86 protein-coding genes and 2 rRNA genes (1 of these 88 cut by a window edge) are annotated in these 96,648 nt (G+C 47.8%); 53 read left to right on the top strand and 35 right to left on the bottom strand.

The window, feature by feature from the left end:
• Positions 1-444: 444 nt before the first annotated feature.
• The 5 genes from rpmH to mnmE all read left to right on the top strand — a co-directional run bounded on the left by rpmH (position 445) and on the right by mnmE (position 4,280).
• A complete protein-coding gene (gene rpmH, locus K0H61_RS17745) occupies positions 445-582 on the top strand; it encodes a 50S ribosomal protein L34 (RefSeq protein WP_011070423.1) in 138 nt (45 codons plus the stop codon).
• 20 nt (positions 583-602) lie between these two features.
• Positions 603-959: a ribonuclease P protein component gene (rnpA, locus tag K0H61_RS17740; RefSeq protein WP_220050771.1), complete on the top strand. Its 357-nt coding sequence runs from the start codon at positions 603-605 to the stop codon at positions 957-959.
• Positions 926-1,180, top strand: a complete 255-nt coding sequence (yidD, locus tag K0H61_RS17735) for a membrane protein insertion efficiency factor YidD (RefSeq protein ID WP_220050770.1) — start codon at positions 926-928, stop codon at positions 1,178-1,180. The genes rnpA and yidD overlap by 34 nt, the downstream gene beginning before the upstream one ends.
• A gap of 3 nt (positions 1,181-1,183) precedes the next feature.
• Positions 1,184-2,812, top strand: a complete 1,629-nt coding sequence (yidC, locus tag K0H61_RS17730; RefSeq protein WP_220050769.1) for a membrane protein insertase YidC — start codon at positions 1,184-1,186, stop codon at positions 2,810-2,812.
• Positions 2,813-2,918: 106 nt separating this feature from the next.
• Positions 2,919-4,280 carry a tRNA uridine-5-carboxymethylaminomethyl(34) synthesis GTPase MnmE gene (gene mnmE / locus K0H61_RS17725; RefSeq protein ID WP_220050768.1) on the top strand — a complete coding sequence of 454 codons (1,362 nt, stop codon included), beginning with the start codon at positions 2,919-2,921 and terminating at the stop codon, positions 4,278-4,280.
• A 95-nt stretch (positions 4,281-4,375) separates the two neighbouring features.
• Here mnmE and K0H61_RS17720 read toward each other — a convergent pair whose 3' ends face one another.
• The gene (locus K0H61_RS17720; protein WP_220050767.1) at positions 4,376-5,923 is read right to left on the bottom strand and encodes a POT family MFS transporter; all 1,548 of its coding nucleotides are present in this window, start codon (positions 5,921-5,923) and stop codon (positions 4,376-4,378) included.
• A gap of 175 nt (positions 5,924-6,098) precedes the next feature.
• Here K0H61_RS17720 and mioC point away from each other — a divergent pair, with 175 nt between their 5' ends.
• The 18 genes from mioC to glmS all read left to right on the top strand — a co-directional run bounded on the left by mioC (position 6,099) and on the right by glmS (position 25,276).
• On the top strand, positions 6,099-6,539 hold the full coding sequence (mioC, locus tag K0H61_RS17715; protein WP_220050766.1) for an FMN-binding protein MioC: 441 nt from the start codon (positions 6,099-6,101) through the stop codon (positions 6,537-6,539).
• Positions 6,540-6,979: 440 nt separating this feature from the next.
• The gene (gene mnmG / locus K0H61_RS17710; RefSeq protein ID WP_220050765.1) at positions 6,980-8,869 is read left to right on the top strand and encodes a tRNA uridine-5-carboxymethylaminomethyl(34) synthesis enzyme MnmG; all 1,890 of its coding nucleotides are present in this window, start codon (positions 6,980-6,982) and stop codon (positions 8,867-8,869) included.
• 118 nt (positions 8,870-8,987) lie between these two features.
• The gene (rsmG, locus tag K0H61_RS17705; RefSeq protein WP_220050764.1) at positions 8,988-9,608 is read left to right on the top strand and encodes a 16S rRNA (guanine(527)-N(7))-methyltransferase RsmG; all 621 of its coding nucleotides are present in this window, start codon (positions 8,988-8,990) and stop codon (positions 9,606-9,608) included.
• A gap of 74 nt (positions 9,609-9,682) precedes the next feature.
• Complete coding sequence (locus K0H61_RS17700) at positions 9,683-10,471, top strand: ParA family protein (protein ID WP_220050763.1); 789 nt, start codon at positions 9,683-9,685, stop codon at positions 10,469-10,471.
• Positions 10,472-10,480: 9 nt separating this feature from the next.
• The gene (locus tag K0H61_RS17695) at positions 10,481-11,359 is read left to right on the top strand and encodes a ParB/RepB/Spo0J family partition protein (RefSeq protein WP_220050762.1); all 879 of its coding nucleotides are present in this window, start codon (positions 10,481-10,483) and stop codon (positions 11,357-11,359) included.
• A gap of 225 nt (positions 11,360-11,584) precedes the next feature.
• A complete protein-coding gene (locus K0H61_RS17690) occupies positions 11,585-11,968 on the top strand; it encodes an ATP synthase subunit I (protein ID WP_220050761.1) in 384 nt (127 codons plus the stop codon).
• Between the two features lie 12 nt (positions 11,969-11,980).
• Positions 11,981-12,775 (top strand): F0F1 ATP synthase subunit A, encoded by a 795-nt coding sequence (gene atpB, locus K0H61_RS17685; RefSeq protein ID WP_220050760.1) that lies wholly within the window; start codon positions 11,981-11,983, stop codon positions 12,773-12,775.
• A gap of 71 nt (positions 12,776-12,846) precedes the next feature.
• Positions 12,847-13,098: a F0F1 ATP synthase subunit C gene (gene atpE / locus K0H61_RS17680; protein WP_006083840.1), complete on the top strand. Its 252-nt coding sequence runs from the start codon at positions 12,847-12,849 to the stop codon at positions 13,096-13,098.
• A 38-nt stretch (positions 13,099-13,136) separates the two neighbouring features.
• Positions 13,137-13,607 (top strand): F0F1 ATP synthase subunit B, encoded by a 471-nt coding sequence (atpF, locus tag K0H61_RS17675; protein ID WP_037459755.1) that lies wholly within the window; start codon positions 13,137-13,139, stop codon positions 13,605-13,607.
• 17 nt (positions 13,608-13,624) lie between these two features.
• Positions 13,625-14,158, top strand: coding sequence for a F0F1 ATP synthase subunit delta (gene atpH, locus K0H61_RS17670; protein ID WP_220050759.1), 534 nt, complete (start codon positions 13,625-13,627; stop codon positions 14,156-14,158).
• A 14-nt stretch (positions 14,159-14,172) separates the two neighbouring features.
• Positions 14,173-15,714 (top strand): F0F1 ATP synthase subunit alpha, encoded by a 1,542-nt coding sequence (gene atpA, locus K0H61_RS17665; protein ID WP_220050758.1) that lies wholly within the window; start codon positions 14,173-14,175, stop codon positions 15,712-15,714.
• A 50-nt stretch (positions 15,715-15,764) separates the two neighbouring features.
• Entirely contained in the window at positions 15,765-16,625 is an 861-nt protein-coding gene (atpG, locus tag K0H61_RS17660; protein ID WP_220050757.1) for a F0F1 ATP synthase subunit gamma, read from the top strand.
• A gap of 35 nt (positions 16,626-16,660) precedes the next feature.
• Complete coding sequence (atpD, locus tag K0H61_RS17655) at positions 16,661-18,052, top strand: F0F1 ATP synthase subunit beta (protein WP_220050756.1); 1,392 nt, start codon at positions 16,661-16,663, stop codon at positions 18,050-18,052.
• A gap of 36 nt (positions 18,053-18,088) precedes the next feature.
• Positions 18,089-18,517 carry a F0F1 ATP synthase subunit epsilon gene (locus K0H61_RS17650; protein ID WP_220050755.1) on the top strand — a complete coding sequence of 143 codons (429 nt, stop codon included), beginning with the start codon at positions 18,089-18,091 and terminating at the stop codon, positions 18,515-18,517.
• Positions 18,518-18,688: 171 nt separating this feature from the next.
• Positions 18,689-20,053, top strand: coding sequence for a bifunctional UDP-N-acetylglucosamine diphosphorylase/glucosamine-1-phosphate N-acetyltransferase GlmU (glmU, locus tag K0H61_RS17645; RefSeq protein WP_220050754.1), 1,365 nt, complete (start codon positions 18,689-18,691; stop codon positions 20,051-20,053).
• Positions 20,054-20,311: 258 nt separating this feature from the next.
• Positions 20,312-22,405, top strand: coding sequence for a TonB-dependent siderophore receptor (locus tag K0H61_RS17640; RefSeq protein ID WP_220050753.1), 2,094 nt, complete (start codon positions 20,312-20,314; stop codon positions 22,403-22,405).
• 194 nt (positions 22,406-22,599) lie between these two features.
• A complete protein-coding gene (locus tag K0H61_RS17635; RefSeq protein ID WP_220050752.1) occupies positions 22,600-23,370 on the top strand; it encodes a DeoR/GlpR family DNA-binding transcription regulator in 771 nt (256 codons plus the stop codon).
• Positions 23,371-23,446: 76 nt separating this feature from the next.
• Positions 23,447-25,276, top strand: coding sequence for a glutamine--fructose-6-phosphate transaminase (isomerizing) (gene glmS, locus K0H61_RS17630; RefSeq protein ID WP_220050751.1), 1,830 nt, complete (start codon positions 23,447-23,449; stop codon positions 25,274-25,276).
• A 118-nt stretch (positions 25,277-25,394) separates the two neighbouring features.
• Here the strand turns inward: glmS and K0H61_RS17625 are convergent, their stop codons facing one another.
• Entirely contained in the window at positions 25,395-26,579 is a 1,185-nt protein-coding gene (locus K0H61_RS17625) for a CaiB/BaiF CoA transferase family protein (RefSeq protein ID WP_220050750.1), read from the bottom strand.
• A 137-nt stretch (positions 26,580-26,716) separates the two neighbouring features.
• Between K0H61_RS17625 and K0H61_RS17620 the strand changes: the two genes are divergently transcribed.
• From K0H61_RS17620 to K0H61_RS17605, 4 genes are all read left to right on the top strand, one after another.
• On the top strand, positions 26,717-27,646 hold the full coding sequence (locus tag K0H61_RS17620; RefSeq protein WP_220050749.1) for a hydroxymethylglutaryl-CoA lyase: 930 nt from the start codon (positions 26,717-26,719) through the stop codon (positions 27,644-27,646).
• Entirely contained in the window at positions 27,646-29,049 is a 1,404-nt protein-coding gene (locus tag K0H61_RS17615) for a 3-isopropylmalate dehydratase large subunit (RefSeq protein WP_220050748.1), read from the top strand. The genes K0H61_RS17620 and K0H61_RS17615 overlap by 1 nt, the downstream gene beginning before the upstream one ends.
• Positions 29,049-29,678, top strand: coding sequence for a 3-isopropylmalate dehydratase small subunit (gene leuD, locus K0H61_RS17610; RefSeq protein WP_220050747.1), 630 nt, complete (start codon positions 29,049-29,051; stop codon positions 29,676-29,678). Before K0H61_RS17615 ends, leuD (K0H61_RS17610) begins: the two co-directional genes overlap by 1 nt.
• A 131-nt stretch (positions 29,679-29,809) precedes the next feature.
• Positions 29,810-30,700: a DUF4437 domain-containing protein gene (locus K0H61_RS17605; protein WP_220050746.1), complete on the top strand. Its 891-nt coding sequence runs from the start codon at positions 29,810-29,812 to the stop codon at positions 30,698-30,700.
• A gap of 48 nt (positions 30,701-30,748) precedes the next feature.
• Here the strand turns inward: K0H61_RS17605 and K0H61_RS17600 are convergent, their stop codons facing one another.
• From K0H61_RS17600 to K0H61_RS17565, 8 genes are all read right to left on the bottom strand, one after another.
• Positions 30,749-31,732, bottom strand: a complete 984-nt coding sequence (locus K0H61_RS17600) for a LysR family transcriptional regulator (protein ID WP_220050745.1) — start codon at positions 31,730-31,732, stop codon at positions 30,749-30,751.
• Between the two features lie 27 nt (positions 31,733-31,759).
• A complete protein-coding gene (locus tag K0H61_RS17595) occupies positions 31,760-32,686 on the bottom strand; it encodes a hypothetical protein (protein ID WP_220050744.1) in 927 nt (308 codons plus the stop codon).
• A 114-nt stretch (positions 32,687-32,800) separates the two neighbouring features.
• A complete protein-coding gene (locus K0H61_RS17590; RefSeq protein WP_220050743.1) occupies positions 32,801-35,464 on the bottom strand; it encodes a TonB-dependent receptor in 2,664 nt (887 codons plus the stop codon).
• A gap of 493 nt (positions 35,465-35,957) precedes the next feature.
• A complete protein-coding gene (locus tag K0H61_RS17585) occupies positions 35,958-36,608 on the bottom strand; it encodes a glutathione S-transferase family protein (protein ID WP_220050742.1) in 651 nt (216 codons plus the stop codon).
• A gap of 26 nt (positions 36,609-36,634) precedes the next feature.
• A complete protein-coding gene (locus K0H61_RS17580) occupies positions 36,635-37,309 on the bottom strand; it encodes a hypothetical protein (protein ID WP_220050741.1) in 675 nt (224 codons plus the stop codon).
• A 99-nt stretch (positions 37,310-37,408) separates the two neighbouring features.
• Positions 37,409-38,869, bottom strand: coding sequence for a sodium/proline symporter (locus K0H61_RS17575; RefSeq protein WP_220050740.1), 1,461 nt, complete (start codon positions 38,867-38,869; stop codon positions 37,409-37,411).
• Positions 38,870-38,925: 56 nt separating this feature from the next.
• On the bottom strand, positions 38,926-39,417 hold the full coding sequence (locus K0H61_RS17570; protein ID WP_220050739.1) for a flavin reductase family protein: 492 nt from the start codon (positions 39,415-39,417) through the stop codon (positions 38,926-38,928).
• A 31-nt stretch (positions 39,418-39,448) separates the two neighbouring features.
• The gene (locus K0H61_RS17565; RefSeq protein ID WP_220050738.1) at positions 39,449-40,435 is read right to left on the bottom strand and encodes a hypothetical protein; all 987 of its coding nucleotides are present in this window, start codon (positions 40,433-40,435) and stop codon (positions 39,449-39,451) included.
• Positions 40,436-40,721: 286 nt separating this feature from the next.
• Between K0H61_RS17565 and K0H61_RS17560 the strand changes: the two genes are divergently transcribed.
• From K0H61_RS17560 to K0H61_RS17550, 3 genes are read left to right on the top strand one after another with little or no spacing between them, the layout of a single operon-like run.
• On the top strand, positions 40,722-41,414 hold the full coding sequence (locus K0H61_RS17560; protein WP_220050737.1) for an isochorismatase family protein: 693 nt from the start codon (positions 40,722-40,724) through the stop codon (positions 41,412-41,414).
• Between the two features lie 38 nt (positions 41,415-41,452).
• Positions 41,453-42,433 carry a polysaccharide deacetylase family protein gene (locus K0H61_RS17555; protein ID WP_220050736.1) on the top strand — a complete coding sequence of 327 codons (981 nt, stop codon included), beginning with the start codon at positions 41,453-41,455 and terminating at the stop codon, positions 42,431-42,433.
• Positions 42,433-43,413, top strand: coding sequence for a polysaccharide deacetylase family protein (locus K0H61_RS17550; RefSeq protein WP_220050735.1), 981 nt, complete (start codon positions 42,433-42,435; stop codon positions 43,411-43,413). Before K0H61_RS17555 ends, K0H61_RS17550 begins: the two co-directional genes overlap by 1 nt.
• A gap of 349 nt (positions 43,414-43,762) precedes the next feature.
• Here K0H61_RS17550 and K0H61_RS17545 read toward each other — a convergent pair whose 3' ends face one another.
• A complete protein-coding gene (locus K0H61_RS17545; RefSeq protein WP_220050734.1) occupies positions 43,763-45,052 on the bottom strand; it encodes an LlaJI family restriction endonuclease in 1,290 nt (429 codons plus the stop codon).
• Positions 45,045-46,745 (bottom strand): McrB family protein, encoded by a 1,701-nt coding sequence (locus tag K0H61_RS17540; protein ID WP_220050733.1) that lies wholly within the window; start codon positions 46,743-46,745, stop codon positions 45,045-45,047. Before K0H61_RS17540 ends, K0H61_RS17545 begins: the two co-directional genes overlap by 8 nt.
• Before the next feature lie 81 nt (positions 46,746-46,826).
• On the opposite strand from K0H61_RS17540, the gene K0H61_RS17535 reads away from it, so the two are divergent.
• Complete coding sequence (locus K0H61_RS17535; RefSeq protein WP_220050732.1) at positions 46,827-48,152, top strand: DNA cytosine methyltransferase; 1,326 nt, start codon at positions 46,827-46,829, stop codon at positions 48,150-48,152.
• 91 nt (positions 48,153-48,243) lie between these two features.
• Here the strand turns inward: K0H61_RS17535 and K0H61_RS17530 are convergent, their stop codons facing one another.
• The 8 genes from K0H61_RS17530 to K0H61_RS17495 all read right to left on the bottom strand — a co-directional run bounded on the left by K0H61_RS17530 (position 48,244) and on the right by K0H61_RS17495 (position 57,794).
• Positions 48,244-49,467, bottom strand: a complete 1,224-nt coding sequence (locus K0H61_RS17530; RefSeq protein WP_220050731.1) for an FAD-dependent oxidoreductase — start codon at positions 49,465-49,467, stop codon at positions 48,244-48,246.
• A 19-nt stretch (positions 49,468-49,486) separates the two neighbouring features.
• Positions 49,487-50,086, bottom strand: coding sequence for an isochorismatase family protein (locus tag K0H61_RS17525; RefSeq protein WP_220050730.1), 600 nt, complete (start codon positions 50,084-50,086; stop codon positions 49,487-49,489).
• A gap of 47 nt (positions 50,087-50,133) precedes the next feature.
• On the bottom strand, positions 50,134-50,970 hold the full coding sequence (locus K0H61_RS17520) for an alpha/beta fold hydrolase (protein WP_220050729.1): 837 nt from the start codon (positions 50,968-50,970) through the stop codon (positions 50,134-50,136).
• 15 nt (positions 50,971-50,985) lie between these two features.
• The gene (locus K0H61_RS17515) at positions 50,986-52,443 is read right to left on the bottom strand and encodes an aldehyde dehydrogenase family protein (RefSeq protein ID WP_220050728.1); all 1,458 of its coding nucleotides are present in this window, start codon (positions 52,441-52,443) and stop codon (positions 50,986-50,988) included.
• Between the two features lie 42 nt (positions 52,444-52,485).
• Positions 52,486-53,922: an aldehyde dehydrogenase family protein gene (locus K0H61_RS17510; RefSeq protein WP_220050727.1), complete on the bottom strand. Its 1,437-nt coding sequence runs from the start codon at positions 53,920-53,922 to the stop codon at positions 52,486-52,488.
• A gap of 34 nt (positions 53,923-53,956) precedes the next feature.
• Positions 53,957-55,225: an acyl-CoA dehydrogenase family protein gene (locus K0H61_RS17505; RefSeq protein ID WP_220050726.1), complete on the bottom strand. Its 1,269-nt coding sequence runs from the start codon at positions 55,223-55,225 to the stop codon at positions 53,957-53,959.
• Positions 55,226-55,293: 68 nt separating this feature from the next.
• Positions 55,294-56,043, bottom strand: a complete 750-nt coding sequence (locus tag K0H61_RS17500) for a hypothetical protein (protein ID WP_220050725.1) — start codon at positions 56,041-56,043, stop codon at positions 55,294-55,296.
• 53 nt (positions 56,044-56,096) lie between these two features.
• Positions 56,097-57,794, bottom strand: coding sequence for a nitrilase-related carbon-nitrogen hydrolase (locus tag K0H61_RS17495; RefSeq protein ID WP_220050724.1), 1,698 nt, complete (start codon positions 57,792-57,794; stop codon positions 56,097-56,099).
• Between the two features lie 160 nt (positions 57,795-57,954).
• Between K0H61_RS17495 and K0H61_RS17490 the strand changes: the two genes are divergently transcribed.
• Positions 57,955-58,653, top strand: a complete 699-nt coding sequence (locus K0H61_RS17490) for a hypothetical protein (RefSeq protein ID WP_220050723.1) — start codon at positions 57,955-57,957, stop codon at positions 58,651-58,653.
• A 27-nt stretch (positions 58,654-58,680) separates the two neighbouring features.
• A complete protein-coding gene (locus K0H61_RS17485; RefSeq protein WP_220050722.1) occupies positions 58,681-59,979 on the top strand; it encodes an MFS transporter in 1,299 nt (432 codons plus the stop codon).
• A gap of 100 nt (positions 59,980-60,079) precedes the next feature.
• On the opposite strand, the gene K0H61_RS17480 is transcribed toward K0H61_RS17485, so the two are convergent.
• Together K0H61_RS17480 and K0H61_RS17475 are read right to left on the bottom strand one after the other, a co-directional pair.
• The gene (locus K0H61_RS17480; RefSeq protein ID WP_220050721.1) at positions 60,080-60,535 is read right to left on the bottom strand and encodes a DUF2141 domain-containing protein; all 456 of its coding nucleotides are present in this window, start codon (positions 60,533-60,535) and stop codon (positions 60,080-60,082) included.
• 51 nt (positions 60,536-60,586) lie between these two features.
• Positions 60,587-61,360, bottom strand: coding sequence for a GntR family transcriptional regulator (locus K0H61_RS17475; RefSeq protein WP_220050720.1), 774 nt, complete (start codon positions 61,358-61,360; stop codon positions 60,587-60,589).
• Between the two features lie 409 nt (positions 61,361-61,769).
• Between K0H61_RS17475 and K0H61_RS17470 the strand changes: the two genes are divergently transcribed.
• The 7 genes from K0H61_RS17470 (at position 61,770) to K0H61_RS17440 (ending at position 69,330) form a co-directional block, all read left to right on the top strand.
• Positions 61,770-62,546, top strand: coding sequence for a maleate cis-trans isomerase family protein (locus tag K0H61_RS17470; protein WP_220050719.1), 777 nt, complete (start codon positions 61,770-61,772; stop codon positions 62,544-62,546).
• A 61-nt stretch (positions 62,547-62,607) separates the two neighbouring features.
• On the top strand, positions 62,608-63,618 hold the full coding sequence (locus K0H61_RS17465; RefSeq protein WP_220050718.1) for a hypothetical protein: 1,011 nt from the start codon (positions 62,608-62,610) through the stop codon (positions 63,616-63,618).
• Between the two features lie 163 nt (positions 63,619-63,781).
• Positions 63,782-64,981, top strand: coding sequence for a CaiB/BaiF CoA transferase family protein (locus K0H61_RS17460; RefSeq protein ID WP_220050717.1), 1,200 nt, complete (start codon positions 63,782-63,784; stop codon positions 64,979-64,981).
• A 9-nt stretch (positions 64,982-64,990) separates the two neighbouring features.
• A complete protein-coding gene (locus K0H61_RS17455; RefSeq protein ID WP_220050716.1) occupies positions 64,991-65,911 on the top strand; it encodes a hydroxymethylglutaryl-CoA lyase in 921 nt (306 codons plus the stop codon).
• A gap of 45 nt (positions 65,912-65,956) precedes the next feature.
• A complete protein-coding gene (gene leuC, locus K0H61_RS17450) occupies positions 65,957-67,393 on the top strand; it encodes a 3-isopropylmalate dehydratase large subunit (RefSeq protein ID WP_220050715.1) in 1,437 nt (478 codons plus the stop codon).
• Positions 67,393-68,034: a 3-isopropylmalate dehydratase small subunit gene (gene leuD, locus K0H61_RS17445; RefSeq protein WP_220050714.1), complete on the top strand. Its 642-nt coding sequence runs from the start codon at positions 67,393-67,395 to the stop codon at positions 68,032-68,034. Before leuC ends, leuD (K0H61_RS17445) begins: the two co-directional genes overlap by 1 nt.
• Before the next feature lie 99 nt (positions 68,035-68,133).
• Complete coding sequence (locus K0H61_RS17440; RefSeq protein WP_220050713.1) at positions 68,134-69,330, top strand: MFS transporter; 1,197 nt, start codon at positions 68,134-68,136, stop codon at positions 69,328-69,330.
• Between the two features lie 12 nt (positions 69,331-69,342).
• Here the strand turns inward: K0H61_RS17440 and K0H61_RS17435 are convergent, their stop codons facing one another.
• The 5 genes from K0H61_RS17435 to K0H61_RS17415 all read right to left on the bottom strand — a co-directional run bounded on the left by K0H61_RS17435 (position 69,343) and on the right by K0H61_RS17415 (position 73,655).
• The gene (locus K0H61_RS17435) at positions 69,343-70,221 is read right to left on the bottom strand and encodes an isocitrate lyase/PEP mutase family protein (RefSeq protein ID WP_220050712.1); all 879 of its coding nucleotides are present in this window, start codon (positions 70,219-70,221) and stop codon (positions 69,343-69,345) included.
• Positions 70,222-70,230: 9 nt separating this feature from the next.
• Positions 70,231-71,007 (bottom strand): maleate cis-trans isomerase family protein, encoded by a 777-nt coding sequence (locus K0H61_RS17430; protein ID WP_220050711.1) that lies wholly within the window; start codon positions 71,005-71,007, stop codon positions 70,231-70,233.
• A 65-nt stretch (positions 71,008-71,072) separates the two neighbouring features.
• Positions 71,073-72,272 carry an MFS transporter gene (locus K0H61_RS17425; protein WP_220050710.1) on the bottom strand — a complete coding sequence of 400 codons (1,200 nt, stop codon included), beginning with the start codon at positions 72,270-72,272 and terminating at the stop codon, positions 71,073-71,075.
• An 83-nt stretch (positions 72,273-72,355) separates the two neighbouring features.
• Positions 72,356-73,153: a hypothetical protein gene (locus tag K0H61_RS17420; protein ID WP_220050709.1), complete on the bottom strand. Its 798-nt coding sequence runs from the start codon at positions 73,151-73,153 to the stop codon at positions 72,356-72,358.
• Positions 73,146-73,655: a VOC family protein gene (locus tag K0H61_RS17415; RefSeq protein ID WP_220050708.1), complete on the bottom strand. Its 510-nt coding sequence runs from the start codon at positions 73,653-73,655 to the stop codon at positions 73,146-73,148. Before K0H61_RS17415 ends, K0H61_RS17420 begins: the two co-directional genes overlap by 8 nt.
• Positions 73,656-73,777: 122 nt before the next feature.
• On the opposite strand from K0H61_RS17415, the gene K0H61_RS17410 reads away from it, so the two are divergent.
• From K0H61_RS17410 to K0H61_RS17385, 6 genes are all read left to right on the top strand, one after another.
• A complete protein-coding gene (locus K0H61_RS17410) occupies positions 73,778-74,641 on the top strand; it encodes an NAD-dependent epimerase/dehydratase family protein (protein ID WP_220050707.1) in 864 nt (287 codons plus the stop codon).
• Between the two features lie 59 nt (positions 74,642-74,700).
• Positions 74,701-75,519: an SDR family oxidoreductase gene (locus K0H61_RS17405; RefSeq protein WP_220050706.1), complete on the top strand. Its 819-nt coding sequence runs from the start codon at positions 74,701-74,703 to the stop codon at positions 75,517-75,519.
• Between the two features lie 32 nt (positions 75,520-75,551).
• Positions 75,552-76,376 (top strand): hypothetical protein, encoded by an 825-nt coding sequence (locus tag K0H61_RS17400; RefSeq protein ID WP_220050705.1) that lies wholly within the window; start codon positions 75,552-75,554, stop codon positions 76,374-76,376.
• 33 nt (positions 76,377-76,409) lie between these two features.
• On the top strand, positions 76,410-77,726 hold the full coding sequence (locus tag K0H61_RS17395; protein WP_220050704.1) for an MFS transporter: 1,317 nt from the start codon (positions 76,410-76,412) through the stop codon (positions 77,724-77,726).
• A gap of 17 nt (positions 77,727-77,743) precedes the next feature.
• The gene (locus K0H61_RS17390) at positions 77,744-78,595 is read left to right on the top strand and encodes a hypothetical protein (RefSeq protein ID WP_220050703.1); all 852 of its coding nucleotides are present in this window, start codon (positions 77,744-77,746) and stop codon (positions 78,593-78,595) included.
• 80 nt (positions 78,596-78,675) lie between these two features.
• Positions 78,676-79,407 carry an alpha/beta hydrolase gene (locus tag K0H61_RS17385; RefSeq protein WP_220050702.1) on the top strand — a complete coding sequence of 244 codons (732 nt, stop codon included), beginning with the start codon at positions 78,676-78,678 and terminating at the stop codon, positions 79,405-79,407.
• A 36-nt stretch (positions 79,408-79,443) separates the two neighbouring features.
• On the opposite strand, the gene K0H61_RS17380 is transcribed toward K0H61_RS17385, so the two are convergent.
• Positions 79,444-80,247, bottom strand: a complete 804-nt coding sequence (locus K0H61_RS17380) for an SDR family NAD(P)-dependent oxidoreductase (protein ID WP_220050701.1) — start codon at positions 80,245-80,247, stop codon at positions 79,444-79,446.
• Between the two features lie 94 nt (positions 80,248-80,341).
• Here K0H61_RS17380 and K0H61_RS17375 point away from each other — a divergent pair, with 94 nt between their 5' ends.
• Positions 80,342-80,932: a hypothetical protein gene (locus K0H61_RS17375; RefSeq protein ID WP_220050700.1), complete on the top strand. Its 591-nt coding sequence runs from the start codon at positions 80,342-80,344 to the stop codon at positions 80,930-80,932.
• 211 nt (positions 80,933-81,143) lie between these two features.
• Here the strand turns inward: K0H61_RS17375 and K0H61_RS17370 are convergent, their stop codons facing one another.
• The gene (locus K0H61_RS17370) at positions 81,144-82,367 is read right to left on the bottom strand and encodes an aromatic ring-hydroxylating dioxygenase subunit alpha (protein ID WP_220050699.1); all 1,224 of its coding nucleotides are present in this window, start codon (positions 82,365-82,367) and stop codon (positions 81,144-81,146) included.
• A 389-nt stretch (positions 82,368-82,756) separates the two neighbouring features.
• Here K0H61_RS17370 and K0H61_RS17355 point away from each other — a divergent pair, with 389 nt between their 5' ends.
• Positions 82,757-84,403, top strand: coding sequence for an FAD-dependent oxidoreductase (locus K0H61_RS17355; protein WP_434086595.1), 1,647 nt, complete (start codon positions 82,757-82,759; stop codon positions 84,401-84,403).
• A 69-nt stretch (positions 84,404-84,472) separates the two neighbouring features.
• Here the strand turns inward: K0H61_RS17355 and K0H61_RS17350 are convergent, their stop codons facing one another.
• Genes K0H61_RS17350 through K0H61_RS17340 form a run of 3 tightly spaced genes read right to left on the bottom strand, consistent with a single transcriptional unit; the run spans position 84,473 to position 87,153 of the window.
• Positions 84,473-85,501: an alpha/beta hydrolase family protein gene (locus K0H61_RS17350; RefSeq protein WP_220050698.1), complete on the bottom strand. Its 1,029-nt coding sequence runs from the start codon at positions 85,499-85,501 to the stop codon at positions 84,473-84,475.
• Positions 85,502-85,504: 3 nt separating this feature from the next.
• On the bottom strand, positions 85,505-86,473 hold the full coding sequence (locus tag K0H61_RS17345) for an alpha/beta fold hydrolase (RefSeq protein WP_220050697.1): 969 nt from the start codon (positions 86,471-86,473) through the stop codon (positions 85,505-85,507).
• Complete coding sequence (locus tag K0H61_RS17340; protein WP_220050696.1) at positions 86,470-87,153, bottom strand: hypothetical protein; 684 nt, start codon at positions 87,151-87,153, stop codon at positions 86,470-86,472. Before K0H61_RS17340 ends, K0H61_RS17345 begins: the two co-directional genes overlap by 4 nt.
• 291 nt (positions 87,154-87,444) lie before the next feature.
• Between K0H61_RS17340 and K0H61_RS17335 the strand changes: the two genes are divergently transcribed.
• Positions 87,445-88,161 carry a sulfite exporter TauE/SafE family protein gene (locus K0H61_RS17335; protein WP_220050695.1) on the top strand — a complete coding sequence of 239 codons (717 nt, stop codon included), beginning with the start codon at positions 87,445-87,447 and terminating at the stop codon, positions 88,159-88,161.
• Between the two features lie 93 nt (positions 88,162-88,254).
• Here K0H61_RS17335 and K0H61_RS17330 read toward each other — a convergent pair whose 3' ends face one another.
• The 3 genes from K0H61_RS17330 to K0H61_RS17320 all read right to left on the bottom strand — a co-directional run bounded on the left by K0H61_RS17330 (position 88,255) and on the right by K0H61_RS17320 (position 90,026).
• Positions 88,255-88,458 carry a DUF2061 domain-containing protein gene (locus K0H61_RS17330; protein ID WP_220050694.1) on the bottom strand — a complete coding sequence of 68 codons (204 nt, stop codon included), beginning with the start codon at positions 88,456-88,458 and terminating at the stop codon, positions 88,255-88,257.
• Positions 88,459-88,657: 199 nt separating this feature from the next.
• A complete protein-coding gene (locus K0H61_RS17325; protein WP_220050693.1) occupies positions 88,658-89,560 on the bottom strand; it encodes a 1,4-dihydroxy-2-naphthoyl-CoA synthase in 903 nt (300 codons plus the stop codon).
• Between the two features lie 115 nt (positions 89,561-89,675).
• Complete coding sequence (locus tag K0H61_RS17320) at positions 89,676-90,026, bottom strand: hypothetical protein (RefSeq protein WP_220050692.1); 351 nt, start codon at positions 90,024-90,026, stop codon at positions 89,676-89,678.
• Positions 90,027-90,117: 91 nt separating this feature from the next.
• On the opposite strand from K0H61_RS17320, the gene ccoG reads away from it, so the two are divergent.
• From ccoG to K0H61_RS17300, 4 genes are all read left to right on the top strand, one after another.
• On the top strand, positions 90,118-91,545 hold the full coding sequence (gene ccoG / locus K0H61_RS17315; RefSeq protein WP_220050691.1) for a cytochrome c oxidase accessory protein CcoG: 1,428 nt from the start codon (positions 90,118-90,120) through the stop codon (positions 91,543-91,545).
• A gap of 251 nt (positions 91,546-91,796) precedes the next feature.
• Positions 91,797-91,970, top strand: a complete 174-nt coding sequence (locus K0H61_RS17310) for a hypothetical protein (protein WP_220050690.1) — start codon at positions 91,797-91,799, stop codon at positions 91,968-91,970.
• A 123-nt stretch (positions 91,971-92,093) separates the two neighbouring features.
• A 16S ribosomal RNA gene (locus K0H61_RS17305) occupies positions 92,094-93,636 on the top strand.
• Positions 93,637-93,944: 308 nt separating this feature from the next.
• Positions 93,945-96,648 (top strand): 23S ribosomal RNA (locus tag K0H61_RS17300); it runs 189 nt beyond the window's last position.
• Together the 16S and 23S rRNA genes form the textbook arrangement of a ribosomal RNA operon.

Here is a 96,648-nt window from a genome sequence, read left to right as displayed (position 1 = left end):
AAGTTATCCCCAAAAGATCATCAAAAAGAGGTGTATTCTATAGCGAGATCACAATGATCGCTATCCTTAAAAAATAATTATCCCCAACAAGATCATTCTATTCAGATATCCTCGATCATCAAAGATCAATATCGATCCCTTTATTCAATAAATAGCGCAAATCGCGCTTTATTAAGCGATCCACATTGATCTATAATGGCGCCCCCTTGATCTATCTATAGATCCCCTTAACTACTACATGTAGTGCCAGTACACAGAGTTATCCACATCTTATGGTGTCTGTGGGGAAAAAATCATGGGAAAGTTAGGCAGAAATAACCCACTTACTGACTTTCGTTGTTGACGGCAGAAGGTAAAGTGATTACAATTCGGCCTCTTTTTTACCCTTACCTCTTTCACTAGAGATAAGGATATGTTCACCTATAACAAAGACGGATTGCCATCATGAGTAAACGTACTTTTCAACCTAGCAACCTGAAGCGCAAGCGTTCTCACGGCTTCCGCGCTCGTATGGCTACTGCAGGCGGCCGTAAGGTTCTTGCACGTCGTCGTGCGAAAGGTCGCGCTCGTTTATCTGCTTAATAAGTTAAGTAGGTAACTAGTTGACTAGCTATACCTTTACGCGGGAGTTACGTTTGCTAACTCCCGCGCAATTTAAATCTGTATTCTCCAATCCTATCAAAGCATCTTCTGCTGAAATTACCTTGCTTGCTATTCCTAATTCGGAACAACATCCGCGTCTGGGCCTTACTGTAGCTAAACGTTATGTAAAGCGTGCTAATCAGCGCAATCGCATTAAGCGGGTCATTAGAGATAGTTTCCGTCTCAATCAACATAACCTTCCTCACCTCGATATTGTTGTTCTGGTGCGAAACGGTGTGATGGAAATGGAAAATGCGGAACTCAACAAGTTGATAGAGAAGCTATGGCGCAAACTCAGTCGCCGTTACAATGGCTAGCAACCACGTTAATTCGTGGCTATCAAATCTTCATCAGCCCGCTATTGGGTCCTCGATGTCGTTTCAATCCCACTTGCTCTCATTATGCTATTGAGGCAATAAAAGTGCACGGAACCATCAAAGGTTGTTGGTTTGCATTGAAACGCATATTAAAATGTCACCCTTTACATCCGGGCGGCAGCGATCCCGTCCCCCCTAAAAACGACAGGTGTAATAAATAGGCTATGGAATCTCAACGCAATATATTGCTCATAGGACTACTGTTTGTCAGCTTTTTGCTGTGGCAACAGTGGCAAACCGATAAAGCTCCTCAACCCGTTGCAACTCAATCGTCAGTAGTGGCGAATGCAACCAGTGATCACAGTGCGGATGTTCCAGAAGCGGATTCAGGTGTACCTGCAACCGCAGTGGTTGCCACTAAAGAGATCATCAACGTAAAAACCGACCAACTCGATGTGCAAATCAGCCCTGTTGGTGGTGACATTGTGTTCGCCGCTCTGGTTTCCCATAAAATGGAACAGGGTAAAGAAGAGCCATTCGTACTGCTCGAGCAAGCTCAAGATTTCACTTATATCGCCCAAAGCGGTCTAATTGGTCGTGATGGTATTGATAGCAGCGCTAAAGGTCGCGCCGCATTCTCTGCCACGAAAACCGAATACACCTTAGCAGATGGTCAAGACACTCTCGAAGTGCCATTAACCTACGTAGCTGATAATGGTGCAACTTTCACTAAAGTGTTTGTCTTCCACCGTGGCAAGTTTAACGTCGATGTTGATTACAAAATCAACAACACTTCGGCTGCACCATTACAGGTTCAGATGTACGGTCAGATTAAACAGACGATCAAACCATCTGACAGCAGCATGATGATGCCAACTTACCGTGGTGCAGCGTTCTCAACACAGGACGTACGTTACGAGAAGTACACCTTTGAAGATATGACAAAGGGCAACCTGACCCAAGCCACTATGGGTGGTTGGGCTGCGATGCTTCAGCATTACTTCGTGTCTGCTTGGGTACCACCTGCAACCGACAGCAACACCATTTTCTCAAGTGTGAGTGCTGGTGGGCTGGCTAACATTGGTTTCCGTGGCGCCATTGTTGATATCGCACCGGGTGCAAACCATGAAATCAGTGCTCAATTCTATGTAGGTCCTAAGGATCAAGCGGCTTTATCTGCCCTGTCTGATTCATTAAACCTAGTAGTTGATTACGGTTTCCTTTGGTGGTTAGCAGTTCCAATTCACTGGTTATTGATGTTCTATCAATCCTTTGTGGGCAACTGGGGTCTGGCAATTATCCTGATTACCCTAACCGTTCGTGGTTTACTGTTCCCGCTAACTAAAGCGCAGTACACCTCTATGGCGAAAATGCGTAACCTGCAACCTAAACTGCAGGAGCTGAAAGATCGCTTCGGTGATGACCGCCAGAAGATGGGTCAGGCCATGATGGAACTGTACAAGAAGGAAAAGGTTAACCCTATGGGTGGCTGTTTACCTATCCTGTTCCAAATGCCAATTTTCATCGCGTTATACTGGGTATTACTCGAAAGCTTTGAGCTGCGTCACGCACCATTTATGTTATGGATCCATGACTTATCAGTACAAGATCCTTACTACATTCTGCCGCTGCTGATGGGTGTATCTATGTACGTGATGCAAAAGATGCAACCTATCGCACCGACCATGGATCCAATGCAAGTTAAGATGATGCAGTGGATGCCAGTGATCTTTACCGTATTCTTCCTGTGGTTCCCATCAGGTCTAGTACTGTACTGGTTAGTAGGTAACATCGTTGCCATCATCCAGCAGAAGATTATTTATGCAGGTCTAGAGAAAAAAGGCTTAAAATAAGCCTAAGCGCTAGTTAGGAGCCTTGAAGGTTCCGATAAATTCAAAAGGCGGCTTTAATGCCGCCTTTTCCTTTAGATGATTTGACTAATTTGTAGTGGGTATTTCCGTGACAACTGACACTATCGTGGCACAGGCCACCGCCCCAGGGCGTGGCGGCGTAGGTATCATTCGTATCTCTGGTGACAAAGCAACTGATGTAGCTATGGCGGTGCTCGGCCATTTACCAAAAACCCGCTATGCCGATTACTGCGACTTTAAAAGTGCTTCAGGTCAGGTCATCGACCAAGGAATAGCCCTATTCTTTAAAGGCCCAAACTCCTTTACCGGTGAAGATGTTTTAGAGCTTCAAGGTCACGGTGGCCAAATCGTTCTCGACATGCTGATTAAACGCGTTTTAGAGGTTGAAGGCATTCGCATCGCCAAACCAGGCGAGTTCAGCGAACAAGCCTTTATGAACGACAAGCTGGACTTAACCCAAGCCGAAGCCATTGCCGACCTTATTGATGCCACCAGTGAACAAGCCGCAAAAAGCGCGCTGCAATCGCTTCAAGGTGAGTTTTCTAAGGAAGTTCATGAGCTGGTGGACCAAGTCACCCACCTGCGTTTATACGTCGAAGCAGCGATTGATTTCCCCGATGAGGAAGTCGACTTTTTAAGTGATGGCAAAATTGCCAACGCACTTTATCGCATTATCGACAAGCTCACAGAGGTTCAGGCCAGTGCTAAACAAGGCTCGATTATCCGTGAAGGGATGAAAGTGGTGATAGCCGGTCGCCCCAATGCTGGAAAATCTAGTCTTTTAAACGCGTTAGCAGGAAAAGAGTCGGCAATTGTGACCGAAATAGCCGGCACCACCCGCGACGTGTTGCGTGAACATATCCATTTAGATGGCATGCCGCTACACATTATTGACACCGCAGGCCTGCGTGACACCACAGATACCGTGGAACAAATTGGCATCGAGCGCGCGTGGAATGAAATCAAGAGTGCCGATCGCGTGCTATTTATGGTCGATGGCACCACCACGGATGCAGTCGATCCCCATGATATTTGGCCGGACTTTATTGATCGCCTGCCCGCCAATTTAGGTGTGACCGTTGTCCGTAACAAAGCCGATCTGACTGGTGAAAACCTGGCGATGACCGAAGAAAAAGGCTATAGCGTTTATCGGATCTCGGCTAAAACTGGATTAGGCGTGGATGAACTGAAACAGCATTTAAAATCGCTGATGGGTTATCAGAGTAACCTCGAAGGTGGTTTTATTGCCCGTCGTCGCCACTTAGAGGCACTCGATTTAGCTTCGAGCCACCTGCAATTAGGTAAGGAGCAGCTAGAAATTTACCTCGCGGGCGAACTGTTAGCAGAAGAACTGAGAATGGCACAATTAGCTCTGTCTGAAATTACCGGCCGCTTCACTTCGGATGATTTGCTCGGAAAGATTTTTAGTTCTTTCTGTATCGGCAAATAAGTAGCGTTTATTGCGTTAGATACTAACAATGAGCCCCTTGATGGTGACATCAAGGGGCTCATTTTTTTCACCGTCTTATATATCGCAATTCAAGATCACACCTGTCGGTAGTGATCCTGCATCTGGTAGGAACGCGCATAGAGCGCGAAAATCAGTGCAGCCAAAATAGCAAATCCCGCGAAGAAGAACATTTGGAATGCGGTAACGCTCATCCCCGTCTGGACAATTTGCTCGGTCACCGCAGGGCTCTTCACACTTACGTTAGCGAGTAATACCCAAAGGTTACCAACCGTCACTGATAGGGTCCAAAAGCTCATAATAGTGCCCTTCATCGCTTTAGGCGCTTGGCTATAGGCAAACTCAAGACCTGTCGCTGATACCAATACCTCACCAAAGGTCAGCAAGGCATAGGGTAAGATTTGCCAGAAGATAGACATGGCCGAACCACCGTCCATCAACAATTGAATGGTGCCCACCACAATCCAACTTAAGCCAGTGATCGCAATACCCGCGCCCATTTTACGCAATGCCGTTAACTTAATTCCGCTGCGCTCAATCGCAGGATAAAGCACAAAGTTATTGAATGGGATCAGTAACATCACCAACAATGGATTTAAAGCCTGCATCATCGCAGGTTCAAACCAAGAAGGTTTAGTCATATCATTAGCTTGCAAGATCCAAGTCGAAGCCTTTTGATCGAATAGAGACCAAAAAGGCGTTACGAGGGCAAACAGCACTAAGATACGCAGCACCGAACGCACACCGTCAACAGCCGCATCAGGGTGCATAGTACGGGCACGATCTAACTGAATTGACGCCCCAACTCCCACAAACCCCATCACCAACACCATGGCGCTGCACAAACCGGCCACAATACCCAAGGTGGGAATATTCACCAACGCGTAAGCCGCTGAAGCCAGACCAATCAGCGCTAACACCAAACCTAAATTGGTTTTACCTTCAACCTTAGTGAGCAAGGCGCTTCGAATAACAGGCAGAAAACCGTGGGGATCCTTTGGCTCAGGCGGCATATGCACATAACGTTTACGACCTAACCAGAAAAATACCGTCGCAATAAACATCAGTATTCCGGGGATCCCAAAGGCAACCGCTGCACCAAAGTTTTTAAGTAACAATGGCATAGTTAAAGACGCAAAGAAGGAACCAAAGTTGATTGTAAAATAGAACATATCAAAGGCTTTTTGCGCCAATGACTTATTACTCTGGTCAAACTGATCTCCCATAAAGGAAGAAACCAAAGGCTTAATGCCGCCCGAGCCAAGCGCAATCAAAAACAGGCCGGTATAAAAGCCCTCTATACTGTGCTCAAAAATCGCCAAAAAAGCATGGCCAACACAATAAAGCAGGCTTAGCCACAAAATCGTGTTGTATTTACCGAAATAACGGTCGGCAATCCAACCACCCAATAATGGGAAAAAGTACACCCCAATCACAAAGGAATGAAACACATCCTTAGCCGCAGCACCGCGCATATCTTCAGGAATTGACAGCAAAAGTGCGGTCATCAGAAAAGGCGTTAAAATATTACGCATGCCGTAAAAACTAAACCGCTCACAGGCTTCGCTGGCAATAATATAGGGGATTTGGCGAGGCCACTTAGCTTCGCTGGTAGGAGTATTCATCTAGTATCCTATTATAATTGTTATAAAAAACAGTAGATTAATTAGCAAAAACCGACAATAAAACAGCCAACCATATCAGCAGCTAATTAATTGGCGCTTAAATTTATACTATGGATAATGTTGTTAAAGTAGCCCCATACATTCAAACAAGTAATTACCACAGAGAGCAGTAATAATGACCCAAATCGCGATTTTAGTCGGAACCACACTGGGTAGCAGTGAATACATCGCCGATGAAATGCAGGCTCAACTAACATCACTTGGACACCAAGCAGATTGCTATCTTGATCCAAAAGTGGATGAACTGAGTTCGTATCCGCTATGGATCATAGTTTCATCAACCCATGGCGCAGGCGATCTCCCAGATAATATCCAACCCTTTTATAAACAAGTGATGGTAAATAACCCAGATCTAAGCAGGATCAGTTTTGCTTTATGTGCGATTGGAGATTCGAGCTACGACACCTTTTGCCAAGGTCCAGAAAAGCTGATCGAAGCCATAGAATTCTGCGGTGCAAAGGCCATTGTGGATAAGATCCAGATCGATGTTCAACAGGATCCAGTGCCAGAAGACCCAGCTCTAGCGTGGTTAAGCCAATGGCAAGATCAGATTTAAACTCTAACCTTGGAAAACACGACAAACAACCCACAATTTAGATCTACCTTATCCACAAAATATTACTTTAATGTATATTTTTGTGGATAAACTATTATTTAGATCTGATCAACCTTTGTGCTATTCACACTCTGATCTGCTTGAAGATCCACCCTGTGGATAAAAGTGCGATCTATCCCCAACTTTAATTGAGTTAGATCGCCAATAGATCACAGGAAAATTCCAATCTTAACCATTGATTTTAAATGAAATTAAAGCTTATTCACAGGAAAGTGCGATCCTAATAGTAAACATAATAAGAAGATCTATATAAAGATCTTAAGATCTATTAGTCCCGATCCATAGGATCCATTTTCGTAAAATGATCATTCACCTCAATCAAAGCAAATGCTAAAATGATCTGCTCCTCTTGGGTCTCTTAAGTAATTGAAGGTAGGGTCATGCATTTTCATGAACGGTTTGATGTAATTGTTGTTGGTGGTGGTCACGCCGGGACTGAAGCCGCATTAGCAGCGGCAAGAATGGGCTCTAAAACCTTATTGCTTACGCATAATCTTGATACTTTAGGACAAATGTCTTGCAATCCTGCTATAGGTGGGATTGGTAAAGGTCATTTGGTTAAGGAGATCGATGCATTAGGCGGTGCAATGGCGATCGCAACTGACTATGCAGGGATCCAATTTAGAACCTTAAATTCCAGTAAAGGCCCAGCGGTACGAGCAACTCGTGCTCAGGCTGATCGCGCTTTATATCGTCAAAAAATTCAAAACATTCTCCAAAATCAACCGAATCTGCGTATTTTCCAACAGGCTGTAGATGACCTAGTTGTTGATAACGATCGTGTTATCGGTGTTGTGACTCAAATGGGTTTAGCCTTTGAAGCACCAGCTGTTGTATTGACTGCGGGTACCTTCTTAAGCGGCAAAATTCACATTGGTTTGGAGAATTACAGCGGTGGCCGTGCTGGCGATCCACCATCCATCGCCCTAGCCCACCGTCTACGTGAGTTACCTATTCGTGTTGGCCGTTTAAAAACAGGTACACCTCCACGTATCGATGCTAACACAATCGATTTTTCACAAATGACAGAACAAAAAGGTGATACGCCATTACCTGTAATGTCATTTATGGGGGATTTAAGCCATCATCCAAAACAGATCTCTTGCTGGATAACCCATACTAACGAAAAAACCCACGATATTATTCGTGGCGGTTTAGATAGAAGCCCTATGTATTCCGGTGTGATCGAAGGTATTGGTCCACGTTACTGCCCTTCTATCGAAGATAAGATCCACCGTTTCTCGGACAAATCTTCGCACCAGATCTTTATTGAGCCTGAAGGGTTAACTACTAACGAGATCTACCCAAATGGGATCTCTACCAGCTTGCCGTTTGATGTGCAGCTCAACCTCGTTCGTTCGATTAAGGGCATGGAAAATGCTGAAATCGTTCGTCCTGGTTATGCGATTGAATACGATTATTTTGATCCTAGAGATCTGAAAAACTCATTAGAAACTAAGACAATCAATGGTTTGTTCTTTGCCGGTCAAATCAATGGTACGACTGGTTATGAAGAAGCTGGTGCACAAGGTCTGCTTGCGGGTATGAACGCTGCGCTTCAGGTTCAAGGCAAAGAAGCTTGGTGTCCACGCCGTGATGAAGCTTACTTAGGCGTGTTAGTTGACGATCTTTCGACTCTGGGGACCAAAGAACCCTACCGCATGTTTACTAGCCGCGCGGAATATCGTTTATTGCTCCGTGAAGACAATGCTGATTTACGTTTAACCGCCAAGGGTCGCGAACTCGGTCTGGTTGACGATGCTCGTTGGGAATCATTCAGCACAAAAATGGAATCGATTGAGCTTGAACTGCAACGCTTACGTAGCCAATGGATCCATCCAAATTCGCCATTAGTGCCTGTTTTGAATCCACATTTGAATACACCAATTTCTCGTGAAGCGTCATTTGAAGAATTGTTACGTCGTCCTGAAATGGATTACGACAAGCTAATGCAAATCGAAGGCTTTGGTCCTGGTCTTGAGGATCCTTTGGCGGCAGAACAGGTGCAGATCCAAGTTAAGTACTCTGGTTATATCCAGCGTCAGCAGGAAGAAATCAACAAAGCGGTACGCAATGAGAACACTGGCTTGCCATTGAACCTTGATTACAAAGAAGTTCCTGGCTTATCAAATGAGGTTATCGCTAAGCTAAATAACCACAAGCCAGAGACCATTGGTCAGGCATCGCGTATTTCAGGTATCACCCCTGCGGCAATCTCAATTCTTTTGGTTCATTTGAAAAAACGTGGTTTATTACGCAAGAGTGCGTAAAAGCTAGCGAAATCGTCATGTTTGACCGTACAAGGGAAGCATTCAGGCTTCCCTTCGACGTTTCAGGGCTTCATAATAGCCTTCGAGTTTATAATCGTAATTTTTTTGAGGTTGCTCAGTGTTATCTGCCCAGTTAGAGGCCTATTTAGCCGAAATTAATCTGCCCGCCACAGCTGAGCAGAAAAAACAACTGCTTGATTTTGTTGGTATGCTCAACAAATGGAACAAAGCCTATAACTTAACATCGGTAAGAGATCCCGAGGCGATGCTCATTCGCCATATCATGGACAGCTTAGTGGTATCGCCGCATTTAGTAGGTGAGCGCTTTATTGATGTGGGCACTGGACCGGGCCTGCCAGGTATTCCCCTTGCGATTATGAACCCAAACAAATCCTTTGTTCTGCTTGACAGTTTAGGGAAACGAATCCGTTTCCAAAAACAAGTAGCCTTCGAGTTAGGGATCAAGAATATCAGTTCGGTTGAAAGCCGCGTTGAAGCATTCCAGCCAGAACAAAAATTCGATGGTGTACTGAGCCGTGCATTTGCTTCAATCCATGATATGTTGACTTGGTGCCATCACTTACCTGCTGATAGTGGACAATTTTATGCGCTCAAGGGCCAATTGACCGAAGACGAAATGCAGCAAATTCCACCGGGCTTTAAGGTCATAGAGACTATTGAGCTGAAAGTGCCCAAACTCGATGAACAAAGACATTTATTAAAAATAATCAAAGCATAACAGGCTTAAAGTTCCTTTATTTGCATGGATTTTTAAGTAGGCAATAAACCAGAATTTACATACAGGGTGACATTGTGGGTAAAGTAATTGCCGTGGCCAACCAAAAAGGTGGCGTAGGGAAAACAACGACTTGTGTGAATTTAGCAGCCTCTTTGGCAGCTACAAAGCGTAAAGTGCTTTTGATCGACCTCGATCCGCAGGGTAATGCCACTATGGGCAGCGGCGTCGATAAATATGAGGTTGAAAATACCGCTTATGAATTACTCGTCGAAGAAAAGCCCTTCGATGAGATCGTGGTTAAAGAGACCGCGGGTAAATACGATCTGATCGCCAGTAACGGCGATGTGACCGCGGCAGAAATCAAATTAATGGAATTTTTCGCCCGTGAAGTCCGTTTACGTAACGCGCTCGCACCGATAAAAGAACAATACGATTATATCTTTATCGATTGCCCTCCTTCACTCAACATGTTGACGGTCAATGCTATGTCGGCGGCCGACTCAGTACTAGTGCCAATGCAATGCGAATATTTTGCCCTTGAAGGCTTAACCGCATTGATTGATACCATCACGAAGTTAGCGGCAGTAGTAAATCCTGGCCTAGGTATTGAAGGCATTTTACGCACCATGTACGACCCCCGTAATCGTCTATCAAATGATGTGTCCGATCAGCTAAAACAGCATTTTGGCGATAAAGTGTACAGAACTGTCATTCCACGTAATGTCCGCTTGGCCGAGGCCCCTAGTTTTGGCGCGCCAGCCATGTATTACGATAAATCGAGTGCAGGTGCTAAAGCGTATTTGGCACTTGCGGGGGAAATGATCCGCCGTTCAGAACAAAAAACTCAGGCTAAGCGAGCGTAAGGGATAACCATGACGTTAAAAAAAAGAGGATTAGGTAAAGGGTTAGACGCTTTACTGAGTAACAGTCACGCCGCCAGCAAAAAACAAACAGAAGAAGTGGCTGTCGTTGATAAAAGTGAACAGCTAATTCATCTCGATTTAGATCTACTTCAACCGGGTAAATATCAACCTCGTAAGGATATGTCCCCTGAGGCTTTGGAAGAACTCGCCCATTCCATTCGTAATCAAGGCATTATCCAGCCTATCGTCGTGCGTCCCGTAAGTGATACTCAATACGAGATCATTGCTGGTGAGCGCCGCTGGCGTGCTTCGCAATTAGCGGGCGTAGATAAAATTCCTTGTATCGTTAAACCCGTCCCTGATGATGCCGCCGTTGCCATCGCGCTGATTGAAAATATTCAGCGTGAAGACCTCAATGCCATGGAAGAAGCCATCGCATTACAACGTTTAATGCAAGAATTTGAGCTGACTCACCAACAAGTTGCCGATGTTGTGGGAAAATCCCGCGCGAGTGTATCTAACTTGCTACGTTTAAACGGTTTGAATGAACCGGTGAAGCGTTTACTTGAGTATGGCGACATCGACATGGGCCATGCTAGAGCATTGCTTGCTATTGAGGGAGAAGAGCAAACAAACCTAGCAAGATTGGTGGCGGCAAAGGAACTTACTGTTCGTGAAACTGAACGTTTGATTAATCAAACCTTAAATCCGCCTAAACCCGTCGAAACTACGACTAAAGATCAAGATGTATGTCGTTTAGAGCAGCAGTTAATTGAAAGATTGGGTGCCAAGGTGTCGATTGCTCACGGCAGTAAGGGTAAGGGAAAAATTGTAATTAACTATCAGAATCTGGCTGAATTAGACGGAATTCTTAGCAAAATTCGTTAATGACTGTAGATTAACAGTTTTTAATGTAAATTTGTGACATATGTTAATTTTGAATTTTGGCTGTTTTGGCGCTATATCACGCTAAAAGTGCTGTTTTTCCTTATCTCAAAGTTGCAATGAGGGCGTGAAAAGGTATACTTTCGCAAGCTTTTTGTACATCGACAAAAACACGGATAATTGTCATCCGGTCATCGAAACAAAAAGTATGTATGCGGAGAGGATGAGTTGAGTAAGATTTTAGCGCGTCGTGGCCGGTGGTCAGCCTATAAATTGGTGTTGATGCAGGCGGCGGTCGCTGGGGGTGCTTCAATTCTCTTTTTCGCCGTGTGGGGAGTTCAGTTTGGCTATTCTGCGTTAGCAGGAGGCTCAATTGCTGTACTCCCTAATTTTGTATTCGCGACCCTCGCTTTCTCCCATACGGGAGCAAGTTCAGCTGCAAAAGTGATTAAAACTTTTTACTGGGGGGAAGCGGTAAAGTTGCTGTTAACCATCGCCATGTTTTCGCTGGTGTTTAGCAAGCTTGAGGTGGCATTTATGCCGCTTTTTGTTTGTTACGTACTGACGTTAATTGTGCATTGGACAGCTCCTTTATACTTCAAGCAAAGTTAAGTGGGATGAATCATGGCTGCAACTGGTGAAGCGTTAACACCGCAGGGCTATATCCAACATCACCTTACCAACTTACAGGTTGGTGAAGGTTTTTGGACATGGCACATTGATTCGTTGTTCTTTTCGGTTGGTCTTGGTGTTCTGTTCCTGTGGATTTTCCGCAGCGTTGGTAAAAAAGCGACTTCTGGCGTTCCTGGTAAACTTCAATGTTTTATCGAGATGATCGTTGAGTTCGTTGATAACAGCGTGAAAGAAAGTTTTCATGGCCGCAATGCCCTGATCGCACCTTTAGCTCTGACCATTTTCGTGTGGGTATTCATGATGAACTTCATGGATATGCTGCCAGTAGACTGGTTGCCTTGGGCAGCAAGTTTAGCGGGAGTTCCATACTTAAAAGTGGTTCCGACGACCGACGTAAACATTACCTTCAGCTTAGCTATTGGTGTGTTTGTGCTGATTATTTTCTACAGCATTAAGGTCAAAGGTGTGTCAGGTTTTGTGAAAGAACTGACGCTACAGCCCTTTAACCATAAGGCAATGATACCCGTCAACCTCCTATTAGAGACTGTTACCTTAGTTGCTAAGCCAATTTCATTGGCATTACGTCTATTTGGTAACTTGTACGCAGGTGAGTTGATCTTCATCCTTATTGCGCTGATGTATGGTACCAACTTGTTATTATCTTCCCTAGGTGTGACTCTGCAACTAGGTTGGTTAATTTTCCACATTTTGGTTATCACGCTGCAAGCGTTTATCTTCATGATGTTGACCATTGTTTACTTAAGCATGGCACATGAAGATCATTAAGGATTGCTGAAGAAATTTTTAAACTAAATCATCAACTAATTAGATTTAGATTTTAGATACTGGAGATACAGATGGAAACGATTTTAGGCATGACAGCTATCGCTGTTGCTCTGCTGATTGGTATGGGTGCTCTTGGTACTGCAATCGGTTTCGGCTTATTAGGTGGCAAGTTCCTGGAAGGCGCTGCGCGTCAACCAGAAATGGCTCCTATGCTGCAAGTTAAAATGTTCATCGTAGCGGGTCTGTTAGACGCCGTAACAATGATCGGTGTTGGTATCGCATTATTCATGCTGTTCACCAACCCACTGGGTGCAATGCTGTAAGAAAACGCTTCTGTCTTTAATCTAAATAGGAGGCTGTTGTGAATTTCAACGCTACCCTAATCGGTCAGACGGTCGCCTTTATCATCTTCGTGTGGTTCTGCATGAAGTTTGTATGGCCCCCTTTGATGAATGCCATCGAAGAGCGCCAAAAAAGGATTGCTGACGGTCTCGCTGATGCTGATCGTGCGGTAAAAGACCTAGAGTTGGCTCAAGCGAAAGCGACTGACCAACTAAAAGAAGCCAAGGTAACTGCTAACGAAATTATTGAGCAAGCTAACAAGCGCAAAGCTCAAATAGTTGAAGAAGCTAAAGCCGAAGCAGACGCTGAGCGTGCAAAAATCATCGCTCAGGGTAAAGCAGAAATTGAAGCTGAACGTAATCGCGTGAAAGAGGATCTGCGTAAGCAGGTTGCTACTCTTGCCATCATGGGTGCTGAGAAGATCCTTGAGCGTTCTATTGATCCAGCCGCCCACAGTGACATAGTTAATAAACTAGTCGCTGAAATTTGATAAGGGGAGTTTGAGTTATGGCTGAATTAACCACCATCGCTCGCCCTTACGCAAAGGCAGCTTTTGACGTTGCTGTTGAACATAATGCAGTGGATAGCTGGGCAGAAATGCTCACGTTTGCCGCACTGGTGAGTGAAAACGAAACCATGCAACCACTGCTGACTGGCTCTTTAGCCAGCACTAAACTTGCCGCACTGTTTATTAGCGTGTGTGGTGAGCAAATCAATGAGCAAGGTCAGAACCTGATAAAGGTAATGGCTGAAAACGGTCGCTTAAAGGTACTACCTGCTGTATCTGAGCTTTTTGCTCAATACCGTAATGAGTGGGCTAAAGAAGTGGAAGCCGATGTGGTTTCTGCAACTGAGCTCAGCTCTGAACAACAACAGCAGATCAGTATTTCTTTAGAGAAACGTCTCGCACGCAAAGTTAAGCTGAATTGCAGCACGGACGCCGAGCTTATCGCCGGTGTAATTATTAAGGCAGGTGACTTAGTCATTGATGGCTCTGTCCGCGGTAAATTATCGCGTCTGTCTGATAAGCTGCAGTCGTAATTGGGAGTTTGAGCATGCAACTGAATTCCACTGAAATCAGCGATCTGATTAAGCAGCGGATCGAGCAGTTCGAAGTCGTTAGCGAATCTCGTAACGAAGGTACTATCGTTGCGGTAAGTGACGGCATTATCCGCATCCACGGCCTAGCCGACGTGATGCAAGGTGAAATGATCGAACTGCCTGGTAACCGTTTTGCAATCGCGTTGAACCTTGAACGTGATTCTGTCGGTGCCGTAGTAATGGGTCCTTATGCTGATTTAGCAGAAGGCGTAAAAGTTAAAACTACTGGCCGTATTCTGGAAGTTCCAGTCGGTCGTGGCCTGTTAGGCCGCGTAGTTAACACTCTGGGTGAGCCAATCGACGGAAAAGGCGCTATCGACAACGATGGTTTCTCTCCTGTTGAAGTGATCGCACCAGGTGTTATCGAGCGTAAGTCAGTAGATCAACCAGTTCAAACTGGTTATAAAGCCGTTGACGCTATGATCCCAATCGGTCGTGGCCAACGTGAATTGATCATTGGCGACCGTCAAACTGGTAAAACAGCAATGGCGATCGACGCAATCATCAACCAGCGCGATTCTGGCATTAAGTGTGTGTACGTAGCAGTTGGCCAAAAGGCTTCTACTATCGCTAACGTAGTGCGCAAGCTGGAAGAACACGGTGCGTTAGCTAACACTATCGTTGTTGTTGCAACTGCTTCTGAAGCGGCTGCTCTGCAATACTTAGCCCCGTACTCTGGTTGTGCTATGGGTGAATACTTCCGTGATCGTGGTGAAGATGCACTGATCGTATACGATGACCTGTCTAAGCAAGCTGTTGCTTACCGTCAGATCTCGTTACTGCTGAAGCGTCCACCAGGCCGTGAAGCTTACCCAGGTGACGTATTCTATCTACACTCTCGTTTATTAGAGCGTGCTTCACGCGTAAACGAAGAGTATGTAGAGAAGTTCACTAAGGGTGCAGTAACAGGTAAAACTGGTTCTTTAACCGCGCTGCCTATTATTGAAACTCAAGCGGGTGACGTATCTGCATTCGTACCGACCAACGTAATTTCGATTACTGACGGTCAGATCTTCCTTGAGACTGATCTGTTTAACTCTGGCCTACGTCCAGCGGTTAACCCAGGTATTTCTGTTTCTCGTGTTGGTGGTGCGGCTCAGACTAAGATCATCAAGAAACTGTCTGGTGGTATCCGTACTGCTCTTGCACAGTATCGTGAACTTGCTGCGTTCTCACAATTTGCATCTGACTTAGATGATGCAACTCGTGCTCAACTTGAGCATGGTGTTCGTGTTACCGAACTGATGAAGCAAAAACAATATGCTCCTATGAGCGTAGCCGCTCAAGCTGTGTCAATTTTCGCAGCTGAAAAAGGTTACCTAAAGGGCGTTGAGCTGAACAAAGTTGGTGATTTCGAAGCCTCTCTGCTCTCGTACATGAACAGCGAGCATGCTGCTTTAATCAAGCTTATCAACGAGACTGGCGACTATAACGCCGACATCGAAGCTGAATTAAAAGCTGGCCTCGACAAGTTCGTAGCAACCCAAACCTGGTAACAATGATAGAGGTGTCTTAAGGCACCTCAGGTCCAGATTGGAGAGTAGAGATGGCCGGCGCTAAAGAGATTAAAACCAAGATCGCGAGTGTGAAAAACACTCAGAAGATCACGTCCGCCATGGAAATGGTGGCAGCCAGCAAAATGCGCAGAGCGCAGGATCGCATGGCTGCAAGCCGTCCATATGCGGAAAGCATGCGTAAGGTGATCGGTCACGTAGCGCAAGGTTCTCTCGAGTATAAACACCCCTACTTAGAGGTGAGAGAGGCCAAGCGGGTTGGTTACATTGTTGTAGCTACCGACCGTGGCCTTTGTGGTGGTCTGAACGTCAACCTCTTTAAAAAGGTTGCCGCAGACGTGAAAAACTGGCGTTCACAGGGTGTAGAAGTTGAATTCTGCCCAATCGGTGCGCGCAGTGTGCAGTTTTTCAAAAGCTTCGGCGGAAAAGTATCTGCCCACGCTTCAGGTTTAGGCGATGCGCCAAAGCTCGCTGACCTGATCGGGACAGTACGCGTAATGCTAGAAGCTTACAACGAAGGCAAGCTGGATCGTCTGTATGTAGTGTTCAACAAGTTTGTAAACACTATGACGCAGAGTCCTGTGATCGAGCAGCTGCTACCTTTGCCTAAATCGGAAGAAGATGAGGTTGCTCATCGTTGGGACTACATCTACGAGCCAGATCCAAAAGTCCTTTTGGATACCTTATTGGTTCGTTATGTAGAATCTCAGGTTTACCAAGGTGTTGTTGAAAACATTGCTTCTGAACAGGCTGCCCGTATGGTGGCGATGAAGGCGGCAACAGACAACGCGGGTACACTGATTGACGATTTGCAATTGGTCTATAACAAGGCTCGTCAGGCTGCGATTACGCAGGAACTGTCGGAAATTGTTTCTGGTGCCTCTGCGGTTTAGTTTAGGTAACGAATACAAGTTTTAGAGGATTAATCATGAGCACAGGTACTGTTGTCCAAGTGATTGGCGCGGTTGTGGACGTAGAGTTTCCACAAGATGCCGTACCTCAGGTATATGACGCTCTGAAGATCACAGGTGAAGGCGCCTGTAACGGTTTGGTGCTGGAAGTTCAGCAGCAACTGGGTGGTGGTGTAGTTCGTACCATCGCTATGGGTACTTCTGATGGTCTGCGTCGTGGTCTTGAGGTAGTAAACTCAGGTTCACCTATTTCTGTTCCAGTTGGTACTGCCACTCTTGGCCGTATCATGAACGTTTTAGGCGACCCTATTGATGAAGCTGGCGCAATTGGTGAAGAAGAACGTTATGTTATTCACCGCAGCGCTCCTTCATACGAAGATCAATCGAACACTACTGAACTGTTAGAGACTGGTATCAAGGTTATCGACCTTGTATGTCCATTCGCTAAGGGTGGTAAAGTAGGTCTGTTCGGTGGTGCGGGTGTTGGTAAGACAGTTAACATGATGGAACTGATTAACAACATCGCTAAAGCCCACTCAGGTCTTTCTGTATTCGCCGGTGTAGGTGAGCGTACTCGTGAGGGTAACGACTTCTACTACGAGATGAAAGATTCTGGCGTTCTCGACAAAGTAGCCATGGTTTATGGTCAAATGAACGAGCCACCAGGAAACCGTCTGCGTGTAGCACTGACCGGTCTGACTATGGCTGAGAAATTCCGTGACGAAGGTCGTGACGTTCTGTTGTTCGTTGACAACATCTACCGTTACACCCTAGCCGGTACAGAAGTATCAGCACTGTTAGGTCGTATGCCTTCTGCAGTAGGTTACCAACCAACTCTGGCTGAAGAAATGGGCGTTCTGCAAGAGCGTATTACTTCAACTAAGACTGGTTCTATTACCTCTGTTCAAGCGGTATACGTACCTGCGGACGACTTGACTGACCCGTCACCAGCAACAACCTTCGCTCACTTAGATGCGACTGTTGTACTGTCTCGTCAAATTGCTTCTCTGGGTATTTACCCAGCGGTTGACCCACTGGATTCGACTTCTCGTCAATTAGATCCATTGGTTGTTGGCCAAGAGCATTATGACGTAGCTAACGGCGTGCAAACTGTTCTGCAACGTTACAAAGAGCTGAAAGACATCATTGCGATTCTGGGTATGGACGAACTGTCAGATGATGACAAGATGACCGTATCTCGTGCACGTAAGATTGAGCGTTTCTTGTCTCAGCCTTTCCACGTAGCAGAAGTCTTTACTGGTTCTCCTGGTAAGTACGTTTCTCTGAAAGACACTATCCGTGGCTTCAAGGGTATTCTGAATGGTGAGTTCGATCACATTCCAGAACAAGCGTTCTACATGGTTGGTTCTATCGACGAAGCTGTCGAGAAAGCTAACAAAAAGAAATAACTAAGTAGTTATACTTAGTTTTTTAAGGAGAGCGAGATGTCAGCCATGACAGTACAGCTTGATATCGTAAGCGCAGAGAGCAGCATCTTCTCTGGTCGCGTAGCTAGCCTACAAGTGACCGGTTCAGAAGGTGAGTTGGGCATCATGCATGGCCATGCTCAACTGCTAAGCTATATCAAACCTGGCATGGCGCGCATCGTCAAACAAGACGGCAGCGAAGAAGTGTTTTACCTATCCGGTGGCATACTGGAAGTACAACCTTCTTCAGTTTCTGTATTGGCTGATGTGGTTTTGCGTGCCAAAGATATTGATGAACAGGCAGCATTAGAAGCTAAGCGTCGTGCAGAAGCCCATATGGCTACTGCGGGTGCGGACTTCAACTATGAAGCGGCTATGGTTGAGTTAGCAAAAGCTATGGCTCAACTACGTGTTGTTGAAACCATCAAGAAGAACATTGCCAGATAAGGTTATTGTTTGTGAAAAAAGGCGGTTATCGAAAGATACCCGCCTTTTTTGTTGCCGTTTTTTGCCAAAGCATAAGCCCTGCCTTTCGCTTTTAGCGTTGCTTTCCGTTAAAATCGCCCCATCTAAACAGTATTCATTTTTCCCCTTATGGGTTTGTTCAAGGATATGGCAATGGCATTAAACGTAGTGATCTTAGCGGCAGGTAAGGGAACCAGAATGCGCTCGGATCTTCCCAAGGTATTACATCCCATCGCCCATAAGAGCATGGTGCAACATGTGATTGATACCGCCCATGCTATTGGCAGCGATGCCATTCAACTGGTGTATGGTTACGGCGCCGATAAGCTCAAGGCAGTTTTAGGTGAGCAACAACTCAATTGGATGCTTCAAGCCGAGCAATTAGGTACAGGCCATGCGGTAGCCCAAGCGATTCCCAATATCGACGATAACGACACAGTATTAGTGCTTTACGGTGATGTGCCACTAATCCAAGCCTCAACCCTCGAAGCGTTATTAGCTGCGCGTCCTGAGCAGGGCGTTGCCATCCTTACGGTAAATCTTGCTAATCCAACAGGTTATGGCCGTATCGTACGTGAAAATGGCAAAGTTGTAGGCATTGTCGAGCAAAAGGATGCTAATGCCGAGCAGTTAGCTATTAACGAAGTGAACACGGGCATTATGGCTGTGCCTGGCAAGGCCTTGAAAACCTGGCTTGGCCGTTTGTCGAATAACAATGCCCAGGGCGAATACTATCTTACCGATATTATTGCCATGGCCCACGCAGATGGTGTTGAGATCAATACCGCTCAGCCACAGTCAGCTATCGAGGTAGAAGGCGCTAACAACCGCGTGCAACTCGCACAATTGGAGCGAGCCTACCAAGCCCGTGAAGCCGAAAAACTGATGATTGCCGGCGCAAATCTGCGTGATCCAAGCCGCATCGATATCCGTGGTGAAGTCACTGTCGGTATGGATGTGATGATCGACGTAAACGTGATTTTTGAAGGCAAAGTCGTGATTGGCAATAACGTCAGCATTGGTGCAGGCGCGATTCTAATTGACTGTGAAATTGCCAATAACGCCGAAATCAAACCTTACTCTATTGTCGAAGGTGCTAAGTTAGGTGTAGCGGCCAGCGCTGGTCCTTTTGCCCGTTTACGCCCAGGTGCTGAGCTCATGCAAGATGCCCATATCGGTAACTTCGTCGAGATGAAAAAGGCCGTATTAGGCGTTGGCTCTAAGGCGGGTCACTTAGCCTATCTAGGTGATGCCCAGATTGGTGCGGGCGTAAACATTGGTGCCGGTACTATTACCTGTAACTACGACGGTGCCAATAAGCATCTCACAGTCATTGAAGACGATGTGTTTGTCGGTAGCGATACCCAGCTGGTGGCACCTGTGACCATTGGTAAAGGCGCAACTTTAGGTGCAGGCTCTACTATTACCCGTGATGTCGGCGCCGATGAGCTAGTGATCACCCGTGTTAAACAGCGCCATCTGTCGGGTTGGCAACGCCCTGTTAAGATTAAGAAATAACAAACTTAATCCCAAACAATCATAGAAGCGGCTAATGGCCGCTTTTATGCTTTTTGCAGAGTAGAAATAAAATTTGCTAAAAAGTTAAGCAAATTCAGCCTGATTTAATATCACAGTGATAAGGCTATCCTGTTGTTTTATCTTAATTTTGATCTATGTCTCACTAAAATGTAAAGACGTGTAAATAAACTTAAATAAGATTTATTCTCATTTATATTGCCTGCATTCGAAGCGTTAGGATTATGCGAGGTGTTGGCAATGATTTTCAAATACTCTGTGGTTGGTATAGCGGTTGGTGCGGCTTTAATGGCTACGCCTGTGATGGCGCAGGCGCCAAATGAGGCGAATATTGAGCACATTCAGGTCACAGGCCGTACGTTTAACGACTATAAAGTTGGTAGTGCCTCCGGAGCGATGCGCGGTGATATTCAGCTGATGGATACTCCACAATCAGTCAATGTGATCCCCGATTTTGTGACCGACGAACAGTTAGCCACAAACCTTGCCGAAGTCTTAGTGAATGATTCGAGCGTGACCGCTGGAACTACCCGCTGGAACCGTCAGGTGTTTAGCGTACGTGGTTTTGAGTTGGATTCTGGCAATGGGTATTTAATCAATGGCCACCAGCAATGGTCACACTATGTACAACCCATAGAAACTCTGCAACAGGTCGAGGTCCTCAAGGGACCTTCAAGCATGCTGTATGGTCAATCTGGCCCCGGTGGACTGGTGAATATGGTCACTAAGAAGCCAACCTATGATCCTCTGCTAAACATAGGATTCGATACCGACGGCTATGGCTCGACTCGCGTTCAGTTAGATGCGGGTGGCAGTTTAAATGAAGCGCAAAGCCTTCGTTACCGTGGTGTTTTAGTAAAGCAGGACACGCAATATTGGCGTGAATATTCGACGACCAATGAGAACCAGGAGCGTGATCGCTGGTTAGGTTACTTAAACCTCGAATACGATATCAGTGATGAGCTGTTGTTATCGGTCAAATACGATCATACCCAAGATAAAGCGGGTATCGATGCGGGTGGCTGGTTGGATAAACAGGGTAATGTCATTGGCGATGCAAAGACCATTTGGGATGCGCCCTGGGCTTTTACCGATAATACCGTTTCTAACCTAGGTGCCGATTTAACTTGGCATATGAGTGATGATTGGCAAGTCAAACTCGGTTACAACGACCAACAATTTAATCGCCAGCGATTTGATTCGGCGCCGCAATACACGCTCGATCCATTCAGTGCGGGTTATAGCATCAAACCCTTCGACCGTTATGACGATTGGCAGCATAAAACCGCTTTTGTCGATTTTACTGGCGAATTCGAACTTGCAGGAGTTGGGCATCAGTTATTGATTGGCGCTAACTATCTTGATTATTTCTATCAGCAACAAATCCTTCGCGGTGCAACTCAAACCGTGCTTCCGGGCCAAATCGTGATTAAACCAAATCTGGATTACCACACGGGTAAGAAAGGTACCCTAAGCGAATACAATTACTATGGCTTCTACCTGCAGGATTTAGTGACCTTAAATGAGCAATGGAAGCTGCTTGCGGGTGTGCGTTACGATGAGCAGAAAAAGGATGGTTATGGCGAAAATAGTTACGCGGTATCGCCAAAGTTTGGGCTGATCTACTCACCAATGGACAATGGCAATATTTACTTCAACTATTCCAAGAGTTTTACTCCCCAGGGCGCGGTGAATGACGAGTTCGATGTAAACAATGGCCTTAACCTTAAACCCGAGTACGGCATTCAGTACGAGTTGGGCACTAAGTGGGAGCTGTTAAACGACAGCTTGTTATTAACGGCCGCGATATTCGATATCACCCTTGAAAACATCACTATTTCAGAGACCTTACTCGAGCCTATCGGCGATTACACTGACATCACGACCCAAGGTGGTAAACAAAAACACCAAGGGTTCGAATTTGGTGCCCAGGGTAAAGTGGCCGATAGCTGGTTTATCACGTCATCTATGATGTATTTAGATGCTGAATATCAAACTGGTGATGCCCGTGAGGGTAAAACCCCGATAGATGCACCCGAGTGGTCGGCAAATATCTGGACCCGCTATGAAGTGACAGATAAATTTGCAATGAACTTCGGCGCTATTTATGTGGGTGAGCGGTTCGCTGATACTGACAACACTATCACCAAAGACGATTATGTGCGGTTCGATATAGGCGCTGCTTACAATTTGGCTATTTTAGGCAAAGAAGTGGGCATTCGAGCCAACGTACGTAACCTGTTCGATACCGAGTATATCGAAGGCGGCCAATATAATATGGTGACCTTAGGCCAAGACCGTAACTTTAGTATTGCCCTAGAAGCTAAATTCTAAACGGCGATTTCTAACCTTACTATTGCAAAAACTGACACAGCCAAAGCAGCTTACCTTAGGTAAGCTGCTTTTTTCTTTTTCAGCAGATGAGTGAAAATCCCATCTTAGCGTCAAAGTGTGTTTCGAATCGCTGGTAAAAAAGTTTCGTTTCCCTATAATATAACTTTCGAATCGAAACTTATCTGAAAGGTTTTATGAATAAACGAAACACACAGCAACGCCGCCACAGCATCATTAACATCCTAAACGAACAGGGTGAAGTGAGTGTCGACGAGCTATCGTTACGTTTCGAAACCTCAGAAGTGACCATTCGTAAGGACTTGGCCGAGTTAGAAAAAACGGGCCTGTTGCTGCGCCGCTATGGTGGTGCTGTGGCCATTCCCGATGAAGTGACCCAGCAGTTCTCGGCCAAAATCGCCCCGAATAAATTGTCTATCGCTAAGGCGGCCGCGCAGCTTATCAAAGACCATAACCGCATCATTATCGACAGCGGCACAACCACTTCGGGGCTGATTGAGCAACTCAACCAGAAGCGTGGGCTGGTGGTGATGACCAATGCACTGCACTTAGCTAACGCTATCCATGAGCTAGAGAACGAGCCGACACTTTTGATGACCGGTGGCACTTGGGATCCCCATTCTGAATCTTTCCAGGGCCAAGTGGCCGAGCAAGTGCTGCGTTCCTATAACTTCGACCAACTGTTTATCGGCGCCGATGGTATCGATTTAGAACGCGGCACGACCACCTTCAATGAGCTTACAGGCCTAAGTAAGGTGATGGCGGAAGTGTCCCGCGAAGTGATTGTAATGGTCGACTCTAACAAAATTGGTAAACGCATCCCCAATCTCGAACTGGGGTGGGACAAAATTAGCGTATTAGTGACCGATGATCGCATCGAAGAGCGCGCCATGAAACAAATTACCGAGCAGGGGGTGCGTGTGATTGTCGCGCCCTATGCCCAATAGCCTAGCGAGTTAGGCGAGCAAAACATTCAAATTCAAATTCAAATTCAAATTTAAATCTTAGGAATAGGTAAAGACTATGTGTGGAATCGTTGGCGCCGTAGCGCAAAGGGATGTGGCAGAAATTCTGGTCGAAGGTTTACGCCGTTTAGAATACCGCGGTTACGACTCCGCCGGTGTGGCCGTGCTTAATAATGGCGAACTGAACCGTACTCGCCGTGTAGGTAAAGTGCAGGAGCTTTCGAATGCCCTTGAGGAAAATCCACTTGCTGGTGGCACGGGTATCGCCCATACCCGCTGGGCAACCCACGGTGAACCGAGTGAGCGCAACGCGCATCCACATGTTTCAGAGAGCGATATCGCCGTAGTACATAACGGTATTATCGAAAACCACAATAAACTGCGCGAAATGCTCAAAGGTTTGGGATATCAATTTAGCTCAGACACAGATACCGAAGTGATTTGCCACTTAGTTCACCACGAACTGAAAACCCACGACAGCCTACTGACCGCCGTGCAAGCGACCGTTAAGCAGTTAGAAGGCGCCTACGGCACTGTGGTTATCGATCGCCGCGATAGCGAGCGCATGGTCGTTGCTCGCTCTGGCAGCCCATTAGTGATTGGTTTTGGTCTAGGCGAAAACTTTGTTGCTTCAGATCAGTTAGCCCTGCTGCCTGTTACCCGTTCTTTCGCCTTCTTAGAGGAAGGTGATGTGGCAGAAATTACCCGCCGCACAGTAAGCATTTTCGATGTGAACGGCAATCAGGTCGTTCGCGAAGTGAAGGAATCGGAAATCACCCACGATGCGGGCGATAAGGGCGAATACCGCCATTATATGCTCAAGGAAATCTACGAGCAGCCACTGGCACTGACTCGCACCATTGAAGGCCGTATTGCCAATAAACAAGTGCTAGATACTGCCTTTGGTGATAATGCAGCTGCGTTCCTTAAGGATATTAAACACGTACAGATCATCGCCTGTGGTACTAGCTACCATGCGGGTATGGCTGCCCGTTATTGGTTAGAAGACTGGGCGGGCGTTTCCTGTAACGTCGAAATCGCCTCCGAGTTCCGTTACCGCAAATCGCACATGTACCCAAACAGCTTGTTAGTGACTATCTCCCAATCGGGTGAAACCGCAGATACGCTAGCAGCGATGCGTCTGGCGAAGGAAATGGGTTACAAGGCAACGCTAACAATCTGTAACGCACCAGGTTCATCTCTGGTTCGCGAATCAGACATGGCCTACATGATGAAAGCGGGCGCCGAGATTGGCGTGGCTTCGACTAAGGCATTTACCGTGCAACTTGCAGGCCTGTTAATGCTGACCGCAGTGCTGGGTCGTTACAATGGTATGTCTGAGCAGATGCAGGCGGATATCACCCAAAGCCTACAATCTATGCCGGCCAAGGTTGAGCAAGCGTTAGGTCTAGATGATGCGATTGCCGAACTGGCGGAAGATTTTGCCGACAAGAACCATGCGCTATTTCTTGGCCGTGGCGACCAATACCCAATCGCGATGGAAGGGGCGTTAAAACTTAAGGAAATCTCCTACATCCACGCCGAAGCCTATGCGTCGGGTGAACTGAAGCATGGCCCATTGGCGCTGATTGATGCCGATATGCCAGTGATCGTCGTTGCGCCAAACAATGAACTGTTAGAAAAACTCAAATCTAACGTCGAAGAAGTGCGTGCCCGTGGCGGTTTAATGTATGTCTTTGCTGATGTGGATGCCGAGTTTGAGTCCGACGACACGATGAAGGTTATCCCTGTGCCACATTGCGATATCTTTATGGCGCCACTGATTTACACTATCCCGCTGCAACTGCTGTCTTACCATGTTGCTCTAATTAAAGGCACAGACGTAGACCAGCCACGTAACCTAGCAAAATCGGTGACAGTGGAATAACAGCTTTTAACCTAAAGCGTTAAATACTCTGAGAATAAATAAGGCAGTGCTGAGTAAATCAGTCACTGCCTTTTTGTTTATCGGTTGTTTGCCGAGAGGTTACTGGAACGCTCGAAAGTTAGTCGCCGCGAATGACGTTATCGGCAATCAACTGGTGGATTTGATCATCTGAATATCCCATAGCCGAGAGCAGTTGCTGCGCGCTTTCACTCTCCCTTGGTGGGTTATGGCGCAGGCCAAATTTTTGTTGGTTCATTTCAATCGGTAGCGCAGGCAGTTTAATGCGTTTGCCGTTTTCTAATTCAATGTCCACCAGCCCGCCATCGTTTAAGTGTGGGTCCGTCACTAGGTCCATTGGCTTATTCACGGGCGCATAGGGTAGACCAATGGTATCGAGTTTTTGCATCAAGGTTGCCGTCGGCATTTGCGCAAATACGACGGTGAGTTTAGGGATGATGATATTACGGTGATCGAAGCGGCCGCCATTGGTCGCCAGTTTATCATCCATAGCAAAGTCAGTTAGATCAAAAGCTTCACAGAATTTGCGCCACTGGGTATCGCTCACCACAGCGACAAATACCTTCTCATTATCGGCGGTGGTAAAGGAGTCATACACACCCCAAGCGGATTGACGCACCGACATTGGCGGCGGCTCAACACCACTGATGGCACCTTGGGCGATGTGTTGTCCCACCATAAAGGCGGTGGTTTCAAACAGGGCGCTTTGCACCATTTTTCCAAGCCCCGTGTGCTGCTTTTCCTGCAATGCAGCCAGAATACCAATCACTCCAAACATGGCGCCGGTAATATCGATGACAGAGGAACCTGCGCGCATGGGTTTATCTGGTAAGCCCGTCATATAGGCTAAACCGCCCATCATTTGCGCCACTTCATCAAGCGCGGTGCGATGGGCATAGGGACCACTCAAAAAGCCTTTCAATGAGCAGTAAACAATGCCCGGTTGTCTAGCTGAAAGCGACTCGTAATCCAGACCATGTTGCACTAGGGCGCCGGGGCGAAAGTTTTCAATAACAACATCAGCTGTCGCAACTAAGTCCGTCACTAACTTAAGCCCTTGCTCAGTATGTAAATCTACACAGAGGCTCTTTTTGTTGCGGTTATACATGGGGAAATAACCTGCGCCAGACCCCTTAAGGCGGCGTGTGTTGTCCCCTTTGAGAGGTTCAATCTTAATAACTTCGGCGCCAAGGTCGGCCAGAATCAGCCCAGTCGCTGGACCCATCACCATATGGCTAAACTCGACGACTCTAATTCCCTTTAAGGGCTGAATGCTGCTTTGCATGTCTATTCTTCCGTTGGTTTTGGCTAAATAAAACTAGCTGTTAAAGTGTTAATGATATAATGTTATATCAATTAATTGTTAAGTGTAAGTCCTAATTATTGTCTTAGGTTTTTTAGCTTCAGGGTGGAAAGAAATACATGGGAAAGGTCGACATTCTGATCAGTGAAGTAGGGCCGCGCGATGGCCTACAAAGTATTACCAACATCATGCCTACTGCTGCAAAAAAGCAGTGGATCAGTGCCTTAGCTGCAGCGGGTATCAGGGAGATTGAAGTTGGCTCCTTTGTTCCTGCTAGCGTGCTCCCTCAGTTAGCTGATACCGCCGAAATTGTCGCCCATGGGCTGACAATCGAAGGATTGCAAATTGCAGTGTTAGTGCCGAACCTGCGCGGTGCAGAAAATGCCATTGCATCGGGTGCCCATAAGATCAGTATTCCGCTGTCGGTCAGCGAAACCCATAGCCTTCGTAACGTAAAGCGCACCCATGCACAAATGCTCGAAGAAATCGCTCGGATTGCTGAACTGGTTAACTCACAACCTGCCCATAAACGACCCCATTTTGAGGTGGGGTTATCGACTGCCTTTGGTTGCAGTCTCGAAGGTCCAGTGTCTGAATCACTTGTGGTGCAATTGGCTGAAGCTTCACTCAAAGCGGGTTGTCATGAGGTAGGGCTATCGGATACTACGGGTAGCGCCAATCCCGCGCAGTTGCGTCGTCTTATCGACAAAGTATGGTCGGCCGTCGGTCGGGATAAGCTTACCGGCGTGCATTTACATAACACCCGCGGACAAGGTCTCGCTAACGCGCTCGCGGCTATCGATATGGGTATTACCACTGTTGATGCTTCCATGGGGGGGATCGGTGGCTGTCCTGCTGCGCCCGGCGCTAGCGGCAACATAGTCACCGAAGACTTAGTGTTTATGGTGGAGGCCATGGGGCTTAAAACGGGTGTTAATTTCAATGCGCTGTGTGCCGCTCGTGAGTTATTCGCCGCCGCGATGCCAAATACAGAACTTTACGGTTTTACACCTATGTCAGGTTTACCAAAGGGAATGGAGATTAACTAATGGCTTTGACCCTCTTCGATAAACTATGGGCCGAACACGAGGTTATGGAGCTTGAGGATAATCTGTCGTTGCTCTATATCGACCGCATTTTTTTGCATGAGCGTACGGGTTCTATTGCATTAGAGAGTTTAGTTGCCGACGGTCGCAGGGTGCTTAATCCCGAAAAAGTCTTCTGCAGCATGGACCATATAGTTGATACCCATGTCGGCAGAACCGATGACACTTTAGTGCCGAGCGGTAAACAATTTATCCAATCGACCCGGATTGCCACTCAAAATGCGGGGATAAAACTGTTTGATATTAGAGACCCTATGCAGGGTATAGTCCATGTGATTTCCCCAGAGCTTGGCATAGTTCAACCAGGCTGTACCCTAATTTGCCCCGACAGCCATACCTGCTCCCAAGGTGCCTTGGGCGCGTTAGCGTGGGGTGTAGGTTCGAGTGAAGCCGAACATGCAATGGCGACAAATACCTTAGTGGTAAAACGACCTAAAACCATGCGGGTCAATTTACTTGGCAGCTTGCCCAAGGGCGTGACCGCTAAGGATCTGATTTTAAAACTGATTGCCGACCATGGCGCTGCGGGTGGCACGGGTTATGCCATCGAGTTTGCGGGCAGCGTGGTGAGCGAGCTGAGTCTCGAGGCGCGTTTAACCCTTTGTAATATGGCAGTGGAATTCTCCGCCTTTACCGCAGTGATTGCGCCAGATGATAAAACGCTGGCCTATATCGAGGGTAAACCCTATGCGCCCAAGGGTGACAGTTGGTTTGCCGCCAAAGATTACTGGGCAACGCTCTATACCGACAGCGATGCCAAGTTCGATATGGAAATCAGCTTAGATTGCAGCGAATTATCACCCGTGGTCAGTTGGGGTACTAGCCCACAACATGCCTGTAGCATTAACGAAAGAGTGCCCAGCGTACCTCTGGATTTACCAAGCAGCGATCAAACCAGTTATCTGCGCGCCTATCAATATATGGCACTCGAACCCGGTCAGGCACTGACGAGTTTAGCTATCGATGCCGCCTTTATTGGCTCGTGCACTAACAGTCGTATTTCCGATTTGAGAGAAGCCGCGTCGATTTTAGAAGGCCGTAGCGTCGCCCAAGGGGTGAAGGCCATTTGTGTGCCCGGCTCTAAGGCGGTTAAGCGGATGGCCGAAGCCGAGGGACTCGATAAGATTTTCATCGCAGCAGGATTTGAATGGCGTGAGCCTGGGTGCTCTATGTGTTTCTTTGCGGGTGGCGAAAACTTTGGTTTTCAAAAGCGAGTGGTGAGCAGTACTAACCGTAATTTCGAGGGGCGCCAAGGGCCTGAGACCCGCACTCATTTGGCAAGCCCTATTACCGTTGCTGCATCTGCCATCGCTGGCAGAATTGCCGATCCAAGGGAGTATTTATAATGACGCCACTTGTGACCCATCGCGGCGTTACCGCCGCCATTTTGCGCACTAATATCGACACCGACGCCATTATTCCCTCGCGGGAAATGAAGCTGGTATCAAAGCAGGGGCTCGGCGAAGGCCTGTTTGCCGGCTGGCGTTATACCCAAGTGGGCGGACGCGAACCTAATCCCGACTTTATTCTGAACAAACCTGAATATCGTGGCACCAGTATCCTGCTGGCGGGCAAAAACTTTGGCTGCGGCTCGTCCCGTGAACATGCTGTATGGGCGTTAGCTGAATACGGTATCAGAGTGATCATTGCCCCAAGTTTTGGCGCGATTTTCTATGGTAACTGTGTTCGCAATGGCATTTTACCCGTGACCTTGGCCGATGAGGTCATAGTGGCAATGGCGGAGCAGATTAAAGACCCACAGCGGCAACAGCTTCATGTGGATTTAGAAAAACTGTTAGTGACAGCCGTCGACGGTAGTCAGCATGCTTTTTCTATCTCTAATGCTAACCAGCAAATGTTGCTCGAAGGGTTAGATCAGATTGGTTTAACCCTAAAACGTAGCGCCACCATTGCCGATTTCGAGGTCAGCCTTCGCAGGCGTCGCCCATGGCTGTTCGACTTAACGACTCGTTAATGAGGGTTGGTCGCAGATTAATACATAGATGTTTGGTTATATAGAGAATAGTAACTTTCTATTTTTCATACAGATAGCGATGTGATTATTATAGAACCTATAGATACAACAATGAGCTTAAGGAAAAGAATATGCGTCCACATGTAGAAATGATCGATGAGAAGGATTTGATTTGGCACCCGTCTGAATTGATGGGCGGTACGGGCTCTTCGCGTCAGCGCCACCTAAGCTACGATGAAGAAGATGGTTCAGTTTCTGCCAAGGTGCTCTTCGATACCGATTGGACCCGTCCTGCGGGTGTGCATGTGGCACAGACCGAATGGTATGTGTTGAGCGGCGAAGTCACTATTGGCGATGAGCTGTTAACCGAAGGCGGCTACTGGTGTACCCCTCCTGGCGTTGTTTGCCCACCATTATCGGTTAAAGCCGGCACTGAGATTCTGTATTTCCGTGAGTTTGGTACTTGGGAATTTGAAGCCACAGAGCAAAATAAAGACACGGTTCGTCCAGATCAAAAGCTAGTGATTAAACACAGCGATAAGATGGATTGGATCCCTGTCGAAATCGGTAGCCCAATGGATTTTGAAGCGGGTGGTACACCTGTTCCAGGTCTGTTTATTAAACTACTGTTCCGCGATGAAAAAACCGATTTCTATACCCGTTTGATCAGGGCAAAACCGGGCTGGGTTGAACATCCATTAGCCCACCACCCTGTGTACGAAGAGGCGTATACCTTAGAAGGTTCATTCGAGTTTAACTTCGGTGAACAATGGCCGGGGGTTTACTTCTTCCGTCCAGCGCTGGTTCGTCATGGCGATTTCCGCTCAGGTCCAGAGGGCACAACTTGGTTACTACGCTGCGACGGTCGTCTCGTGGATTGGTATACCGAAAATGCCAAGATGGAAATGCACGGTGATGCGGTGAACTGGGGCCCTGATTTCCCAGGTACTCAAGCACCTGTACCACTGCAACCAGTTCGTTCTCGCTCAGTTGGTCCAATGAAAGATCCGTATTACAGCTAATTTTGCTTACCGATAGCCAACTATTACAGTGGGTTGGCTATCGTTTTTTTAGCGTGTTGGCAATTTAGGTTTGTGATTATCTTCCCAGTAGCGGGTGGCGTCTTCCACCATGCTCATCCCTTCACCGAGTAAGTAATCGCGGCAGAGTCTAGCGATAACTGAAAAATCCTTATGCTGTCGGTTCACAACATACCAATGGTCTGTGAGTGGAAAGCCCTCGATGGGCAATTGCACTAAATCCTTTTGCTCGCCGTCGTCCAAGCTCAGTGCAGGCACTATGGCGATACCCATACGTGCTAAAACCGCGTGTTTAATGCCTTGGTTGCTGGCGATAACTATATGTTTATCAATGGTGTGGCCTAGTGCCGCTAATTGTTTTTCAGTGGCTTGGCGTGTGCCTGATGCGGTTTCTCGCAGGATAAAGGTTTCATTAGCAACATCCAGCCAAGTTAATGAGCCCTGCGTTGCCAGCGGATGGGAGTGGGCGGCAATTGCGACTAGGTGATTCACCCCCATAGGGGTGACATCGATACCCGAATCTTCTGGCGGAAAACCAAAAATATACAAATCATCAAGGTTTTGTTGCATGCGGTCGAGGATATGTTTGCGATTACCAAACTCGAGTGACAATTCTATTTGCGGGTAACGGCGACAGAAGGGGCCGAGCAAATGGGGGCTGAAGTATTCCGCTGAGGTAACAATCCCGATACTGAGCTTGCCGACCACAGCGCCTTGAAGCTGATTTAAAGAGGTTTCGAGGCGATGGGTGCATTCGAAAATCTCTTTGGCGTGAGCGACAACCATCTCGCCTGCGTGGGTTAGCGTCATACGCCTACCGACCATTTCATAGAGTGGCAGGCCGATGCTTTCGGCGAGTTTTCGCATTTGCATTGTGACACTGGGCTGACTTAAATGCAGTCGCTCCGCGGCGGCAACTATGCCACCGGTTTCTGCGACTGCGATTAGGATCTCTAACTGTCGAAAGGTGCCGATGCGGGAGGCTAATCGGCCCTTAGGGAATAATGCTGTCATTGAATTAACAACATAAAATGAACCGACTTAATCTATTTTGGCCGATTTGCCGCTTTCTGGACTAACTGGCGTTAACCAAACAAAGCGAGCCATTAGGGCAAAGATACCAATGGTGATTAGGCAAGCGATTGGATATTTGTCGGGACGAACCCAAAACTCCTCCATCCAGTCCCACAGCGCAATGATTTCGAGGTTATACCAAGCAACACCCGCAGCACCAATGGCGTAACGAATCATCAAACCCACTTCGTTCTGTTTGGTTTGTTTATAGAGTAAATATATTGACCAACAGAACACCGCCGCGCTAATGGCATAGGTAAATGGATGATGCAGACCTGCAATCCTTGGGTCGATCAACAGAATCATAAACACATACATAAACCAAGTAACATAAAGATATTCGTTAAATGCCACTCGAGCCGTTTGAGGTTTTAGGCCCTGTGTTGGTTTGCCAGTACCTTCACGTAATCCAAGGTTTTTGCGAATCCACAGAAGCATGCGGCAACGCATATCCTTTTGGAATAGAGTGATTAACAAGGTGGCTAATAAGAATATTCCAGACATTTCTAGGATGACGTGTGAGCCTAAAAGGGTTGGAACGCCTGCAGCATCTTTAACCATTGGAATGGAATTGCGATGTTCAAAAAAGTCCATGCCCATTTCGAACCAAGAATCCCACACCAGAATGCCGCCAAATAAGCCCATCAATGAGCCTTTCACTTCATCCTTATTTAATCCTTTATATATCAACACAATTCCACCACAGCCAATAAAGAAGGCTACGACATATTTCCAGATAAAATCTGGCGGGAACATGTATATCATGGTGACCACATACATGTGGCTAAGAGGTTTTTGCAACGTAATAAACACATAGACCAGCAGCGCCATCGCCCAGGTATTGGTGCGGATGGCACGCCCTATTGATGTCCGTTCTAGAACCATTTCGCTCATAATATCTACCAAATATCAATTTGTTATATAAAAAATGAGCACCATTTCTGGTGCTCACACGGAATTACACCGTAACTCATTAACAACACTGTAACATATTAGTTTGGTATTGCATCAGAATTGATAGCTCATGCGTAAACCAAAAGTTCTACCTTGTGGAAGGGTGGCAACCACTGCGTATGGCACTGACTGACCGTTCGGGAAGAAACCGTAGTCCACGTTACCAATTGCAGATTTGATTTTGTCGTCATCAAACAGGTTTTCGACGTAGCCAGTGAATACCCAACCATCGAAATGTGTACCTGCTGATAAATCCCATTCCCAGTAAGATGGCAGTTTGACTTGGCCAGAACGTTCAACGTTACGTTCTGAACGATATTGACCAAACAGCTCAACAAAGCTTTCTGCGCCTAGGACTTCGAAGGAATATCGGCCCGTGATAGTGCCAGAGTGTTTAGATGACAGAGGTAATTGCTGACCAGAGAAGTCACCTTCAGCATTGCCTGCGATCATCTTGTCCACGTCGCTGACCTTAGCCCCAGCTAAATCAGCATCGGCAAGGATTTCTGACAAGTTAAAGTCAGTGTACGTAGCATCTGAGTAGAGGTAAGCCATAGACAGACGGAAGTTATCTGTCACCTGCCAGACTGAGTCTAAGTCAATCCCTTTAACCACACTCTCACCGGCGTTAATTACAGATACGTTCGCCATACCCATTTCATTGGTGAAGGTGAATGGGGTTTGTTGGTCGGTGTAAGTCCAGTGGAAGAATGACAGGTTCACGCTGGCATGGTTTTCCTCCGAGTAGGCCTTAGCACCAATTTCATAGGCTAACAGTTTCTCAGGTTTGTACTTGCCGTCGCTCACGTCACCGTTCGCGTCAGTTGTCGCAACACCACCTGGTTTAAAGCCCTTAGAAACAGATGCATAGGTGAATACAGTTTCGTTGACTTTGTAATCGATACTCGCACGCGGCACAAATGCAGTATTACCCGCACTGTTTGAGGTGTAGTAAAGCGGGTTAGGCACCATAGAAAAGGTTGCTGGGTCGAACATCACGCTGTTATCGACATAGAAAGCATCGTAGGTACGGTCGTCTGCATTACCTGTATAGTCGATGGTTTCATCAATGTAGCGACCTTCGAAGGAAAGATTGATATCTTCTGTGATCGCCCAGTTGATTAAGCCCGCTACTGACCAATGGTCTGTGTCACGGGTTAATGGCGTGACAACGTTCTCACCCTCTGGCAGCGGCGCATTTTTTACGTCGGTGATAAAGCTGGTGTAAGGTGATTGGGCCAGCATAGCCAACAGGGTTGGTTCATCAGCGCCTTCACGTAACCAGAACTGGGTGCCAAAACCCGCATGCATTTTTTCCTGCCAAACCATGGCTGATGTTACCCAGCTAAAGTTGCTCGTTTCACCACTTAGGCGAAATTCTTGGCTGTATTGCTCAAGGTCAAATGAGGTATTTACGTCAGACTGGAAGCCGTACTGGGTCCATGAGTAAGGGCCAATGTTAGGCTGGGCATATAGGCTGTAATCAGTATTGTCGAAATCTTCTTCAATGTAAGACTTACTCTTGGTGTAGCCAGAAATTGAGCTGAACTCAATGCCGTCACCCGTCCAGACAAACTCCATCGAGGCGCGGGTGTTTTTAATGTCGGTACCGCTGTAGTCTTTGCCCGTTAAAGGGTTTAACGACAGGTCGATTTGGCTTTCATTGCCTGAAACTGTGCCCGTAATCATAGGACGGCAAGCAGGTTGTTCTGGGAATCCCATCATAGCGAGAGTGCTGTTAAAGCTGTCCCAGTAGGGGTAAGCCTCGGCCATTGAACAGTCCACGCCATTGCCATTTGCATCAAACTCGTAGGGCAGCATTTTTGAGCCTTGAGCCGTGTTGACAGATCCCGTGGCAAACATATTATCGGGAGCGTTTTCTGGCAACATACTGCGGATTGTTACCGTAGGACGTTGGCCGTAATGTTCGTCTGAATGTTCTGCGCGGAAATACACAGACACGCTATCGGTTGGCAGATAGTAGGCAGAAAAAGCCACACCCGTAGATTCGGTATCACCTAAGGTTTGACCGCTATTCGGGTTGGTGTATTGACCATCGCTCTTAGAATCAATAACTTTTAGTTTTGCTGCTAAGGTATCTGTCAGGCCACCTTCAACGGTCAAGCCTAGGTCGTAGGTGTTGTAATCGGCAACGTTAACGTCGACCTTTACGCTAGGTTTAAAGTCTGGACGCTTAGTCACATAGTTGATGGCACCTGCGAATGCGCTTCGGCCGTAGTTCACACTCTGTGGACCCTTAACCACTTCAACCTGTTGCATGTCGACTAGCTTCATGTTGGCTGTCATACCGCCACCAGAAAGTGTCATGGTTTCGGATGAAACGTCGATGCCGTCAATCAAAATCGCAACGTTTGGACGACCACGGTCAATAGTTAAGCCGCGAATAGAGGGGCGAGTATCGTTGGGGCCTGCACCGATATCAAAGGTTAAGCCGTTGATTAATTTAGCGACATCTTCGGTAGACTGAATGCCTTTCTCTTCAATTTGTCGCGCAGTGACGGCGGAGATTGCCAAAGGAATCGTTTCGATAGTTTCTGCGATTTTACGGGTTTTAACCTGAATTCGTTCGATGGGTTCTTCTTTGTTAGCCTCTTGCTCTTGGCTGAGGTCGTCCTGAGCCATGGCAATGCCTTGCATTCCCACTTGAGCAAATAGGGCCGCAGCTATCGCTAGACTGAGTTTTTTCTTGTTATACATACTTCACTCCTACAGTGAAAAGATTCCTTTCGGTCCGTTTTTTATACTTGCTTTTTATTGTTCAGATTGGCGGCTTAACAATCTGCTGCTGTTTTAATCTACAACCTTTGTTACATTGATGCAACATTAAACCAATAATAATGATATAACAATAATTCAAAAAGGTTTTTGCTTTTATAAGTTGTTGATATTAGTTATTTTAATTATTCTGTTGATGTCTGTTTTTTTAGCCGAATATGTCATTAATGACCTTAAAACAGCATTTTTATAGGGTGGTCTTGGTGTTTTTTTTGATCATTTTTTGGTGGTTTTTTACACTGGCTTGATGGGGGGATTGGGTAATTTCGGGCCAAAGTAAGAGGTGAATTAACGCAGAAGATCGGTAAAAAATAGCGCAAGAATGGCTTGATTGACGTTAATGTAAACGAAAATGTCACTGGCTAATTAAAAGGCGACTAATAGTCGCCTCCTAGAATTGAGTGCTTGAGTTAGATTAGCGCGCCTTACTTGCCAAATAAGCATTAAAAGCGGTGCTCATCTCGTGCATACCATGCTCGACAGCAGCATCTTGGTTGACCCATTGCCACCAGTCATTAAGTACGGGGTATGAGCTAAGAATATTCTCACGACCAAAAAGCTTTGGGGTTTCAATCGCAAATAGGATATTAGTCGCAAGGGCAATGTCACCAATATTCAATGGACGTTGACGAAAATCGGGCAGCGAGGCTAACAATTTATCGCCCTTGTTGAGTTCTTTCTCAATATTTGCCATTTCCTTGTCCACATCGACACTATTACCCGTCAATAAGCTAAGGAACATAGGGAATAGCGCCGGAGATAGATGTAAATCGGCGTAGCGGGCCAGCATGTTTATATGGGCAATGCCGAGCGCATCGGTCGGGCGCAAACTTACTTGATCGAACGCAGCCTCTAGATATTCCATAATTGCCCATGACTCACCGAGGCTAGTGCCGTCATCCAGCACCAACACAGGGATCTTGCCCATAGGATATTTATCGGCAAATTCAGGGGTTCGTAGCGCAGGGCTGGTAGGTGCGACGATTTCTATCGGCAAACCTTTTTTGCGAATTTGAATGCGTACTCGGGTTGAGTAAGGCGAAAAATCACTACTTAACAATTGCATGGAATCTTTTCTCCAAAAAATTCGGCCTAAGGTTTAATTAAATGCATGCCTAAGGCGGTGTTGATTAGTAAGCCGACCCAAATGAGATACACAAAGGGGCGAGCCTTAGCTAGGCAGTTTAAAATCACGCTATCAATCTGTTGATTAGGACCCTGCTGTACCATGGTCATAAAAGCGGGACCAAAGGGTTTCAGCATCATTCGAATTCCTAAACCACAGGCCACCAGTAGGGCGAATACCACCAGCTTCCACGCTAAAAAGTCAGCCAAAATAATGGACTTATCGCCCAGTAAGGATTGAACTGCGAAGAATAAGCACAGGCCGATAATCACTAGGCGGAAATTGAAGTCGATTTTGGTAAGGCGTGGAACATAACTTTTATCGTGACCAAAATGAATCGCCAACACCATACCCAACCAATATAGGCACACCAGCCAAGTGGCGACCATAGTCCACACTGGGATTTGGATTAGTCCTAGATTAAAGGCCATTTGGATGCCGGGTCCGAGGATGAGCGCCATACAGATACGCGGCCCCTGATCGACACCCATCATGATTTTTAACGCGGTTAAGCGCTGCTGCGCACTAAGCCCTTCCTTAGCGACAAAGCGGGAGGCATAGAAGGTTCCCAGATCGCCCCCCAGCCAATAAACGAACAGAACTATATGTAAGAGTTTTAAGAGTAAGTAGTTTTCAGTCATAGTGTTTTTCTAATTTTTATTGAAGGAACATAACTCCCTATGTGTTAAGACAATAAGGAGCACTTAAACAACAAGAGATACTTTAATTACATGGCGAATTTAGGTTTTTATGGCTTCTGAAACATTCACTGTCTGGGGCTCTCGGCCAAACCAAGCTAAACCAAGTGCTACAGCAAAGGGCAATACTCGCTCGAGATAATCACCCGGCGGGCTGGGCAACCAGTTAAAAATTACTGTTAATACAAAGCCAAACCCCATGGATAACAGGCAAAATAGTGGCATAACTCTATGTCCCATCAATAGCACTATCAGTAAGGGGGCAAATGCGGCGCCAATAGCCGCCCAAGCAAATAGCACGCGACTGAAAATGGCGGTTGGGGCGTAGAGAGCGATTAAGGTTGAGAATACGCAAATCACCGCCACGGTAATGCGTGAACGTAACAGCGCTTTTTGCGGGCTTAAGTCCTTTTGCAAGTCGTAGGAAAGCGACGATGCCGAGACTAATAACTGACTGTCGGCGGTAGACATAATTGCCGAGAGCACTGCGGCAATCACAATGCCGACCATTACAGGGTTAAATAGCTCACGGGTGACCACAAAAAATACCTGCTCGGGATCATCGGTCGCACTTGTTGGTGACTGCGCTAATAGTACCCGAGCACAGAGCCCTAACAGCAACATGCCGCCAAACACTAAGGTAGGCCAAAGAATGCCGACCCACTGCGCCTGACGAAGACTGCGCTGACTACCATCGCTGTCGGCGCGAAGTGCCATAAAGCGATTAACCACATGGGGTTGACCAGGATTTCCAAGCCCGACGCCAAAGGTGCCAACGATGAATCCCACCGCGACAATCCCAGTGTGTCCACCGAACCACGAAAGTTGTGTCGGCGAGCTATATTGCTGTAGACCCGTCCACAGTTCAGTTACGCCGCCCACCTGTATCAAAGCCGCAATCGGCAGCATTATGGCGACGACGGACATTAATAATCCCTGCACAGTGTCGGTCACACAAACCGCCCAAAATCCACCGAGTAGGGTGTAAATGAGGATAATCGCGGCGCCGAGCACCAGTGCCGTTTGCACCTCAATTCCGAAGGTTGTCGCAAAGGTGTTGCCCGCCGCCTGAAACTGCGAGGCCACATAAAAGGTAAAGCAGAATACGATAATGAATGAGCAAAGCAGCGTGAGTGGCTTTTTATAATGCCCAGCGCTGCTGCACAATACATCTGTGAGGGTAACGACCTGATGTTCGCGGCTAAAGCGACTAAGCCTTGGTGCCATCCATAGCCAGTTAAAGAGATAACCGGCAATAATGGCGGGGAACAGCCATAACATGCTAATCCCCCATAGATAAGTCGCACCGCTCGCACCGAGTAAAGACCATGCCGAAGACGCACTGGCAGATGAGCTAATTCCCGCAACGATGGGCCCCAAATTCTGCCCACCGAGAAAGAAGTCTTCGGTACTTTGGGTACGTTTGGTGGCCCAAAGACCGATGGCGATAAGGGCAAGGTTATAAATAACTAAGGTAATTAACACCGCTGTGCTTTGCGCCATATCGCCATTCTCATTCTTATATGCGTTGGTTTTACTAAAGCTTTAGCCTTTACCTGTTACACATGCGCCACTTTGGCATAGTTACCCGAGTGGAAGATCAGCGGCTGATTGCACTCTGTGGTATCAAACTGCAATACCCGACCGACCAGAATTACATGGTCACCACCATCGTATTGATGTTGGCAAACACATTGAAAACGCACGCTAAACTCAGTTAATAGTGGCATTTCTGCCACGCCTTCAACTAAAGGTAAATTGGCAAATTTATCCGCACCTTGGCGAGCAAAGTGGTTAGATAAATCCTGCTGATGATCACCTAGCACATGTACTGCAAAGTGTTTACCCTCACCGAAGGAGTCGATGGAGCGCGCTTCTTTTTTCAAACTCCACAATACCAGAGGCGGATCGAGCGATACCGAGTTAAAGCTGCTGGCGGTTACGCCGATCTTTTCGCCCCTAGCATTCTTGGTCGTAACGATAGTTACGCCCGTCGGAAACTTACCTAACGCCCGGCGAAAATCAGTTGGATCAAATTGCGTTTGCATCATATTGGCTCCCACAAAATTGCATCGGTCATCATTAAATGTACTTAGCACTTAATACATTCGACCCTGGCTTCCAATCCAACACCCCAAAGCAGGTGTATAGCTCATCGTTAGATTGGTAGAACTGCCACACGCCACAAATGTCGAAGTTATCGTTAATCAGAGTATCGCGGCTCTTCAGTTTGAAAGCCTCGCCATAGAAGTGCTGGGTGCTCCACAGATAACGGCCATAGGCACGGCCATTACCAAATACATCTGGTCCCTCGAAGGTGTGCACTGCATCCACGCGAGAACGCTTGTAATTGAAGGTGCGTTCAATCGCGCCCGTCATCGTCACGCGTACATCGGCGCTACGCAGGCTCAGTGGAAAATAGTCGATAACAATATGCGTCTCGCCGAGGCGTTGCTGTTTATTATCATAAACTTCGAAGGTGCCGACCCATTGGCCAGCTTCTTTCACTGGCAGAATATAGGGCTTAGTCGCGGCGAGGCGCTCAGAGGCCAAAAAGTCCGCCACTTTTTGTTGTTCCTCTGGATTATTGGCGTGATCTTGAGTTACCACATACAAGCCATTGAAGACCGCCACTAAGGTATCGGCTTCAAATAACTGTGAAGAATACACCTGCAAACCGTGCTCAGGCAGAATAAGATTTACTGTGCGTAAATCTGTGTTCCAACCGGGTGAATAGTAGTTAGAGTCCACCAGTAGGCCGTAGGGTTTACCTGCGCCAACAAAGTCTGGGCCGCAGTAAATACGGTCTTTGTCCGAGTCGATAACGCCGAATTCGAAACGAGCGCCTGCGGTATCGAAGCGGTTACGTAAATGGCCGGTGTTTTGAAAATTAGTTTCCATCCAGTAGGTAACCTTATCGCCTTCAAACACGCTGGCGCGGTTTACCTTATTAAAACCCGTGTGGCTGCCGTCGACGTCAAACACTGAAGGCAAACCATGCCATTCGCCGGTAATAGCCTGTTGAAATTTACTTGGTTGTTGCTCGCTAGTGTTGTATTTGTCTGGCATAGTGAGGTCTCTTTATTGCTCTAATCGCTGGTCACTTGGGTTGACAGAACGGCCATTTTGGCAATTGTCCTGTACTTAACTCTTCCTATTCGGGAGTGCGTTACACCGCGCCAGGTAGCCGCTGGGTTGTTTATCTCCCATTCCTGTACGCAGTTTTAACGTCATCTTGCAGTTATCTTATATCTCGAATAATGTTATATCAATAATACTTTTAAATTGATTTGCTGGATAGTTATCGGTTTAATGTATCTATCAGACTGATAAGCATCGCTTTTGGAGAGCTGCAATGGAATTGTCGTCAAAGACCGCCCGAGAAATATACGCAGATGTGAAAAGTAACCCGACCCGCAAGAAGTTCGGTTTCGGTAATAAGGCCGTATTGGTCAATATCGATTTGCAAAAGGCCTACACCTGCGTAGGGGAATACAAAACCGCCTACCAAACCGACCCTAAACAAATTGACTACATCAACGAATTAGCGAAAAAGTTTCGCGCTAAGGGTTGGCCCGTCGTTTGGACCCATGTTGCCTATATGGAAGATGCCTCGGATGCGGGCGTTTGGGGGACACGCACTAATACCGAAGATTCTCTGCAGAATATTAAGTTTGATTCACCCCGCAGTGAATTCGATGACCGAGTTGAAATCGACAAGGTCAAAGATGTGATTTACTTGAAGAAAATGCCATCGGCTTTCTTCGAAACCCAGCTGCAATCCTTACTGGTGTGGCATCAGGTGGACACAGTCATTATCACTGGTGGTTCGACGTCTGGTTGTGTTCGCGCCACGGCGGTCGATGCCCTGTCCCGCGGTTACCGCGCTATCGTTCCCGAGGAGTGCGTGGCAGACAAACACGAAAGCTATCACTTCGCTAACCTCACGGATTTATTGCTGAAATACGCCGATGTGGAAGATGTCGACACCGTATTTGATTGGTTGGACGGTAAGTCTGCAGAGGTCGGTTACGAGATCGCTGATTAATAGTTGGCCTGTCTTAGTTTTCGCAGTAGGAGCGAGCCATGAAAGCAAATCCACAGTTTTATGATTATTGGCCCTACGAAGGGCGACCCAAGATTCAGTGGCCCAACGGCGCTAAGGTGGCGTTTTGGGTTGCGCCCAATATTGAATTTTACGAATTAAATCCGCCTGCTAACCCGCATCGTGCGGCTTGGCCTCAACCTTATCCTGCGATTCAGGGTTACGGTATTCGCGATTACGGCAACCGTGTTGGCCATATCCGCCAGATGCAGCTGCTCGATAAATACGGTATTCGTGGTTCGATTTCTCTGTCGACTGCGCTGTGCGATCACCACCCAGAAATCATCCAAATGTGTAAGGAGCGTGACTGGGAGTTCTTCAGTCATGGCATTTACAACACTCGCTACACCTATGGTATGAGCGAGCAGCAGGAGCGGGAGATGATCAAAGACTCCATGCTCAGCATCTATAAACACACGGGGCAGCACTGCGCGGGATATCTAGCGCCTGCCTTGTCGCACTCGGAGCAGACCTTAGATTTATTTGCCGAAGTTGGCAGCGAACTCTTTGGTAAGGATTCTGAGCTGTGGCAGGGCAAGGAAACCGGCGGTATTTATACATGCGACCTGTTCCACGACGATCAGCCAACGCCCATCCATACCCGCAGCGGCAAGCGATTTGTGTCGATTCCCTATTCGTTAGAGATGAACGACACCATTGCCTATGTCGTTAATAAAGTGGAGCCACGCCGTTATGGCGAGATGCTGAAACAAAACTTTGACCGCTTGTATCAAGAAGGGAGTGAGTCGGGCACTGTAATGTGTATTCCTACCCACAACTATCAGGTGAGTTGCCCGCATCGCTTAAAGGCCTTTGAAGAAGCGCTGGATTACATCACCAGCCACCCAGATGTGTGGGTGACCACAGGGCGGGAGATTGCTGATTACTATTTGCAGCACTATTACGACACTGCGGTGAACAACATTGCCGAGCAACATGCAGCCATGGGAGTAAAAGCCTGATGTCTGACAAACCTGTGAATTTAGAAAAGGGCCTGCCGCAGGAATACCTGCAGTACGACAAGCGCCGCCACGGTATGGACCATGAGTTTTACCCTTGGTCTATGCTGCACCAGCGTCAACCTATTCGTTGGCCGCAGGGCAAAAAGCTCGCCGTTTGGCTCAATATCAGCGTGCAGTTTTTCCCAATGGATCAAAAGGGTAAACCCTTCAAGGTGCCAGGCGGTATGACAATGCCTTACCCTGACCTGCGCCATTACAGCCTGCGGGATTACGGCAACCGAGTCGGTATCTTTAGAATACTCAAGGCCGTCGATCATTATGGTGTTAAGCCGACCTTCGCGATTAGCAGCCGCCTAGTAGAGCAGGCGCCACTATTAATCCATAAACTGGCACAGCGCGGCGATGAGATTTTATGCCACGGCTGGGATATGGATTCCATCCACTGGGGCGATGCGGAGCAAGCGCAGGCCAATAACGAAGCGGGATTGATTGAAAAGTCCTTGGCGGTGCTGCGTCAGGCGACGGGTCAACCTATCACAGGTTGGTTAAGTCCGGCGCAGAACCAGAGTGAAATCACAGCTAAGTTGCTTGCTAATAATGGCGTGAAATACTGCGGCGACTGGGTAAACGATGATATGCCCTACTTTTTTAATAACACTGGGGCTAATCCGCAACATCAAGGCGCACTGCTGAATATCCCGTTATCTACCGAGTTGGATGACCAGTTTATTTTGCAAAATAACCTGCACTCCGAAGCCTCCTACGTGCAGCAGGTCTGCGATGCCTGCGACCTGCTTCTCAATGAGGCCGAACACCATGGCGGCCGCATGTTAGCGCTAAATATTCACCCTTGGTTACTCGGACAACCCCACCGCATTGCCCACTTCGAGCAGCTATTGGCTTACCTCACCAGCAAATCCGATATCTGGTTCGCCACAGGATCTGAAATCCATTCGGCATTTAGCCAACAATCTGCTTAACCCCATCAGGCCCTTGGTAAACCAGGGGCCTGAATGCTTTACTTCGCATTGATAGATTGCGAACTTTAGATTGTCATTGTTTTTACTGTGACACGCCGTAAATATGTCCCTATAGGCTCGACGGCGACATCCATGTCGCCAACGGTCACAGCCATAACAATGCCAATCTTGGTAGGCATTATCTACGTTCAAGTGTGGTAATTTGAGTTGCCAAAGCCATTTAGAGCGAAATGATTATGATGCTGGTTGGTAATAAGTAAAGTTGTATTATTTCAATATGATAGGTTGTTTTTAGAGTCACTGATTTATGGGTTAGAACAAAATTCAGATTAATCTAAATTGATATGGCTTAAGACGCTAAATCCAACAGCCTTTGCGTTAATTCTTTCAGATATCTCCCTTTAGAGTATTGCTCAATAAGCTCAATCGGATCTTGGTAAATACAGTTGATGGGAGGGTAGTTTTTGTCTAGGCAATCGCTCGCATTAAACTGTTTTTTAGAGTCTTTTTTCGCCATATGTATCGATTCAATATTCCCTGACTTTCCTGGGAAAATGAAAACGTTTGCTATTTTATCTACATTTTCCTCGATAATTTTCATAGCTTTAGCGTAATAGAACTGCTTAACAATATCCGATAGCTTAGGAGAGGTTTGAATATTATGTGCTCCGTAATATTTGGCATCAGCAATGACAAATTTATTAGCAGTAGGGTGCTTGAGCACGGTATCAGTTCGATGCCCTTTAGATAGTGCGAGAACAAAATCACCAGAAATTTTATACAGTGGAGCAAGCATACGGTGGTTCACGTTTTCTTTATGCAAAAGACAGCTATCTAGCATTTTTTCCCAAAAACCATGACATTCCCGAATTCCAATGACTAAGTCGTTATTATCATCGCCACTTACCTTCTCTAGATACCGAATTAAACCTTTGAGGAGAAAAATGTCTCTGTCTGAATAAGAGCTATGAAGCTCCTTATTTAGCATCTGAATTTGAGTCTCTATATTTTCCGATACACATTGAATAGCTGATAATTCAACTAATGGGATATCAGGATCTGGAAAAGTAATCCAACCCGCCTTATTGCAAATCTCTCTTAAAATTTGTGCATGAATTCTGGTTATTGCACTACTTTGATCAACCAACTTTCTTGAACCAATGACATCAGGATAGAAGGCATTACCTCCATTAATAAATGCTGTCCTTTGATTTATAGTTCTTTTCCAGTCAGTCTTTCCTTGATTCAGTCTGTACTCTTCAGTTCTTGTTGTGTAAAGACCATTTAGAACGAAGTCTTCCAGTAGTTCAACAAGCAGGGTAATACTATCACTACCTATGATTTCATCGCCGAAATCAGCGGTTTCTGTGGATGTATCTGCTGATAACTTATAGCGTTGAATAGCCTTCAACAGGTTACGGGCTAAATCAGAAAGTTTTAAATTACTTTCTATTTTGCTGTTACGGGGCAAAAAAACAGCAGTTATATTTTCATAGGTGAGCAACCCGCAGAAATGCACATATGTACTGCCATGAGGTATCAGCCCTTTTTCTTTCATGGACTGATAAAGTTCCTTAGGTAAGCTGCTAAGAAGTGACCTGTCGTTGTAAAATTCAAGCTTGAATTCAGAATTACTCATATTTTTCAGTTGCTTCCGGCTCTGAATTTGCATTGCTGGTGTCAACTGCTGAACTTAAATCTTCCTCAAGTTCTTCACAGAACACTGAGCGGCCATTTTTAAAGCCATTAACCAGAGCGCCAAAAGTACCAAAGTCAGCAGTATTGAAGATAACGTCTCTACGCCCGTGACGAAGAACATCATCCCATAAATAAACAAACAACTTACCACATAGCGAATTTGCTGCAGTTTCAGGTGTCGACAATTCTTGGTCAGACAGAAATCGATGACCAAGTAAGCGATCTTCTGGCACACCAAGATTTTGAAGTCGTTGGTTTATAATTTCTGCAAATTTTGCCCATTCAATGGTTGCTATACCGGAAGCAAATGGTACTGATAGCTGGCCTGGCGTTGCCTTTGAATAGTCAATCTGGATGTATTCAAAGCTCCAGCGGCGTTTAAAAGCCGTATCCAACGGCTTTACCGCTTGGTCACTGCTATTCATTGTTGCAAGTAGTGACAGGTTAGATGGTATAAATAATTTTTGCCCGTGAGAGAAAAACTGGTTTGTTTTTAAGTTCAGATAGTCTCGAAAATCTGGATCGGAAATATCTATCATATACTCACTGTGACCGCTTTTATTACGATCGAGTAACTGGAATATTTCCCCAAAAACTGCGGCTGCAGAGGCTCGGTTTAACTCTTCAATGACCAGAGAAAAAGATTCTGTCGGTTCGTTTACGGCCCTGATAATGGCTTCCGTAAATGGTCCTGGACGAAACTCATAACCTACAGTACTGCCGTGCATCATCGGTTTTAAAGAGCCGACAAAATCACTATATAGAGTGTCAGGATGAAAAACTGTACGAATAAGCTTCTCTTCACTAATCGCATTTTTTAATGAGTAACTTTTTCCCGTACCTGGCGCACCGTATATAATTTTATTAACAGCAGTATTTTTAAATACAGTTTTAAGTGTTGCAGAAATGGGCTTAGTAAGGGTGGGAGCTATATATGGTGTTATCGTAGGTTCACAAACTGATAAATCATCGGTATTACTCGCTTCTGAAACAGGTAATCCTTCGATAATATCTCTGATATCTGAGTTTGTTATGTAAAGCCTAATGAAATGCTCTAATTTTCCTGCAGTATCATTAATAAGTTTACAGTGTGTGGTAATACATGACGCTATATAGTCATGGTTTTGGCGATTAAACTTCTTTCCTGTTAGAGTAGTCGATGTATCACTTTTAAGGTCAAGCCAACTTCTTCCATCTACGAAATCTCTGAAAAGTTTATTTTGTTCTTCTTCAGGAAATTTTTCATTTATGAAATTATTCAGAATAAATTTCTGATCATCAGGGATTTCTGTAGAGCTCTCCCAATCAACTTTTGGTAATGCTCTCAACGTATCGTCATTAAGCACTGATTTCAGCATATCCACATATTCGCTGTATTCAACAAGGGCTTCGATTAGATGTTTACATTGTTTAATTCTTACAAACCAGTTGAAAGGTAGATAAGCTGTTTGCTTTTTATCATTAGTAATTTTTAGCAAGCCATCCTGAAGGGTTGCAGGATAATTAGGAAATTCTTTATTGTAGAGCTCAAGAATTTTATATTTGGATCTGTCATCAAAAAAAAGTTCAAGAGAGAAGTTATCTTCGATAAGTCTCTGAGAATTGAGTTTAAGTGCTAGAAGATCCTGAAGCATTGGAATTCCCTATTTGACTGTGTATATGTACAGTGTTAATATCCCGGATTAAAACCGGATAAGTGCGCAGAAATTACAAAAATGACTACAACAATTGAATCAAAATCTGAATATATCAGAAACTTAAGGGAAAGCCTCGGGATCGGTCGCACAGAATTTGCAAATTTGTTAGGTATGTCATCTGCAGGTGAGCGAACGGTCAGAGGGTGGGAAGATGGAGAGCATTCCCCAACGGCAGTTAAGTGGAATGCTATTCTGGAGCTTGAAAGTGTTATGAACACGCACCTAGAAAAGGCTCCATTTAGACACAACCCATCTACTCAGAACCGATTTAAGTTCATCGATTTATTCGCGGGAATTGGCGGAATTCGTCTACCTTTTCAGAAACTAGGAGGTAAATGTGTGTTTACCTCCGAGTGGGATAAATTCGCTCAAAAAACTTATCTAGCTAATTACGGTGAAATGCCTAACGGAGATATCACCTTAATTAAAGCTGCAGACATTAAAGACCACGATATTTTACTTGGCGGTTTCCCTTGCCAATCCTTCTCACAAGCTGGTCTAAAGCAAGGATTTAGTGACACTCGCGGTACGATGTTCTTCGAAATTCAACGAATATTGGTAGAGAAAAGGCCAAAAGCTTTTTTACTCGAAAATGTTAAGCAGCTTAAAGGCCACGATAAAGGCCGAACGCTGGCAACAATCGTAGATATTCTGAAGGGCAACCATAAGCAAGAAATTCCCACAGATATTCCAATGAGTGAAGAAGCTCGTCATGCTTTAACTGAAAAACTCAATTACTGGGTTGATTTCAAAGTACTGCGCGCCGCTGATTTTGGAGTACCACAAAACCGTGAGCGCATTTTTATCGTTGGGTTTGATAAAGACTATTTTGGTGATGTGGATTTCAATGAGATCTTTAGTTGGCCAACTCCGTCATACGCACCAACAAGAGTGGGGGACATTCTGCAGACAAATTCTGAGTTGGTTGCCGATAAAGCAAAGCATAATAAAGATGTTTACACCATTTCAGACAAATTGTGGGAAGGACATCAGAAGCGTAAAGAAGGACACAAAACGAAAGGGAATGGATTTGGTTACACGCTTTACAATTCTGAGAGCGAATACACTAATACAATTAGTGCCCGTTATTATAAAGACGGCTCTGAAATCCTGATAGACCAAAGCGATATAGGCAAGAACCCTAGAAAGCTAACACCTAGAGAATGCGCAAGATTACAAGGCTTCCCTGAAAACTTTATCGTAGATGCTGTTTCACAAGGCCAGATCTATAAGCAGTTTGGGAACTCTGTGTGTATGAAAGTTATCGATGCAGTAGCAGAGCAGATGATTGATGCCTTGGACACTGCGGAATCCTTAATTGATGGACAAAGATTGGCTGGCTAACACCTTCCAAGCTGTAAGACGGATTTTCAGATAAAAAATAAAAGGGGCTTTTAGCCCCTTTCGTTTATTTCACAATCACTCCACACTGCCTCTATTCCACTAGCAAAGATTCTCGAACGCAGTTCAGCATGCCGCGCTCCATAATAAAGGCCTTGGCCTTTACTGGGTCGGCGGCGGTTTGCATAAAGTTTTGCTGACGTTGGCGCTGAATGTCTGGGTCGGTGGACTCCATCATCTTCTTATTCGCAATCGTGTGCTCTTGCACAAAACGCACAGCTAAGTCCTTGCGTTGGCGGTTATATTGCTCAAACAGCGGCAGATAGTCGGCACCGTTGAGCATAATTTCGGTGAGCTTTTGTGCTAGGTTAAAGGCATCGTGTAGACCACCGTTCATGCCCATGCCGCCTAGCGGGTTGTTCAGGTGGCAGGCATCGCCCGCTAAAATGGCGCGGCCATTGAAATAGGTTTCCGCAACCCTTTGGTGCACGTTATACAGAGTACGGTGACCAATGTGGTAGTCGCCTTCTTTGGCGTATAAGTGCTGCAAACGCTGCTGGATATACTCATCGGTTAAGTATTTGTCTAAATTGGTTTCTTTAGGGTCTGTCGGCCAGAGTACGCGCCAGAGTTTGTCGGTACGCAGGATAACGCACCACTCGTCTGGGTCGGACACGTAATTCACATAGGACAGGTTGTCGAACACTGTCTCGAAGGGGAAGGAGGTGCTAGCAACGAGGAACTTTTCATCGTAGGTGAAGCCACCAAAACCAATTCCCGCTGATTTACGCACATTGCTCGACGCACCTTCGCAGCCGACCACAAAACTGCCTTCGATGCGACGCTCTCCTTCTGGGCTGTTCACTATGGCGGTTACGCCATTGGCGTCCTGCTCGAAGGTGATTAGCTGGTGGGAAAACAGTGTGGTTACACTTGGACATTCTTTGAGCTTCTCCTGCGCCAGCAGGGTCATCTCGTATTGCTCTAACTGCAAACGAAACGGAAAACGGGTCTCGTCGGCAATCAGCTGCATATTAAATTCGGCCACTTCGTTGGTCTTGCGGTCGCGGTACTGATAGCGGTCAACCACTAACCCCTTAGCGATCATGGCCTCAGCGATGCCGACCTCATCGAGCATCTCGAGCGATGGCGGATGAAAGGTCGATGCCCGTAAGTCTATGGGTAAGCTAGCTTCTTTCTCCAGCAGCACCACGGGAATATTGCGTTGACCGAGGTACAGGGCGAGCAGCGAACCGGCTGGGCCCGCTCCGGCGATGATAATGGGCGCTTGGTAACTATTTGCAGATGAAATTGCCATAAACTGCTGTCCTATCTAGTTATATTAATAATTGTTTCAAGGAATTAAGTATCTGACTGCACGACTGAACATCGGCATACTTAGCATGCATATCGTGTAAGTTAGCTTTGTGGGCGTTTTGATTGCGATCGCCTACGGCCTCTTCGGCAACCACCACGGGATAGTTATGTTGCAGGCCATCGACCACAGTCGCACGCACACAGCCGCTGGTGGTGAGCCCTGTTACCACTAAGGAATCGACCTTTAAGGCCACTAACTGCTGCGCTAAATCGGTGGCGAAAAAGGCGCTCGCCCAGCGTTTTTCTAGCACGATTTCATTGGCTTTAGGCTCTAAACGCGAATCGACCTTTACCCAATGGGAATCGGGGGTGAGTAGATTAAGCGCATCGATACGGGCGCGAAACACATTGGCCTGCGCCGCGTTGTGGTAAACCACTGTGGTGAAAATGACCGGTAAATTTGCCGCCCTAAAGGCATCGAGTAGCAGTTTGTTATGCTCAACAACCGACTCGCACTCGGCGCCGAGTGGACAGCTAGGGTCGGTAAAGCCGTTGACCATATCCACCAATATTAAGGCGGGTCGCTGACCTAAATCTATCGCGTTTCTTTGTAAATCCATTTAGTTAGCCTTACTGAATTTGAATACATCAACTGGTCTTGGGCCAATCAAATACAAAACTGTTTTATCAATTGTGCAAGCTGCTCGCTGTGGGTCTCGCACACATAGGTCGAGGCATCGCCAATTTCAGCCGCTTGACCCTTGGGCAGTAACTCGACCGTGGGCGCAACCATAGGGCGTAGTACATCACGCTCACCGGCAAAGACCAAGGTTGGGCATTGAATACCTTGAATTTGCTTTGCAAAATCCTGCTCCGCCACCGCCTGATAGGCCTTTTTGTAGTTCGCGCCTAAACCGAGGGCGAGCAGGCATTCACGTAGGCTAAGGGCGAGTGGCACTTGGGTATCCTTGCCACGAATTTTCTGCCAGTAACGCAGCATAAATTCGCCCGCCTCATCCACGCTCGAATCCACAACCGAGCTTGGCAGACTGACTTTTTGTGCATCTGTTAGCAGGGTTGGACCCGAGAAAATCAGCTTGCTGCAAAAGCCGGGGTAGTCGTGCTCCAACTGAGCCGCAACTGCTACCCCAGTATGGTGACCAAAGATAATAGGCTTAGATACTGACAAATACTGCAGGCATTGAAACACGCTGCTGGCATAGAGCGTCACGCTATGTTCGCCGCAGATGGCGTCGCTATTACCAAAGCCGATAAAGTCCGGTGCTATGCAGTGAAAATCGTTACCCAAAAGCTGCATCAGCGGGCGGAACATTTCCCCACTGCTGGGGGTTTGGTGCAGCAGCACTAATGTCGGTAACGCTAAGTTCGGCAATTCTTGCTGACCCAGTTCTTGTCCCTGTTTAAGAGCTGGAACCGTCTCTAGATAATGAATTTGCCCTAGTTCGGTTTGGGCGTAGCCTTTGATGATCTTAATGTTACTCATCTTTACGTTCCCATCTTATAGATCGGCATTGATTTCGATGCTGACCCATTTCACCTCGGTAAATTCCTCGGTGGAATAGGCGCCACCACTGCGACCTAAGCCAGATAACTTGCTGCCACCAATCGGGGCCAGCGCATTGCTCTGGAAGGAATGCATGCCGATATGCACTGAGCCTGCATCGATTTCCTTCGCGGCGCGCATCGCGGCATAGATATTCTTGGTCAACACACTGGCCGAGAGGCCAAACTGGGAGTCGTTGGCAAGCTTAATGGCATGATCTAAGTCATCGGCGACCACCACATTGGTGAGTGGGCCAAATGACTCATCACGCCAGGCGCTACAGCTCGTGGGGGAGTTCAATAATACGGTCGGTTGAAACACTAAACTCGGTTCACCATTGGGGTAGTTGAGCGGCTTACCACCTGTAAGGATTTCGGCGCCGCTTGCGACCGCATCGCGAATATGCTGACTGATTTTGTCTACCGCGGCGCGGTTAATCAGCGGGCCATAAACCGTTTTAGGATTACGTAAATCGCCAATGGGCAAGCTCTCGGCAGCCGCTTTAAGGGCATTAATAAACTCGGCATAAATGCTTTTTGCGACAATCACTCGGCTGTTTGCCATGCAAATTTGTCCGCCGTGGGTGAAGATACCCTGCGCTACAATCGCAGCGGCCTTGACTGGGTCGACGTCGTCTAACACCAGCGCAGCGCTTTTGCCGCCGAGTTCCAACTGGGCGCGTACCATGCGCTTCATTGCCGTAGCGCCGATATGGATGCCGGTTTGGGTCGAACCAGTGAGCGCGATGCAGTTTACTTCAGGGTGTTCAACGAGTGGCGCGCCGCACTCAGCGCCAAAGCCTGTGACTACGTTGATGGCATCTGCAGGGATGCCCGCTTCGAGCAGAATTTTGGCAAATTCGATAGCGATGGTCGGGGTTTGTTCTGAAGGCTTAATCACCACACTGTTGCCCGCCGCCAGCGGAAAGGCCGCCATCTTGGTCAGTAGCGATAACGGTGCATTGTAAGGCGAGACGACGGCAACCACGCCGACGGGATGACGAAACACCATGGACATGCGCTGCGGATTGTCGTTAGGAAAGGTTTCGCCATATAAGCGACGTGCTTCACCGGCTGCAGTGCGCAGCAGATCCACTGTGTAGTTAATCTCGAAGGTCGCTTTAGTGATGGCCGAGCCACTTTCATCGATTAAGGTATCGAGCAGTCGGCTCATGCCTTCGGCGGCAACGATATCGGCGGCTCTAAGCAGTGCAGCTTCACGCTGTTTTGGCGCCAATGACGACCAGGTATTAAACCCCTGACGCGCAGTGCGGACAGCAAGCTCCACATCATCTTTATTCGCCTGCGCCGCACGGGCAAAAAGTTGCTCGGTTTCGGGTGCAAGTACATCGAAATATTGGCCGCTACTCGGGGCTATATCGCGTCCGCCAATTAAAAGCTCAGTCTGTTTCATCTTATTTTAATCTCTTTGCTTACATGGCCTTAGAAAATGCTATTAGGCGATGCCGATAACGCGGGTGCCTCGGAAAAACTCGAAGGTTTCCCGTGTTCCTTCATCGCCTAGACCACTCTTGCCCCAGGCGGCGCGGGGTAAATCGCCGCGAAGGGCAAATAGCGATACGCCATTAATCTTGATAACACCTGCCCGCAGTTTACGAGCCACTGGCCAAGCATCCGCTTCGGCGCCAAACACATAGGCCGCTAAGCCATAGTCGGTTTGGTTGGCAAGTTGTGTTGCTTGTTCTGCCGTCTCGAAGGTGTGTACTGTGGCGACGGGGCCAAAGATCTCTTCGCGACAGGCTTCGCCACTGAGGCCTGTGATCAGTGTCGGTGCCATAAACCAACCCGTTAAATGGGCTGGCACAGTCGATGGGCGGATAAGTTCAGCGCCAAGCTCAACGTATTCTGCAATGCGCTGCTGCACATGTTGCCAATGACCTTGATGCACCAGCGGCCCCATTTGGCTGCTCGCGGAGGTTGATTCACCGATGACTAAGGTTTCGAGGCGCGAGGCGACTTTAGCAAGTAACCCATCGGCTACAGAGCTGTGCACTATTAAGCGACCTAGAGCACGGCACCATTGGCCGTTAAGGGTTGTCATGCCGGTAATAATGCCATCGGCGGCGGCATCTAAATCGGCGCTTGCAAGCACAACAAGGGCATTGTTACCACCGAGTTCTAACTGCGCGGGTTTGATATTGGCACCGCAAACGCCACCAACCGCTTCACCACCGAGGGCGCCGCCAGTAAATGACACCGCGGCGACGCGATCGTCACTACAAAGCGCTGCGCCAACCTTGCCGTCGCCATGGAGTAGTTGAAAGGTGCCATGGGGTAAGTCGGCATCAACAATCGCTTGGGCTATGGCCTGCGCAGAACCTGCCGCCCATTCGGAGGGTTTAAAGAGTACGGGGCAACCCGCTGCGAGTGCACTGGCAATCTTATGGCAGGCAATACCCGATGGCGCATTCCAAGGGGCGATAATGGCGGCGACGCCTAAAGGTAAACGCTCTAGAACAATCGCATTTTGCTTGGCGCCTTCATATTCGGTTTCGGCGGGAAGTGCCCTTAATAGGTTCGCCGCATTGGTAAAGGCCATGGCGCAGACACTGGCAAATTGCTTAGTGAGCGATTGCAGTACGCCAGTTTGCAGGGCGTCACACATCTCAATACTTTGACCGTGCTGACCAAGGTTGCTGGCGATTTTCTCAAGATACGCAGCGCGTTCATCGTAGCTTAGCTGCGACCAGCGGCCACTCTCGAAGGCGTTATAGGCGCTTTGAATTGCAGCGTCGATTTGTGCGGCCGAACTGCTAAATTGAGCGCCGATTTGCTCACCGGTATTGGCGTTATGTAGCGCGCGCTGAAGATCCAGCTGCGGTGCTTGCCACTGTCCGTCGATATAGTTTTGTTGCTTAGGTAGCTGGTTCATTGAGCTGATTCCTTTTAGGCACGAGGCACTTGGCTTATTTTTTTACGCCAAATTGGCTCTGCTCTGCACCCTCAACTTCCATTTGTGCTGCCATCAGGCGGCCACGTTCAGCGGGGAAGGCTTGCACCAATGCCATGGCCATTTCCCGTAAACCGTGGGCGCTAGGGTTAGAGAATCCGGTGCCTGTGGTGCCAGTACATTTGAGTGCGTTGACCGCCACACTAAAGCCTGCTTCGGCTACCACACCCTTACACAGGCGCCAGCGTTTTACGACGTCTTGTTTTGGAAGGATTTCTGGCTCTGCTGTTTCTAAATCCAACTGGCGGCGAAGCCAAAGGGTTGCGGTTTCGAGGTCACACATCATTTCACCAATTAACTGTTGGTGCATTGGTGAGCTGGCAATGGATTTGTCTGAATCACCAAATTTGCTACTGGTGAGAGTGGTGAGGGTTTGTTGGTAGATAGACCAAGCCTGACCTAAGTACACGGCAATACTGGCTAATTGATTACCGACAAAGCTGCCACGACTCATCTGCATACAGCGCACAAAAGCACCGGGAACGGTAAGAGCGTCGTTATCGGCAACAAATACATCTTTGAGGATCAGACCGTGAGTGGCCGAGCCGCGCATACCTATGGCATCCCATTTTTGGCGCTCACTCACACCCTCGGCATCCTTAGCAACGAAAAAAGTCGCAAGGCCGCTGGCATCTTCATACCCCTCTAAACTGGCGGTAACCAGATACTGATCAGCAATACCCGTTGCGCAACCAAAGGCCTTAATACCATTAAGCAAATAACCGCCTTCAACCTTCTGAGCCTTTGTGGAGATAGTGATAGCAGCTTTTTCCGATTTCACTGATTCGCTGGCGAAGTTGGCGAGCCAACGGCCTTCGTGCCCCATAGTGGTCAGCACTTTTTCGGCGAAGGGTTTAACCAACTTGGCTTCTTGTTCATTAAATAGACCCGCCTCTAGAGCTTCAAGGGCTAATAAGCCGCGTGAAGCGGAGGAGCAATGGAAGAAGAAACACAGTGCGGTTGATGGACAAACGGTGCCCAAGGCAAACGTTGCCGCAGCCATATCACGCAAGCCACCACCTAAGCCGCCGTATTCCTTAGGAATAATCAGCCCTAACAACCCTGCCTCGCTAAAGGTTTTAACGTGAGGCAGGTGGAACTCGCCGTCACGGTCGACCTGAGCCGCAGCCGCTTTGATGATAGGAAGAATGTTTTCGACTCGCTGCGCACGCTCTTTTTCCTCGGCGCTCATGTTTTCTACAAAATGCTCGGCGGTTAATTTCATAGTGCTTCCCTTTCTCGCTGCTTAGCTCGTTATTTTTGGTTGAGGAATTGGGTTCTGGATTTCGTTAACTATTCACCGCGAAGGATGGCGCGCAGTTGCTCGCCAGCTTGCTTGCCGATGAGGCCTTCGATGCGTCCCCATACAGGGTCGATTTCGGGGCTAAAAATGGCGGCGCGGTTAGCCTTGTCGCGGTTGACTAAGTCAGTCGCAGAAATAGGGCTATCGATACCGCGCTCTACAAGGCCGTACCAGTAATTCAGGTACCCATCGACATGGGGGAACAGGTTTTTAAAGGCGTCTTCACTCGCGCGGTGAACCAGCATCCATGGCGACATAATGGCGCGTTGGCGTGGTGAAATGTGCGCGTGCTCAATACCTTCAATCGCTTCGGCGGCGTCGAACTGTTCGGTCAGCGGCCAAAATACTTGGTTCATGTAGTTGGTATGGGCGCCTAAGTCGACTCTTGGAGTGAGATCCAAGTGGAAGGCGAACTGCTCGCCAGCCTTGACCGAATCTAAGGTGAAGTGGGGCACGGCGCTGTCCGATGGCATAAAGCCGTAGAGCATGTGCGAGTCTAAGAAAATTTGTGGCACAACGATGGAGCAGGTCACCAATTTATTCAGTGGTCCGCCTTCAAAAATGCGTACTTTACCGACAGTGCCCTGCGCCATCGGCATATGGCTAACTAAGGTCATAAAGGGACCGCCGTCGCTGCCGAGCACTTCTTTCATTGCATATTTGGCGACAATTTTATCAACCGTTGAGTCGGACAACGACTGCGCGAGGGATACGGTTTGTTCTGTAGATGCCTGTGACATAGTTATTCTCTTTATTTTGTCTAAATTCGGTTTTGTGACTGAGTTTGGGGGGCTTACAGCATTGCCTGCATCAGCTTCCATGGGCGATTCTTAATTAAATCCGTGTTTTGTGAACACACTTTGTTATGGGCTGCCCGTGGATGAATGGTGGCGCAGGTGATATTACTGTCTACCTTGCCCGATACCTGAATCCCCGCACTCAATAAGCCATCGAACTTGCGTTCTTGCCATGGGGTCATAATGGTGAATTCCTTCTGCATAATGCAGATGACGTTGTCCTGTGGCTGAGTGCTGGCCGAAACCAGATTGACACGGTTTTCAGAGGCACGCTCTAAAAGGCCCGTTTGTGACTGCCAAGCTTCCTGTTGACGCACAGGTGCGAGTACCACTTCGCAGCCCTGCATCGCAATCAGGCGGAAGCTTTCGGGGTAAATCGCATCGTCTTCTAAAATCAACGCTAACTTTCCGTGGATACTGTCATAGACACCGAAGCTGTCACAGAGGCCCGACCAAGCGAAACGTTCGCAGTGGTGTACCTGTCCCTGAATAAATTCGATGCCCCTGTGACTGATAAGTACCGCGCAGTGGGCAAGCTGGTCGCCGTGCTGGCGGATAACGCTGGTCGCCACAAATTGATCCGGCGCGCAGGCTGTTGCCAGACGGTTTACAGCCTCTTCACCTATCGCGAGTTGTGCTTCAGCGTCTTTGATTCCCAAAAGTTGGGCATCGGCGAGCCAGAACAGTTCGGGCAAACAGATTAATTTATGTTGCTGATTGGCCTGCACTGCGTTAACGGCTTCGTTAATGGCTTCAGTGCCAGTACTTGAAACGCTAATTGCGGCAACGTTTAAATCCAGTGCGCCATTAAACTGGGGCAATGGCTGAGTCGATGGATTGTCACCAAGTGTTTGATAAAGCTCGGGGCGACGTTGTTTAACTATATCTGTGCCGTCAGGGCGGGTCTTGATATCGGCAAGTTCGGGATCGATATCTGCCCAAATCACCTCTTCGGATTTACCCGCCATCGCCAGCACTGTGCCATCGGGCGCCACGATTTGGCTGTCTCCTGCGCCACTTAAGAAGTGCAGTGGAATGTTGGTCGCTTCTGACACTGGTACTAACAGTGGCTCAGGGATCAGTGGGCCCACTTTATTAGCCGCGACGATAAAGACTTTGTTTTCGGCGGCTCTCACGGGGATGTGGAGATTACCTTCGTCTAAGGCAAAGGAATTCAGACTGTTACATAGGATTTGTGCGCCGCGAAGCGCCAACCCGCGTGGGGTTTCGTTGATCACCCCATCCATACAGGAATACATGGCGAGTCTGCCGATGGGGGTGTCAATAATCGGCCCCTCGGTGTCGGCGATATCGAGAAAATCGTTTTCGTGGCCTACCAGTACCTGTTTGTTATTTTGTGCTAATAACTCGCCGCTAGGAGAGATTAGCAGACTGGTACCTGTGGTTTGACGCTCACCTTTACCCGGACGTTGAACCGTGGCGTTAAACACCACATAGGCTTTAGCCTCGATGGCAGCAGCTCTGATGCTATTTACAAAGTCACCGTCCAGCGCAATAGAAACGTCATAGCAATGGGCGTGGTTGTCATACCACGAATTGTGGTTAACAAATTCGGGTAACACAATAAGATCGGGGGCGCATTTAGCGGCCTCTTTTATCATGCGTAAACATGTTGTTAAATTGTCGTTTACATTATTGGTCACAGCGAATTGGGCGGCAGCAACACGGATCATAGTCATTCCTTTTGATAATGTATGTCGTCAGTTCGTTGGTAATTATCTTTTGAAGTTAAACGCTGATGACATAGTGCGAGATAACTGTTACTGTTAATTGATATAACAATATAACATGAGTTTGACTAAGTCAGCAAAAATGTTCGAGGCAGGAAAAAAAATGACAGACGAATTTGAATACAGCATGGGCTTGGCCCTTTTTGATTTTATCCCTGTGTTGTTATCTAGCGCTGGGTTGATTTATCTGGCTAAGGCAATTGGCTTGATCCAACCCTCGATAAGGACACTCGCCATGGGGTCGGCCATTCTGATTATCATAGGTGGCCTATGTAAGGTGTTCTGGAAATTCCTGATCGCCGCTACCGATGTGCATTATCCTCTGTTAAATAACAGCTTCTTTATATTTCTAGCACCAGGTTTTACCCTGTTGACCTTTTACCTTTGGTCAGCGCGTAAGACCTATCGCCAACATCCTATCTCCTCTTCTGCGATTGTCTGGCCGTTATTAACCATCGCCATATTTGCTGGCACTGCAGGTTATTTAGCGGTGACATTCCCTGAAAAACGCCTGTGGTTTATTGCACTTTTGGTGTTGGTAACTGTGTCGAACGTCGTGCTGATTTGGCATGCGGTGAGACATAGTTTGCAGCTAAATCTTCGCGCCAGCGCTTTGCTGTTTGTGCTGAATCTGGTGGGGGTGTTTGTCCTCGCGGGGTTAGCTCGTTTGGGACATCAGCATGAAGAAGTTCAGTGGATAGAACAAATTCTTAATGCCTTTACTCAGGGGGCATTGTTGGCCGCGGCCTGGATGCTTTACAACAAACATCGCCTAAATGTCGTTACCGAATCAACGCGATAATCAGTGGTCTTATGAAAGGGAAAGAGCATGTCTGATTCAGTGATTGAAAAGAAATACCTAGGGATTAGTGTCAGCGACGGTGTGACAGGATGGCATATGTCAACCTTCTACCTAACCTGTGTCGCTACGATTCTATTAGGCACCTTTATTAATGCTTTCCAGCCGTTTTTATTTAATGAAATTATGCATATTCCAACGCTCGAACAGGGCGTAGTGAGTGGCAAATTAAACTTTTGGGGTGAGATGGCGATTATCGCCTCGGTCGGTTTTTGGGGTGCTTGGTCGGATAAACTCGGTCGACGCGCCATTATGGTACTGGGCTTTATGCTGGTGGCCGTAGCCATGTATCTGTATCCCCATGCAAAAAGCGTCAATGAGCTGATCGTATATCGGGTGATTTACGGTCTGGGTATCGCCTCCGCTACCTGCATGATTGTGACTCTGCTGGCCGATTATGCCAAGGACATCAATCGTGGTAAGGCAGCGGGTTTACAGGGTGTTTGCAACGGCATTGGTGCGGTCATCGCCCTGTTTGTGTTACTGCGTTTACCTGCAGTGTTTCAGCAGCAGGGCATGTCGGCCTTTGAGGCCGGTACTCAAACCTATTTGATCGTCGCGGGTTTTGCTGTTGCCGTTGGTTTATTGTCTATTCGTGGCTTAAAGGCCCATGAAACCGTAGTGCATGAACAGAAACCTTCGATATTCCTGTTAATCTACGAAGGTATAAAAGCGGCCCGCGAGCCAGGTATTGCACTGGCCTATGGCGCCGCTTTTGTATCGCGTGCAAACCTCACCATAGTTGGCGCCTTTATGACCTTGTGGTTGTCTAACTATGGCACCCAAGAAGTGGGCATGACTGCGGCCGATGCCTTGAAAAAAGCCGGCATTATTGTTGCTATTGCCCAGAGTGTGGCGCTATTTGGTGCGCCGTTATTTGGTATCTTAACCGACAAGCTCAATCGGGTAACCGCGTTGTTAATTGCGCTGTTTATTACCTTTGTGGGTTATTGCAGCACTTACCTCGTGTCAGATCCCTTCGGTGGTGGCATGCTGGTGGTTGTGGTGATTATTGGTTTGAGTGAAATTGGTGCCATTATCACCTCTGGGGTACTGATTTCGCAGCAAACACCTGCAGAGAAGCGCGGTGCCGTCATAGGTATCTTTAACCTCTGCGGTGCTATTGGCATTTTGGTTTCCAGCGTGGTGGGTGGTTACCTTTATGACAATTGGGATCAATCTGGCCCCTTCGTCTTTGTCGGTTTCTGCGGCTTAGTCGTGTTTGTGTGGGGCTTGATAGTGAAAAATAAAATCGTGCCACTTAACTAAGCTGACTTTCAGCCATCAAAAAGCCCCAACTTAGGTAGCTAAGTTGGGGCTTTTAATTTAGATACTTGCAATCTAACTATTTTGAATTTAACGATGTGGATTAGTTAAAGTTAGCAAGATTAAGCGTTTGCAGCACTGGTTGGCCCGCAATTTGAAATTTAGCATCCTTAAACTCAGGTGCGCCCATGCTACCCTTAGCATTATTTGAGATAGCGACAGGCTCCCTTGGGATACCAATCCAGTTACTCTTTAGCGCGCCGTCTTCATCCTTATCTTGGAATACTGACAGGGCATAATCACCGTCAGGTAGATCTAAGCTAAACTCCAGCTTTTCATCTTTCACCTGATCCTTAAGATTGATGGTGTGCAGCTTATAAATCTCATTGGGTTTATCGGACAACCACTGTTTATCACTGTTATAGACTCGAACGACTAGCTTGCCTTGATCCGATTGCAGTCCCGATAGGGTTACATTGAGGCTTTGTGCCGATACTGAGCAGGCTAAACCAATGCAGGTAAACAACAGGCTGACAGCTTTAGCGGGTTTCGCGTACATATCACTTTCCTTTGTTATCACACCGATACAGCAATAAACAGTGTTTAGTTTCTAACTAACCGAAAACTCCATCTCAAACTGGTATTGATCTGGGCGATAAACGGCGTACATATGATCAAACAGCTTGCCGTCTTTATCGTACATAGAGCGATCCAGTACGAGTAACGGTTTGCCGGTTGGAATTTCTAAATGCATGGCTGTATCGACATTCGATAGGGTGGCAGTTAGCGACTGTTTCACCTTGCAGGAATGGAGTTCGATACCTGACATTCTGAAGATGTCCATACGTGACATCTTCAGTAGGTTTTCTTCGTTGTATATATCGCCAATATCGCGGGTCCAGCTACCGTAGTAGCCAAAAGGTACACCCTCGGACAGACGAATACGTTGTGATTGAATCAGCTCGGTTTGGCCATCAGTGCCGAAGCGTTCTTGAATATCCAAGGGAGGAATAGACTTACGGAACATTAAAGACTGGACTTGGGTTTCGCGGCCCATGATCGCTAGGCTTTCCAACAGACCCGAAATAGGTGCATCCAACTGCTCGGCGCGGTGCTTGTAGGTCACATGTGAACCTTTACCACGGTGACGGCTGATATAACCTTCCTCTGCCAGCTCATCCATTGCGCGCTTAGCGGTAATGCGTGATACACCGAATACATCCGATAGCTGATGTTCAGTCGGCATTTTTTCACCATAGGGGATTTCCCCTAAGTGAATTTTTTCCTTAAGAAAAAGATAGACCTGATGGTACAAGGGGGTTGGTACGTCGCTCACTAAAGCATGCTTTAAGCGGGGATCAGATAACAGTTCTTCAAATGTCATAGTTTCATTCTGTCGTTGGTTTATTACGTCAAAGCGCCCCGATTTTATCGGTCGTCTTTAACATAGTCTGAGCCACAGGGTTTGTGAAAACGCTTAAAAATATAGCAATTTCATGTTATAGGCTTAGAGCAAATATAACAATTGCTTTGCCACGAATAAGCCCAAAGACTTATTCAGTCTTTAATGCTTAACATGTTGTTTCAGTGGGTTTTAACCCCTTGAATATGCTCTGATAGGCAGCTTATTGCAACCTAACTACACAGTGCTCATCCGGTGGTTGTGGTTTTCGATTTAATGGTGTAGCTTTGGGTTAACGTTATAAATGATATATCATTAAGTCAAAATCTGCAATTGATCTCAGTCTCAACTCCATGCCGTATTGAACTGAGTGGTGAAATAAGGGACTGCAATGGACAACTACCAAATAGCTCGCCGCGCTCAAATCGGCGTCATTATTCCGTCTACCAATACTGGTGTGGAATATGATCTACAGAAAATTCGTCTCGATGGCGTGTCTTGGCACCCATCGCGCTTCTATATCGAGTTACGTAATTGGGCCGATGAAGTGGCTAAAACCGGCGAGTCGGATAACCAAGTGTTTGAACGCTTCCTCGAAATTATGCGAGGAGAGATCCCATACTCTATTCGTAACGTATTGAGTGCGAAAGTAAATCATATCATGCTCGGTATGTCTGCGGAAACCTTTTGGGGCGGTCTCGAAGGCAATATAGCCTTCGAACGTGAAATCAAAAACCAGATTGGCGACCTAGGCTTAACTACCGGTGCCGGTGCCACTAAAGAGGCATTAGAGAAGTTTGGTTGCAAAAAAATCTCTGTTATCACCCCTTACCCGCAGGTAGGCGATGAAAACGTGATCCGTTTTTTCAGTGATATTGGTTTCGAAGTACATAAGGTTAAAGGTCTCAACCGCCCATCGGCGACGGCTATTGCCGAAACGTCGATCAAGCAAGTGGTTGATGCAATTTATGAAGTCGATGCAGATGACGTAGATTGCATTATCCAATGCGGTACAAACTTGTCGACCGTGGATATATTCCCAAGTTTTGAACATATCCTAAGTAAGCCTATGTTACCAATCAATACCTGCACAGTGTGGCATGCGCTGCGCGCCTGTGGTGTGAACGATAAAATCACCGGTATGGGACGTTTGTTGGAAGAGTTCTAGACCTAATTTGGCCGTTGTTGTCTTGGGCAAGAATGAGATGAATGGATAATCAGGAGCAGGTATGCGTTTTAGTTTACCGCTGGGCATTTTAGGTTGTGTTGCTTTAGTTGGCTTGATTTGGTTGATTGGCCCCTACAGCGCACACATTGCCTTTATCCCCGATAAGGGGCCGCTGTGGTATTTCTGGAAACGGCCTGATCCTGATTTTTGGAGTCATTTTACCGCCTGGGGGTTCTATGCCTGCCATCAGGTGGCTATTTGGTGGTTAATCTACAGTGCGAAAACCGCTTATTCCTCCCGAACCTTGGATGATAAGGCGAGCGACTCGCCCTACAAGAGCTTAGGCTTACATAGGGTCAATCTGTATGCCATTGGTACAAATCTATTTTTTATCGTTTTGCATATAGTGCAAACCAAGATTTTTTATGATGGCCTCGCCCAAGATGTGAGTAATCTTAGTGCACAGTTCTCGGTGATTATTCTGCTGCTGATGGTGCTATTAATTGAGCACAAACGCCGCGGATTATTCTTCGGTAAAAAGATCATCGGTATAGACCAGACCTACAACGTGGTAAAGCAATACCACGGCTATTACTTTGCTTGGGCAATTATTTATACCTTTTGGTTTCATCCCATTGAAACCACAGTGGGGCATCTGCTCGGTAACTTCTACATGTTTATGTTGATGTTGCAGGGAAGTCTGTTTTTCACTCGCTTTCATCGCAACAAATATTGGACTGTATTACTCGAAACCTTCGTGTTACTCCACGGTGCATTGGTGGCCTACGCCTCGGTGCATGGGGAGTCTGTCTCTATGTTTGTCTTTGGCTTTGCGGTGATTTTCTTCGTTACCCAAATCTACGGATTAGGCTTGAGCCAACGAATGATAATGCTGTTCAGCGGTTTGTTTGTCGTGGTTTTGGTCCTTTATTACCAAAGCAATTTTATTAAGGGTATAGAAATTTTTCGCATCCCGATGGTGCTTTACCTCGGTGTTGGCTTGTTTACCCTTATCCATGCCATAGGCAGGTTCGCTAACCGTTCCGTGGCTAAGCGCGAACTGCGGTCTTAAGTCCTTATTTTGCTATTCCTTTTGTCTCACTGAAGTCTGTTGTTGAGCCGATTTGCTTTTGTGCTACTCGTAATGGGTCATACGGAATGCTTGCTGAAAAAATATAAATGATATAAAGTTATATCATTGTGTTTAATTGCTGTTTTGGAAGGGGATCCTAACAATGAACAAGCCGTTAGCGGGTATAAGAATAATCGACCTAACCCATATGTTGTCTGGGCCCTATGGTGCAATGATCCTGTCGGATATGGGAGCGGACACCATCAAGGTTGAGCCGCTTCAGGGCGAAGGCACACGCAAGCTGCTGGCCACAGATCCTAACAACTCGCTGGATGGATTCGGCGCCTATTACATTACCCTCAACCGTAACAAACGCTCGGTTGCCGTCGACCTCAAAACCGACGAGGGCAAGCAAGTGTTTTATAAGCTAGTGAAAGAGGCGGATGTAGTGATCAGTAACTTTGGCCCTGGCGTACCAGAGCGCTTAGGTATTGATTACGATACACTTTCAAAACATAACGAACGTATTATTACCTGTACTATCACAGGCTTTGGCTCCCAAGGGCCAGGGGCGAATCGTCCAGCCTTTGATCAGGTTGCCCAAGCTTTTGGTGGCGGCATGTCGATCACGGGTCACAACGAACACGAACCTATTCGCGCGGGTATCCCTATCGGTGATTTGGGCGGCGGGATGTTCAGTGTGATGGGGATTTTAGGTGCCATCGTCGAGCGTTTCAGCAGCGGTAGGGGTCAGCATGTCGATATCTCTATGCTCGATTGCCAGATTTCGATGCTCAACTATATGGCGACCATGCACTTTTTATCGGGCGAAAATCCGTTCCCAATTGGCAACTCGCACTTTGTGCACGTGCCCTATAACAGTTACAAAACCCAGGATGGCCACATCATTCTGGCGGTGATCACCGATAATTTCTGGCACAATTTGAAGAAAGTTGTGAAAATACAAGAGTTTGAGGATCCAAAATACGACACTCAGCCCGGTCGTTTCGCCGATAAAGCCTTTATCGATTCCACGCTTAACAGCATTTTGGCGACGAACACGAATGCCTACTGGATCCGTTTACTGGAAGAGGCACGTATTCCCTGCGCGCCGGTCAACAAATTCAGTGACGCCCTTAACGACTCTCAGGTTCGTGCTCGAAATATGGTGATCGATTTGCATCACCCCAACGGTAAGAAAACCCAAGGACCAGGTCATCCGATTAAGATGTCGCGCACCAACGAGGAAACTTTCTCTGCGGCGCCGCATATCGGTCAGCACACAGACGAAGTGTTGTCATCGCTTCTGCAATTTACCTCAGATGACATCAGCGAATTGAAGCGCAAAGGCATTGTGGGCTAGGGGAAAAGCATGAGTGATTTTGTCCGAATTAACGATGTTGGCCCCAGAGATGGTTTGCAGAATCAGGCGCAGATTTTAACGCCTGATCAGCGCATTGCGCTTATCCATGGCTTGGTTGATGCTGGCGTGCCATCGATTGAGGTGGGAAGCTTTGTCTCTCCTAAAGCTGTACCTGCGATGGCGGGTGCTGCCGAGATTGTCACCAGTCTTAACCAAGCGGGCATCAATAAACGCGCCTATTTGCAGTCACTGGTGCCAAATCAAAAGGGATATGAACTAGCACGCGACGCGGGTGCTGAAGCCGTTTTGTTGGTGGTCTGCGCCTCTGAAACCATGAACCAGAAGAATGTTCGCATGGGCATTAATGATGGTTTAGGGCAGGCGAGGGAAATCATTCAACAGGCCAAAACAGATGGTATCGATGTGCTAGCTTGCATTGCCGTCGCCTGGGAATGCCCATTCGAAGGTAAGACAAATCCTAATGTGGTGCTAGAAATGGCTGCCAAACTGACGGAATTTGGCGCCCATGAATTGGTGATTGCCGACACTATCGGCGCTGCTATGCCCAATGCCGTCAATGGTTTGATGAAGCAGCTCATTACCCAGCATCCAAACCAAGCTATCGCCTGTCATTTCCATGATACCCGCGCTATGGGGCTTGCTAACGTGTATGCCGCATTAGAGGCTGGCGTGCGCCGTTTCGATGCCTCGGTGGGTGGTCTGGGCGGTTGTCCTTTTGCCCCCGGTGCGACCGGCAATATTGCCACTGAAGATGTGGTGATGATGCTGCAGCAAATGGGGATGCATACCGGAATCGATTTGACCAAGCTGATGGCCGTAGGCCAATTGGCGGGCGAGATGACTGGTACGCCAACGGGCGGCCGCGCCCACCAATGGCGTAGTTTGCAACTGCAAAAGGCAAGGCTCTAAGCAATCCCATCGTTTCATTCCATTTGTATATTAAGAAGAACAATCATGAGTGGACAAACCCTTTACGACAAAATCTGGCAGGCCCACGTGGTGTCGGGCGATGACGAATCGGCATTGATTTATATCGACCGCCATGTGATCCACGAAGTAACCTCGGCGCAGGCCTTTGAAGGTTTAAAGCTTGCCGAGCGCCCAGTATGGCGCAGCGACTCGATTCTGGCGATGCCCGATCATCAAGTGCCAACTACAGAGCGTGAAAAAGGTAAAGCGGGTTTCGTCGATAAGCTGGCTCTACTTCAAGTCAGCACCTTGGATGATAACTGCGATGAACACCAAATTGCCCAATTTAAATTGCAGGACCCTCGTCAGGGCATAGTGCATGTGGTGGGACCCGAGCAGGGCGCATCACTGCCAGGCATGACCATTGTTTGCGGTGATTCACACACGTCAACCCACGGCGCCTTTGCGACGCTGGCACAAGGTATTGGTACCTCTGAGGTTGAGCATGTGCTGGCGACCCAGTGTTTGCAGCAAAAGAAATGCAAAAACCTGCGGGTGCGTGTCGATGGCAAGTTGCCCTTTGGCGTCACGGCTAAGGATCTGATCCTCCATATCATAGGTCAGCTCGGTACCGCTGGCGGTACGGGTTACGCCATCGAATATGCGGGCGAAGCCATCGAAAGCCTTTCAATGGAAGGCCGATTAACCGTTTGCAATATGACAATCGAAGCGGGCGCTCGCAGCGGCCTAATTGCCTACGATCAAATAACCGAAGATTACCTGCGTAATAAACCCTATGCCCCTAAAGGACAGATGTGGGAGCAGGCAGTTAACTACTGGCGTACGCTGGTAAGTGATGCCGATGCGATATTCGATAAAGAGTTAGTCATTCGGGCGCAGGATATTCAGCCCCAAGTGACTTGGGGGACCAAACCCGATCAGGTGGTTGCGGTGACTTCACAGGTGCCACCATTAACTCACGCTAAAGATGCGGTTCAACGCGCCGATTGGCAAAGGGCGTTGCAGTATATGGCACTCAGTGAAGGTGAGGCCATGACAGACCTCAAACTCGATCAAGTGTTTATCGGCTCATGTACGAATGGCCGGATTGAAGATATCCGCGCCGTCGCCAAGGTCGTTAAGGGCAAGCGCATTGCGCCTTCAATAAAACGTGCCATGGTAGTGCCAGGCTCTGGCCTAGTGAAACAGCAGGCCGAGGACGAAGGTCTAGATAAAATCATTACAGCAGCGGGGCTCGAATGGCGCTTTGCGGGCTGCTCTATGTGTAATGCCATGAATCCCGATGCCTTGGAAAGCGGTGAACGCTGCGCGTCCACCTCAAACCGTAACTTCGAAGGGCGTCAGGGTCAGGGCGGTCGCACTCATTTAGTGTCGCCTGCGATGGCGGCCGCGGCCGCAATTGCGGGGCATTTCGTGGATATCCGCCATATCGAGCTGGCACAATTGGAGGGAGAACACTAATGGCGGCGTTTATTTCCCATAAAGGGCTGGTCGCGCCCATGGACAGGGCCAATGTCGATACCGATGCCATTATGCCCAAGCAATATTTGAAGTGCATTTTCAAGACGGGTTACGGTGGCTGGGCCTTCGATGATTGGCGCTACCTAGACGCGGGAGACGTGGATATCGATGTTAGCAGTCGCAGATTAAACCCAGCTTTTGAGCTTAATAATCCTGACTATCAGGGCGCGAGCATCCTATTAGCGCGGGAGAATTTTGGCTGTGGTTCAAGCCGCGAACATGCGGTTTGGGGCATTCGCGATATGGGCTTTAAGGTCATTATCGCCACCAGTTTTGCCGATATTTTTTACAATAACTGCTTTAACAACGGGGTGTTAGCCATCAGCCTAGGCGCTGAGCAAATTGAACAGCTATTTAATTTAGCTGAGCAAGGGTTAACCCTTACCGTCGATTTAGATAAATGTGTGGTTGTTTTGCCTAATGGCGAGCAGATGGCTTTTACCATAGAGCCAAAGCGCCGCGAAAAAATGCTCGAGGGTCTAGATAACGTGGCAACGACACTGTTGCAACGCCAAGCCATTCAGGCATTTGAAGCCAAACATAAAACGGCTCACCCCTATTATTTTATGCCTATGGCATAAGCCCCCTTTGGCTGGCTTGCTCGTTCCTTTTTATTTCCGTGGGGAATGGGTAGGCCGGCCAAACTCATTCATCATTCAGTTCATTTTAGGTACAGACCCATGCCGATACTCTTCCTTACTGTACTCATAGACTTAATCGGTTTTGGCATGGTGATCCCCATTTTGCCCTTTATGGCGCCGCAATTTGGTGCCAGCGCCTTCGATATCGCCATGTTGATTGCCGCCTATTCTGTGTGCGCAGGTCTCGTAGGTGGTTGGTGGGGTAAGCTCAGTGACAGACTCGGGCGAAAACCTGTGATCATCCTTTGCCTGCTTGGGACTGCGCTTTCCTATGCCACACTCGCCTTCGCTAAAACTTTGCTTGCCGTCTACGTGGCAAGGATTATGGCGGGCAGTTTTGCAGGAATTTATGGTGTGGCTTCTGCTATGGTGGCGGATCTTTCTAAACCCGAAGAAAGGGCAAAGAGCATGGGGCTGATAGGCTCTGCCTTCGGTTTGGGTATGGTTGGTGGGCCATTTATTGGCGGCGTGTTGGCAGGGGATGAAATTAACTTTTTAATGCCGTCGCTTTTTGCTGCAAGTCTCTCAGTGATGGCCGCCTTCTTGGCACTGATTAAATTACCCGAATCCCATGGCCGCGAGAAGCGACAAGCTCACCAAGTCTGGCGAAGCGAAACGGGTAAAGTCAGCTTTATTCATCTGCTTAAACAGACCCATAACCGCTGGTTGATTATCGAGTTTCTGCTTCACTCCATGGTGGTCTCAACGGTTACTTACCTATTTCCGCTTTGGGTTGGCGATAAGCTCCAATGGGGGCCGACTCAGGTGGGTATCGTCTTTGGTATTCAAGGGCTCATGATGGCCTTACTGCAGGCAAAGTTAGTTGGGGTTTTGAGCCGAAGATTTGGTGAACTCAACGTGCTCACGGCGGCGATTGCCCTGCTTACTCTAGGGTTCAGCCTAGCCAGCGTGGCCGAGCAGCAACATTGGATGATTTTAAGTTTCTTTCTCTGCATTAGCGGCGCCAGCAGTTGCTCGCCAGTGATGAATTCGATTCTCTCTAAGCGCACACCTCTGGAATATCGTGGCCGTATGTTAGGCAATGCGAGCGCCCTAGGCGCTTGGGGGCGGGTCGCAGGTCCCTTATTGGCGGGGAGTTTATTAACGCTGTCGGGCTTTTCTCTGGCTTGGGCGGCAGGCATTTTGATTGGACTGGTGTATATCAGTTGGCCGCTGCATGAACGCTTTTCGTCAGTCTCTCAAGGGGCAATTAAGCCCCTTGAGTATCAAGATTAATGCTGTTTTAGTTTATGAATTCGCGTCGTATTTTTTAGCCTGCTCCAGCAGATTGTCGGCATCGAGCAGTTGATTTATTTGACTTAAATTCAGCATGGGCTGATTAAAGTGAGATGTTTCGCCCTGTTGCTGAATATGCGTGAGCAGCGCCTGCGCCGTCGGCACAAAGGCATGCAGCAATGCGACCGGATAGAGCGCCAGTTTGTAGTTAAGCTCGGCTAACTCAGCAGCATTTGAAACCGGGCTTGCGCCCCCCTCAACCAAGTTATGCACTAATGGCACCCTAGCGCCAAACTCCTTGGCAATGATTTGCATCTGCTCCAGCGTCTTAGGTGCTTCGATAAACAACAGATCTGCACCTGCCTCAAGATAGCGGGAGGCGCGCTCCATCGCATCCTCAAAACCCGTTACGCCGAGCGCATCAGTGCGCGCCACAAGAAGGGTGTTTTCGTTCTCGCGGCTATCGACGAAGGCGTGGATCTTACCCTCCATTTCGGCGCAGCTAACGACGTTTTTGCCCTTCATATGGCCACAGCGTTTTGGCATGACCTGATCTTCCATCTGCATAGCACTGGCGCCTGCGCGCTCAAACACTCGTACTGTGCGTTGGGTGTTGAGGGCATTGCCAAAGCCAGTGTCGATATCGACGATAAGCGGCAGCTCACTGATTTCACGCATTAATTGAATGCAGTGGGCGACTTCGCTCATGCCGATTAAGCCCACATCGGGAATACCGAATCGAGAGAAGGCGATGCCTGCCCCTGAGACGAAGCCAACATCAAACCCCGCCTGTTCTACCAGCCTAGTCGTGAGTCCGTCGAAAACTCCCGGCGCTTTGATAACGCCGGGTTTTGTAAGGGCAGCTTGTAATCTTTGACTATGCAATGACATAGCTGCGTCCTATTCGGGAATAGCGATGTGCTCAGAGAGCAGTGAACCAAAGCCACGAATACGGTCGTGAATACCATTGCTACGCAGCGCATGCCAGAAGGTCAAGGCATTGATGGCAAGAACGGGCTTACCCAACTCTTGCTCCAATTGTGCTGCCAGTTCGACGAAATACAGGTTAGTGCCCGCCTGTAGAATCAAATCCACATCGTCGCCATTCACCTGATCTACTAGGGCGCGGGTCTTGGCAAAGTTCTCGTGGGCAATTTCGACTGGGCCTGGCGAGCAGTGTCCGGCGATACGCACTACTTCGTAGCCGATGTCGGCCATAAATTTAACGACTTGGCTGTCGCCAACGGGCATATAAGGTGAAATCACCCCGATACGTTTGACTTTAGGGTAGCATTTCAAGGCATCCATAATGGCCTGCGCCCCGAAGGTAATATTGCAGCCACCACGGGATTGGGCGATGTCATTGTATTTTTTGAATTCGCGGTCGGAGCGGCCCTTACCGTCCCAGAAGGTTTCGGCGGAATAGCCGAAGATGACATGGTCAGGGCGACAGGTGAGTGAGTCGATAAGTCCCTGCTCAGTGGCGCCACCAATGGCTTGCACCATCTCCACAAATTCCTGTTCGTTGGTAACCTTAAACGGTGGGATCACGCAGGCGCGAGTGGCGAGCACTACGCCTTCGGGGCACATTTTGTGGTATTCAGTTTCTACTGCCGTGTTGGTTGAGGGCACGAGTACAGCAAATTTTTTGCGGTAACCATAGTAATCTAATGACATAATTCGACCTCTATAAAAGTATTAATGATATATCATTACTATATATCAATAGATTCACAAAGCAATCATTCGGTAATGCTTTGGCGTGACCATTGGATCTGTACCGCCTGCGCGAGGAAAAACAGACAAATCACGCTGCAAGTCGCTAATATTAAAGGGCTTTGCATACCAAATAGTAAGTAAAGACTGCCAGTCGAAAATGTCGCTAGGGTGCGTGACAGGGTACCGACCGATGAAAACACGCCCATCACTCGGCCTTTTTCGTGGGCGGGTGCTTTTTGCGATACCAGACTCTGTATACAGGTGAGCATTAATCCCGTTGCTGCCGCCTGCAGCGACATAGCAAACAGCACCACCCAATATAACTGGTTCGCGCCACTGATTATGAGTAGCACCATAGCGGAGGCATAGAGCCAGGCGCTGAATTTAAGCAGCCCCTGTTCACCAAATTTTTTGGCTAACTTGCCGACTAAACCACCCTGCACCGCAGCTAAGGTAAAGCCCGAGACCAAAAGCATAGGCGCTAAGCCCTGTGGGCCACTGATAAGAGACAGATCCTTTGCCCAGATAGGGAAAATTGATTCGAACAGTCCCGCCGCTAAATTGAAAAGCGCACCGCAGCTGATAATTAATATCAACACTCGTTGGGTTAACAGGTTTTTAAATCCGCTCCAACGAGATTGTGCTGGCGTGTCGCGGCTCTGTTGCTGATGTTCCTTGCTTAAGCTTTCTTTCAAAAATAGTGCGATACCTAAGAATGAGATAAAGGATAGCGTCGCGGAGGCAAGGGCTGGGCGAAGGAAGTTAGCGGCCTCAAAGTTATCACCAGCCATGATACTGCCAAGCGCAGGGCCGATGACAAAGCCTAGGCCGAAAGCTGCGCCTATCATGCCCATGCCCTTGGCACGGTTCGATTCATCGGTGATATCGGCGATATAGGCCTGAGCCGCGGCGATGTTGCCCGCCATACAGCCGCTGAGGATGCGCGAAATAGCGACTAGCCACAGACTGTCTGCGAAGGCGAGTAGCACATAGCCTAGGCAGGCACCGAACATGCTGAGCATGAGAATGGGTTTTCGGCCGTAGCGGTCACTTAAGCGACCGAGCAGGGGCGCCGAAAGGAACATGGCAAAGGAATATAGCCCCATTAGCAAAGTCGCAGTTTGAGCTGTGCCGCCAAGCTGCAGTACGTAGTAGGCGAAGATGGGGATCATGATGCCAAAACCAATCATGTCGGCGAGGATCACGATAAAAATGTTTAACATGTTAGCTCCTGTAGCATATTTGCTGTGGCTTAAGCTCAGTTGTTTATGTTTTTAGCGGGTGCATTATCTTTGTTTTGAATCGCTTATGTTTGAGCACTAACGATATGTTCTACGAGCTCAACCATCCAAAAAGCCTCAGGGTTTTGTTGCCAGCAATACTTTACTAGCAGCCCCGTTTCATCTATCCAAAAGGCGGCGTCATCCTGCTGCTGATAACGCTCCGACAGATAGCGATATTTATGGGTTTGGCAGTGAATATCAGCTAATGGGAGGATTTCTGCGTCAAGCTTCTCGGCGCTGCGTAAAGATTCTGTGGGGCGCAGCAGGGCATCAACACTGCTCGGATGATTAATGTCGGGGACTAGGGTTGATTGCGGTCCATGGCTCGCTAAATGAGTAATCACTTCACCGCTGAAGACTCGCATTAGCGGAAAATAGAGAAAATTATCACTGCGCTGCGCTTGATGCGTTTGGGTCTTGCCGTTTTGCAGCCGTTCGATAGTGAGTTGCCGCTCATTGGCATCGAACTGGTAAATGGCGGAGATATCTTGACCTGCTTGTTGCCAATGAATTTGGCTTAAAAAACTGCCTGAGGGTGAAGATGCCTGCCTATCCGCATCAGTTTGATAAACGGCGGGATTATCGGCCGCTGTTTTACACATATCTGTTTTATATGAAACTAAAATGGCGCAGTTAAGCGCATCAACAAAGCGGGCGCTATGAACAATCATATGACCATCAGAGGTTTGCGCTTTTATCCAAGGTTCGCTGATGGGCTGCAAATCGTAATTGAGGTAATAGCGGTAACAGCCGCGTTCAGTCTCCCTAGCATCTAAAGGAAGGGGCATAACCCTGAGTAGGCGCGAAAATACCTCACTCACTTTTGCTATCGCCTTCAATGACTTCAATCAGTTCGACTAACAGACCGCCAGTGGTCTCTGGGTCCAGATACACCATCTTTTTCGCGCTAGTCGAGGTCTTAGTCATAGTAATGACGCCATCAGGGGTGACATGTCCAGGCTTAATGCCATTAGCGGCTAATAGCGTCATGGCGCCATCAATATCCTTCACCCGCCAAGCAACGTGGTTAATCCCCGCACTGCCGCTGGCACCAGGTGTTAACAACAACGATTTGAAGTAGTCAGAGATGGGTTCGATTAGCTCAAATTCCATGTCTTTGACTTTGAACAGGGCAAACCGTGCTGGCACATTTTCCGTCTGCTCAAAAGGAGGAAGCACGAGGATCTCTGCATCCGTTAAACCATAGAGACGCTTAAAGTCGGCGATGCTCTCTGCTAGGTCAGTCACTATATGCCCAACATGCTGAAAACCCAGAATATGGTCTGCAAGTATATGATTTGTTGATTTTTCTGTACTTGTCATCGTTCGCTTCAATCCTTGTTTGAGTGACCTTTCTTGCTTTTAAATTCTTGAGTTTGACTAAATGATATATTATTAATACATTATGTCTATCTTGACTCACAATGACAACAAAAAGGCGGCTCATGAAACTGTTTATTCTTGGCTTAGGCCACGTAGGTAAAGCACTGGCGAAAAAGCTTAAAGCCGACGGTCATCAAGTGGTGGGCAGTACGACCACCGAATCTAAAGTTCCCGAATTGGAGCAACTCGTCGATGCGGTTGCCGTGTTAAAGGGAGAAGAAACTGCGAAGGTCGCCGCTGCGGCGGCGGGTTGTGATGCCATTATCGTGACCGTTGCACCTAATGTTCGAAATACCCGCACGAAGGAAGAGCGTGAGGTGCACTACGAGCAAGTGTTAGTGCGTAGCTGCGAGAGCGCACGTCTGGCCTGCCCTAGGGTGATCTTTTTATCGTCGTTTTCCGTTTATGGTGACGGTGGTGTAGGGCATGAAGCGATCGATGAGCTCACGCCAACATCAAATCATCAAGAACCTTCATCTAAGTACTATCAGCTTGCTGAGCAACAGGTGCTAAGTTCATCACTTGGCTGTGTGCTGCGTTTCCCTGATATGTATGGCGCGCCAGGGGATTTTACCTTCCCGCAAAGGGTGAAAATGGCTATCGACTATTTCGGTGGTAAGGCAATTTTCAGTGCCGATGCCCCTCTTTATGCGATTCATTTTGAAGATGTAGTGGACTCTGTTTACCACGTTATCCACAGCCAGTTGAGTGGCATTTATAACGTCTGCGATAACGGCCAAGTGCCAGCGACCAACAAGCAAGTATTCGATGCCATATGCGACCAAAACGACTGGCCTCGACTGGAGTTTCTAGGTCAAATCAAGGCGCCTAACCGCAAAATCTCGGCGGCAAAAATCTATGCTACGGGTTATAGGGTAAAACACCCTGACCCGAATGCTGATGTGGTTGCTACCGAATCGGTTTGAGTCACTAATCACCAACACTAAGCGCTAAATCTTAAAGCTAACACCAAGGAAATGGGCAAATGACAACTCTGGTAATCACTGGCAGTACTAAGGGAATTGGCAAAGGTCTGGCGGCCGAATTTGCTCGCCTAGGTCACCGCGTGGTGATCAGTGGTAGAAGTCAGCAGGATGTCGATGCCACCCTTGTGGAGCTCGGTTATCCGGCGTCACAGGTTGTGGGATTGGCCTGCGACAGTGTCGATAAGCGACAGGTAGAAGCCCTATGGGAGTTTGCCTGTGAGCACTTTGGCACAGTGGATATTTGGATTAATAACGCAGGTTTAGCGAGAACCGTTTGGCCAATTCTCGACACTCCTGATGCCGAAATACAGCAAATGGTGCACACCAACATTATCGGCACTATGAATGGTTGCAGAGTTGCCGCCAGTGGGATGAAGCGTGCGGCCAGCCAAGGACTCGTGTTACAGCCACAGAAGATTTTCAACATGCTTGGTGGCGGCAGTGATGGTGAGTATTTCCCTGGCATGGGGATATACGGCACCACTAAACGTGCACTGGATTACTTCACGAATGCCTTGAGTAAAGAGCTAAAAGGCGACGCCATTTTAGTGGGCAAGGTGCGCCCCGGCATGATTATCACCGAGGGCGTTATCCGTGAGGCTAAGGTTGATAAGGATAACTTCGAGCGTCGTCGTCGATTTGCCAACGTGCTTTGCGATCATGTTGAAACTGTTACGCCTTATCTGGCGCAGCAAATCCTCGCCGAAACTAAGACTGGGCGAAAAATCCGTTGGTTAACACCGATGAAAATGACGCTTCGAATGTTGTCTGGCTATGTGCGTAGTACGCCCGATAAGTTTACCCGTTACGGCCTATAACACCCTGAAACACAACTACAAAGAGAAGAAAAATGTCAGATACTAAAAATAAAGAAACAAAGACCCTCGATGAATTTCTGGCCGAGAACCCGAATGTAGATGTCAGCCGTTACTGGGAGCGTTGCTGGGGCATTTTAACCGCCCTTAAGCAGAAGATTACCGACAGATTTCCCCACCTAAGCCAGCATCCATCGACTTTCGACAGAGAATACTACACCTCACCAAATGGTGAGTTCGAAGGCTCCTATGCCGCCTGGACGGGTCATGGTGTCGAGTGGTTGGTCAACTCGTGGATTGGTAACCGCAAGGCTAGCATTCTGGATATGAACACTACTGCCTTTTTGGGGCAGGAAACCGATGTACCGCATTTAGTGATTGTGTTCGGTACCGTGCCGCAGCTTTTTTGCTACTGCGATTACACTCCGCGTAAGAACCTGCTGACCGATGTGGACTATCTGGATAAGTACTACGGCCCAGAGGTGAATAACTGGTACATGAAGCTACGTTCACACCCCAATTTCCATTGGTCGGTGAGCCATGGCAGCTATATGCGCGCCTTAATCAATCCAGCGACTCAAAGCTTGATGGGTGAGTTGAATGACGAAAACATCAGCATTTTCGAAACTTACCTACATGAGATGGTTGACCGTTGGTTAGGTTGGTTAGAGGCCGCTACGCCAGTGCCTGAGTCTGAGCGAGCTGAGCTTCAACGTAACGATCACATCATCCGTGAGATGAGCTATCGCCGCGATCCTATGAATAAGCTGGCTGCCAATGTGTTTGGTCAAACCGAGGTCGAAAAGATGATCGAGCTGCGGATGGGCAAGGCACAGATTGACGCCAACATCACTTACTGATCTTAGGTTTAGTGTGCTGGAGGGAGGGCTATCATGACACAAAGTGGGCAACCCAAAACCCTAATGGGGGTGCAACTGGTCGACGGTCTTAAGCGCCGTAACTGGTTAGCCTATCTGTTTGCAGTACTGATTTCATCGGGTTATGCGGGGGCTTTATCTATCCTGCAACCTGGATTGCTGCAGGTGATTGGGATTCCCTACGCCGAGCAGGCGACCCTGACTGGAATGCTAGGGGGTCTGCAGGAGGCGATATTCATCGTCATGATGGGACTCTACGGTGTCATGGCTGACCGCTTCGGTCGTCGGGTGATGTATGTATTTGGCCTTGCGACCACGGCGATTGGGTTTGCCCTCTATGGCAGCGCGACGTCGGTGGAGCAGTTAGTTATTTACCGAATCATCGTTGCGTTCGGCTCTGCAGCAATGGTGGGGATGATGGTGACGGTCGTCGCCGATTATTCCCATAACAGCACCCGTGGCAAAGCCAACGGAATTCAAGGGGCGATTGCCACTCTAGGTGCCTTTATTCCGCCGGTGCTTGCGGGTTTACCTAAGACTTTTGTCGGCGCTGGATATTCTGAAGCCGCAGCCCAACAGGCTACCTTTGCACTCGCCGGCGCCTTAGGCGTTGTGGCAGCAGTCGTGGCTTTTATCGGCCTGTCGAAAATGGTCGGCACTGTGGTGAAGGCGGAAAAGGAATCCTTGCTGGTGATGCTGCGTCAGGGTGCAAAAGAGGCGAAAAAGCCTGCCATTGCACTGTCATACGGGGCGGCGTTTATCTCCCGCGGCGACTTGGCCGTAACCGGCGCCTTTATGGGGCTGTGGTTAGTGCAATATGGTACAGGCACCCTCGGACTTTCGGCCAGTGATGCCATGTCGCAACTTGCTATGCCAGCCATTTTAATGGTCGTTAGTGGCGCGCTAGTTGGGTCAATCCTCACAGGATATTTGAGCGACAAAGTGAGTCGTATCACAGCTGTATCTATCGCTTCGGGCTTAGCTGGCTGTGTCTATGGCGCCATGTATTTTGTGCGCGATCCGAGTGCCACAAGCGTATTTCCGCTGCTGTTTGTGATGGGAATCGCTGAGATTAGTGCCTTTGTTTCTAGTCAGGCTTTAGTCGGTGAGCAAGCACCTGCCGAGCGCAAGGGTGCGGTGATTGGCCTCTTTGGTGTTGCTGGTGCTGTGGGCATTTTATTGGCCACAACAGGCGGCGGATTTTTGTTTGCGCACCTGTCGCCATCAAGCCCCTTTGTCTTATTCGGTTTACTGAATTCAATCGTTTTCATCTGGAGTCTCTTGTTGTCTAGACCCAAATCAAAACCCCTTTTAACAGAACAAAATGTCTAAACAATTAAGGTAACGTCATGCCACAAAGCCAATTTAAAACCAAACCTATGATGACAGAAGAGTTCGCTCGCCACTTAGCAAGCGGACAACAATTGGATACCAGCGCAATTTACACTGAGGTGTTAGCTTTACGTGACCGCATTTGGGATTATGTGAGTTCTGAGCTGGAGTTTACCGAGGATTTAGGCTGCGAAGATATTCACGAATTCAGTGATTTAGCTGGCAACCACCTAGGCAGAATGCGCAATTTTACCGGTAAGGGCGATAACCCTATTGATTGGGTTATCCACTCAAACATCGGTCTACCTGAGAATACCTTTACCAACATTCACCTGACGTTTTGGATGAAGGACAATACCGACATTCCTCACCTAGGGCTGGCATTCGGGACTCTACCAGAGGCCTTTTATTATGCCGACTTAATGCCTCGCTATGAGTTAGTGACGCACCCTAATTATGTAGAAAAGTATTATGCCCCAGTGAACCAGCTAGCGCTTAATCATGCTAAAGCTCTGTATGAGGAAGGGGTTAAACCTTTTACCGCGGCCATGCCTTTCATCCGTGCAAGTATTAGCCCTTGTACTATTTGCGGTGTTGGCCCGCTGGCATTCTTCAAAGATCATGCCGAAGAGCAAATTATGGAGCTGATTAAATACTGGGTTGGTTTAGTGAAACAAGCGAAACTGGATAACGATCCTGAGTCTTGTGCTGAGCGCCGCAAACGTGACTATCAACAACGTAAAAATATTGTGTATCTTGATCCGGCAAACCCGATTGCAGAACGTTTAGTGGGTAAAGAGGCCGCTGACCGCTTGGTTCGCATCTTGGCGGGCGAAGAGCGTAATGGCCAACCCTACGTTCAAGGATAAGATCCCAAGCGTGGTGCACGGGTTTTGCTAACGAAATGCAAACCCGTGCGTCAACAATTGGGAATTTATGGAGAACAATAATGATAAAAAAGATACTGATAGGTGTAGTTGCGCTGATTGTGCTGGTGGTCGGTGGAACCTTGGCTTGGATGAGTATTCCCTTTTCCTATAACCAAGATGAGACCGCTGCCGCACTGATTTCGTCGGATAAGGTGAATGTCGATGAGGGTGACTTTATCAGTTTTAAGCCTGTACAAACGGCACCGACCAAGGGGATCATTTTTTATCCCGGCGGTAAAACCAGTGCTGAGACTTTTGCGCCTTTTATGCGCCGTTTTGCAGAGCAGGGCTATTTGGCTGTGATTGTGCCTATGCCATTTAAAACCGCATTTTTAGGGGTGAACAAGGCTGATGAAGTGGTTGCGGCTTACCCAAATATCCAACATTGGGTCATTGCAGGGCATTCCTTAGGCGGTGTGGCGGCATCTGAGTATGTTAAATCCGCCGACTTAAATCGCATCGAGGGCTTATTACTATTGGCTTCTTATCCTGCCAGCGATATTAGCCAGTTTAAGATTGCGACTATGTCGATTTCGGGCGCTAAAGATTTACAATCGACACCGCAGAAGATTAACGAAAATAAAGCTAAGTTACCTGCCAGTACCGATTATGTAGTCATTGAAAATGCTAACCACTGGCAGTTTGGTTCCTACGCAGCTGACAACACTAAGCAGCAAGGGTTACTCAGCCCATCGGAACAGGCTGAGCAAGTATTTGCGCAGAGTTTGGCGTTTTTAAATCGTCTGCCTTGATATCTCAAGTTATTGAAATAAATAGCTGGGCTAACCTTAGCCCAGCTCTAGTTCGCTAAACAAATCACGCTTATTAAAGCCCGCCGTCATAAAGCGCATAAAGGCTTTACCACCTGTTAACCAAGCCACCTTGGTACCGGATTTATTCGTCGACAATATGCCGTTTACTAGCCATGGCGTTACAGTCTCAACCTTATCACCGAGAATGTTGAAGATCTTTTTCACCTTCTGCCATTCGGCAGAGGACGTATCGTAATCACCCACTAATAAATCGGTCACCACAATGCCTGGACTTAAGGTGTTGACCTGCACAGCTGTGCCTTTGACTTCCTTTTGCAGTGACTTATTGAGATAAGTCACTGCGCGTTTAGTGGCACCGTAAATCGCCATACCCGGCTGAGTGGCATCGTTACTGCCAAAGCCTTCCATGTTCCAGATTTGGCCGTGGTTTTGTGCTTTCATGCCCTTTAATGCCACGCTGGTGGCTAGTACCACGCCACCCAGATTAGTGGCAATGATATTGTTGATATCGTCGGTGGACTGTTGTTCTAACGGTTTGCGCGGTAGGCTCATGCCCGCGTTATTGATCCAGATATCGACGCTTGAAAAGGTCGCCACAGCGTGGTCCCAAACAGCTTGTAATTGGGCTTGGTCTTTTACGTCGCAGGCGAGGCCTGTGACCTTGTCTGCGCCAAATTGCAGGGCAAAACCGCTGACGACCTCGTCGACCTGTGTCTGGTTGCGACCCGTGATCACAACCCTACAGCCCTGCTTTAAAAAGTTAACTGCTAACCCTTTACCAATACCGCGGGTACTACCAGTGATGATGACTGTTTTCATTGTTCCTCCGCCGATGCGCTAGATAAATCTTTATTGTTATAACTTTAATACAAATGTAAGCTAATGAATAGAGTAAATATCAGTAGGATGAGTTATGGCAACGGTTTTCCCCATTGGCAGTGTTGGCCACACATTAATGCAGCTTAGAGGTACTTGGCACGACAGTGTCGAGTTATTCCATTTGGATGGCACACCCTTGATTGATGATACCCAAGCGGGCAGTGGTACGCCTGGGCAATCTCCCTTCGATAATCTGGTCTATATCGATTTTGATGGGGTCAATTTTAAAATTACCAACGTGCATTTTCGCGGCCGTCCGGCCTTAGCAAAGACCTTTACTGGTACCTTAAAGGAAGGGGTATTAGTGTTTGATCCTATGGGCAAGGGCAGTTACGAGAACGTGGGCATGTCTGGCGGTCCGGGCATTTTGACCTTTAGCGCTAGACAATTAAATCAGGCCACTGATGTGTATATGGAGCCGGACTTTATTATCGTGACTGCGCCTGGACACCGTACCCGCCATACTGTGCTATACCGCAATGGTGAGGCGACACGCACGCTCACTGCAAAGGGCGTACGCTTATCTCCTTGCTGCGATATGCGTCATCCCTTAGACCCTAGGGGCTTAGAGGGGGATGTGCATGAACCTAAGTTTGAGGCCAGCATTTGGCAGCATTTGGTCTAGAAGTTCGTATAGATATCAGCGAAGAAATGGCTATCGAAAGTAGCCGATAATCTGAACGAGTGATTTCGCCAATTTGCGACAAATGAGCCTTAAAAATCAGCCTTAAAACAATCGCGCCTGAGGCCACAATTGCAGCTTCAGGCGCGATTTTTTAAGCTAAATTAGCGTTGCAACCGTTAGGCGACAAGCCCAACGGTGGGTCTGTCTTGGTTTAGGCGATAATGCTCTCTTTCGAGTTAACCGACTCTGTGGTTAACACATCGACCTGACGCTCAAACTCATTCTTGAGAGTTGAGGATTTGATTGGTGGCACGGTTGGCATTTCATCAAACACCCAGCCATCGCCATCAATCATGGCCTGCCTGCGACCTGGAGATGAAATTGTCAGTACTTTCTTGCCCTTATGCTCATCACGTGCCTTAGTATCAATCTGCCAGCCTTTCTCTTCGATCAACTTGCGGCGTGCCATACGGAAGGTGCTCATAAACTTGTCCGATTTCACCGATACTTCGTTGGCCAAGGTTTCTGGCAGATAGTAAGGCTGTGAATCTTGAACGATAGTTGCGTCTTCCAGCAGGATGGTTTTCAGGCGCTGTAGTGAGCCTTTATCAAACATCTTCACTTTAAAGAAGCTGCGGAACTGCCAAGCAAAAGTGCGGGTGGTATGTTCGTCCACTGGCGTGTTGGCGTCGAACATAACAATATGCCAACCGGGGCGTATATCGATTTTAATACGCACTATCATACCGGGCAGGTGCCACTCGGGGTGCACTTTGGTTTCTTGTTTGTCTTTACGTAAAAAGTTACGCCAACCGAGGAAACCACCCTTGAGTTGCGGCGGGTACATGACGTTCGTTGAGCGTCCCCACCATTCGTGCTTTTCGACCTCTTCGATATAGTTATCTTCCGCGGTGCTTGGGTAACCAAATACAGGGTGTACGAAAGAGGCGTGGGCGATGTCGATGCCGTTTTCGACCACACGGGAGGCTTCAGCCTTCCAAGTAAATTCGGTTTTTAGACCACGCCAGTTGGCTTCGTCACCATATTCAGGCAGTGGCGGGATAGGGAAGCGTTCTTCAGCGGGTAAGTCACCCATAAACACCCAGATCATGCCGTATCTTTCTTCTACGTCGTAGGCATCAACCTTAAAGCGTTTAGGTACTTGAAAACTATCGCCTTCAGACGGGATTTTTTGGCACTTACCGCCGCCATTGTATTGCCAGCCATGGTAAGGGCAGACAACACAATCGCGTTTCTCATTTACCCAACCGCCTGATAGTGACCCGCCACGGTGCAAACAAACGTCTGCCAGACATTTGACTTTGCCCTCTAGATCGCGAAACAACACCAGATTTTGACCGAGCAATTTGGTCTTAACGGGCTTGTCTTTTACTGTGTCGGACCATTCCGCAACGTACCAAAGATTCTTTAACATGGCCGCTATTCCCTTAATATATTGAATTTCTTATATGTTACGTTTTCGAGCCTATGACAGGTTCTACAACACTTAGCGTTTAATTGTTTTGCTTGGCATCTTTTAAGCTGAGTAGATAACAGCCGTTGTAAGAGGTTCTACCCTAATGCATCCCAAGCAAATGCGTTGTTAAGAACTCGTTATCAACTTTAATGATATAGTAATATATCATTTGGGTTGAATTTAGCAAAAGTTTTGGCACTATGTAACTAGATGGTTGTCTAGATTTAGTAGCAATGCCGATATCCCTAATTGGATAAGGTTGCCAACAACGTTCACCATGTGACTCGCTGTTTAGATTTATGTGCTTGAACTTAAATATATAAATGCACGTTTGGTCTGAGGTGTAAATGTCAAAGTATAAAATTTGGGAATGCCAGGTGTGCGCCTGGGTTTACGATGAATCAAAGGGTTGGCCAGAGGATGGCATTGCTCCAGGTACTCGCTGGGAAGATATTCCTAATGACTGGAATTGCCCCGAATGTGGTGTGGGTAAAGCCGACTTCGAGATGATTGCGATAAGTGAATCGGTGGATGAAGTGGCTGCGCCTATCGCCGCGATGAATGTGCAAACTGAGGCTGTTGAGTACCGTATTTGGGAATGCCAAGTTTGTAGCTGGATTTACGATGAATCGAAGGGTTGGCCAGATGACGGTATTGCGCCCGGCACTCGCTGGGAAGATATTCCTAACGACTGGTTATGCCCTGAGTGTGGCGTCGCCAAGGCCGACTTCGATATGCGCGAAATCAAACGTGTGGTGCGTGAAGCCGTCGCATCACCTGTTGTCGAAACAGAGCAGGTCGCGGCAATGGCGCCGCAGGCCAATCCTACGCAGGCACCGATTGTGATAATCGGCAGTGGTTTAGCGGCTTACAATCTAGTGAAGGAAATCCGTAAACTCGATCCTGTCAGCGTCATCCATATGTACACCAGTGACGATGGTCACTTCTATTCTAAGCCGCTGTTATCCACTGGCTTTGCGAAGGATAAATCCGCTGCTGACTTAGTTAGCCAGACCGCTGAGCAAATGGCGCAGCAGTATCGAGTGCAAATTCATACCTTTACTCAGGTCACTGGTATTGATACTCAGGCTAAGACTATTAGCGTGGCTGATAAAGGCGTGCAGCCCTACCATAAATTGGTGTTGGCAACGGGTGCAAATTGTATTCAGGCGCCATTAACGGGCGACGGGCTGCATAAAGTCCACAGCGTGAATAATTTGCTCGATTACGGCAAGTTCAGAACCTTGGCGAAATCTAAGCAACGCATCTTGATCATCGGTGCTGGATTAATTGGCTCTGAGTATGCAAACGATCTGCTGCAGGCGGGTTTTCAGGTGGATGTGGTCGACCCTATGCCGACGGTGTTGGCTACTTTGCTGCCGCGCGAGGCATCTCAGTCTGTTGAGCGCGCACTACGTGCAGCGGGCGCTCGATTCCACTTCGGCACTGTGGTGGAGAGTGTGGATAGTCACCGCGATGGCATAGTCGCGACACTGAAGAATCAAGAGCGAATCGAAGCCGACTTAGTGCTCTCGGCCATCGGTGTTAGCCCAAATATTGCGTTGGCAAAAGCCGCCAATATTGCTACGGGGCGCGGTATAGTGACCGACAGACAGATGCAGACTTCGGCTCGGGATGTATATGCCATTGGCGATTGTGCTCAGGTCGAAAATCATGTGCTGTATTACATCTTACCTATGATGGCGCAGGTGAGAGCGCTGGCAAAAACGCTGATGGGTGAAGTCACCAGTGTGCATTATCCCGCAATGCCAGTGACGGTGAAGACGACACTCTTTCCTGTGGTGGTGAATCCGCCGCCAAGACAAGCCGATGGCGCCTTGCCCGCCGGTGAATGGGTGATAGAGCAGGCATCGGATACAGGTGTACGCGCGCTTTATCGCCAAGGCAATCATGTGCTTGGGTTTGCACTTACGGGCGCTCAGGTTGCCGGAAAAGCAGAGCTTGAGCGCCAATGTCCGGCGTTAATGCCTTAACAGGCATACAGTTAGACAATAAAAAACGCCACTCATGTGGCGTTTTTTATTGAATCACTTTTTTAGTTTCTAACGATATTCGACCGTAGAAAATCCCGCAGTGAGATCCTTTAGGCGGCCGTTTTGCAGGAAGGTTTTAGCCTGTTCGTCCTGCTTTAAATAGGCAGCTAAAAAGGCGGTTGAAGTGGCATTGAGCATCATCAGCGCATCCTTTTGCGGCGCGGCTTCGCGCTCGGGTCTGCAAATTAAATTTCCCAGATAATGGTCGGCACCTTGGGTGACTAACACATAGTTGTTACTGGGCTGGGCGCTGTCGAACGCCATCTTGTGCATCTGCCAATCGGTAAAAAAGTACTTATCTAAATCCCAAGTGCCTGTGGTGTTAAAGGTTGGGGTGGAAAGTTTTTGCCAGCTTTGGGCGGTAATTTCGTCGAACATGGGGCCGGGTGGCGACAGGGCGACAATGGCTTTCACCCTAGGGTCGGAATAGAAATGATAGCTCTTATCGTCGGTGTTCAGCGTGCCTGCGCCGCCGAACTGCTGGGCGGTAAAGGCACCGAAGGAATGGCCTGCGAGGGCGATGTGATTAATATCCCCCTTACCTTTTAGCGCAGGTAAAAGCTGTTCTAACTCGGAATAGTGGTCAATTAAATAGCTAAAGTCTTTTACTCGATTTTCAATCAGGCCGAAGTTGCCGTAACGCAGGCTGTTCACTATGCCCGTGACCTGCGAGCAGCAATCTAAATGATTGGGCGCGATAACCACATAACCGTGACTCACCCAATAGTTAATCACATTGTCGTATTTATCCTTCGACGACCAATTACCGTGGGAGAAGAAGATGAGCGGGTGGTTTTGACCTTGTTTTGGGTAGAACACACTTAACTCGAGTTCGCGTTGGTTTTGACTCTCGGGCACGACTAAGTCGCGGTGGGTCACCACGGCAAATTCCCCCTGCTGTAAAAATGGAATTTGCGCCATTTGGCTTGCTTCGGCATTAAGCGGCTTAGCTAAAGGTAGTTCGGGGTCACTGCAACCGGTTATGGCAGTGGTTAGCAGCAGGGCCAACAGGGTTTTATGCATAGTTTTATTCTTCATAAATCATGATTCCTGATGTTGAGGCTCAAGCTTGGCGTTGACGAATGCAGCCACATCTTTGGCTGACTGATAGGGTATTTCGAGCGGGATAACATGCCCTACATCGGGATAGACAATGCTCTCAACTGCCTTACTCTTGTTAAGTTTTTGCTTGAACTGCTCAACATGTTCTAAGGGTAACTGCGGATTCTTCGCGCCCCACATTACCAGCACGGGGGCGGTAATTTTGGCGAGCAGCGAAGAAACATCTCCCTTTTCGTAGGCTCGCATGCGCGCATATTCGGCACTGCGATTGCCCTCGCGGCGGTACATGTCGAAGAACTCGGTAACCGATTCCGGTGTCACTAGGCTGTCGTCGATAATGGGTGCCTTAAGGAAAGCGTTAAATAGCCTCTGCGGTAGCAGGTAAAAAATAAAGCTGCCCCAACTCGGTAGGGTTTTATCCATGTATTTATTTGAGGTCTTGGGCATGCCTGGTGCATTGATAAGCACTAGGCTTTGGGTTCGCTCTGGATACTTAGCGGCAAAAGTGTAGGCGATACCCGCACCAGTTGAGGAGCCGACAATGCTGGCCTGATGAATATTGAGATGATCGAGCAGCCCCTTTAACAGTGCGGTGCCACGTTCACGGGAATAATCGCCGCTCGGATCTGGCCCCGTTAAACCGTGGCTGGTGAGATCAAAGCGCACTAAAGTGAAGCGATCGCTGAGTTCATCGACCCAAGGTTGCCATTGACGCATGGTGTAGTAGTGGGAATGGAGCAGCACTAATACAGGGCCTTTGCCTTCTACTTTATAACGCAGGTTGACGCCGTCGACCATCACGCGTTGAAGGTTATCGCCGCCGTAACGTTGTTCGAGTTCTCCGACAGGAATATCGCGGTAGGCAATTAGTACCCATAGCACATAGCCCACAATCAACAGTAGTAATAATTTAATAAAGGGTAATAGGATCAAGCTGCGTAGTCTCATGCTGTTACCTGCTTAGCTGGATAGCGGTTTGTAGTGATATTTTGATGGGTGATGATAAGACTTAACACAAAGACGATTTCAACCAGATTGCCAGCGATAAATCCCCAAGGTTTACCCGCTGCGACGGCATTGACAACAAAGATAAACATCGAGCCGAGGCAGAGTACTTTCCAACCCGTTTTTCGCCACAGATAAGCAGACAAAATAATTGTGAACAGGTTGGTGACTATGGTCGCAATAGGCGCTGAGCCGTTGGCGTTGGTCATACGTTGAATGCCAAGTTGGCTGGTCTCAACCAACTGTAAACCCACTAATTCGTGGCTGATGCCGTAGATAAGGGTGCTTAGGGTGACTAACAGGCTTAACATTAAAAACACTTTGCTTTGCCCTAATGCGAGTCCCGCTTCACGGATAATTGAGTAGGTGAACAGGCTCAAAAAAGGCAGTGTGAGCACATGACAATAAAAGCGCATCATGCTCACAGGGGTGAACCAAGGTTCACCGATAAACCAGTTGCCTGCGGCGACAACCAGATTGTCGTAGGCCATGCCAAAGAGCAGCGCAACGAGAAATATGCTGCGTCCTTGCCCGCTGCGATGGGAGCTAGGTATTGCAGTACAGACATACAGTAATAGGGCAATATCAATAAGGGTAATCGTGAGGTTTAACAATGAAAGCATCGACAGCGAGTCCTTGCTTGTTTTAGGAATACCCCATTAAAAATCAACTGCGTGTTGCTTTCAAGATAAAAGATATATTGTTATGTCATTTGTCTTTTTAAGGGCGTTATGGAAGCTTGAATTCGGTTAGCCCATGCTGCTAACCATGCGATGAACTATTGCGACTAACGATAGTGAGATTGCGTCTAGTAAAACTTCGTCAAGATAATGAGTTGCTCGATGTAATTCATTCCCTAGCAGTGAGGGGGTTGCTACTATGGCAATTAGTATCTCCCCACGTCGAATCCCATTGTGCCCATTGAGCTTTCATTAGGATTAATCGCCGATGTAACCTCGATTGTGACCGCCATCATTGGCTTTGGTGGCGGTATGTTATTGATAGCTGTGATGCCGCTGTTTCTCCCCGCCGCTGTCATTATTCCCATCCATGGATTTACCCAGCTTGCCAGTAACGCCTCGCGGATGGTGTTTGACCTAAAGAATGTGAATCGCCAGCTGTTATGGCCGTTTTTAATGGGCTCGCTTGCTGGGATTGCGGTATTTGGAATGCTCTTGCTCAATATCCTCAGCGACTATATTCCGCTGGCGATTGGGATTTATCTTTTGCTCAATACTTGGAGTTCTCGGTTTGCTCAGCTTATTAGCCGCTACGAGAACTTCTATCTGGTGGGCTTTTTACAAACGGGATTGGGGCTGGTGGTCGGGGCGACTGGGCCCTTAGGCCTAAGTATTTTGAATAAGCAGTCCGAGGATCATAACGAGGTCATTGCCACTAGTTCAATGTTTATGACCATTACCCATCTTTCAAAGTTAGCGGTATTTGGGGTGATGGGTTTTGCCCTCTGGGATTATGTGCCCGTACTACTGACCATGACTCTCTGTTCTATCGCGGGGTCCTTTGTTGGGAATCATTTGCGCAATAGGGTTAAACGGGAGCTGATAAAGCCGGTCATCAAAATCCTGTTAACGGGGTTGGCGTTGAATATGATCGCGGGTGTCTGGTTATAAAAACAATATTTGCGCTGTACATGAATGCAAAAAACCGCCTTAAGGCGGTTTTTTGTTGGGGCTTATTAGAGTTATATAGCTAAGTGCATTTGGTTAAGCCGTCAAAGGCTGCGGAGTTTGCTGCTTCTTTGCTTCATATTGTTTCCATACTTTGTCGTGGAAATAGAAAACGACAGTATTGATAGCGGGTTCGATTAAGGCGACCGCGCCCCCAACTAATACACTGCCAGTTAAGGCGTAGGTGACACTAAAAGCGACGCTGAAGTGTAATGCTGCAAAAGTTAATGTTTTAGTCATTTTTGAAATCCTCTAATAATGGCCCCAACTGGGATATTCAAATGATAACAATTCTCATTTTATTTTAAAGAGGGTTATTAAGATTATCGCAAACGTTTTTTTCGATTAATCATCGGTAAAAAATAAAGGCCCTCGATTGAAGGCCTTTGAATGACTCGCTTACCCACGCCTAAGATCGTGTGGCTTTATATAAAGCGACTTAGTAGTGCCAAGGGAAAGAAGAGAAGTCTTGGTCACGCTTCTCGAGGAAGGCATCACGACCTTCCTGCGCTTCGGCGCTGGCATAGGCTAAACGTGTCGCTTCACCAGCAAACAACTGTTGGCCAACCATACCATCGTCGGTCATGTTGAAGCCGTACTTCAGCATACGCATCGCAGTTGGCGATTTAGAGTTAATCTCTTTCGCCCAGCGTAAGGCTTCGATTTCCAATTCTACGTGGGGTACGGATTTATTTACCATGCCCATGGCAAAGGCTTCATCTGCGCTGTAGTTAAAGCCGCAGAAGAAGATTTCACGAGCGCGTTTTTGACCGACCATTTTCGCTAAATAGGCGCTGCCGTAACCTGAGTCGAAGCTCGCGACATCGGGGTCGGTTTGCTTAAATACTGCGTGTTCTTTCGAGGCAAGCGTTAGGTCGCATACAACGTGCAGGCTGTGTCCGCCGCCAACCGCCCAACCTGGTACCACCGCAATCACGACCTTTGGCATAAAGCGGATGAGACGCTGCACTTCTAAAATATGCAGGCGACCCATTCTGGCTAAATCGGCTTTGCCTTCCTCTGCGCCTTCATACTTATAACCATCTTTACCGCGAATGCGCTGATCGCCACCGGAGCAGAAAGAGTGTTGTCCCTTAGCCGATGGGCCGTTACCCGTGAGTAATACGCAGCCGACATCTGACCATTGGCGGGCGTGGTCGAGGGCAACGTAAAGTTCATCGACTGTCTTTGGACGAAAGGCATTCAGGCAATCTGGGCGATTGATGGCAATCCGAACTGTGCCGTGATCCTTGGCTCTATGATAGGTAATATCGTCAAACTTAAAGCCACTGACTTCATCCCATAGGGTGGGATCAAAAATATCTGATACTGTTTTGGTCATGGTGTTATGCCTTTATAAATGAAGCAAAAGGCTAAACGGAATTAGTAGAGGGAGCAATGGCCTAAGCGTTAAGCTTAGTGATGGGCTGCAAAATTCCGTTTTGCCTTGAGAATAATTAGAGCTTGTCGCAGATATAAAACAAATTATCTCGACTAAAGACGGGATGCTCGGGATATTTACTATTGCAATAGGACTCTTTAAAGTCGGCAATTCCGTCTTCGGTCAGCGGGATTTTATTAAATTCTTCCAATTCGGCGGCGGATAACCGTTCTAAAATGGCTTTTCTGGCTTGAGTGCGCTGCTGATTAATCTTAATAATTTGAGTACCCGTCATCGAGCCGACTTTATCCTCTATCTTTTTGACCATTTGCTCGGTCTTCTCGATAGGCTCATCTAACTTATCTGTTTCTGTGTAAAGGTAATAAATAACACCACAGATGATTGCAATTAGGATCCAACCTTTCATCTTTTCGTCCAAGTTAAGTGAATAACCATTAATAATATGGGTATAATAAGCCAGATTTTGACCAACTTTAAAGCAGTAAAAGGCTGTCACGATGAACGTAGAATCAAAAAACAAGGACTATTCGAAAGCCACTCGAATTAAGATTCACCAGCCGGATGCGAGTAAAGCGGACCGCTTTAATCCACGAAATCGGATTTATGTCCGAGCCGTTGATGGATTATGGAGCAGTTTACGCCGTCGCATGGGTTGGGTTGCCATGCTTTTCTTCCTGTTACTGCCTTGGATCCCTTGGGGGGAACGTCAAGCCGTTTGGTTCAATCTAAGTGAACAGAAGTTCCACGTTTTCGGCTTAACCATTTGGCCTCAAGATCTTACCTTACTTGCAGCCCTCTTTATGATAGCTGCTTTTGCCTTATTTTTCGTGACAACCTATTTAGGTCGAGTTTGGTGTGGTTACACCTGTCCGCAAACCGTTTGGACTTTCATGTTCATTTGGTTTGAAGAAAAGCTCGAAGGGGCACGTAATAAACGTATTAAGCTTGACCAAATGCCCTGGAGCTTCGACAAGGTTTGGCGTAAAACCGCGAAGCACACCGCATGGTTGTTATTGTCCTTATTAACGGCCATGACCTTTGTATCTTATTTCGTACCTAGTCATGAAGTCTATATCGATGTCTTTACCTTAAACGCATCCGGTGCAGTTTATTTCTGGGTAATCTTCTTTACCTTTGCCACCTATGGTAATGCAGGTTGGATGCGTGAAATCATGTGTATTCACATGTGCCCGTACGCGCGTTTCCAATCCGCAATGTTCGACAAAAACACTTATATCGTTGGTTACGATGCTAAACGGGGTGAAACCCGCGGTCCACGTTCACGTAAAGCCGACCCTAAGGAAAGTGGTTTAGGTGACTGCATCGACTGTGACCTATGCGTGCAGGTGTGTCCTACTGGCATCGATATCCGTAATGGTTTGCAATATGAGTGTATTAATTGTGGTGCTTGTATCGATGCTTGCGATCAAACAATGGAACGTATGGGCTATCCACTTGGGCTTATCAGTTACACTACCGAGAACAAGCTTGAAGGCATCAAACAAAAGGTGTTGCGACCCAAGCTGGTAGGTTATGGCGTAGTGCTAGTGGCCATGATACTTATCTTTATCTACGCTAGCGCGACTATCGCCCCTTTACGTATGGATATTATCCGCGATCGCAATCAGCTCTACCGTGAAAATAACCAAGGCCTGATTGAGAACACCTTCACACTCAAGATCCTCAACAAGACCGAGCAGGCCCACGAATACAAAATGAGTGTCGAAGGTTTAACAAACTATAAGTGGTACGGCCCTTCCTCCATTACTATCGCGGGGGGAGAGGTGCTAACGTTACCTATTAGTGTGGGAGTCGATCCTGTCGAGCTCTCCCGCTCAGTGACTAATATAGAGATAAAGGTACAAACCAATATCGACGGTGAACTCATCGAAGTAGAGCAAGAAACTCGCTTCTTCAGCCCCTAATTCCATAGGGGGTGGTTAGAGTATTGTTAGGCAAATGTGCTTAAAAAGGGGCTTTTAGCCCCTTTTTTATTCAGATTGCTGGATATCTAGGCGTCCAGTCAACTAATCGTAATTTTCTGACAAAAAGCCCTTGCGCAAAAACTCAAGCTGCCTATAATGCGCATCCACTGACACGGCAGAGCGCGAAAGCGAATGCTGATTCAGCTTGAATCGAACAGCTTTTAATCAAACGATTCAAATGCGAAAAGAAGTTGAAAAAACTCCTTGACGCGAAATGGGAAATGCGTAGAATACGCAGCCCTGACCCGCTGAGCGGTAACGCGAAAGCTGAAGGTCAAATGCTCTTTAACAATCTAAACAAGAAATCTGTGTGGACACTCACAGGTGTTGAGTTAATCGAAATTACTCTGCCGTTTGGCGAGTAATCAAAGAATTAAATCAATGAATGAGTGTTCATAGCAATATGTACAGTTTGTTTTGACTTTCGAGTCGAAGCAGCAAATCAGAATTCATTGAGTCGTTTAACGCGAGTTAAACAAAAAAACTTTTAATTGAAGAGTTTGATCATGGCTCAGATTGAACGCTGGCGGCAGGCCTAACACATGCAAGTCGAGCGGCAGCACAAGGGAACTTGTTCCTGAGGTGGCGAGCGGCGGACGGGTGAGTAATGCCTAGGGATCTGCCCAGTCGTGGGGGATAACAGTTGGAAACGACTGCTAATACCGCATACGCCCTACGGGGGAAAGGAGGGGACCTTCGGGCCTTCCGCGATTGGATGAACCTAGGTGGGATTAGCTAGTTGGTGAGGTAATGGCTCACCAAGGCGACGATCCCTAGCTGTTCTGAGAGGATGATCAGCCACACTGGGACTGAGACACGGCCCAGACTCCTACGGGAGGCAGCAGTGGGGAATATTGCACAATGGGGGAAACCCTGATGCAGCCATGCCGCGTGTGTGAAGAAGGCCTTCGGGTTGTAAAGCACTTTCAGTAGGGAGGAAAGGTTGTAAGTTAATACCTTGCAGCTGTGACGTTACCTACAGAAGAAGGACCGGCTAACTCCGTGCCAGCAGCCGCGGTAATACGGAGGGTCCAAGCGTTAATCGGAATTACTGGGCGTAAAGCGTGCGCAGGCGGTTGATTAAGCGAGATGTGAAAGCCCCGGGCTCAACCTGGGAATTGCATTTCGAACTGGTCGACTAGAGTCTTGTAGAGGGGGGTAGAATTCCAGGTGTAGCGGTGAAATGCGTAGAGATCTGGAGGAATACCGGTGGCGAAGGCGGCCCCCTGGACAAAGACTGACGCTCAGGCACGAAAGCGTGGGGAGCAAACAGGATTAGATACCCTGGTAGTCCACGCCGTAAACGATGTCTACTCGGAGTTTGGTGTCTTGAACACTGGGCTCTCAAGCTAACGCATTAAGTAGACCGCCTGGGGAGTACGGCCGCAAGGTTAAAACTCAAATGAATTGACGGGGGCCCGCACAAGCGGTGGAGCATGTGGTTTAATTCGATGCAACGCGAAGAACCTTACCTACTCTTGACATCCAGAGAATTCGCTAGAGATAGCTTAGTGCCTTCGGGAACTCTGAGACAGGTGCTGCATGGCTGTCGTCAGCTCGTGTTGTGAAATGTTGGGTTAAGTCCCGCAACGAGCGCAACCCCTATCCTTATTTGCCAGCGCGTAATGGCGGGAACTCTAGGGAGACTGCCGGTGATAAACCGGAGGAAGGTGGGGACGACGTCAAGTCATCATGGCCCTTACGAGTAGGGCTACACACGTGCTACAATGGCGAGTACAGAGGGTTGCAAAGCCGCGAGGTGGAGCTAATCTCACAAAGCTCGTCGTAGTCCGGATTGGAGTCTGCAACTCGACTCCATGAAGTCGGAATCGCTAGTAATCGTGAATCAGAATGTCACGGTGAATACGTTCCCGGGCCTTGTACACACCGCCCGTCACACCATGGGAGTGGGCTGCAAAAGAAGTGGGTAGCTTAACCTTCGGGAGGGCGCTCACCACTTTGTGGTTCATGACTGGGGTGAAGTCGTAACAAGGTAGCCCTAGGGGAACCTGGGGCTGGATCACCTCCTTACCTATACGACTAACTCGATGTTTGTTGAGTGTTCACACAGATGGCTTGTTGAACTTCTCGAAAGAGAAGGGAGAGCGAAATGCACCGCGAGCCGGTAAGCATTGTTCTTTAACAATTTGGAAAGCTGATAGTAATTAATGCAGCAAAGTCTGTTGCTGTGTTAATACAAAAAATTGAGTTCTTAAAACACTTTTTAAGTGTCTTGAATATTCAAGTCTAAGGCGAGTCCATCTTCTTGGTCGAAGATGAGACAAGTAAAACCAGCTGGTCGCAACGACCTAGGTGAGTGAAACTCATTTGGGTTGTATGGTTAAGCGACTAAGCGTATACGGTGGATGCCTTGGCAGTCAGAGGCGATGAAGGACGTAGTAACTTGCGAAAAGCGTTGGCGAGCTAGTAACAAGCATTTGAGCTAACGATGTCCGAATGGGGGAACCCAGCAGCATAAGCTGTTATCACTACATGAATACATAGTGTAGTGAGGCGAACGAGGGGAACTGAAACATCTAAGTACCCTTAGGAAAAGAAATCAACCGAGATTCCCCTAGTAGCGGCGAGCGAACGGGGATTAGCCCTTAAGTCAGAGGGGTGTTAGTGGAATGGTCTGGAAAGTCCAGCGGCACAGGGTGATAGCCCCGTACACGAAAACTAACCTTTGATGAAATCGAGTAAGGCGGGACACGTGATATCCTGTTTGAATATGGGGGGACCATCCTCCAAGGCTAAATACTCCTGACTGACCGATAGTGAACCAGTACCGTGAGGGAAAGGCGAAAAGAACCCCTGTGAGGGGAGTGAAATAGAACCTGAAACCGTATACGTACAAGCAGTGGGAGCGGTTCTTGAGACCGTGACTGCGTACCTTTTGTATAATGGGTCAGCGACTTACGTTTTGTAGCGAGGTTAAGCGAATAGCGGAGCCGTAGGGAAACCGAGTGTTAACTGCGCGTTTAGTTGCAAGGCGTAGACCCGAAACCCGGTGATCTAGCCATGGGCAGGTTGAAGGTTGAGTAACATCAACTGGAGGACCGAACCGACTAATGTTGAAAAATTAGCGGATGACTTGTGGCTGGGGGTGAAAGGCCAATCAAACCGGGAGATATCTGGTTCTCCTCGAAAGCTATTTAGGTAGCGCCTCGGACGAACACCTTTGGGGGTAGAGCACTGTTAAGGCTAGGGGGTCATCCCGACTTACCAACCCTTTGCAAACTCCGAATACCAAAGAGTGCTATCCGGGAGACAGACGGCGGGTGCTAACGTCCGTCGTCAAAAGGGAAACAACCCAGACCGTCAGCTAAGGTCCCAAAGTGTATGTTAAGTGGGAAACGATGTGGGAAGGCTTAGACAGCTAGGATGTTGGCTTAGAAGCAGCCATCATTTAAAGAAAGCGTAATAGCTCACTAGTCGAGTCGGCCTGCGCGGAAGATGTAACGGGGCTAAACATACCACCGAAGCTACGGGTGCAATCCATTAGGGTTGCGCGGTAGAGGAGCGTTCTGTAAGCCGTTGAAGGTGAAGGGGTAACCCACGCTGGAGGTATCAGAAGTGCGAATGCTGACATGAGTAACGATAAAGGGGGTGAAAAACCCCCTCGCCGAAAGACCAAGGGTTCCTGTCCAACGTTAATCGGGGCAGGGTGAGTCGACCCCTAAGGCGAGGCCGAAAGGCGTAGTCGATGGGAAACAGATTAATATTTCTGTACTTCCGCTAACTGCGATGGAGAGACGGAGAAGGCTAGGCTAGCGCGGCGTTGGTAGTCCGCGTTTAAGGTGGTAGGTGGGTGACTTAGGCAAATCCGGGTCACTATACACTGAGAGCTGATGACGAGGTCCTACGGGACTGAAGTAGTTGATGCCATGCTTCCAGGAAAATCTTCTAAGCTTCAGGTTAGCGGGAATCGTACCCCAAACCGACACAGGTGGTCGGGTAGAGAATACCAAGGCGCTTGAGAGAACTCGGCTGAAGGAACTAGGCAAAATGGTACCGTAACTTCGGGAGAAGGTACGCTGCTGTTGGTGATGGGACTTGCTCCCTAAGCTGACGGCAGTCGCAGATACCAGGTGGCTGCAACTGTTTATCAAAAACACAGCACTGTGCAAAATCGCAAGATGACGTATACGGTGTGACGCCTGCCCGGTGCCGGAAGGTTAATTGATTGGGTTATCGCAAGAGAAGCTCATGATCGAAGCCCCGGTAAACGGCGGCCGTAACTATAACGGTCCTAAGGTAGCGAAATTCCTTGTCGGGTAAGTTCCGACCTGCACGAATGGCGTAATGATGGCCACGCTGTCTCCAGCCGAGACTCAGTGAAGTTGAAATTGCGGTGAAGATGCCGTATACCCGCGGCTAGACGGAAAGACCCCGTGAACCTTTACTATAGCTTGGCACTGAACATTGACCCTACATGTGTAGGATAGGTGGGAGACTTTGAAGCGGGAACGCTAGTTCTCGTGGAGTCGTCCTTGAAATACCACCCTTGTAGTGTTGATGTTCTAACTCTGGCCCCTTATCGGGGTTGAGGACAGTGCCTGGTGGGTAGTTTGACTGGGGCGGTCTCCTCCCAAAGAGTAACGGAGGAGCACGAAGGTTGGCTAAGTACGGTCGGACATCGTACGGTTAGTGCAATGGCATAAGCCAGCTTAACTGCGAGACAGACACGTCGAGCAGGTACGAAAGTAGGTCATAGTGATCCGGTGGTTCTGAATGGAAGGGCCATCGCTCAACGGATAAAAGGTACTCCGGGGATAACAGGCTGATACCGCCCAAGAGTTCATATCGACGGCGGTGTTTGGCACCTCGATGTCGGCTCATCACATCCTGGGGCTGAAGTCGGTCCCAAGGGTATGGCTGTTCGCCATTTAAAGTGGTACGCGAGCTGGGTTCAGAACGTCGTGAGACAGTTCGGTCCCTATCTGCCGTGGGCGTTGGATGATTGAGGGGAGTTGCTCCTAGTACGAGAGGACCGGAGTGAACGAACCGCTGGTGTTCGGGTTGTCATGCCAATGGCATTGC

It is taken from the genome of Shewanella acanthi (genome assembly GCF_019457475.1).
Lineage (GTDB): Bacteria > Pseudomonadota > Gammaproteobacteria > Enterobacterales > Shewanellaceae > Shewanella > Shewanella acanthi.
Note: the sequence above shows the minus strand (reverse complement) of the source record. Positions and strands in the feature narration are given on the sequence as shown.

Bases quoted from the DNA above. Each gene is read 5' to 3' on its own strand.
- K0H61_RS17530 (WP_220050731.1), bottom strand. From the start codon at position 49,467: ATGGCAATTTCATCTGCAAATAGTTACCAAGCGCCCATTATCATCGCC.
- atpD (WP_220050756.1), top strand. From the start codon at position 16,661: ATGAGCACAGGTACTGTTGTCCAAGTGATTGGCGCGGTTGTGGACGTA.
- K0H61_RS17590 (WP_220050743.1), bottom strand. From the start codon at position 35,464: ATGTATAACAAGAAAAAACTCAGTCTAGCGATAGCTGCGGCCCTATTT.
- mnmG (WP_220050765.1), top strand. From the start codon at position 6,980: ATGCATTTTCATGAACGGTTTGATGTAATTGTTGTTGGTGGTGGTCAC.
- atpA (WP_220050758.1), top strand. From the start codon at position 14,173: ATGCAACTGAATTCCACTGAAATCAGCGATCTGATTAAGCAGCGGATC.
- ccoG (WP_220050691.1), top strand. From the start codon at position 90,118: ATGAACGTAGAATCAAAAAACAAGGACTATTCGAAAGCCACTCGAATT.
- K0H61_RS17370 (WP_220050699.1), bottom strand. From the start codon at position 82,367: ATGTTAAAGAATCTTTGGTACGTTGCGGAATGGTCCGACACAGTAAAA.
- K0H61_RS17545 (WP_220050734.1), bottom strand. From the start codon at position 45,052: ATGAGTAATTCTGAATTCAAGCTTGAATTTTACAACGACAGGTCACTT.
- K0H61_RS17340 (WP_220050696.1), bottom strand. From the start codon at position 87,153: ATGCTTTCATTGTTAAACCTCACGATTACCCTTATTGATATTGCCCTA.
- K0H61_RS17425 (WP_220050710.1), bottom strand. From the start codon at position 72,272: ATGTTAAACATTTTTATCGTGATCCTCGCCGACATGATTGGTTTTGGC.
- K0H61_RS17400 (WP_220050705.1), top strand. From the start codon at position 75,552: ATGTCAGATACTAAAAATAAAGAAACAAAGACCCTCGATGAATTTCTG.
- K0H61_RS17515 (WP_220050728.1), bottom strand. From the start codon at position 52,443: ATGAAACAGACTGAGCTTTTAATTGGCGGACGCGATATAGCCCCGAGT.
- K0H61_RS17595 (WP_220050744.1), bottom strand. From the start codon at position 32,686: ATGAGCGAAATGGTTCTAGAACGGACATCAATAGGGCGTGCCATCCGC.
- K0H61_RS17435 (WP_220050712.1), bottom strand. From the start codon at position 70,221: ATGTCATTGCATAGTCAAAGATTACAAGCTGCCCTTACAAAACCCGGC.
- K0H61_RS17600 (WP_220050745.1), bottom strand. From the start codon at position 31,732: ATGACAGCATTATTCCCTAAGGGCCGATTAGCCTCCCGCATCGGCACC.
- K0H61_RS17350 (WP_220050698.1), bottom strand. From the start codon at position 85,501: ATGAAGAATAAAACTATGCATAAAACCCTGTTGGCCCTGCTGCTAACC.
- atpE (WP_006083840.1), top strand. From the start codon at position 12,847: ATGGAAACGATTTTAGGCATGACAGCTATCGCTGTTGCTCTGCTGATT.
- K0H61_RS17605 (WP_220050746.1), top strand. From the start codon at position 29,810: ATGCGTCCACATGTAGAAATGATCGATGAGAAGGATTTGATTTGGCAC.
- K0H61_RS17550 (WP_220050735.1), top strand. From the start codon at position 42,433: ATGTCTGACAAACCTGTGAATTTAGAAAAGGGCCTGCCGCAGGAATAC.
- K0H61_RS17390 (WP_220050703.1), top strand. From the start codon at position 77,744: ATGCCACAAAGCCAATTTAAAACCAAACCTATGATGACAGAAGAGTTC.
- K0H61_RS17585 (WP_220050742.1), bottom strand. From the start codon at position 36,608: ATGCAATTGTTAAGTAGTGATTTTTCGCCTTACTCAACCCGAGTACGC.
- K0H61_RS17460 (WP_220050717.1), top strand. From the start codon at position 63,782: ATGAACAAGCCGTTAGCGGGTATAAGAATAATCGACCTAACCCATATG.
- K0H61_RS17345 (WP_220050697.1), bottom strand. From the start codon at position 86,473: ATGAGACTACGCAGCTTGATCCTATTACCCTTTATTAAATTATTACTA.
- K0H61_RS17640 (WP_220050753.1), top strand. From the start codon at position 20,312: ATGATTTTCAAATACTCTGTGGTTGGTATAGCGGTTGGTGCGGCTTTA.
- K0H61_RS17455 (WP_220050716.1), top strand. From the start codon at position 64,991: ATGAGTGATTTTGTCCGAATTAACGATGTTGGCCCCAGAGATGGTTTG.
- K0H61_RS17395 (WP_220050704.1), top strand. From the start codon at position 76,410: ATGACACAAAGTGGGCAACCCAAAACCCTAATGGGGGTGCAACTGGTC.
- K0H61_RS17330 (WP_220050694.1), bottom strand. From the start codon at position 88,458: ATGACTAAAACATTAACTTTTGCAGCATTACACTTCAGCGTCGCTTTT.
- K0H61_RS17695 (WP_220050762.1), top strand. From the start codon at position 10,481: ATGACGTTAAAAAAAAGAGGATTAGGTAAAGGGTTAGACGCTTTACTG.
- yidC (WP_220050769.1), top strand. From the start codon at position 1,184: ATGGAATCTCAACGCAATATATTGCTCATAGGACTACTGTTTGTCAGC.
- K0H61_RS17555 (WP_220050736.1), top strand. From the start codon at position 41,453: ATGAAAGCAAATCCACAGTTTTATGATTATTGGCCCTACGAAGGGCGA.
- leuD (WP_220050747.1), top strand. From the start codon at position 29,049: ATGACGCCACTTGTGACCCATCGCGGCGTTACCGCCGCCATTTTGCGC.
- K0H61_RS17470 (WP_220050719.1), top strand. From the start codon at position 61,770: ATGGACAACTACCAAATAGCTCGCCGCGCTCAAATCGGCGTCATTATT.
- K0H61_RS17490 (WP_220050723.1), top strand. From the start codon at position 57,955: ATGACAGACGAATTTGAATACAGCATGGGCTTGGCCCTTTTTGATTTT.
- rpmH (WP_011070423.1), top strand. From the start codon at position 445: ATGAGTAAACGTACTTTTCAACCTAGCAACCTGAAGCGCAAGCGTTCT.
- K0H61_RS17540 (WP_220050733.1), bottom strand. From the start codon at position 46,745: ATGCTTCAGGATCTTCTAGCACTTAAACTCAATTCTCAGAGACTTATC.
- K0H61_RS17560 (WP_220050737.1), top strand. From the start codon at position 40,722: ATGGAATTGTCGTCAAAGACCGCCCGAGAAATATACGCAGATGTGAAA.
- K0H61_RS17565 (WP_220050738.1), bottom strand. From the start codon at position 40,435: ATGCCAGACAAATACAACACTAGCGAGCAACAACCAAGTAAATTTCAA.
- K0H61_RS17405 (WP_220050706.1), top strand. From the start codon at position 74,701: ATGACAACTCTGGTAATCACTGGCAGTACTAAGGGAATTGGCAAAGGT.
- K0H61_RS17480 (WP_220050721.1), bottom strand. From the start codon at position 60,535: ATGTACGCGAAACCCGCTAAAGCTGTCAGCCTGTTGTTTACCTGCATT.
- K0H61_RS17580 (WP_220050741.1), bottom strand. From the start codon at position 37,309: ATGACTGAAAACTACTTACTCTTAAAACTCTTACATATAGTTCTGTTC.
- K0H61_RS17720 (WP_220050767.1), bottom strand. From the start codon at position 5,923: ATGAATACTCCTACCAGCGAAGCTAAGTGGCCTCGCCAAATCCCCTAT.
- leuC (WP_220050715.1), top strand. From the start codon at position 65,957: ATGAGTGGACAAACCCTTTACGACAAAATCTGGCAGGCCCACGTGGTG.
- K0H61_RS17375 (WP_220050700.1), top strand. From the start codon at position 80,342: ATGGCAACGGTTTTCCCCATTGGCAGTGTTGGCCACACATTAATGCAG.
- yidD (WP_220050770.1), top strand. From the start codon at position 926: ATGGCGCAAACTCAGTCGCCGTTACAATGGCTAGCAACCACGTTAATT.
- K0H61_RS17505 (WP_220050726.1), bottom strand. From the start codon at position 55,225: ATGAAATTAACCGCCGAGCATTTTGTAGAAAACATGAGCGCCGAGGAA.
- K0H61_RS17430 (WP_220050711.1), bottom strand. From the start codon at position 71,007: ATGTCATTAGATTACTATGGTTACCGCAAAAAATTTGCTGTACTCGTG.
- K0H61_RS17570 (WP_220050739.1), bottom strand. From the start codon at position 39,417: ATGATGCAAACGCAATTTGATCCAACTGATTTTCGCCGGGCGTTAGGT.
- atpH (WP_220050759.1), top strand. From the start codon at position 13,625: ATGGCTGAATTAACCACCATCGCTCGCCCTTACGCAAAGGCAGCTTTT.
- K0H61_RS17625 (WP_220050750.1), bottom strand. From the start codon at position 26,579: ATGCAAAGCAGCATTCAGCCCTTAAAGGGAATTAGAGTCGTCGAGTTT.
- K0H61_RS17415 (WP_220050708.1), bottom strand. From the start codon at position 73,655: ATGACAAGTACAGAAAAATCAACAAATCATATACTTGCAGACCATATT.
- K0H61_RS17535 (WP_220050732.1), top strand. From the start codon at position 46,827: ATGACTACAACAATTGAATCAAAATCTGAATATATCAGAAACTTAAGG.
- glmS (WP_220050751.1), top strand. From the start codon at position 23,447: ATGTGTGGAATCGTTGGCGCCGTAGCGCAAAGGGATGTGGCAGAAATT.
- K0H61_RS17440 (WP_220050713.1), top strand. From the start codon at position 68,134: ATGCCGATACTCTTCCTTACTGTACTCATAGACTTAATCGGTTTTGGC.
- K0H61_RS17410 (WP_220050707.1), top strand. From the start codon at position 73,778: ATGAAACTGTTTATTCTTGGCTTAGGCCACGTAGGTAAAGCACTGGCG.
- K0H61_RS17520 (WP_220050729.1), bottom strand. From the start codon at position 50,970: ATGAGTAACATTAAGATCATCAAAGGCTACGCCCAAACCGAACTAGGG.
- leuD (WP_220050714.1), top strand. From the start codon at position 67,393: ATGGCGGCGTTTATTTCCCATAAAGGGCTGGTCGCGCCCATGGACAGG.
- K0H61_RS17525 (WP_220050730.1), bottom strand. From the start codon at position 50,086: ATGGATTTACAAAGAAACGCGATAGATTTAGGTCAGCGACCCGCCTTA.
- K0H61_RS17320 (WP_220050692.1), bottom strand. From the start codon at position 90,026: ATGAAAGGTTGGATCCTAATTGCAATCATCTGTGGTGTTATTTATTAC.
- K0H61_RS17575 (WP_220050740.1), bottom strand. From the start codon at position 38,869: ATGGCGCAAAGCACAGCGGTGTTAATTACCTTAGTTATTTATAACCTT.
- glmU (WP_220050754.1), top strand. From the start codon at position 18,689: ATGGCATTAAACGTAGTGATCTTAGCGGCAGGTAAGGGAACCAGAATG.
- K0H61_RS17475 (WP_220050720.1), bottom strand. From the start codon at position 61,360: ATGACATTTGAAGAACTGTTATCTGATCCCCGCTTAAAGCATGCTTTA.
- K0H61_RS17495 (WP_220050724.1), bottom strand. From the start codon at position 57,794: ATGATCCGTGTTGCTGCCGCCCAATTCGCTGTGACCAATAATGTAAAC.
- K0H61_RS17465 (WP_220050718.1), top strand. From the start codon at position 62,608: ATGCGTTTTAGTTTACCGCTGGGCATTTTAGGTTGTGTTGCTTTAGTT.
- K0H61_RS17380 (WP_220050701.1), bottom strand. From the start codon at position 80,247: ATGAAAACAGTCATCATCACTGGTAGTACCCGCGGTATTGGTAAAGGG.
- mioC (WP_220050766.1), top strand. From the start codon at position 6,099: ATGACCCAAATCGCGATTTTAGTCGGAACCACACTGGGTAGCAGTGAA.
- K0H61_RS17500 (WP_220050725.1), bottom strand. From the start codon at position 56,043: ATGTCACAGGCATCTACAGAACAAACCGTATCCCTCGCGCAGTCGTTG.
- K0H61_RS17510 (WP_220050727.1), bottom strand. From the start codon at position 53,922: ATGAACCAGCTACCTAAGCAACAAAACTATATCGACGGACAGTGGCAA.
- K0H61_RS17485 (WP_220050722.1), top strand. From the start codon at position 58,681: ATGTCTGATTCAGTGATTGAAAAGAAATACCTAGGGATTAGTGTCAGC.
- K0H61_RS17385 (WP_220050702.1), top strand. From the start codon at position 78,676: ATGATAAAAAAGATACTGATAGGTGTAGTTGCGCTGATTGTGCTGGTG.
- K0H61_RS17635 (WP_220050752.1), top strand. From the start codon at position 22,600: ATGAATAAACGAAACACACAGCAACGCCGCCACAGCATCATTAACATC.
- atpB (WP_220050760.1), top strand. From the start codon at position 11,981: ATGGCTGCAACTGGTGAAGCGTTAACACCGCAGGGCTATATCCAACAT.
- K0H61_RS17615 (WP_220050748.1), top strand. From the start codon at position 27,646: ATGGCTTTGACCCTCTTCGATAAACTATGGGCCGAACACGAGGTTATG.
- K0H61_RS17620 (WP_220050749.1), top strand. From the start codon at position 26,717: ATGGGAAAGGTCGACATTCTGATCAGTGAAGTAGGGCCGCGCGATGGC.
- K0H61_RS17355 (WP_434086595.1), top strand. From the start codon at position 82,757: ATGTCAAAGTATAAAATTTGGGAATGCCAGGTGTGCGCCTGGGTTTAC.
- K0H61_RS17325 (WP_220050693.1), bottom strand. From the start codon at position 89,560: ATGACCAAAACAGTATCAGATATTTTTGATCCCACCCTATGGGATGAA.
- atpG (WP_220050757.1), top strand. From the start codon at position 15,765: ATGGCCGGCGCTAAAGAGATTAAAACCAAGATCGCGAGTGTGAAAAAC.
- K0H61_RS17650 (WP_220050755.1), top strand. From the start codon at position 18,089: ATGTCAGCCATGACAGTACAGCTTGATATCGTAAGCGCAGAGAGCAGC.